Here is a 115,343-nt window from a genome sequence, read left to right on the forward strand (position 1 = left end):
TCGGCCGCCGCGACCAGTTCCGCTTCGGTGGCGTCGGGTTTGCCGAACCGCAGATTCTCGGCGACGCTCGTGTGGAAGAGGTGGGTGTCCTGCGACACCATCCCGACGGTGCGCGAGATCGTGGCGAAGTCGAGGTCCCGGACATCGACCCCGTCGATCGTCACCCGGCCGACGGTGGCGTCGTAGAGCCGCAGCACCAGGTAGCCGAGGGTGGACTTGCCGGCGCCGGTCGGACCGACCACGGCCAGGCTCGTCCCCGCCGGAACGTCGATCGTGATGTCGCGCAGCACCGGGTTCTCGCCGTAGCCGAAGGAGACGTTCTCGAACCTGATGTCGCCGCGCGCCCGCGGCAGCGGAACCGGGTCGCCGGGCTCGGACACCTCCACCGGCAGGTCGAGGTACTCGAAGACCCGGCCGAAGAGCGACAGCGAGACCTGCACCGCCGTACCGAGCTGGATGAGCTGGATAGCCGGGTTGAGCAGGGACTGCTGCAGCGTGGTGAAGGCCACCAGGGTGCCGACCGTGATCGCCGCGGAACCGTGACCGTCGACCAGGCCGGCGACCCAGTAGATCAGCACCGGCATGGCGGCGACCACGACCTGCAGGCCGGACTGCCGCCACCGCCCGGCCATGGTGGTGCGGACGGCGATCTCGCCGAGCGTCTTCGACTCCGCCGCGAACCGCTCACTCAGCTGGCGGCTGCGGCCCATCAGCCGCCCGAGCAGGAAGCCGGAGATCGACAGTGTCTCCTCCACCAGAGTGGACAGCACCGCCATCTGCTCCTGACGCTCCGTCGCCAGGGCCCGACGCTCTTGGCCCACCCGCCGGTTGACCCAGATGACGAAGGGCAGAAGCGCCAACGAGGCCAGCGACAGCTGCCAGTCGAGCAGCATCATCGCGGTCAGGCTGGCGGCCACACTGGCGGCGTTGCCGACCAGGCCGGTGAGTACGCTGGTCACCACGGTGTCCGCGCCGCCGATGTCGTTGGCGATCCGGGACTGCACCTCGCCGGTGTGGGTCCTGGTGAAGAACGAGAGCGACAGCCGTTGCAGGTGCGTGTAGACGGCGGACCGCAGGTCGCACATGACCAGCTGTCCGATCACCGTCGACAGGTAGGACTGGAACACGCCAAGGGCTCCGCTGACCGCGGTCACGGTGACCATCGCCCCGGCCAGCATGCTGAGCAGGCCGATCCGGCGCTCCGGCAGCGCCACGTCCAGGATCTGCCGCAGCAGGAACGGCGAGGCCATCGCCACGGCCGAGGAGAGCAGCACCAGCGTCAACATGGCCGCCACCCGGCCGAAGTGCGGGCGGAACAGGGCGAGCACCCGCCACACGGGCACCGAGGTGGGCTCGTCCGCCTGGGCCTGATCCGCCATGGTTCTCCTCCTCCCTCCCCGCTCGGTGACGACCTGCAATGGATCACGGCAACGACTGTGGATGACGACGACCCGGGATGACGGCGACGGCCGTGGACGACGGCAACCGCCGGGGTGTCAGCGACAGCCGGGGTATCAGCGACAGCCGGTGGATGTCAGCGACAGCGTCGGCAGGGCGCCACCCGGCGCGGCTCGCCGGGCGGCCCCGCAGCTCGTCAGGCGAAGGTCAGGAAGCCCTCGCTGAGCAGCTTCCGGACCAGCACCAGGCGGCCGGGCTCGTCCAGCTCGCCAGGAATGGCCGCAGCGGTCAGCGGAGCGCCACTCTCGTGGGCGGCGTACCTGACCTCGTCGGCCACATGGGCGGGCAGCCGCACGGTCTTGCCGTGGAAGGACAGGTGAACCGTCTCCTCGTCCACCGTGAGGCGCCACTGCAGGTCCGGGCGGCGCCGCAGCTTGGTCTCCAGCGACACCTCGTCCACGCGCTCCAGGTCCAGCAGGTGCCCCTGCAGGACCGGCGCGTTGATCGCGACCCCCCGGGTGATGGTCCTCGCCACGGCGTCGTCCAGTGCCAGCTTCGACGGCAGCTCGGCGGCCAGCTCCGCCACGGTCTCCCGCAGCCGGCGCTGGATCTCCGCGCTGTTCGTGAAGCCCATCGGCAGGCCGGCCCGGTACCTGACGTCCGTCTCGACCAGCTGCTGCATGGCCTCGGCCAGCACGTTCGCCCAGAGGATCGGGTGCACTCCGACGGTCAGGTGCAGAGAGGCCTCGCCGGTGGCGGTACCGGCGTGCACCGTCCCGCGCGGCAGGTACAGCACGTCCCCGGCCCGCAGCTCGAACTCCTGGGCCAGTGCCGGCTCGGCCTGGGATCGGTCGAACGGCTGGGAGCGCAGCGGCAGCGCCAGCGGGGACTCGAAGAGCTGCCACCGCTTGCTCCCGTACACCTGGACGATGAAGACGTCGTGGGTGTCGTAGTGCGGCGCGAAACCACGCGAGGTGGCCGGCGTCAGATAGGAGTTCACCTGGATCCGGGCGCCGATCTCGGAGCCGAGCGAGCGCGTCAGACGGTTCATCGACGCGAACCGGGCCTGAATGGAGTTCATGACGATGGTGGCACCGTCGCGGTACCGGGCGTACACGGACTCCAGAGCGGTTTCCGAGCTGCCGGAGCCCAGCTCCGACACCGGTGTCTCCTTGCCGTCCTGCACCACCCGGAGATGCTCCAGGTTTCCCCCTGCGAGGCTGAGCATCCGGTCGTACTCGGCGAGGGTCATGAGCTCGGCGTAGTAGTCCCGGTCCTCCCGCTGCACCAGCAGCGGCTTCCGCTCCCAGTACTCCTGCCGGAAGTCCGCCAGGTCGACCGGGTGGAGCAGCCGCGCCAGCTCGAAGGGCTCCGCCCCATTCGCCACATCAGCAACACGCATTGATTCGCTCATCGTTGTCCCCCTCAGGATCAGCAACCCGAAGCTATCTGAGACTGCGTTAGATCTGTCAATAACTCAGATTGTGTGTCCAGCAGGTGGAATGACCTGTTTCGTCGCACCCGGCCATGCCGTCAGTCCTCCCTTTTGGATACGAACGACGACATTTCCACGTGTGGCACGTCACATTGACGGCCTTTTGCCATGTCCTGACCAAAAGCCGACCCGCGCCACCATCACACCCGCCGGCTGGACTCCGCGACGAAGCCGGGCAAGCACCACGGCAAAGGGCTCCCCCGCACAGGAGGACGCCCGGGTCCCACAGCTGCCGATCGCGTGGACCGCCCCTCCACACGCATCAGGGGCCCGAGGTGCAACCCGCCCTCCACCGCATCCGTGACGGCAACCGAGGCCTGCGGCCGAGCCGTAGTCAGGCCGGCATGTCGGCCATCGACAGGGCCCGGTGGTTCCCCCTGAAACGCTCACGCATGCGGCCCGAAAACGCGACAGCACCCTGAACCAGAGAAGCTGGCCGGGGTGCTGCGCTGCAGGTCAGAGGGGTTTGACGCCCTCGTTCCAGGTGGGCCGCCAGGGGCTCGAACCCTGAACCTACGGATTAAAAGAGGGCAGGAATCCCCAGCGTGGGCCGCACAGCGACGTGACGCGCCGTGCCAACTTGTGCCGGCCAGTCCGATATTTGCCCAGGTCAGGGGCCATCGACCTCCCGTTGGCCGCACTCATCGGGGCACTATTTGTCGCGTGCACATCAGCTTCATGCCGCGTCGTGCCGGATCATCCGAAGGCGTCCGGACACACCGTGGACACATCAGCCCTCGCGGGATCGAGCCGCAGGCGGCGGCGCTGGAGGCACAGGCTGGATGGCAGACCCAGGGCTTGGGGGTCCGGAGGGCCACGCGATACGGCGTTCCAAACTTGGCGGAATTCGACAATTCAGTACCTAACTTGCCGACTGAAGTGGTCCCGCCTGGGGCAGCCGGGGCACCCCTGTCGGCCTGTCTCGACCGCGTCGGCCTCCCGTGGGGCAAGCCGGGGCACGTGGCGTGGTCCGCTCATGCCACATGAGGAGCGCCACTGTCCGCAGAACCGCGGTAAAGCCCACCTCTTGAGCGAACGTATACGAGCTACCGCCACTGCACTGCCCATCCGTTCGACAACTTGGGAGCCAGGAACGGATCAGCCTCAGGGAGGTTGCTGTGCGTGGTGGCGGGAGTGTCTTCAAGCGCTGTGGCTGCCGGGACACCCACAGCGGGCGTCAGCTCGGTAGCCGGTGCCCGAAGCTCTCGCAGCGCGGTCACGGGGCGTGGTACGTCTCACTCCCAGTCTGGGCAACTCAGGAGGACCCGCGCTCGCGGTTGCGCCAGGGCGGATACCCGACCAAGAGAGCGGCGCAGGATGCACTGCGGCGGCTGACCGAACCCGCGGCTCGGCGGCGTTCCCGGCTGAGTACCGCCACGTGGCTGGACCGGTGGCTGACGGGCGCCGATGAACGCCTTCGTCCGACGACCGTGCGCGGCTACCGCAGGCACGTCGAGCAGTACCTGGCTCCACTGCTCGGGCGGGTTCCCCTGCGCGGACTGACCTACGCGGACATCGAGTTGGCGTTCGCAAGGATCACGCAGAAGCACATCGCCGCCGGCCGCAAGCCGCTCAGCGCGAGCACAGTTCGGCGCATCCAGGCATCGCTGCGCGCGGCTCTCGCCGCCGCGGTCAACGCCGGGCTGATCGACCACAACCCGGCCCGCGATCTCGATCTGCCCAGGGAGCGGCGCCCGCAGCCGCACGGCTGGACAGACTCCCTCGTCGATCAGTGGCGCCAGACCGGCGCGCGCCCCGCGGTCGCGGTGTGGACGCCACTCCAGACAGCGCAGTTCCTCCACCTCATCAGCGATCACCGCCTGCACACCCTCTACCGCCTGTACGCGACCCGGGGCCTGCGTCGCGGTGAGGCGCTCGCACTTCGTTGGAGCGACATCGACTTCGACCGCCGTGTGCTGACTGTGGAGCGTCAGCTGCAGAAGCTCGCGGGCGGAGTGATCACCGTCTGCGAGCCGAAAAGCAGAGCCGGTAGACGCCAGATCGCGCTCGACCACGACACCATCCGCTCACTGCGGGCCCAGCAGCGCCGCCAGGAGGCCGACAAGACCGCAGCGGGCGACAAGTGGGTGACGGCGGATACGTCTTCGCCGACCCCCGGGGCGGCCCGTTGGCGCCCGACCACGTGGGGCACGTCTTCCAGCAACTGGTGCGCGACCATAACCTTCCGCCGGTACGGCTTCACGACCTCCGCCACGGCGCCGCCAGCATGGCCTTGAGCGCCCACGTCGACTTGAAGGTCATCCAGCACCAGGTCGGACACGCCAGCGTCGTCACCACCACGGACATGTACGTGTCCGTCATGCCCCAGACCGCCCACGAAGGCGCGGAAGCCACCGCCCGGCTCCTCCGGGACGCCGCCCGGGAGTACGTCCGTGGCCAGCGGAGCAAACCATCATCCCGCAAGCAGCCTCCGGGGTCTGGTGGAGCGATTGCGTAGGTCTGCGTGACACCGTCTGGGCGTAGCGCCACGCCTGCTTGCGCCGGAAGGACGGTGAGCCGGGTGTCTAGGCCTTCTTCGCACGGCTCGAAAGTCGTGCTCGCGTATGGCCGCTGGCTGTCACCGCGTGGGACAGCATGGCGGTATCGGTTCGAAGGGAAGTCACAGCCGCAGGGCGCCAACCTGACCTTGCGACAGCTGTCACGCCACAACAGTCGGTGCGCACCGGAGTCACCGACGGTGCCCTCGCGGGGTTACCGGGCCAGGCCCGGTGCCACCAGTCCACCGTCCGCTCGGAGGCTGGCGACTCGCTGAAGCGGGCCGGGGGCGTTGTCGTGGACCCCGGTGCGGGACAGTTCGCGGTAGCTGGCGAACTTCGCCGCTAATGGGTCGGGCACCGGGCCGCCAGGTCCACCTCCACCGCCAGGAGCTCACGAACCTGGCGGTCAACCCACTCGGACCTCGGCATTGGGTTGCATGGGCTTAGGCAGTGTCGAGCAGGGGATTGACGACAGGCGGCTGGTGAACGTCGTGCTGGCTGGTTCGATGATGTCCTGGTAACAGAGCCTGACAAGGGCTGGACTCCAGCCCGGTGGGTCCGCGTACGTCTGAGTGGACATGAAGCCGACGGTAACTGACGCACCGTCGGAGAAAGCACTGACGTAGCTGACTGGTGTCCCTCGCGCGAGGTCGTCGAGCGATCTCGCCGTCAGCGGCCCGGCGGCGAGTGCCGGAACGAGTTTGACGCTGAAGGCGCGAGCGCCGTCCACGGCCGCTGTGGTCGCAGACTTTCGGTTGTGGTCGGCTGTCGTGCGCTCCCGGTAGAGCTGAGTGCCAGCTATAGCTACGAAGATCAGGAGGGCGGCGGAGAGTGTCAGACAGGAGATCCGAAGGGCTTTCACTTGCTTCCTCTCCTCCGGGCCGGGACCCACAGGGGCCCCGGCCCGGAGGGCACGTTGTGCGGAGCTGGGCTACTCAGCTAATACCCTGCGGCCGCCAGCGCGTTCTGCAACGCCTTGGCGTACAGCCTGGTGCCGGTGTTGTTCGGGTGGTAGCTCTCCATACTGGGACAGGGCAGGACGCTGCCGGGGCAGGAGAAGTCAGCGCCGGACGTGGTAGACGGGGCCGCGACCAGGTCGTTGATGCCGGCTCCGGTGTCGCAGATCCGTGCGTTGGCGAATTCCGTGTTCGGCCAGTAGAAGGTGACCGGGGTTCCGTCGGCCTGGGCGGCCGCAGCTGCCTGCTGCTGGGTGTCGCGCATGAGATCGGAGTACCCGTTCAGCTGGCCAGCAGGTGCGGGCCGCATCACGCTGCAGCTCAGGCCGACCAACGGCTGGTCGAAGATTTCCGGATAGCCCAACAAGACGATCTTCGCGTGCGGCGCCTTGGCCTTGATGGCCTCCAGCAGTTGTTGAAGGGGCTGCTGGATAGCGGTGATGCCGCTTTTGACCTTGGAATCGTCGGGGCAGCCGAGCTCGGCGCAAGCCTGGATGACATTGCTGAACCCCGCGTCGTTGCCACCGGCCGTCAGCTCGACCAAGGTCGTGTTCGCGTCCAGGAAACCCGCGGTCAACTGTGGTACCTCATGGTGCTGGCCGATCACCCCCCAACCCCGTGCGCTGGGGAATTTGCTGTCCGCCGCCCCTGCGCTGCCGACGTTGTAGGTGAAGGCACCGGAGCACGCTGTGGAGTGGTAGTCGAGGCTGTTGTCGTTGCTGTCGGCCAGGGTGCCGATGGTGGCGGACCGGCCCGGCAGGGTGGTGAGCCTGATCAAGGAATTCTGGCTGCGACGGCAAGCGTCCCAGCTGCGGCCGGGTGACGTTTGGGTGTTCAGATTGGCATAGGGACCGACGTCGGTGCCGTCGAGGTACGGTTGGGCGCCCTCGCCGGAGGAGTAGGAGTCTCCCATCTGGACGACGAAGTCCTTGGGCTTGTTGGGCAGCGGCTGGAACGCAGTGGCGTCCCATGCAATATCCTCGCCGCCCGCTCCGATGCCGTCCTGGGTGTAGTTGGACAGTTCTACCCCCTGGATGTCGCTGCCGGCAACGAAGTTGAACACCCCAAGGCTCACCCAGCGGTTGCTGCTGGAGTAGACGTCGAGGGTCCGATTTTCGGTCGTGCCGTCTCCCAGGTGGATGGTGTAGATCGCCTGCTGGGTCTGCGAACCACTGTCGGGAAGGTGGACGAAAACCCTGGTCCAGGCGTTGATCGGCCGGTTCAACTGCCAGGTCCCGGTGATTGCCATGGGCCCGGTGGGGCGCGGCGGGTCCACGGACAGGTCGCTGGCGGTGGTCTGGACGAACGAAGGGTTGGGGTTCGTGGAGTTCGGGTCGGGGTCCTGCCAACCGCGGGTATGGGTGTACCAGAAATGGTCGTCGAAACCACCGCCGATCTGATGAAGATCGGCCTTGGCTTCGTAGTTGCCGTTCGTGTCAGGCTGGAAGTTGAAACTGAGTGTGCCGGCGTCGGTCCAGCTGACGGTGCACCCCGGACGCAACGGTGGTGTTGCGCCGGAGACGGAGTCGATGATCAGGGAACCGGCGGGCGGGGTGTCACCGCCGCTGCCGACGGCGCGGCAGTCGGGTGCTCCGGTGGCACCGTTGCCGGGCTCTGTGCGCAGGGTCTTGTAGGTGAGCGTCTCGTGGCCGCAGGTGCCCGTGCTGCAGTCCTTCCACGTGGCCGTACTGTGCCACCAGTAGGGGGTGTCGCAACTCGGGTCGCCGACGTGATTGAGTTCGCATCCCGGCGGTGCCATGACGTCGCAGTTGTTGGCGGCGTTGCAGAAGGTGTCCAGGCTCGGCTTGATCAGCGTCCGATCGCCGCTGGTGAGCCACCACGCAGCAGCATAGCCAGCGGTGCTTCCGTGGTTGAGGTTGCCGTTATCGTCGTAGGAGCGGCCGGTGTCGATGGGCCAGGCCGCCCAGCCCATGACCTTCTCCTCGTAGGGCCAGTTCTGCGGATGCGCGGCGTCGGCGTAGTGGTTGCCATCGAGAAAGGGGGTACGGGTGGGCGGGTAGATGGGGTTGGCCGGGTTGTTGAGATAGCCCAGCCCCCATGGTGCACTCGGGTTGCCGGGTTGGTACTCGTTGAAGCCGGCGTTGTAGGCCCAGACTGCGGCGAACCAGTTCTCGATGACGGACGGGTCGTTGTTGTTGATCTTGACGGATCCCAGCGGGTCCTGCAGTTCATTCCACTTGTTGGCCAGGGTCTGGGCCGCGACCGCGATATTGGAGGTGTAGTCGAGGGCGACAGCCTTCTGCCAGTTCGCGGGCCACACCACGTCGCCGGGACGGAGCTGGTTGGGACCGTGCATGCCATCGGTCTGCTGGCCGATGCCGTAACCGCAGTCGACCTTCGTCCAGTCGATCAGCCAAGGATCGGGGGCGTTGGAACTGGTCGGCAGGCCGTAGAAGTTGCCGGTTAGGGGGTTGCTGAACTGGCCGGGAATGGCTCCGCCTTCGGCCTGCCAGAGGTTCGACTCCTGAGCAAGGACGCCGAGCAGAACCTGGGCGGGGATGCGACCGCCGCCGGAGAGAGCGGGCAGTGGGAACATGCCCTGGGGGTCGACGGTGCCCAGACCTTCGAGCGTGCGCCAGCCCCCCTGGCGAACCCAGCTGCTGGTGAGGTCGCCGCGGATCGCCATGTCCGCGGCCCACTCGACCTGCCCGCCGGTGGGCTGGTATGCCTGCTGGGTGGGGTCGTTGCGGGGGATGGAGCAGCCTCGGTCGTCGTCGATGGTCGAGGTGGCGCTGCCGGCGGCCGAGGACGTAGTGGTGCTGCCGGCTTTCGCGTTCGGCGCGGCCTTGCCGCCAGTGGCCTGCGTTCCTTGCGCATTGGCCAATGCGGGTGATGTGAGCTGTCCGGAGCTACTGGCCGGACTGTCCGCGGTCAAGCTGAAGGTGAGCTTCTTGCCGGTGGCCGGCACCTCGGTGTCGATCTGCACCGGCCCTCGGACGCCATCGACTGGCGGGTCGAGTGGGTTGCTCGCCATGGCTCTGACGCGGGCGGAGGTTGCCTGGTCGATGACGAGCGCGCCCTCGGTGGAGACCTGGACATCAGAGCCAACGCCAAGGCGCTTCACCACTGTGGGCAGGGCGGATACGGCGTCCGGGCGGCCGGTGAGGAAGACCGTGCCCCCGCCGCCCGCCGTGAGGTTGAGGCTGCCGAGCTTGCCGTGGGCGAGTTCGACAACTCTGTTCTGGGACAAGCGCTTTGCGGTGCTCGTCGTACCGTCGGTGTCCATGTAGGTGATGCCGCCTTCGGCGTCCGGGTGGATGGAGAAGGCTGGACGGCTGGTAGTGGCCAGGATCTGGCTGTTGCCGGCATTGTCGATGCGCTCGAGGTGGGCGCCGGCTGCGGCGACCACGCCGCCCTTCACCGGTACGGCCGAGGTGAGCTGGCCCGGCACCGTAGTTGCCGTCAGCTGCTTGCCATTCGAAGCATCGAACCTCAGCAGCCTCGTCTGGCCCAGATCCGTGTCACCGCCCTGAGTGAAGACCACATCCTCCCCCGCGCCGCAGCCGGGGTTGAAGTAGGCCAGGGACACCTGGGCAGGCAGCTTGGTGACAGCCCCGGTCTCCGGGTCGACTATCGCCGCGAACGCACCTCGTTGCATCAGGTCGGGCGTGTTGGTGAACCCTCGTGGGGCGTACACGACTGCTGCTCGCTTGCCGGATGCGGTCACGCACGCGTTGCCGATCCACAGGTCGGCCGCGATCGGTTCGGAGAGGGTGGCCACGGTGCGCCATTGGTAGGACTGCCCGCTGTCCGCGACCAGGACGTGGAGCCCTGTCTGGTCGCCGCTGGTTGTTACCGCGCGGTCGCCGGAGGACTTCCAGCCCTTGGGCAGTGACGAATCCGGATCGGTGACCTTGGAGGATCCGGATGGGGCTCCCTGCTGACCGCTGGTCCCTCCTGATGGTTGCGCTGTTGTCGTCTGGCTCACCGGCACGGCATAAGCCGCACTCGGCAGACCGATTGCCAGACCCGGCAGGAGAGCAAATACAGCTGCCAGAAACGTACTTCGTCGCTTGCGTCGCATCAATTCCCCTCGAATCCATCTCAGTCAGTGGAACCGCCGAGGAGAAGGGACACGAGGACGCGCGCAGTCACGCCACTCCACGACCCGCCAAGCGGACGTGAACCTTTGGTCGAGATCAGACCCTCGCCCTGCCAGAGCGGATTCGTGCATAAGTCCCGGCAGGTACTCGTGAGTTGCATCCATTCCTGGTGATCGGTCGTCACTCAGTCGCGCCTGCACGCGATTGAACCGCAGACGAGACGCCTGAAGGCATCACCATCAGAAGTCAGCCCGGGCCGGCCAACTGCTTGACGTAACGATTCATCAGCGACGAACCAGCTACCGGAGCAGGCTTGACTGGGCGTCAGGTAGAGCGGACGTGCCCTTGGTCTCCACGGTGCGTGCAACACCAAGCTAGGCGATGGTTCGCGCTCGACGCTACCGTTTTCTCTGAAATGGCCTCTGGCCAGGGCCAGTTGCCCCCTGTGAACCGCTTCGGCGCGCGGCGCACCGGGCTGCCATGTCGGACATGAACCGTGCGGACCGGGAAGAGGCTGCTACGCCCTAGAGTGCCCGCTTTCCGTAGCGACAGCTTGACACTCCGTGTTGGCTGTGATGAGAATCCGTCATAGCCGGGCCTGTGGTCCCGGCGGGGGGCGGGAGTCGGGGGGCTTTCCGCAGCAGCTCGGGAGAAATGCTGCACATGCCGCATCCAGGGGCGTTTCCTTCCGGCTTCAGCAACCAGCACTTCCTGCCAGTTCGTATCAGGAGTCGTGAGCCCTGGCCAATGGTCCACGCACCGTGGCTTGGCCGACTGCTCACGCAGCGATCATTAGAACGGGGTGCTATGAAGATCACGCTTCGCGCTTCGCGAGCACTGGGGCTGTTCGCCGCAGCTGTCGGATTGGTTGGCCCGCTGGCGATGTCCACGCCTGCGAGTGCCGCAACGGTCAACAACTACGTGTCAAACAACTGCAATACGGCCAACACGGCGGACTGCTGGAACGGCGTCAGCGTCCTGTACGTCTTCTACAGCCAGGTGGACGCAAACGGATACACCGGCAGTGCCCGGTCGGACTTCTATGGTGATGTGTCCAACTACAGCTACGACGTCAGTACTTCCGAGGGTACAAACACCTACTGGAACTACCGGTTCGGCAACGGAGGCAGTGGCGACGGTCAGCCTGTAAGGAACGACGCAGCCTCGGCGCTGGCCTGTGGATCGACGACGAACTACAGGGTGTACTACAGCACTGGGTACCAGGGAAGTTCCCAGTACATCAGCGGCGACTGGGGCTGCAACAACGGCGTCAACCTGGAGTCGTGGCTGAGGAACGAGAACGCCTCCCAGCACTGGAGCTGACCTGAGCGCTCGACGCTGCCCGCCGCGCGTGTGCGCCTGGCCGGCAGCGTCGAGCTTCTCCGAAATTCCGGCCAACAGCATCGCATTTTCGAGGAAAGACAGCATCGTGACTGGTCGAACAGGACCTCAGCAAGAGCAGCTCGCCACGATGAGGCTGCTCACTCCGCTGCTCATCAGCCTCGCACTCCTCGTACTCAGCGCTTGCTCCAGCGCAGCGGGTAGTAAGGCGCCGAGCGCGGCCGGGTCGGGCACGGCACCGGCCAGCGGGGGGCCTTCTGGGACAGCAGCCGCCTTGCCGCCGGCGGTCCCGCAAAGCGGCCTCGCCAAAGGGCTCTCGCTCCCGCTGTCCGCCTACATGGAAACAGCCCTGAATCGAGAACAATCGAAGATGCGGTCCGGCACCTGGAGCACGACTGTATGGCCCGGTTCGGATTCTCATTCGACCCGCCTGCGGCTGCCGGGGCTGCACCCAGCTACGACGACACCAATATGTCTCGCCGTTACGGGATCACCGACCACGACCTAGCTGCGAAGTTCGGATACGGTCTCGGAGACGAAGCCTCCGGCCCACCGTCGACGCCCCGGATGAGTGATGCCGAAATCGCGGTGTTCAGCGGTCACGTGGCGCTGAAACCAGGCGCTGCGGTTGCCCTCACCGCTGCCAACGGTATGCCCATCCCCAAGGACGGCTGCCAGGGTGAGTCCCTCAGCAAGGTTGGCGGCAGGCTTGACACCAGCCTTCCGTCTCACCTGAACGTCGAGAGCCTGAACCGCTCCCAGGCCGACCGGGCGGTGCAAGAGGCCCTGCACCAGTGGTCAACGTGCATGGCCCAGAAGGGTTTCACCGTCGACCTGCCATTCAACGCTGCCAACCTCGCTCCCCGCACAGGTAGCGCACAGGGCCCGAGCTCGGCCGAGATCACGGTCGCGCTGGACGACATCGACTGCAAGGCGAAGACCAATCTCGTCACCACATGGTTCAAAGCCGAGTCGGGAATCCAGCAGCAACTGGTTGAGAGCAATCAGTTGGCGCTGAGCGAGGAGCGGCAGAAGATCACCGATGCGGTCAAGGCCGCAGCAGCAGTCGTGGGCCGTTGAACGAAAGCCAGGCGCCGAGTGGAGCGGAAACGAGCGCAGTGACAGAGACGGAACAGCCAGATCCTCAAGGGGGCGAGGCGGGAGAGACAGCCGGCCGCAGGCTCGTGCGGCCTCGTCGTGCAATGGTGTTCGCGGCTGCCGCCGCCGCGCTGATCTCCGCCGGCGGCCTGGTGGGCTCGACGTTCGTGCAGTCGCCTGCACAGGCTGCCGCCGACACTCGGGCGCCGAAGGCCAGCCTCATCACCGCGCCGGTAGTGTCGCAAGTGCTCACCAGCACTGTGGTATTGCGAGGGTCCTTCGCCGACGGCAAGACCGTGGCGGCCAGCCCCACCTCCGTCGCGTCCACTGCGGACAACCCGGGCGGCTCGACCGCAATGGTCACTCAACTTTTCGTCAAAACTGGTGACCAGGTCAACGCAGGCAGTCCGCTGGTGGAGTACTCAGGACGACCAGTGTTCGCTCTCCCAGGCTCGATCCCCATGTACCGGGATCTCACTCCAGGCGAGTCCGGCCACGACGTCCAGCAGCTTCAGACAGCGCTCGCTAAACTCGGCCACAGTTCCAGCCCGGATCAGCCTGGGCTCTTCGGGTCCGGGACCAAGCATGCTGTCAGCGAGCTCTACAAGACGATGGGTTACCCCGTCCCGGTCACGGGCGCTGCTACGGCGAATGCCGTCAGGACCGCCCAGCAGGCGGTAGAACAGGCGCGGTCGGCCCTCAAGTCGGCAGAGCATCAGGGCACGACCGACCAGAGCGGTGGTACTCCCGCGCTCCCGAGCGGCTCCATCAGTCCAGCGTCCGCAGCCGGCACGCTCGGTTCTGCGAGCCCTTCACCCGGAGCAGCACCGCCTCCGCCGAAGGCAGTGGGCCCGGCCACGGATGTGACGGAGCCTCAGAAACAACTCGCCCAAGCCGAAGTTGCGTTGGCACAAGCAGAAGCGGTCGATGGTCCGATGCTGCCCGCCTCCGAATGCGTATACGTGCCATCCCTGCCCGCACGCGTGGTTTCTCTCCCGCTCGCGGTCGGCGACAGCGTGAAGGGGCCCATAGTCACTCTCGCACGTGGCGATATGGAGTTGACGGGCATGCTGGACCCATCCCAGGGCAGCCTGGTCAAGCCGGGGATGCCCGTGCAGATCACGGCCGAGGCGAAGGGACTGCAGGCCACCGGTACCGTTGACTCGGTCGGAAGTCTGGTCACCCCCGGAAACCAGCCTTCTTCGGGGACCCAGCCAACTTCCGGACAACCGACTGGAGATGTGCCGGTACCGGTCAACGGAGGTGCCGCCTACCTGCCCTTGGCGGTCAAGCCCGATCGCGCCTGGGACACCGCGTGGGCGGGCCAGGACGTCCGTATCACCATCACCGCCGCAACCACGTCCGACCCGGTCCTCGCCGTCCCCGAGGCAGCCATATCCGCCGGGGCCAACATGCACACCAGTGTCACTGCCGTCGGACCGGACGGCAGGCAGCATGGCATCGACGTGACAGTGGGTCCGTCCGCCGACGGCCTGGTCCAGGTGACACCCAGCAGCGGCGGGCATCTCGAGGCCGGCGATCGTGTGGTGGTCGGCCAATGACTATCTCTGACACGACTACACCGCCGCCCACGATTGAACTCTCCGGACTGACGAAGACATATCCCGGCAGCCCACCCGTGTCTGCCCTGCACGCCACGGACCTGACAGTTGCTCATGGGGAGTACTTGGCCGTCACCGGGCCATCCGGTTCGGGGAAATCCACCCTGCTCAACCTCCTCGGCCTCTTGGATCGACCAACCTCGGGAACCTACCGCCTCTCCGGGCTCGACGTCGCCGCGCTGGACGATGCGGAGCGCACTGCACAGCGCGGCCGGAAGATCGGCTTCGTGTTCCAGGCGTTTCATCTACTGCCTCACCGCACCGCGGTGGAGAACGTGATGCTGGCGCAGCTCTATGTGACGGTACGACGCCGCGACCGGTACAGGGACGCTGCCGCGGTACTGCGGCGAGTCGGCCTTGGGCACCGGTTGGACGCGCTGCCGAACACGCTCTCCGGCGGTGAGCGTCAGCGAGTAGCCATCGCCCGTGCTCTGCTCAACAAACCCGAGCTTCTGCTCTGCGACGAGCCCACGGGCAACTTGGACTCGAGCACCGCCAATGCGGTGCTGGGCCTGATCGAAGACCTGAACACTGAAGGCGTCACGGTCATCGTCATCACCCATGACCAGGCGGTCGCTGCCCGCGCGAATCGTCAAATCAGCATCCTCGATGGCCGGCTGCGCTCAAACTGCTCGACCAGACCCCGGAACGGCGTCGAGGTGTCGCCGTGACGCCTCTCCGCCACACGCGGCACCGACCAGTCCAACTCACGCGCCTCCTGGCTCGAGACCTTGCCGCAGAGGCCACCCACGGTCTGGTGCAAAGGCCTGCCAGGTCCGCCCTGACCATGCTCGGTACCGTCCTGGGAGTAGGCGTCTTCGTCGCTGTGCTGGCACTCACCACCACCGCAGCCGGACAGATCGGCAAGTCGTTCAGCGTCCTCAAGGCCAGCACCGTGACAGTCAACGACACCCACATCTCCAGCCGTACTGACTCGCCGGGCGGATCCTCGCTGAGCTTTCCCGCCGACACGGACGCACGATTGGCCGCCCTCAACGGAGTTATCGCCGGAGGGCTCTGGTGGACCGTGCCCTTGCACAATCCGACAATCAGCAGCCGACCACTCCTCAGCTCCCCATCACCGCAAGCAAGCCAAGGGACCGACATCGGCTTCTACGCCGCCAGTCCCGGCGCGCTAGCAGCCATGCAGCCGACCGTCGGCAGCGGCGTTCTGTTCAACACCTTCCACCAGAGCCGCAGCGAGCGCGTGTGCGTCCTTGGTGCGGCTGCCGCACGTTCCCTCGGAATCAACCGGCTCGACAACCAACCTGCGGTCTTCGTGAACGGCACCGCCTACAGCGTGGTGGGAATCATCTCGGACACCCAGCGTCTACCCGAAGCACTCCTGGGGATGATCATCCCGAGCAACACCGCACTCAGCATCTACGGCCCACCAACGGACCAACCCGCCCAAGCCATCGTCCATGTCCGCCTGGGAGCTGCCCAGACCATTGCCCGCCAGGTCCCACTGGCCTTGCGCCCAGACCATCCACAACTGCTCGAATCAGTGCCGCCGCCTGACCCCCACACCTTGCGAGACCAGGTCAGCACCGACCTGTCCAGCCTCTTCCTACTGCTTGCCGCGATCTGCCTCGCTGTCGGCGCGCTGGGCATCGCCAACACCACCCTCGTGTCCGTCCTCGAACGCAGCGCCGAAATCGGCCTCCGCCGCTCCCTTGGCGCCAGGCCCCGCCACATAGGCGCCCAGTTCCTCGCCGAGTCCACCGGGTTGGGAACACTCGGCGGACTGATCGGCACCAGCCTCGGCGTCCTCTGCGTCCTCGCCATCGCGATCGCGAACCACTGGACCGCCATCATCGAACCTGCCACCGTCCTCCTGGCCCCCCTCGTCGGCAGCACCGTCGGGCTGCTCGCCGGTCTGTACCCAGCGCTGCGCGCAGCACGTATAGAGCCGCTGGAGGCCCTGCGGCGCTGAGCCTTCGACCGGGATCTTCGCCGCCAGCTTCGGTCTGCTGTCAGAGCAAGCGATCGGCAGCGCAGCGCCCTCTGACGGATCACGGCACCGTACGGGGCCGCCACAGCTGCCTGCCGGTAACTTGTGTGTCACGACCACCGCGATCGCGCGCAAGCGTAGTAGGCGCCTGGAAAGGTGCCCGTTATGACGGACTGGACTGAGCTTGCGACGGACGACGGAGTCACCGGGCACGACCAGCGTCGGAAGAGGCGTTGGCTGATCCCCACCACGCTCGTAGTCGTCGCAGCCGGGGCTGCCCTTGGCGTGACTCTGTTCCCTGGGAAGGCCAGGCCACCCATCATGAACCCATCTCCGGCAGTGCAGCTCCGCGCCATGGACGTGGCAGCGAAGACACCGAACCTCGGCAGCGAGGCCGACTACACGCGCGCCTTCGACACGCTCTCTGCGCGATGCCAGGAGCAGGGACAAGCACTGGCGGATGAGGTCGGTTCAGTTCTCTGGCTCCTCAACCACAATGGGATCACCGACGAAAACCACCTGACCGTCATGCAACACCTGGCCGCCCCTTTGCCCATAGGTGCCAAGCAACTCTGTGCCCAAGTCGGCGACGGCTATGTGAGCCGACGCGAGGAGCACGCCTGAGCCGCTGGCGCCCTGTGCTGTCCATGACACATGGTGCCGATGCCTGGGATCGACCTGAGCGCCGCGCGCGCCCGCCGCCTGGCTGCCGCCCGCAGCCAAGGCGCTGGCCGCGAAGGCTGAGTAACGGTCGGGGAGGAGCCGATCGTGCTCGGCGGAGTGCAGGTGGCAGTGATTCCGGCGGAGCTGCGGTCGGAGGTGTGGCAGCCGCTGATCGGCATCCCGTATCTACCGCTTCTGCTAAGCAAGTTGGTGGCGGCCGCGCAGTCGAAGGGTGAGCAGCAGGCCGAGGCCGCAGGCCTGGTGGTTACCGTGCTCGGCTCGGAGTCAACGCTGCCGGCCGACCTGGTGGCCGCGGTGGCGGAAATGGGCCGACGGCTGCTCGGGGCGGATGGCTATGAGCAGCTGATGGCGGCCCGGCCCGCCCACTCCGACGTTGTGGAGCTGGCGCGCTAGCCCTGGTCGAAGTACCTGAGCGGGGTGCGGGCCTGGGGGAACTCATCGCGCCCCCACTGCGCCCTCGAGCGGTGGGGCGACCTCGAATCCGACCTCCGGCGATTCTACGGGTTCGATGCCCGAGGACTCTGGCTCCGCCCCGGCGAGCCCGGCTCCGCTGGCAGCCGCTGCCTCCTGGCGCTGATGCGGGGGCTCCCGGCGGACGCAGGAGGGGCTGTGCCGGCCGATGATCCGATGAGCCGTCGCATGGGAGGTGCCGAACGGCGGAGCCAGTTGGCGCATCGTCAGGTTCGTTCGGCAGTAGACGGCCACCAGCAGTACCCGGTCCTCCATGGACAGTGCCCACAGTCGGCCAGGCCTGGAAGGATCCAGCGATCGCCGCCGCGGTACTTCACCGCATGGACCAGGCGCCGAAACTGGGCCGGGCGCAGCCCGGTGAACACCTCGATGAGCTCACGACGCTCCGCCGACAGCACCTGCATGACCAGGCCAATGCTGCTGCGCCGACGGGGTTACGTGACAGCCTCTACCGTCAGCGCGCTCACGCCATCCGCCACGGACGCAACCTTCTCGGCGGCGACGCGCGCCATGCAATGGCGTCCCCGGTCATCGGCCACAGCCAACCGCACAGTGCAGTGAGGGCTGCCAGCAATTGCATCGGGACTTTTGATATTACAGCTGGTCAAATCCGCCAGAAGCGCCATCAATTCAACCGACTCGGCACAGCATGACGGGACTCGTGTTACTCCTGAGGCTCGCGAACATCAAAATCCGACTTGTTGGAATTGAGAGAAATTGTTTGATAGGCACAATTATGCAGAATGTGTACGATTTTCAATATCAGAATTGTGACATGAGTCACAATGTATAGAATCAGGGAGACGTCAGCCGCCCTCGAATGCCATGCTCTAAAACTCCATCAGCCTGCAAAGAAGAAGGGGGTCCAGGCGGCTCAATTTGGATCGAAACGTTCGCTATGCCCAGAGTCCATGCCGAACTTGCCGCCATTTTCCGCAACACTGTTCTTCGTGATGGCGAGTCGGGTGCTAAATCTTGCTATCGGCAACCCCATCCTCCATATGCCGAACTCGCCTTCTCCGCCAAGAAGTCGAGCCAAGGGAAACAGGAGAAACGAATGATTCGCAACAAGAAATTGGTCTACTCGCTTCCAGTGACCTTAGCAGCCGCTGCCGCCGTACTGGGAATTGCTATTCCGGCGAATGCGGCGCCGATTCGCGCGGAGCGCGCTTCGTCCCTTTCGACGCCTCATCTGAAGCCGAATTCCGCAATCCCACACAACCGGTTCGTCGGCTCCACGGTCGTGAACAAGAACAGCGGCAAGTGCCTTGAGGTCTATTACTCCTCAACCGCCGCCGGTGCTGCTGTCGACCAGTGGGGATGCAATCAAACCCTCACACAGCTCTGGTCACTCAACTACCTGGGCGCCGCCCCAAATGGTGCATACATCTACCAACTGGTAAACCAGAACAGCGGGCAGTGTCTCGATGTCACGAGTTATGCAGTAGGGGCGAGTGTCGTACAAAATCCATGCGATAGCGCGACCAATTCTTGGTGGACTGAACTCACGGACGGCTCAGGGTATTCCCGCTTTCAGAACTATGACACTGGACAGATGCTAGAGGTGTATCAGTCTTCCACCAACAATGGAGCCAAGGTCGACCAATATCCGGGCAACTGGACAGCCACTGCATAAATTAGGCAGGCGCTCGGCTGAGGCTTCCCAGTCGAGCGCCTTGCGTGGGCAGCTGTTGAGTTCAGCGGCGATTGAGTCCAGCTCTCCGCATGTGCATCGGGACAGGGCAGTACATTCGCGGGGAGGTCTGACACGGCAGCTGTAGAGCGTGATTTTTTGTGCTCGGTGATCATATGGTGGCCGCTGCGGTGAGGTCGTTCCAGCGGCGGTGGCTGGTGGCTTGGTGACAGCGGCGCCAACGTGACCAGCGCAGGATGTGCGGCAGGTCGCGGGGCGGCTTGGTCAAGACGGTGGCTCGCAGGAGATTGAGCAGTTCGCCGCCGTGTGAGCGGGATGGGTAGACGGACAGTTCGCGGGTGTCGCGGTGACGGCGAACGAGCAGGAAGCCGTGTCCCTCCTCGTGGCCGGGCACGAGGGTGTCGTCGGTAGTGAAACTGATCATTGCCCAGTCGTAGTGGCGGTCAACCCGGCGATTGCGTTCAGCTCGCGGATCCGCAGCCGAAGTTCACCTCCGCCGTGCCGGCCCAGCAGCGCGGACCGACCTGTCCAGCTACGCCTTCAAGGACGAGGAAGAGTACGTCCACAGCCGCCGCCTCGGGTTCATCACCGACGCGGAGCGCCGACTGGTCGAGCAGCCACGTCAGCGTACCCTCGGCCTCCTCCAGGACCGGGCTGCCCCCTTCGCCGGCCCGGTGGCCCGCCTGCGCGCCGGATGAGGCCTGGCCGCTGCCCCTACTGTCCTATGGAGCTGACCGGTCGGCCGTCGGCATCGACGTCGTCCAGGCCGAGGACGGTCGCCCCGACGTGGCCCTGGAGCTTGGCCTGCGCGGCCTCGGTGTCGCGGCGTGCTGGCCACCGACCAGGCCTCGCCGCCCGGCGCCACCCTCACCGTCAATGTGTGCCGAGGCACATCATCCAGCATCCGCCTGGTTCAGGACGCGATCCTCGAAGCCCACATCACCGACGCCGGACAGCAGCTGGCCGTCCTGCACCCCGATGTGGTGATCCCGAGGGTACCCGACCCGAGCACGGCCCCTGCCCCGGCTCCTGCCGACCTGATGCCTGTAACGAGCGGCCGAGGTTGTTCGCCGGGTGTCATGCTTCTGGCGTGTACGCCAGGCAGGCTGACCGACTTTCAATTGACTGTCAGATAGTTCTCACTACGTTCTCATGGTTTCGGCCGATCTTGTTGTTGTGGCCGTCACGTGCTGTATCAGGAAGTAGCCCTGACAGGGGCCTTCTGTATGGCAACGGCTAACTTCAGCACGGAAGTTGGCAGCCGCCGTCACGGTTCTCCGGCGTTGGTGCTGATCGGCGCGAGGCGCAGGGACGGCGGCGTGATGTGCTTGCGGCGTACGGCCCGGGGGAGGACTGGTCGCTGCCGGCACCAGAGTGTCGAGCGTCGGCTCTGTCCTGGCGGCCATGGGCGAACGCATAGGGGGAGACGCGACGATGACCGAGACCGGGGCAGACGCTCAGGGAGCTCAGGCCGAAATGCCGACGACAGGTCAGACCACTGCAGGATCTGGCGTGATCCGGCGACTGAGCGGCTGGTTCAACCGTATGACTCTACGCGGGCGACTGGCCCTGCTTGCCGCAGCAGCGGTGTCTCTGGCAGTGGTGATCATCGCGGCGACCGGATGGTTCGTCGCACGCAACGAGATGATCAACCAGGTTGACCAGACCCTGGCACACTCCTGGTCGCCGAACACCAAAAACCCTTCCACGGCGCAGATCAAGGCCATGAACGCCTGGTGCAACGGCATCGCCACCCAGCAGTGGCTGTCCAGGGACACCATCCCCACCGTGATCTCCGCCGACGGTTCATCCTGCCCCCAGGGCGATCCCCGGGCTGTGACGGTCACTCAAGATGACCTGCCAGTCGCCAGCAGCGGCACCACAGGACCAGAAGCCCGCTCGTACTTCCGAAACGGTACAACCGCGGACGGCAAGGCCGTCCGCGTCTACGTGATCAGCTTCGGCCCCGTGCTGTTCGAAGGAAGCAACACCACCGCCGCCGTGGCCTTCTCCCAGCCCCTGCAGCCCGTGCAGGACGCCCTCGACCAGCTCACCGTGATCACGATCGCCGTGGCAACCCTCGTCATCGCCGCAGCAGCCGCAGGAGCCCTCTGGATCGCTCGCACCGCCCTGCGTCCTGTAGACCGCCTCACCCAGGCAGCCGAGCACATCGCCCGCACCCAAGAACCGGGCATGACCATCGACGTCTCGGGCCACGACGAGATCACACGACTGAGCGAATCCTTCAACGCGATGAGCATCGCACTCGCCCGCTCACGCGACAGCCAATCACAACTCATCGCCGACGCCGGACACGAACTCCGCACCCCCTCACCTCGCTTCGCACCAACGTCGATCTCCTGGTTCGCAGCGAAGAGACCGGGCGTGCACTGCCGGAGGCCACCCGCACCAAGCTCTTCGGCAACATGAAGGCACAGATGGTGGAACTCTCCACCCTCATCGGTGACCTGTTGGAACTCTCCCGACCATCGAATGCGAAGGACTCCGGGTCCCTCGTTGTGGTGCCGCTGCACGACGTTGCCGCCCGCGCACTCGACCGGGCCCGGCTACGCGGCCCCGGCCTGGTGTTCAACATCGATTTGAACCCGTGGTACGTGCGGGCCGACGGGCACGCTCTGGAGCGTGCCGTGATCAATCTCCTCGATAACGCTGTGAAGTTCAGCCCGCCCAGCGGAGCCATCGACATCTGTCTGAGCTCCGGGACGCTGACCATCCGTGACCACGGCCCGGGCATCCCGGCAGCTGACCTACCTCACGTGTTCGCTCGCTTCTGGCGGTCACCCTCGGCCCGGCAGATGCCCGGGTCGGGCCTCGGGTTGGCCATCGTTGCGCAGGCCGTCCGCGAGGCTGGCGGCGAGGTGTCGCTGACTTCCGTTGGCCCGGGACCGGACGGCGGCACCGGCGGTGCGCTGGCGACCGTAATGCTGCCGGGAGCATCTGTGCCCCCGCCATCGATACTGCCGGCCCCTGGGGCGGACGACACAGAGCCAGCCGTGTAAAGGCCAGCCATGTTGACCCACGAGCTGTCAGTCAGACCGGGCAGCAATCGCGGAAGCGCCGCTATCTGACGATTCATCAAATTGGTCCCCATTCCGGCATGCCTCATGCACCCATGGAAGCCGCTGGGGCGTGTGCGCTCGCGACAGCGCCCGCGGGGTTCACCTGGTCGGTGCGACAGCGCCAGGCCCCACTCTTGCGTGCAGGGCGGCTGGCTCCTCGAACAGCGTCCACTGCCGGATGTGTGTTGCCCCGGCCTCTTTGGTGATGGTGTCCGGCGAGTCTGTCGCGGACGCCGCACAGGAGCTGGTTGTCCATCTCCCGCAAGCTCCTCGGTGCCAACCGAGGCGGATCGACAGCGGCGAGGAGGGTAGCGCCTCGGCAGCCATCCTCCAGTGGAAAGCCCGGAGTCACCACTCGGGAAGGTGATCTCGAGATCCGCGCTGCAGACGAACTGACGTGGGCTCGGCAACGTGGAGCTACGGATTCACCGAACTCATGGAGGTGGCTGTGCACGGCAACGGAACGGTCTACAAGCGCTGCGGATGCCGGGATCCCCGCTCGAAGCGGCAGCTGGGCACGAAGTGTCCGAAGTTCGCCCAGCGCGGTCATGGTGCCTGGTACGTGTCGCTGCCGGTATGGGCGACGGCGGACGACCCGCGCTCGCGTTTGCGGCAGGGCGGCTATCCGAGCAAGGCCGAGGCGATCGCGGCGCTGCAGCGGTTGGTCGATCCCACGCTGCCGCGCCGGGGCTCGCGGCTGACGACGGCGAAGTGGCTTGGGCGGTGGCTGGAGGATGCGGAGGAGCGGTTGCGGCCGACCACGGTGCGCGGGTACCGCAAGCACATCGAGCAGTACCTAGCGCCGCTGCTCGGGAAGGTGTGCCTGCGGGAGCTGACCTACGACCACATCCAGCAAGCCTTCAGCCGGATCATCCAGAAGCGCCGCGCGGCTGGCGATGCCATCAGCGCAGCCACGCTCCGGCGTATCCAGGCGACGCTACGGGCGGCGCTCGCCGCGGCCGTCAACGCCAGGCTGATCGACCACAACCCCGCGCGCGACCTCGACCTGCCCAAAGAGCGGCGGCCCCACGCCCAGGTGTGGAGCGACGCGCTGGTCGCGCAATGGAAGCGGACTGGCGAGCGCCCGCCGGTGGCCGTGTGGACCCCAATCCAGACCGCCGAGTTCCTCCACATCATCCGCGACCACCGGCTGTACGCGCTCTACCACCTCTACGCCCTTCGCGGTCTGCGCCGCGGCGAGGCCCTCGGACTGCTGTGGAGCGACATCGACTTCGACCACGCCGTGGTGACGATCCAGCGTCAGCTCCAGAAACGAGCGGGCGGCATTATCGAGGCGTGCCCGCCCAAGACCCGGGCCGGGCAGCGCCAAGTCGCCCTCGACCGGGGAACGCTCCGCGTACTGCGGGCCACCACCAGCGCCAGGAAGCCGAACGCCTCGCCGCCTGCGAGCGCTGGGCGGAGACCGGCTACGTGTTCACCGACTCCCTTGGCCAACCTCTTGCCCCAGACCTGGTCGGGCACACCTTCCAAAAGCTCATGCGGGCCAGTGAGTTGCCGCCGATCCGGCTTCATGACCTGCGTCATGGCGCGGCCAGCCTCGCGCTCAGTGCCCGGGTCGACCTGAAGGTCGTCCAGCAGCAGGTCGGGCACGCGAGCATCGTGACCACCGCGGACACCTACGTGTCCGTCATGCCGGAAACCGCTCACGACGGCGCCGAGGCCACCGCCCGCCTCGTCCAACAGGCGTCCCGCGAGTACTCCCGAAGTATCCGGTACAAGAGCACTGCCCGTCTGCGCGCCGCCGATATCCGGCAGGCCCAGCGACGGAAGTCTGCTTGAGCTTCCATTGGCGCTTCAAGAGTTCGCTTCTTGCCGCCTTCCAGTCCGCCGACACCCGGAAGTGGCTGGTGGCAGGCATGTACCCGGGATGGGTGGCACGACCTCGTGCCCGCGCGGAGTCCCTCCGGGGGTCAATCGTGAACCTGCCGCCCTCGGGGCCCAATCTGGTCACCACGGCTGGCGGCTGCGAGAGCGCCGAGGAAGTTCCGCAGCATGCTCTAGCCTCGGGCTTTCGCGAGGTGATGATCTGACTGCTCGCCAAAACGCAAGAGAGTGCTTCTGACCTGGGACGATAGGGCTTGTCTAGGGTCCTGTCGCCGCAGTGAAAGAAGCACTCCCCCCAGGTTCAACCAGTCGTTACAACAACACCGTCCTGTTGGATCGGCCGCTCGGCGGCGATCATTCTGTTGCATCACTCACCACGCTCGAACCGCTCAGCAGCATCAAGCCGCACTTGCTCCCGGCGCTGCTGTTCCTGGGCACTGAACCCGTCCCCTGTGTGTATCGCACGACAACGGCATACCCACGGATCAACGACTCTCAGCATCTACGACATGACGAGTTCAACCTGAGTACCAGCAGAAATACCGACCCGGACAGCAGAAACGGCCCGCCAGCGCAGCTGGCGAGCCGTCATGCAATGGGGCCGGGGCCCTTAGGTAGGCCTAGACAAGACCAAGCGTCCCAGGCCAGGAGCACTCTCCTGCGGTTTCGGCAGTAGTCGGATCATCACCTTCGTGAAAGCCCCAGGCTAGTAGGTCTCCCAGGGGCTGAACACCGGCTTGGTGTCCGTGCCGTTTATTACGGCGTCGATTTCAGTGATGTAGCTGCCGCCCCCAGCACGACGTTCGAGGTATTCTCCCCGAGGACGTGGCCGGAGGAGCACGGGGACGTTCGGTCGGTGACGATACTGTAATTACTGTCGAGCAGCGTCACGTGAAGGTAGCAGTTTCCTGCGCTTCCGGAGATATAGCCATCCGGGTAGAGCACCCAGTTGCTGGCGGCGATGCACGACTTGATTGAAAGGCCGTTGCCGACCCCGACGTATCCCGAGCAGCCACCGCCGCTGGAGTTCGGGATAGCGGTGGCGGACGCTGATGCAGTCCCGAGGGCGCCGGCTAATGCGGCAGTCGCGCCGAGGACGGCCAGGCGTCGTAAGGCTCTGGACTTGATAAGCATGGAAATTCCTCCTCAGAGGGTCCGTCGTGTGACTCATCCTGATGATGGCCACTCCTGCTTCCATGAGAATGGCATTCGGCGACGACGAACGTCTATTGATTTCTACTAATCGTGACGTACGACACGGTGCAATTTCCGTAAATCCAGGACAGTTCGCCATCACTCCATTTTTTGGAATAATTACTGCTACTGCTCACAAAGGAGTCTTAGGTCTCTTCCAGTCCCACATGTAACAACTGATGTCGCACCGGCCTGGCGGACTAATTCGTGACGGTCTGTCGGTTCTCCCGGCGGGGCCGTTTCGGCTGTTCGGGCTGGTGGCGGGCATGCCTGTGGCCCGGCTGTCGCGTCGGATGAGACCTTGGTGGTGAGCCCGGAGCGCAGACCAGCGCGGCCACCAACTCCCGCTTCGTCGGGGCCGGCAGCACCAGCGGGCCCAACTGCTCCGCCTCCCGGTCACTCACGCACTGCGCTCACTCCAACCGGTCCGGGCCAGCCTTCTCGTCGAGTTCTAGCGGCGAGCCCGCCTTCCCGCCGATCCAACCCCGGCACGTCCAGCACGAGTGCAGCACGGCATTCGCCGCCCGAGCGGCCTTCAACTGCTTCTTCGCCTCTCGCTCCACGCGGCCGCGGCAGTGCGGGTGCTCTCCAGCCAGGCCATGACCTGACGCAGCGTGCGGGATCAAAGTTGCAGGTGAGTTCACGGACGGCCTGATGGTCGTCGCCGGTCAGCACGTAGAGGCCGACGCGTTCCAGGGCGTGATAAAGGGGCTGGGCGGTGGTGCCGACCAGGCGCCGGTGCGCGGCGGCAGTGGTCTGGTGGGCCCGGTGGGCGGCCTCGCGGGCGCGGTCGGAGGCGTCCGGGCGGTGGCGCCGGGCGCGCAGCCTGTGCTGGAGGACCGTGTCGTGGTCCGGTCGTAGGTTGAGCATGGTGGTGGCGGCCTCGCCGCGGATGCGCTGCCACTCCTGGAAGACGACCGTGGCCCGGGCGGACAGCGCTCTTGCCGCCGACGTCGGCGTACCAGTCGGCGATCCGCAGTTCATCCTGGGCAGCGGTCAGGGCCTGGTCGATGGCGTCCAGGATGAGCCCGGCCGCCCGGCGGCGGACCCGGGGCGCGGATGCGGCCGAGCAGGCCGTGCTCCCGACCGTCGGGCTCATCCTCGTCGGGCGGTCTGGTCCAGAACGGAGTGGGCCGTCCCGGCCTGGCGGGCCGGGACGGCGAGGTCGGTACCGGGGATGCTGAACGGAAGTCCCCTTCGTCGTGCGACCAGCACCAGCCCACGACCCAACGGCCGTAGCGTTCGACGAGGGCATGCGACATGGCGTCGGCCCAGCGCTTGCCCTCGCCGTGGCTCCAGGCGATCACCGCCCGGTCCGCGAAGGAACCGTCAGGGCGGCACGGCACATACCTGGCCGGCCCAAGTGAGTGCACCACCCGCTCTACCGACGCGCTGTCGAAGGGATGACGGGCGGGGTCCACCTCGTCCCAACTCAGAAAGCCAGGGACCAGCTCGACAATCACCGCGCAAGCCTGCCACGCCCACCTGGCGCCCGTTCAAGCGAATTACCGCTGGGCGTTGCCCATCACCGCAGCGCCGACCCGGGGCGCGTGCGGCGTCAAGTTTGGGCGTCAACCCCATGCGGCTGTCGCCGACGGAGGGGAGGAGGCGCGTCGGTCCCTCGTCGGCGCTGAGCGAGTTCGTTGGTCCCGGTTCAGAGCCGATCCTGTAATCGATCTCGCCGCTGTCGCCTTCCTACAAGAAGGAGCAGCGAGTCCGACAATCCGTCAACCCTCCCGAGGCCCAGCGAGTCCACTTCATACGGACCGCCGCCACCCACCCGCCGATCAGCCTGTGTCTCACTGATGTCACACCGCTGTCCCACCCCAAGCAGACCGGGCGCCCTCCCGTTGGGAGAACGCCCAGGTCAGAATGGGTGGGCCGCCAGGGGCTCGAACCCTGAACCTACGGATTAAAAGTCCGCAGCTCTGCCGATTGAGCTAGCGGCCCGATGGCCGGGCGCGGTACCGGGACGGTACGCGTTGGCCGGGACGATCCTACCGGGTGGAGGGCGGCGATTGGCCAGTGGTTTGGGGGCCGTGCCCCGGGCGGTGGGCGTCGGGGGCGGCGGGGGCGGGTTAGGGTCGAACGGACCGGGGTCGCGAGGGGCCCGGTCGGAGTGGATGACACCGAAGGAGCGCAGCCATGCCCAGGATCCCCACCGCCGCGATCGCCGCCGCCGGGCTGATCGGCGGCTACGGCACCGCCCGCTTCACCGGGAAGCGGCCGCTCGGGGGCGCCGTGCTGGCGGCGGCCGGTGCCGGTGCGGCGTACCAGTGGCGACGGGACGCCGGGACGGGGGCGGCGGCCGGGTTGACCGGTCTCTACCTCGCGGCGTTCGGCGGTTCGCACCCCCTGGCCAAGAAGATCGGCGCCTGGCCGTCGGTGCTCGCGGTGACCGGTGTGGTCGCGGCCGTCTCGGTGCTGACGGAGCGTCGGCTCGCACGCTGAGCATCCGGCGGTCGCGGGTGACAGGAGCCCGGGAACTGGGCAGGATCACATTACGGCTACCGAGGTGGCCGAGCAGATGACGGGGAGTCACTGAGAGGGTCGAGGCGCGGCGACGAAGTCGGGGGGACGACGATGAGCCATGTCAGCCACGGAGTGTCGCTGTACTGCTGGTGGGCGGGCCTGGTGGTGCTGGTGATCGGGGTGCCGGCGGTGGCGCTGCGGCTCACCCGGTTCGCCCGGCTCGGGACCGAGGTGCGGGGCACCGTCACCGAGGTGCGGCTGTCGCGGTGGCACGACACGGACTCGGTCCACCTGGTCGTCCGGTTCACCGATCCGGTCAGTGAGCGCGAGGTGGTCGGCCGGCCGGCCTGCGGGCGGGTGCCGCTGGCGGGCTGGCCGGGCCAGACCGTGGCCGTCCGGTATCTGGCGGGCGATCCCGAGCGCTTCCAGGTCGGCCCGCAGACCAGCGTGCTGGACGCCGGGCTGACCAGCCTGCTGCTGATGACGGTGGGTTCGGTCGCCCTGGTGCTGACCCGGTGGACCGATCCGGACGCGATCGCCACCAGCGGGGTGCTGGCCGGCTCGGCCCTGGCGCTCGGCAGCGCCGCGCTGCTGAACAGCCGGGCCGGGCGGCGCGAGCAGCGGGCCCGGCTGCGCAACCGGGGCGTGGTCGGCCCGGGGCGGCTGGTCGGCAGCTACCTGGTGGACGGCGGCGCGGACGGCGCGCACCGCTACCACCCGGTGGTCAGCTTCGCCTCGGTCGGCGGCGAGCGGATCACCGGCGTCGACCTGTCCACCCACAACCGGCATGGCTACCCGGCCGACGGGCGGGTGGTGACGATCCGTCATCTGCCGCAGGATCCGCTGCTGTTCCGGGTCGACAGCCTCTCCCGGCCGTCGGCCGAGCGGGCCGCCCTGACCACGGCCACGGTCGGCCTGGTCGCGATGCTGGCCTGCTGCGGTGCCCTGATCACGGTCGGCGAAACGCTCACCAGCCACTGACCGGGCCAGCCGTCGGCCCACTGGGCCCAGCCGGTCGATCAGCCGCCGAACCGGGCCGTGAACGCGGCCCGGTTGGCCGACTGCGGCGAGCGGTCCCAGACCGCGAACACCACCCGCTGGAAGGCCGAGCCATGGCTCGCCAGTGCCGCCCCGAAGGCCTCGGCCACCTGCACCGGGTCGTTGCGGAACACCCCGCACCCCCAGGCGCCCAGGACCAGTTGCCGCACCCCGTGCTCGGCGGCCACCGCCAGCACCCGGTGGGCCCGCTCGGTCAGCAGCTCCGCCAGCTCGGCCGGCGAGCTCTGTGAACGCAGCTGCAGCTGGCCGGCGTTGGGGGCCGGCGAGGTCAGGAAGTCGACCCGGTACGGCTGGGCGAGCAGCTCACCGTGCTCGTCGCGGATCACCGGCACCCCGGGCGAGAAGACCACCCGGTGGCTGTACCGCAGATCGCTGGAGGCCCGGTGCTCGGCGTAGTAGTCCGGCGCGCCCAGCAGGCAGGAGTAGAGCAGTGCGCTGCGGCACAGGTCCTCCTCCTGGGCCCGGGCGCCCCGCAGGTAGCCGCCGCCGGGGTTGCGTGCCGAGGCGAAGTTGAGCACGCCGACCGCCGCCTCGTCCCCGTGGTCCCGCACCAGCCGCCGGGCGGCCGCCATGCTGCCCTCGGCGGTGACCTCGGCGACCGGCGCACCGGAGCGGCTTGAGGGGTCGTCAGCGCCGGCGCCGGTCCAGTCCGGCGCATAGCTGACGGTGCCGTCCTGGGCGGCCGCCAGCCAGTCGCGGATCACCACCTCGGTGCCGTCCGCCGTCCGATAGCTTCCCCGGCCTGCGATCTCCTCGTTCCGCTTGGCCAGTTCGCTCAGTCTGCTGCTCATCCGCCGACGGTACGCCGCCGCCCGCGCCCGCCGCCAACGGATAAGGGAACGGGCGGGAGAGGACGACGGCGGAATGCGGGAAGGCCCGCCCCACCGGAGTGGAGCGGGCCTTCAACACCCGTCGGCGGCAAGCCGACCGAGCGTCAGTTCTTCCAACGCGGCTTGCGGTCGCCGCCGTTGTTGTCACGGTCGCCGAACGAGCGGTCCCCGTAGGAACGGCCGGCGCGGTCGCCGTACCCGCCACCCTGCGGACGGCCGCCGGAGCGGTGGTCGTCACGGCGGGCGAACGGACGGCTGCTGCCGGCGCCGCGGTTGTCGCGGTCACCGAAGGAACGCGCCGGACGGTCACCGAAGGAACGGCCACCACGGTCGTCACGGTCACGACCGCCACCACCGAAGCCCCGGTTGTCACGGTCACCGAACGAACGCGCCGGACGGTCACCGAAGGAACGGCCACCACGGTCGTCACGGTCACGACCGCCACCACCGAAACCGCGGTTGTCACGGTCACCGAACGAACGCGCCGGACGGTCACCGAAGGAACGGCCACCACGGTCGTCACGGTCACGACCGCCACCACCGAAACCGCGGTTGTCACGGTCACCGAACGAACGCGCCGGACGGTCACCGAACGAGCGGCCACCACGGTCGTCACGGTCACGACCGCCACCACCGAAGGAACGGCCACCGCGATCGTCGCGGTCACGACCGCCACCACCGAAGGAACGGCCACCGCGGTCATCGCGGTCACGACCGCCACCGCCGAACGACGACCGCTCGTTGCGCGGCTCCCGGTACGCCGGAATCCGCTCCTCGCGCGGCTCGCGGGTCTCCCGGACCTCGCGCACCTCGCGCTGCTCCTCGACGGCCGCGGCCGCCTCGGCACCGGCAGCCGGCTCGTCGGCCTGGGCCGCCGGCTCCTCCTCGATGCCCAGCTCGGCCCGCTCGCGGGCGGCCCGGGCGGCCAGGCGGTCGGCCTCGTCGCGCAGCTCGGCGGCCCGGCGCTGAGCGCGCTCCAGCTGCTTGCTGAGCTCGGCGACCTCACGCTCGGCGGCACCGGCGATGCCGGAGGCGCTCTCCGCCTGGACCTCGACCAGCGAGCGGGCGCCGGTGATCTTGGCGACCTCGGCGTCGAAGGCGCGGTCCAGGATGTGCCGGGAGGCGTCCACGCCCGCGTCCTCCATCAGGCGGAAGACGCCACGGCGCTGGTGCGGCAGCACCAGGGTGACGACGGCGCCGGAGCGGCCGGCCCGGGCGGTGCGGCCGGAGCGGTGCAGGTAGTCCTTGTGGTCGCCGGCCGGGTCCACGTTGAGCACCAGGTCGATGCCGTCCACGTGGATACCGCGCGCCGCGACGTCGGTCGCGACGACGACGTTGACGTAGCCGTCCTTGAAGTCGCCCAGCACCCGGGTGCGGGCGCCCTGGGTCATACCGCCGTGCAGCGCGTCGGCCTTCACGCCGGCCTCGATCAGCTGCTCGGCGACCCGGTCGGCGCCCATCTGGGTGCGGACGAAGATGATCGTGCGGCCCTTGCGGGCGGCGATCGCGTTGGTGATCGGCGCCTTGTCCTTCGGCTTCACCACGAGGATGTGGTGGGTCATGGTGGTGACCGCACCGGCCGAGGGGTCGACCTCGTGGGTGACCGGGTTCTTCAGGTAGCGCTTGACCAGGGTGTCGATCTCGTTCTCCAGGGTGGCGGAGAAGAGCAGGCGCTGGCCGCCGGCCGGCACCTGGTCGAGGATCTCGGTGACCTCGGGCAGGAAGCCCATGTCGGCCATCTGGTCGGCCTCGTCGAGCACCACGGTCTGGACGTCGGCGAGCTTGGCGGTGCCGCGGTTGATCAGGTCGCGCAGGCGGCCGGGGGTGGCCACCAGGACGTCGACGCCGCGCTCCAGCGCGTAGATCTGGTTGGACATCGAGGTGCCGCCGCAGACCACCTTGAGCTTGAGCCCGAGCACCGAGCCGAACGGCTCCAGCGCGTCGGCGACCTGCATGGCCAGCTCGCGGGTCGGCACCAGGATCAGGCCGCGCGGGTGCTTGGGCTTGGTGCGCTCGCCGTCGGCGAGGCGGGTGAGCAGCGGCAGGCCGAAGCTCAGGGTCTTGCCGGAGCCGGTGCGGCCACGGCCGAGGACGTCCTTGCCGGCCAGCGCGTCCGGGATGGTCGCGGCCTGGATCGGGAACGGGGTGGTGACGCCGCGCTTGGCGAGGGCACGCACCACGTCGTCGTGCAGGCCCAGGTCACCGAAGGTGATGGTGGGCTCGGCGGGCTCCTCGACGGCGTCGGTGGGCTCGGCGTCGGTGAGGTCGGCGTCGATGGTGTCGATCAGGTCGGCGGCGTCAACCGTCTCGTCCTGGGCGTCAGCGGGCATGACGAAGCGGTCGTCGTCAACGAGAGACAATGCAAAACCTTCCGGAAGTGGCACGCGCCAAAGTCCGGGGTTCTGAGTTACTACCGCCTCTATGCGGTCAGCCACGGATCGCCGGAACGCGCCAAGGGCGCCGAAAAAGGGGATCAGGGCGCCAGTCAAATGGATCAAACGAACGATCTACCACCATACGGGAGCCATCGGAGCAAAGGCAAACCCGCTGGCCAACTCCCTATTGTGCGACCGATCCGCCACGCCGGGCCGCGGATCCTGAGCCGGCGGCCGGTCCGGAGCCGCTGGCCGTCGGTGTCGGCGCCGGGCTGGGGGCCGTGGACGGGGTCGGCCGGCTGGACGCGGACGGCGCCGGGAGCGCCGTCGCCGAGGGGCCGCCGCCCGTCGTACCGGGGCCACCGGTGCTCGGGGCCTGGCTGCCGCCGCCCGAGCCGCCGCCGGTGCGCCCGGACCCCGCCGTCGGCCCGCCACCGGCGCCGCCGGCCGACCCGGACTGCGGCGGCACCGGCACCACGCTCCCCGGCACGGCGGGCGCCGGCGACACACCCGGGCCCGGGTCGCTCGGCTGGGCCGGCTCGCTGCCGGGCGGCACCGGGGCGGCCCCCGAGGCACCGACCGTGGCACCGCTGCTCGCGGCCGACCCGCCCGCGCCGTGCCCGGTCCGCCCCGGGCGCCCGGCCTGATGGTTCGCCACCGGCGCCCGGAGGCCCGGCCGCTCGGGCTGGCCACCCCGGAGGCGTGTGCGACCGGCTGCTGGTCCGTGCCGGAGCCCACCGCCATGCACCCCGCCGCGCTCAGCGAGGACAGCGCCAGCACCGCGGTGCGCACCGCCATGGTCCGGAAGGCGGCCGCCCGCTCCGGCCGGCCGCCCCCGCACACCACCAGGCCCTGCCGCATGACCAGGCTCTGCCGCACCACCGACGCCACCGACAGCCGCCGCCCGGCCGGCCCGCCGCCGGAGCCGAACCGCTTGCCCGGCCGGATCTGGAACCGCGCGCCCGCCCTCGAAGCCCCGGTCACCGTCACCCGGACCCAGTTCGCCTTCGCCTTCGTCGGATTCGTCGGAACCACTGCCGCCGCCTCTCCTGGCCGCCCCGCCCTGGCCGCGCAACCGGCGGCCCTTCCGGTGCCCAACGCCCGAGCCGCCACGGGGACACGGGCGACCATGCGCACGCCCCGGCGCGTGCGCCGACGCCACGCGGATCCGACGCGGCACCGGTGCCGACCGCACGCAGCCCCCATCGCCCGCGCGGCCGGCGCCGCCCGCGCGACACGCACGACACGCGCGAGACGGCCGTCCGTCGCCGATGATCTGGCACTCCCTCACCCGCCCGTCGACAATGGGCGGGTGGAGATGAGCCGGGAAGTATTCGAGGGCCTGGTCAGCGACGCCCTCGACCAGATCCCCCCGCAGCTGGCGGCCATGATGGACAACGTCGCGGTCTTCGTCGAGGACGAGCCCGACCCCGCCACCCCCGAGTTGCTCGGCCTCTACGAGGGCACCCCGCTGACCGAGCGCGGTGAGTGGTACGCCGGGGTGCTGCCCGACCGGATCATCATCTACCGCGGCCCGACCCTGCGCCTGTGCGAGACCGCGGAGCTCGTGATCGCCGAGGTCCGCACCACCGTCATCCACGAGGTGGCCCACCACTTCGGCTTCGACGACCACGAGCTGCACGAGCTCGGCTGGTCCTGACCTGGTCAGCCCGCCGACCGGGCCCGCGGCCGGGCGGATCAATCCGTTTTGGTGTTCGCGCCCGGATCCCATATGCTTCTCACGTCCCCGACCGCTGGAGAACAGCAGGCGGGCCGAAAGCCCTCATCGTCTAGTGGCCCAGGACGCCGCCCTTTCAAGGCGGTAGCACGGGTTCGAATCCCGTTGGGGGCACGCAGTAAAGCGCAGTACATGCAGTACAGTCGGAGCCGCAAGGTTTCGTTGAGGTCCTGTGGAGCAGTTGGTTAGCTCGCCACCCTGTCAAGGTGGAGGTCGCGGGTTCAAGTCCCGTCAGGATCGCTCGTCCCGCAAGGGACGCGGCCAGGTAGCTCAGTTGGTACGAGCGTCCGCCTGAAAAGCGGAAGGTCGCCGGTTCGACCCCGGCCCTGGCCACCAGCCTTGACCAGGCACGGTGCCCCTGAAGCGGATCGCTTCGGGGGCATTTTCGTGTCCGCTGACGCCGCGCGGGTGGCCCCGGCCGAGCATCCGGGTGTGTCGCTGGTCACTGGCGACGACGGTCGTGGAACGCCGAAGGGCCCGCACCATGTGTGTACACGGTGCGGGCCCCGGCTGCTCGGCAGGCGCCGGGCGGCAAGTCTTAGAGCGGGCGAATGTTCTCCGCCTGCGGGCCCTTCTGGCCCTGCGTGACGTCGAACTCGACCTTCTGGCCCTCGAGCAGCTCACGGAAGCCGTTGGCCTGGATGTTCGAGAAGTGGGCGAACACGTCGGGACCGCCACCCTCCTGCTCGATGAAGCCGAAGCCCTTTTCCGAGTTGAACCACTTCACAGTGCCATTAGCCATAAAAAATCTCCTAAGAAGGATGTTCAAAAACTCGCACGTCGCGAGCTTGCATCGCCGCGATGATGACCAGGCCGGTAATAGCCGGTAAACAAAAATGCGCCTGCGGTTACAACCAGCAGGCGCACACAAGTTCATGGGAACCACAACTGCAACTACTTCGACTGTAGCAGGGGCCGAGCCGAAACGGGGAAGTTCGCCGCGGCGAGTCTGCCGGCGCCCCGAACCCCGCCGCGCCGCCGGGCAGTCCCCTCGGTCCGGCAGCGCCCGCAGCTGCCGGAGACCCAAGATCCAAGAAGGCTGGAAAAATTTCGGCCACGGGCAGGGGCCCCAGCGCGCCGTATTGGGCGCATACTGGCACTGATGTCGAAATCGCCTGCGCCCCGGCGCCACCTGCCCACCAGCCCCTTCCGCGCTGCGCCCCCGCCTCCTATCAAGCAATTCGCTGTCGGAGATCGCGTGTCGCACGACCAGTACGGCCTCGGCCGGGCCATCACCGTTGAGGGCGACGGCACCGCAGTGGTCGTCGACTTCGGCTCGCAACGGGTCCGGATCTCTGCGCCCTTCACCAAGCTTTTCCTCCTGTGACCCTGGCAAGACAGTCCTGACCAGGCACGATGCCCCTGAAGCGGATCGCTTCGGGGGCTTTTTCGCCCCCACATCCGAGTAATGACTGTCAGCTGACGATGCGCCTGACAGACTGTTGATCATGACCTTCGATCTGGCGATCAAGCGCTCGGACCCGCCGTACGTCGCGCCCGAGCCCGAGTCCCTCACAGCCTGGCTGGACTGGCACCGGGCCACGCTGCTGACCAAGTTGGACGGGCTGTCCGAGGAGCAGGCCCGCTACTCGCCGGTGCCCTCGGGCACGAGTCTGCTGGGGCTGGTCAAGCACCTCACCGAGTGCGAGCACTACTGGATCGCCCGGTGCGTGGCCGAGGTTGACGAGCCGGCGCTCTTCATCACCGAGGCGGACCCGGAGGCGGACACCAAGGTCACCCCGGACGACACGATCGAGCGGATCGTGGCCGGCTACCTGAAGGCCTGCACCCGCAGCCGGGAGCTCATCGCCGCGATCGCGGACCTGGACGAGACCCGTGAGCTGCGCCACGGCCCGACCGATGTGCGATGGGTGCTGATGCACATGGTCGAGGAAACGGCACGGCACAACGGGCACGCCGACATCATCCGCGAGCTGATCGACGGCGTCACCGGCGAATAGGCCCGCCCGTCCGACCCCGTCCACCGCCGCTGCGGCTCACGACGGCGCTGCGGCCGCCGGTGGCTCGCCCGGGCCTTCGTGGTGTGGTCCCGCCGGGAGGCGGGTGCTCCGGGCGAGGTCGGCGGGAAGGTTGCGGATGGCTTGGGCGAGGCCCGGGGCGACATCGGCGAGGCGGCGGGTCATGGCGGCGCCGCGGGGGTGGCCGCGGTGCGCGGGGGGCAGGCCGGCCGCGGCGGCCAGGGCTGCCAGGGCGGCGTCGCCCGGCGGAACGCGGCGGGCCGGGCCGGGCGACGCCAGCAGGGCGGCCACCCGGCGGCGGACGGCGTCGGCGGCCTCGGGAGTGGTGAGGGTCACCCAGCGGGTCGGGACCACCAGGGTCTGCCGCTCCTCCACGGTGAGCAGGCCCGTGGCGGCGAGCCGGTCCTCCACCGCTCGCAGGGTCTGGGCGCGGTCGCGTCTCAGCAGCTGGGCCCAGCCGGCCGGCTGGGCGTCGCAGCGGGGACGGGCGGCGGCCAGCACGGGGTCCCGTTCCACGGGCGCCCCGGTCGGGCGGACGACTCCGTCGGCCTCGGCGAGCTGACCGCGCAGCGCCAGTTCGACGACCACCGCGGCGCGGACCAGGGCGGCGGTCCTGGCCCGGTTGAACGGACCGTGGACGGCGGGGTCGTAAGCGAGCAGATACGTGAGGTACGGCAGCGCATCAGTCACGGCTCGACGCTACCGTCCGCCCTCGAACCGCCCATCGACCGTGGGGATGGACCGGCTCCTGCCCGAAAGGATGAGCCCGGCGACGGCCGCCTCGACCGCGATCGTCGTGCTCCTCCTCCGAAGGAAGTAGCCGGGGAGTACCGCAGGCGTACCTGACATTCAGTCAGCAACGCCGGCCCGGGGTGGTTTGGGCCGCGCGGCTCCCGCTCATATCGACTCCGTATAGGTGGCCGCTGTTCACTGCGCCCATGACACCACTGCCGAACGCCGACGATCCCGCGGTAGCCGTGCAAGGGCTGGTCAAACGCTACGGCGGCCCGGACGGGGTGACCGCGCTGGCCGGTGTGGACCTGGCGGTGCGCCGCGGCACGGTGCTGGGAGTGCTCGGCGCCAACGGCGCGGGCAAGACCACCCTGGTGCGGATCCTCTGCACGCTGGTCCGCCCGGACGCCGGGACGGTCACCGTGGGCGGCCACGACGTGCTGCGGCGGCCCAAGGAGGTGCGCCGGATGATCGGCCTGACCGGGCAGTACGCCGCGGTGGACGGCAAGCTCCCCGGCCGGGAGACGCTCTACCTGATCGGGCGGCTGCTGGACCTGGGCCGCAAGGAGGCCCGCGCCCGCGCCGACGAGCTGCTGGAGCGGTTCTCGCTGACCGACGCGGCCGGGCGGCCGGCCGACACCTACTCCGGCGGGATGCGCCGCCGGCTGGACCTGGCGGCCAGCATGGTGGGCCGCCCGGCGGTGCTCTTCCTGGACGAGCCGACCACCGGCCTCGACCCGCGCAGCCGCAACGAGGTCTGGGACGAGGTCCGCGGCATGGCCCAGGACGGCACGGCGGTGCTGCTCACCACCCAGTACATGGAGGAGGCCGAGCAGTTGGCGTCCGAGCTGACCGTGATCGACGGCGGCAAGGTGGTCGCGGCCGGACCGGTGGACGAGCTGAAGGCCGAGGTCGGCGGGCGGACCCTGCGGATCCGGCCGGGCGGCGACGGGCAGTTGGAGCGCCTGGTGAAGGCGCTGACGGCGGCCGAGCTGGCGCCGCGCGAGGAGGCCCGGCTGTCCCAGCGGGACGGGGTGCTGGCGATGCCCGTCCGCGGCGAGGAGCACCTGACCGCCGTGATCGCGCTGCTCGGTGCCGAGGGCATCCCGGTCGCCGAGATCGACACCAGCCTGCCCAGCCTGGACGAGGTGTTCCTGACCCTGACCGGCAAGCCGGCCGAGTCCGGCCAGGCCGATTCACGAGAGGCGGTCCGGGTGTGAGTGCCACCGCGAGCTTCCACCACGTCGGCGCGCTGGTGCGGCGCAACCTGCTGCTGATCCGGGCGAACCCGGACTCGCTCTTCGACGTGCTGCTGATGCCGGTGATCTACACGGTGCTGTTCGTCTACGTCTTCGGCGGCGCGGTCTCCGGCAGCCAGCACGACTACGTGCAGTACGTGATGCCCGGTCTGCTCGGCCTGGTCGCGGTGAACGTCGCGATGACCGCCGGCGTCGGGGTGAACTCGGACTTCGGCACCGGGGTGATGGACCGGTTCCGCACCCTGCCGATCGCCCGCTCCTCGGTGCTGGTGGCCAAGGTGCTGGTGGAGGCCGCGCGGATGGCGGCGGCGATGGCCGTGCTGCTCCTGATGGGCCTGCTGCTGGGCCTGGACGCCAAGGCCGGGGTGCTCAGGCTGCTCGGCTCGATCGGGCTGACCATGGTGTTCGGGATCTCGCTGCTCTGGGTCTCGGTGCTGCTCGGGCTGGTGCTGAAGAGCCCCCAGGCGGTGCAGGGCCTGGGCATGATCGTGGTGCTGCCGCTGCAGTTCGGCAGTTCGGTGTTCGCGCCGACCGGCACCATGCCCGGCTGGCTGCGGGCCTTCACCAAGGTGAACCCGCTGTCGAGCCTGGCGGACGCCTGCCGCGCGCTGACCGACGGCGGCTCGGCCGCCGGCCCGGTGGTCGTCACCCTGGCCTGGGCGCTGGGCATCGCGCTGCTGACCGGACCGCTGGCCGTGGCCAAGTTCCACCGGGCGGCCCGATGACCGCGCCCCGGCCGACCGCGCCGCAGGCGGCCGAGGTCTTCGCCGCACTGGCCGACTTCATCGGCGAGGAGGACTTCGTCTGCCTGGGGGCCCGGGCGGCGCTGCGCCGGGGCACCATCGTGCACCACCACTTCGAGGAGTTGGGCGACGAGTCGTCGGTGTCGGCCCATCTCGCGGCGCTGGACGCGTTCCTGGCCGGATTCGAGCCCGACTCCCGCAGTTTCACCTCGTTCGTGGCCACCTTCGAGCGGCCCGGGGACACCACCGAGCCGGAGTTCGAGGCGGTGCTCTGGCGGCACCTGCAGGCGCTGCACGACCAGGACCGCCGGCACCCGTGGAGCGGGCTGTACGACTCCGATCCGGGCTCGGCCGACTTCGCGTACTCGATCCACGGCCACCCGTTCTTCGTGGTCGGCCTGCACCCCGGGGCGTCCCGGCCGAGCCGGCGGTTCCGGCGCCCGGCCCTGGTCTTCAACTCCCATCTCCAGTTCAACGCGCTGGGCATCAACTTCTTCAAGCTGCGCGGGCGGATCCGCAAGCGGGAGAAGGCCCTCCACGGATCGGTCAACCCGAGTTTCACCACCTACAAGGACGAGGCGCGGCACCACAGCGGCCGGATGACCGAGCAGGACTGGCGCTGTCCGTTCGTACCGCACCCTCCCTCGGCCTGACGCAGCCGCTGACCACCAGTCAGCGTGCTGCCGCCCCCTCTTCGGTCCCGCCCGCACCGAATGCCGTTGTTCAACCGCAGTCACTCGTCACCCAACTCCGTACTCCGCATGATCCTCTTGCCATGTTCCGTACGAAAGTTTGTCAAAACGATGTTGAATGATGAGACAAAACTGATGCGGTGGTGGCTGGCACGCGGAACACCGGGGGTGGTTCAGCAGTGGGTCAGATCCTGTTCAGAGTCCTCGGCCCCCTGGAGGTCGAGAGTGACGGACGGCGGGTGCCGCTCGGTGGTGCCCGGCAGCGAACGATCCTGTCCATGCTGCTGCTCTCCCCGGACCGGATCGTCTCGGTGGAGAACCTGGTCGAGGCGGTGTGGCCGGCGGGAGCACCGGCCACCGCGCGGAACCAGGTGGCGATCTGCGTCGCCGGCCTGCGCAAGCTGTTCCGGATATCGGCCGGAATCACCGACCTGATCCGCACCGAGCCACCGGGCTACCTACTGGCCCTGCGCGGGCACGAGTTGGACACCGTGACGGCGGAGCGGCTGGCCGAGGCAGCCCGCGAGGCCGCCAGAGCCGGGCGGACCGACGAGGCGAACGCCTTGGTGGAACGGGCCCTTGAGCTGTGGCGCGGCCCGGTGCTCGACGGCATGACCGCGCACCGGATCAAGGTGGCGGCCGGGCGGCTGGACGAGCGAAGACTCGAACTCCTCGAGGAGAGAGCCGAGTTGCAGCTTCAACTAGGTCAGCACCGGACCCTGGCCGGCGAGCTCGCGGCCCTGGTGCAGGAGCATCCGCTGCGCGAGCAGCCCCGCGTCCAGCTGATGCTTGCTCAATACCGCAGCGGCAGGCGGGCGGAGGCGCTGGCGCTGTTCCGCGAGGGCCGCCGGCTGATGGTCGAGGAGCTGGGCATCGAGCCCGGCCCGGCCCTGCAGACCCTGCAGCACCTGATCCTGCAGGACTCCCCGGAACTGAGCCGCCCCGACCACCGGGCCGGCGGCATCCCGTCGGCCCCGCTGCCCGCCCAACTGCTCGCGGACGTGGCGGCGTTCACCGGGCGCGCCACCGAACTGGCCCGGCTGGACCGGATCCTGGAGGAGGACGACGCCACCCGGCCGCTGACCGTGGCGGCGATCACCGGAGTGGCCGGGGTCGGCAAGACCGCACTGGCGATGCACTGGGCGAACCGGGTGGCCGTCCGGTTCCCCGACGGGCAGCTCTTCGCCGACCTGCGCGGCTACGACGAGCAGCACGACCCGCTCGGGCCGTCCGGCGCGCTGGACCGGTTCCTACGCGCCCTCGGGGTGCCGGACAGCCGGCTCCCGCAGGACCTCGACGCCCAGGCGGCGCTCTACCGCAGCGTGCTCAGCGGCAAGCGGGTGCTGATCGTGCTGGACAACGTGCGCTCGTTCGCCCAGGTGCGCCCGCTGCTGCCGGGCAGCGGGCGCTGCTGCGTGCTGGTCACCAGCCGCGACGCGGTGGACGACGTCACCGGTGACTTCGCCGTGCAGCGGGTGTCGCTGCCCACGCTGAGCGCCGAGGAGGCGGCCGTGCTGCTCAGCCGGATGGCCGGGGCGCAGCGGATGGCGGCCGAGCCGGAGGCCGCCGAGCGGCTGGGCATCCTCTGCGACCGGCTGCCGCTGGCGCTGCGGATCGCCGCGGCCCGGCTGGTCGCCAAGCCGCACTGGTCGGTGCGCTCGCTGGTGGACCGGCTGGAGGACCAGCGCCGCCGGCTGGACGAGTTGAGCCCGGGCTGCGGCGGGGTGCGCGCCGGATTCGCGCTCAGCTACCGCTACCTGTCGCCCCAGACGGCGCAGCTGTACCGCCGCCTCGGGTTGCTGACCACGCCGGACTTCGCCTCCTGGGTGGGCGCCGGCCTGCTGGAGACCGATCTGCGGCAGGCCGAGAGCCTCATCGAGCAACTGGTCGACGCCCAGCTCCTGGAGGTGGTGCCCGGCGGCTCCGGCAGCGGCACCCGCTACCGCTTCCAGGACCTGCTGCGGCTGTACGCCTGGGAGCGGGCCCAGGAGGAGGAGACCGCGAGCGACCGGATCGGCGCGCTGCGCCGCGCCTACGGCGGCTGGTTGGCACTGGCCGAGGCCGCGCACCGCAGGCTGATCGGCGGTCCGGCACCCCGGCTGGGCTCGGCGCCGCGCACGGAGCTGCCGGGCGACCTGGTCGGCGAGCTGCTCAAGGACCCGATGGCTTGGTTCGAGAGCGAGCGCTCGGCGATCGTCGAGGTGATCGGCCACGCCGCCCGGGAGGGCCGGGCCGATGTCGCCTGGCCGTTGGCCATGTACGCGAGCGCCTTCTTCGAGACCCGCAACTGCCTGGAGGACTGGGGGGCGACGGCCGAGCTGGCGATGGCCGCGGCCCGGTCGGCGGGCGATCTGCTGGGCGAGGCGACCATGTTGCGCTCGCTCGGTTCGCTGGCGATCTACCAGCGCCGGTACGCCGAGGCCGAGGAGCGGCTGGTTCCGGCGCTGCGGCTGTTCGAGCGGGTCGGGGACGAGATGGGGCATGCCCAGGCGCTGCGTCAACTGGGGCTGTGCGCGCGGTTCCGGGGCAATCTGGAGCAGGCCGGCGACTACTGCCGGCGGTCGCTGGCGGTGCTGCGCGAGAAGGGCAGCGTCCGGGACACGGTGCATGTGCTGGGGGTGCTCGCCCAGGTGGAGGCCGAGCGCGGGAACCCGCAGCAGGCCATCGAGTTGAGTTCGGAGGCCGTGGTGCTCAGCCGGGACAGCGGCTCGCGGCGGGCCGAGGCGCAGAGCACCTTCCGGCTGGCGGAGGCGCTGCTGCGGGCCGACGAGAGCCGGCAGGCGATCGTGCCCGGCTGGCGGGCGTTGGCGCTGAGCCGCTCGGACGGCGATCTGGTCGGCCAGACGCATGCGTTACGGGCCCTCGGCGAGGCGCAGTGGCGGTGCGGGCAGCTGACCGAGGCGGAGCAGACCCTGCGGGAGGCGGCCGAGTTGGCCGAGCAGACCGCTGATCGGTTCCTGCTGGGGCGGTTGGAGACCGATCTGGCCTGTGTGGCGGCGCTGCGCGGCGAGGTCGTCGCGTCGGTGGACTACCTGGAGCTGGCTCGGGCCAGGTTCGACGCGCTGGGTTCCAGAACCTGGCGGGCCAGGACCGAGCGGCTGCTCGGGGCGCTGCGCGGCGGGTTCGGCGGCGCGGCCGTCACCGCGGAGCGGCTGACGGGGCTGTTGCGCGTCCCGGCGTGAGCGGGGCCGTCGGGCCGTCGGACAGGGGGGCCGGTGGCATCCGTCCCCACTCACACCGGAGTTGGCGGTCCGTCAGTCCCAGGGATAGTCACCGCTGGGGGTCGGCGGGTCGATATTCATTGCGCTGGCGCTTAAGCTTTCGGGGGTCAACGGAAACCGGAACCGCGACATCTGCTGTCTCCTTGACGCGCTCGGGGACGTGCTGCGCTGTCCTTGCACCAAGACTGTAGGACTATCGGATGTCGAACCAGTTTCGCCCGACTATCGGTCCCCCCGCGGCCCGGGCCTAGCTGACGAAATCGAGGCGATAATCGGAGAACAACCCGCCGGGCTAGCGTCGACCTGCACATCAGTGCGATGCCGAGATACAGCGGGGTATCAGCATGGAGTTCCGCGTACTCGGGCCGGTCGAGGCCCGTCGTGGCGATGCCAGAGTTCCGCTCGCCGGAACGAAGATCCACACCATGCTCGCAGCGCTCCTGCTGGCCAGGGGCCAGGTGGTCTCCAACGAGCGGCTGAGCCGGGCGCTCTGGGGTTGGGAGCCGCCGGCGACGATGAACGCGCAGATCTACACCTATGTGTCCCGGCTGCGTAAGCAGTTGGGGGACACGGTCGCCATCAGCCGGCGGCAGCCCGGATACGCCCTCGACCCGCGGGACTCCTGGATCGACGCGGTCGAGTACGAGCGGCTGGACCGGCTCGGCCGCCAGGCCCTGGCGGCCCGTCAGTACGCCCGGGCCGCCACTCTGCTGCACTCGGCGCTGGAGCTCTGGCACGGCGTCCCGCTGTCCAACACCACGGCCTTCCTCTCGGAGTCCGAGGTGCCGCAGTGGGAGGAGGCCTGGGCCGCCACGCTGGAGAGCCGGATCGAGGCCGACCTCGCACTCGGCCTCCAGCAGGAGCTGATCCCCGAACTGACCCGGCTGGTCGCGGCGCACCCGCTGCGGGAACGCCTCAGAGTGCAGCTGATGACGGCGCTGTTCCGCTGCTCCAGACAGGCGGACGCACTCGCCGTCCACCGCGACTGCGTCCAGGTGCTGCGCGACGAGCTCGGGGTGGAGCCCGGGCCGGAACTGCGCGAGGTGCACCACCGGATCCTGGCCGGATCGCTGCCCGAGGCACCCACCGCACCGGTCGAACTCATCCGAACCGCGCCCGCCATGCTGCCCGCCGACAGCACCGACTTCACCGGCCGGCAAGCACAGCTGGCCGAACTGGTCGACGAGTTGGCCGGCCTGCCCGCCCCGCACGACCGGATCCGCCACCACCTGGTGGTGGTCACCGGCATGCCCGGCATCGGAAAGTCCGCGCTGGCCCTGCGCGCCGCCCACCTGCTGCGCGGCCACTTCCCCGACGGCCAGCTCTACACCGACCTGACCAGGCCGGACGGGACCGCCAAGGACCCCGCCGACGTACTGCAGGTCTTCCTGCGGGCGCTCGACGTGCCGCCGGCCGCGATCCCGCCCACCCTGGACGGACGGGTCCAGCTGTACCGCCGGGTGGTGAACGACCGCCGGGTCCTGGTGGTGCTGGACAACGCCGTCGACGAGGCCCAGCTGCGGTCGCTGCTGCCCAGCGGCGCCAACTGCCGCACCATCATCACCGGTCGCACCCCGCTGAACTCGCTGGAGGGCGTCGGCCTGGTCCGGCTCGGACCGCTCACCGCCGCCGAGGGCCTCGCCCTGCTCGCCGCCCTGGTCGGGCCGGACCGGGTGGCCGCCGAACCGGAGGCCGCCGCCGTCCTGGTCGAGCTGTGCGAACGGCTGCCGCTGGCCCTGCGGATCTGCGGTGCCCGCCTGGCGTCCCGACCGCAGTGGCCGCTGGCCCTGCTCTCCACCCGGCTGCAACCCGAGCAGCACCGCCTGGACGAACTGCGGCACGGCGGACTGGACGTGCGCGCCCGGCTGCGCAGCAGCTACACCGCGCTGCGCCCGACCGCCCGGGCGACGCTGCGCCAACTCGCGCTGCTGGGCCAGCCGCGCTGCACCGCGGCGCAGGTCGCCCTGCTGCTGCACACCGACGAGCGCCGGTCCGAGGAGGTCCTGGAGGAACTGGTGGACGCCCGGCTGCTGGACCTCGACAGCATCCGCGACGACCACCGGTTCAGCTACCGCCTCCACCCGCTGGTCCGGCTCTTCGTCCGGGAGCAGGCGGCCGAGGTGCTGGCCGCTTAGGGCCCGCCGTGCCGAACAGCTCAGACCGCCCGCTTGGGCGCACCCGGCCGGTCACCGATCGCGTGCGCCCCGCCGTCCACATGGACGATCTCGCCGGTGGTGGCCGGGAACCAGTCCGAGAGCAGCGCCACGCACGCCCGGGCCACCGGCTCGAACCGCGCGCCGTCCCAACCGAGCGGCGCCCGCTGGTTCCACTCGACCACCTCGTGGAAGTCACCGGAACCGATCGAGGCGGCCGCCGTGGTGCGCAGCGGGCCGGCGGCCACCAGGTTGACCCTGATCCCGCGCTCACCGAGGTAGGAGGCGAGGTACCGGGCGCACGACTCCAGTCCGGCCTTGGCCACGCCCATCCAGTCGTACTCGTACCAGGCCCGGGAGGCGTCGAAGTCCAGGCCGACGATCCCGCTGCCGTCGGCCAGCAGCGGGAGTGCCGCCCGGGTCACCGCCTGCAGGGAGTAGGCGGAGACCTGCACGGCCGGGGCGACGTCCTCCCACTCGGCGGTCATGAAGCCGCCGCCGAGCGCCGCCTGGGGCGCGAAGGCGACCGAGTGCAGCACCCCGTCCAGCCGGTCGGTGTGCTCACCCACCCGGGCGGCCAGCGAGGCCAGTTGCTCCCGGTCGGTCACGTCGAGCTCGACCACCGGCACCGGCTGCGGCAGCCGGCGGGCCACCCGCTCGACCAGGCTCATCCGGCCGAAGCCGGTGAGCACCAGGCCGGCGCCCTGCTCCTGCGCCACCCGAGCCGTGTGGAAGGCGATCGAATTGGTCGTCAGAACACCGGTGACCAGAATCGTCTTGCCCTTGAGTAGATCCATGCCTGCCCCCTGTGGGAACGCTACGAAATCGTGGGAACGCCACGAACGTCGGCCCCGGCCGATAAACACGCCGAGAAAGGGATGAAATGCTGGTAGTGCTCGACATCGCCGGGATCCTCTGCCTGCTCCAGGGCATCGCACCGCTCGTCCAGAAAGCGGCCGGGCAGGATCCGAAGAAGAGCTACTTCATCGTCAACCACTTCCCCATGACCAACCGCTGGTGAGCATCGGGCTCATCGTGCTCGGCGTGCTGCTGCTGGTCGTCGCGCGGGGGATCCGCAAGGCCCGGCGGTGACCGGTCGGGGCCGTCAGCGCAGGGCCCGGCCCACCAGGGCGACCACCGTGTCGATCACCCGGGCCGGCCCCTGCTCGAAGTAGAAGTGACCGCCGTCGAAAACGTGCTGGGAGCACGCGCCGGCGCTCAACTCACCCCAGGCGCGCGCCTGTTCGTCGTCCACCTCGGCATCGCCGCGGCCGCGCAGCACCGCGATCGGCAGTTCCAGCGCGGCCCCGGGCGGCACCCGGTGGGTTTCGGCCAGCTTGTAGTCCGCCCGGATCATCGGCAGCAGCAGCTCCCGCAGATCGGGGTCGTCCAGGGCCGCGCTGGTGTCGCCGGACTGCCGGCGGACCTCCGCCATCAGCTCCGCGTCCGGCGCCGCCCAGTGCTCGGCCGGCGGCTGCCGGTGCGGGGCCGCCCGGCCGGAGACGATCAGCAGGCGGGGCCGCAGGCCCGCCGCGGTGCAGCGCAGGGCCACCTCGTAGGCGATCGACGCGCCCATGCTGTGACCGAACAGCACCACCTCGCGACTGAACAGCGGGCGGATCGCCTCGGTGACGGCGTCGGCCATCTCGGCCATGCCCTCCACTGGCGCCTCGCCGAACCTGTCCTCCCGGCCGGGGTACTGCACGGCGTGCAACTCGACCTGCTGGGGCATGAGTTCGTGCCACGCCCGGTAGTAGCCCGCGGAGCCGCCGGCATGCGGCAGCAGCACCAGGTTGACCGCGGCCGCCGGGCTCGGCCGGCGGCTGCGGATCCACCGGGCCGTGGCGGTGCCGGCCGCCATCAGCCGGTCGCCTCGGCCATCGCCGCCACCAGGCTCGCCGGGCGCATGTCGGTCCACTCGCGCTCCACATGGGCCAGCGCGGCCCCGCGGTCCGCCGGGCCGAAGACCGTGCGCCAGCCGGCCGGGACCGCCGCGAACTCGGGCCACAGCGAGTGCTGGTTCTCGTCGTTCACCAGCACCAGGAAGCTGCCGTCATTGTCCTCGAACGGATTCGCCATGTCGGGTTCCCCTCAATCGAAACAGTTTCCGCACCATCACCGGCGAGCCGCTGCGGACGGCTCGCCGAAACGCCCGGCCAGGATCTTCCCGATTTCCGCGAGAACGTCCGGGCGGGCTATTTCTTCATGTATCGCGGTCAGCTCCTGGATTTCTATACCGCCGGTCAGGTGCCGCTGCCAGCGGGCCGCGTCGCGGCGCGGATCGACGGTCCAGTCCGCGGCCCGGAAGAACAGCAGGTCGCCGTCGAACCGGCGCGGCCGCGAGTTCAGCAGGGCGCGGCTGGTCAGCAGGTAGGTCTCCAGGACGGCCGCCGCCACGGTGTCGTCGACCCGGCCCAGCTCCGCGCGCACCAGCTCCAGCGCCCGGGCCTGGACCGCCGGGTCGGCCGGGTCGCCCAGCTCGGCACCGAACGCGTCACGGAACACCTGCTCCTGACTGACCTGCGCCGCGGTCTCGGCCGGCGGGTAGGAGTCCAGGATCACCAGCCGCTCCACCCGCTCGCCGCGCTCCTGGAGCAGCACCGCGACCTCGTGCGCCAGGTTGCCGCCGGCCGACCAGCCGAGCAGCCGGTACGGCCCGTGGGGCCGCAGCTCGGTGATCCGCTCGGCGTAGCCGCGGGCCAGCTCCGCCAGCGTCTCGGGTGACGCACCGCCGGTCAGGCCCGGCGCCTGCAGCCCGTAGAGCGGCTGTTCGCGGTCCAGGCCGCCCAGCAGGCCCGCGTAGCACCAGCTCAGGCCGGCGCCCGGGGCAGGCAGAAGAGGGGCGGCAGCGCATCGCCGGCGCGCAGCGCGAGCACCGGCTCCAGGCCGGCCGACGCGCCCTGGCGGTCCGCCAGCACCGCCGCCAGCGCGGCCGGGGTGGGGGCCGCGAAGACGGTCCGCAGGGTCAGCTCCGCGCCGAGCGCCGCCCGGACCTTGGGCAGCAGCAGGGCCGCCGAGAGCGAGTGGCCGCCCAGCTCGAAGAAGCTCTGCTCGGGAGCCACCTCGGGCAGGCCGAGCACCTCCGCGAAGACCGAGCAGAGCAGCTGCTCGGTCGCGGTGCGCGGCGCCCGGCCGTCCTCCCGGGCCGGCAGCTCGGGCGCGGGCAGCGCCCGCCGGTCCAGTTTGCCGTTGATGCCCAGCGGCAGCTCGGCGAGCATGACGAAGGCGCTCGGCACCATGTAGCCAGGCAGCACGGCGGCCACCGCGGTGCGCAGCGCGTCCGCCTGCGGCGGGGTGCCGGAAGCACCATCGGGCACCAGGTAGCCGACCAATTGGCCCTCGCGCCCCGGCTCCTGGCGGACGACCACCCGGGCTTGGGCCACTCCGGGCAGCTGCGACAGCACCGACTCGATCTCGCCCAGCTCGATCCGCAGCCCGCGGATCTTCACCTGGTCGTCGGTCCGGCCCAGGTACTCCAGCGCACCTCCCCCAGCCTCCGGCCGGGGGGACCCCCCTGCGGTCCACCGCACCAGGTCGCCGGTGCGGTACATCCGGGCTCCCGGCTCGCCGTGCGGATCGGCGGTGAAGCGCTCGGCGGTCAGCCCGGGGCGGCCCAGGTAGCCGCGGGCCAGCTGGCGGCCGGCCAGGTAGAGCTCGCCGGCCACCCCGGGGGCCACCGGGCGCAGGGCGGCGTCCAGCACGTACACCCGGGTGTTCCACACCGGCCGCCCGATCGGCACCGGGTCCTGGCCCGGCAGGCAGTCCCAGTGGGTCACGTCCACGGCGGCCTCGGTCGGCCCGTACAGGTTGTGCACCGGCGCGCCCAGCAGCGACAGCGCCCGGTCCTGCGTCGCCGCTGCCAGCGCCTCGCCGCTGCAGACCACCCGGCGCAGCACCCCGGCGCAGCGGGCTGCCGCCGGCTCCCGCAGGAAGGCGTCCAGCATGGACGGCACGAAGTGCACCGTGGTCACCCCGGAGGCGGCGATCTCCTCGGCGAGGTAGGCGGGGTCGCGGTGGCCGCCCGGCCGGGCCATCACCAGCGATGCGCCGGTCAGCAGCGGCCAGAAGAACTCCCAGACCGAGACGTCGAATCCGAACGGGGTCTTCTGCAGCACCCGGTCGTCCGGGCCCAGTCGATAGCGGTCCTGCATCCAGAGCAGGCGGTTGACGATGCCGGTGTGCGGCACGCCCACGCCCTTGGGCAGCCCGGTGGAACCCGAGGTGTAGATCAGGTACGCCAGGTGGCGCGGGTCCAGCGGGGCGCTGCGCTCGGCGTCGGCCAGCGGGCCCGCCGGGCGCACCGCCAACTCCCGGACCAGCTCGGTGCCGTCCAGCAGCAGCGGCTCCGGGCCGACCCCGGCGGGCAGCACCGCGGCGGTCTCCCGGTCGGCCAGGACGCAGACCGGGTCGGCGCCCTCAAGCATCCGGGAGATCCGGCCGGCCGGCAGCTCCGGGTCGATCGGCAGGTAGGGCGAGCCCGCCTTGAGCACCGCGAGCAGTGCCTCCACCAGCCGCCGCCCCGGTGCAGCGCGACCGCGACCGGCCGGTCCGGGCCGGCACCGCGCTCGACCAGCGCCCGGGCCAGCCGGTTGGCGCTCGCGTGCAGCTGCGCGTAGCTGACCGACTCGCCGTCGGCCAGCAGGGCGGGCGCCTCGGGCGAGCCGGTCGCCGCGGCCTCCAGCAGGGCGGTGAGGGTCACCTCGGGGACGGGATGCGCGGTGTCGTTCCAGCCGGTCAGCAGCCGGTGCCGGGTGCCGGCGTCCAGCAGCGGCACGTCGGCGATCGGGCGGGTCGGGTCCTCGGCGGCGGCCGTCAGGAACCGGTGCAGCCAGTCGGCCAGTCGGGCGGCGGTGGTGCGGTCCACCACGTCCGGCCGGTAGGCGAGTTGGAAGCGCAGCTGGTCACCGGGCAGCGCGAGCAGCGTGATGCCGTAGTGGGTGGCGTCCCGGGCCTCCAGGTCGGTGATCCGCAGCCCGCCCGCCGGCTGCGGGGCGTCGGCGGCGCCGACCGGGTAGTTCTCGAACACCAGGGTGGTGTCGAAGAGTTCACCGTGGCCGGCGGCGGACTGGAGGGTCGCGAGCTGCATGTGCTGGTGCGGCAGCAGCGCGCTCTGGGCCTGCTGGACGGCCTCGAACAGCTCGGCGAGCCGCTCGTCGGACTGCCAACCCACCCGCACGGGCAGGGTGTTGATCAGCAGGCCGACCATGGACTCGACGCCCGGCAGCTCCGGCGGGCGCCCGGAGACAGTGCCGCCGAAGACCACGTCGGTGCGGCCCAGATGGTGGCCGAGGACCAGGCCCCAGGCCGCCTGCACCATGGTGTTGACCGTCCAGCCGTGCGACCGGGCGGTGGCGGCCAACTGCTCGGTGAGTCCCACCGACAGGGCACTCCGGTGCACCTCGGGGAGCAGCGCGGCGGCGCCCTGGCGGCCCGCGCCGAGCAGGGTCGGCTCGGCCAGCCCGGCCAACTCCGCCTCCCAGGCAGCCGAGGCGGCCGGCTGGTCCTGGCGGGCCAGCCAGGCCAGGTAGTCGCGGTACGGAGCCACCCGGCGCATGCCGGTCGCGTCGCCACGGCGCTCGTACAGCTCGAAGAGGTCGTCCAACAGGATCGGCACCGACCAGCCGTCCACCAGGATGTGATGCAGCGTCAGCAGCAATCGGGCCGCGCCGCCTGCGAGGTGCACCAGCACGAAGCGGAGCAGCACGTCCTCGTCCAGCGCGAACCGGTCGGCCCGCTCCTCGTCGCGCAGGGCGTCGAAGGCCTTGGCCGCCTCGGTCACGTCCCGGTCGGACAGGTCGAGTTCGCGCCACGGCAGCTCCACCGTGCGGCGAACCACCTGGACCGGCTGGTCCAGGCCCTCGTGCACGAAGAGGGCACGCAGGTTGGGGTGGCGGGCCAGCAGCGCTTCGGCGGCGGTGCGCAGCCGAGCGGTGTCCAGGGTGCCACTCATCTCCACCGCGAGCTGCACGGTGTAGACGTCCGGGCCCTCGCTGTCGTACAGCGTCTGGAACAGCAGCCCGTGCTGCAGCGGAGAGAGTGGGAGCACGTCCTCGATCGAGCGCTGAGTGTTCGTCACGGTCTTCGTCTCCCTCTACTTCCTCAACTTGGCTTCGAGGAGGTCGATGTGCTGCTGGGACAGTCCGACCAGGGTGAGGTCGGAGGGGGTGAGGCCGCCGGCCTCCGGGCTCTCGGCGTGGTCGCGCAGAGCTTGGAGGGCCTGCTGCCAGAGGGCAGCGAGGTGCTCGACGTCGGGTGCGTCGAACAGGGCGGCCGGCCAGGCCAGGTCGACGGTCAACCGGGGGCCGTCCGGGGTGTCGTGGGTGGCAGCGTTGATCTCCAGGGCGTGGGCGAACGGCAGTTCGGCGTCGCCCAGCGCGGAGCCCGCGCCCGTGTCGCCCACCGCCAGCCAGTGGGCGTCGGTGCCTTGGTCGGTGGTGAAGCGGCCGAGGTAGTTGAAGCCGATCTGGGGGCCGGGTGGGCGGCCAGGGTGGTGGCGGTGGCGGGGTTGAGGTAGCGCAGCAGGCCGTAGCCCAGGCCGTGGTCGGGGACGGCGCGCAGCTGCTCCTTGACCTCCTTCAGGGCGGTGCCGTTGGCGGGGCCTGCGGTGGTGACCTCGGTCCAGGTGAGCGCCGGGGGTGTGAGGCGGACCGGGTGCATGCTGGTGAACCAGCCGACGGTGCGGGTCAGGTCGTGGCCCGCGTCGAGGGCATCCTCGTGACGGCCGTGGCTTTCCAGGTCCAGCAGCAGGCCGTCGCGGGTCTGCTCCGGGCGCCACTGGCGTGCGGCCAGCGCGAGCGCCGTCAGCAGCACGTCGTTGACACCCGCGTTGTACGCCGCCGGGACGGTGGTCGACAGCGCCTCGGTCAACTCCGGGGCGAGGGTGACGGTGTGGGACTCGGCCGTACCCAGGGTGTCCCGCTGGGAGTCGAGGGCGTGCTTGCCGAGCTGGGCCGGGGTGGCAGACACCATGCTTGACCAGTACGGGAGTTGGTCGGTCCAGCGGGGGTGGGTGGCGGCGCCGGTGAGGGCCTGGGACCAGCCGAGCAGCGAGGTGCCGACCGGCTCCAGCTCGCCGCCTGCATAAGCGGCCGCCAGGTCGGGCAGCAGGATCCGCCACGACACCCCGTCCACGACCAGGTGGTGGACCACCAGCAGCAGCACACCGTCCGCATCCGGGCCGTGGTCGAACCAGACCGCCTGCAGCATGACCCCGTGCTCCGGGTCCAGACGACGCCGGGCCGCCTCGGTCTCGGCCGCCACCGCCGCCGGGTCGGCGCTCTCGACGCGGTGGACCAGTGCCGTCACGTCCGGGCCGTGGTCCGGCTCGGGCACCTCCAGGTGCCAGGTGCCGTCGGCGGTGACGGTCAACCGGGCGCGCAGGGCGTCGTGGTGGCGGATGACGGCGGCGATGGTGGCGGTGAGGGAGGTCAGGGTGAGGTCGGCCGGCACGGGGACGGTGTAGGCCTGGTTGAACTCGCGCACCGGGCCGCCCCGGCCCGCAGCCACTCCATCACCGGCAACAGCGGCACCGACCCGACAGCCTCACGACCGGGCACGATCGTTTCGGCGGCGTGGGTGGCGACTGCCGCCAGTTCGCGGACCGTCTTGTGCTCGAACACATCGCGCGCCGTCAGCACCAACCCCGCCTTGCGGGCCCGGCTGACCAACTGGATCGAGGCGATGCTGTCGCCGCCCAGGTCGAAGAACCCGTCATCGATCCCGACGCTGTCGCGGCCCAGCACCCCGGCGAAGACCTCGCACAGGATCCGCTCCCGCTCGCTGGTCGGGGCCACCAACTCGACCTCGCCGGAAGACTCGGGCGCCGGCAGCGCACGCTTGTCGAGCTTGCCGTTCACCGTCAACGGGAATGCGTCGAGGGCGACGAACGCCGAAGGCACCATGTAGGCCGGCAGCCGGCTCGCCGCGTACTCCCGCAACCCGTCCACCGCGCCGACCACGTAGGCGACCAACTGCTTGTCCCCGGGCCGGTCCTCGCGCACCACCACGACCGCGTGCACCACATCCGGATGCCCCGCGAGCACAGCCTCGATCTCCGCCGGCTCGATCCGGAACCCACGGATCTTCACCTGATCGTCCGCACGACCCACGTAGTCGATCGCGCCGTCCGCCGTCCACCGCACCAGGTCACCCGTGCGGTACATCCGCCCACCCGGCGCACCGAACGGATCCGCCACGAACCGCTCCGACGTCAGATCCGCCCGCCCGCCGTACCCCCGCGCCAACCCCGACCCCGCCAGATACAGCTCACCGACGGAACCCGGCGGCAGCAGCTGCAGCAAGTCACCCAGCACATAGGCCCGCGTCCCCGACATCGGCGCACCGATCGGCACACCGGCGGCCAGTGAACGGCCGGCAGGCACCGGCCAGCCCGTGGCGTAGGTGGTGGTCTCCGTCGGCCCGTAGACATGAGTGATCCGCAGGTCGGGGCAGACGCGCAGCGCCTGCTCGACGGCCTCCGAAGACACCTTCTCGCCGCCGAACAGGACCTCCCGCAGCCCCGCGAAGGCCTGCGGCTCCTCCACCGCGATCGCATTGAACAGCGCCGTCGTCAGGAACACCGCCGTGACACCGTGCGTCGCGATCGCCGCCCGCAGCTCCTCCGGCCCCAGGTGCCCGCCATCGGCGACCACCACGCGGCCGCCGCGCAGCAGCGGAGTCCACAGTTCGTAGGTCGAGGCGTCGAACGCGTGCGAGGAGTGCATCAGCACGCAGTCATGGGCCCCGGTGGCGAACATCGGGTCGCGGGCCAGGTCCACCACGCTGCCGTGGCCGGCCATGACGCCCTTGGGCCGCCCGGTCGTGCCGGAGGTGTACATCACGTAGGCAAGGTGGTCCGCATCGATGGTGTCGGGGTCCAGCACCGGCGTGCCCGGGTACCCGTCTGCGCGCTCCACAAGGTCCCCGAGCTGCATGGACCGCGCGCTCGCCGCCAGGTCGTCGGGGAGCGTGTCACGGTCGGTGAGCAGCAGCGGGGCCTGGGCGTCGCGCACGATCCAGGCCAGCCGGTCCGCCGGGTAGGCGGCGTGCAGCGGCACGTAGCAGCCACCCGCCTTCAGCACCGCCAGCTCGGCCAGCACCAGTTCGAGCGAGCGGTCCAGGAACAGCGCCACCGGTGTGCCCAGGCCGACCCCCTGCTCGCGCAGGACGTGTGCCCACTGGTTGGACCGCGCATCCAACTCCGCGTAGCTGACCGTTTCTTCGTCCGAGACGACCGCCACCGCGTCGGGCGTACGGGCCACCTGCTCGGCGAAGGCCGCCACCACGCTGCCGCGCCGGGGAACAGGTGCGCCCTGCCCCCAGACGGTCAGCTGCTGGGCCACCTCGTCGTCGGAGAGCAGCTGGATCTCCGCCAGCCGGCGCTTCGGCTCGGCACCCACCTGGCGGCAGACCCGGGCCAGCCGCTCGCAGAGCACCCGTACGCTCGACGCGTCATAGAGGTCCTGGGCGAACTCCACTGTGGCGTCCAGGCCGTTGGGTCGCCCCTGGTCGTCGAAGGTCTCGCGGAGGTCGAACAGCAGGTCGAACTTGGCCTGGCTGCCGGAGATCTCCACCAGCGAGGGTGCGAGGCCGGGCAGGTCGAGGTCGGCTTCCGGGGTGTTCTGCAGGGTGAGCAGGGTCTGGAACAGCGGGTGCCGGGCCAGTGAGCGCTCGGGGTTGAGCACCTCCACCAACCGCTCGAACGGCACGTCCTGGTGGGCGAAGGCTGCCAGGTCCCAGTCCCTGACCCGGTCCACCAGCTCCAGGAAGGTGGGGTCGCCCGAGGTGTCGGTCCGCAGCACCAAGGTGTTGACGAAGAACCCGACCAACTCGTCCAGCGCCTCGTCCGTACGGCCCGCCATGCCGGTGCCCAACGGGATGTCCGTGCCCGCTCCCAGCCGGGTGAACAGCGCGGCCAGCGCGGCCTGCAGGACCATGAAGAGGCTTGCGCCGGACTCCCGGGCGAGCGCCACCAGCGCCTGGTGCACGCCCGCGTCCAGCTGCCAGTCCAGGCGTTCGCCGTGGTAGGAGGCGATTGCGGGGCGCGGCCGGTCGGCCGGCAGCTCCAGCACATCCGGCAGATCGGCCAACGCCTCCTGCCAGAAGCGGAGTTGCTGCGAGATGACACTCTCCGCGTCGTCCTCGGAGCCGAGCATCTCCCGCTGCCAGAGTGCGTAATCCGCGTACTGCACGGGCAGTTCGGGCAGCTCCCGGCCCAGGTAGCCGGCCTCGAAGTCCCGCAGCAGCGGTGCCAGCGACCAACCGTCACCCGCGATGTGGTGCAGCACCAGCAGCAGCACATGCTCATCGGGCGCAATTCGGAACAGCGTGGCACGCAACGGGAGTTCGGCTTCCAGATCGAAGCCCCAGGACGCCTCGGCGGCCGTTGCCTCGGCCAACTGGGGCTCGTTGAGCTCGGTGACGGTCAGCGGCAGCTCCGCCGCGGGCAGCACCAGTTGCTCGGCCTGTCCGTCGGCCTCGCGGTAGAGCGTGCGGAGGGCCTCATGGCGGGCCACCACGGCGTTCAGCGCAGCCGTCAGCGCCGCCACATCCAAGGCGCCGCGCAGTCGGATGGCCAGCGGGAGGTTGTACATGCCGCCGCTGTCCATCCGGTCCAGGAACCAGACGCGCTGCTGTGCGTACGACAGCGGGATCCGCTCCGGGCGTGGCACCACCCGCATCACCCGCGATCGCGCGCCCACCGAGCCCTCGTCCAGCGCCCGGGCCAGCTGCGCCACCGTCGGATTCTCGAACACCGTCCGGATGCTCAGCTCCGCGCCCAGCACCGAGCGGATCCGGCTCAGCAACCGGGTCGCCAGCAGTGAATGCCCGCCCAGGCCGAAGAAGTCGTCATCGATCGAGACCCGGTCGACGATCAACAACTCGCGGTAGATCTGGACCAGTTGTTCTTCACGCGCATTGCGTGGTGCGCGTCCGCCGCCGAGTCCCGCCCACTCCGGCGCCGGCAACGCCCGCCGATCCAACTTCCCCGACGCCGTCAACGGCAACGCATCCAACACCACGAAAACCGACGGCACCATGTACCCCGGCAACAACCCCGCCACATGATCCCGCAGCCCGTCCACATCCACATCCCCCACCACATAACCCACCAACTGCCGATCCCCCGCCCGCACCTCACGCACCACCACCGCCACCCGCTCAACCCCCGCAAACCCCCGAACAACCGCCTCCACCTCACCCAACTCAATCCGGAACCCCCGCACCTTCACCTGATCATCCGACCGCCCCACAAACACCAACCCACCCGACCGATCCCACCGCACCACATCCCCCGTCCGATACATCCGCCCACCCACCGCAAACGGACACGCCACAAAACGCTCCGCCGTCAAACCACCCCGACCCACATACCCCCGCGCCACACCCACACCCGCGATATACAACTCCCCCGCCACCCCCACCGGCACCGGACGCAACCACTCATCCAAAACAAACACATCCGTCCCCGCCACCGGCCCACCAATACCCGGCACCACCCCCACCGGCCCATCCACCACACCCACCACCGAATACACCGACGTCTCCGTCGGCCCATACCCATTCGTCACATCCCACGCCACCGCCCGCACCGCATCCGCCAACGACGCCGAAACCGCCTCACCACCCAACAACACCCGCAACCCCGACAACACCCCAGGCACCGCATCCACCAACGCCTGCACAAACGTCGGCGTCCCCTGCACAAACGTCGCCCCCGACCCCTCAACCAACCCCGCCAACCGCACCGGATCCAACACCACCTCCCGCTCCACCAACACCAACCGCCCACCCCCCAACAACGGTACGAACAACTCCACATTCGAAATATCAAACCCAAACGTCGTCACCCCCAAAAACACCGACGACGCCGACACCTCAAAACGCACCCCCATATCCCCCAACACATTCGCCAACCCACCCCGCGTCACCACCACACCCTTGGGCCGACCCGTCGACCCCGACGTGTACAACACATAAGCCACCGCACCATCCGGCACCGAAACCGGAACCCACCCACCACCATCAAGCCCCTCATCCCCCAGCCCATCCACAACCACCAACTCCGCACCACCAACGGAAGGCAACCGATCCCGCACCACACTCGACGTCACCACACACGAAGCCCCCGAATCCCCCAAGATGTACGCCACCCGCTCCCCCGGCAACTCCGGATCCACCGGAACGAACCCCGCCCCCGCCTTCAACACCGCCCACAACGCCACCACCAGATCCACCGACCGCGACAACGCCACCGCCACCCGGTCATCCACCCCACCCCACGCCCCACCAACACCCGAGCCAACCGCCCCGCACGAGCAGCCAACTCCCCATACGTCACCCGCTCCCCACCACACACCACCGCCACCACACCAGGAGTACGAGCCGCCTGCTCCTCCAACCCCTCCACCACACCCCGCACCACACCCAACCGCTCACCACGACCCCACCCCGCCAACACCACCCGCTCAACCTCAGACACCAGATCCAACCCGGAAAGCCGAGCGTCCGGAGTGGCCGCGAAGGCCGCCACGACCCGGGTCAGGCGGTCGCAGAAGGCCTGAACGGTCTCGGCGTCGTACAGATCCAGTGCGTAGTCGACGTCGCCGGCGATCCCGGCCGGGCGGCCTTGTGCGTCGAAGGTCTCGTGCAGGTCGAAGGTCAGGTCGAACTTGGCGACACCGCCGCCGAGTTCCACCACCGACGGGGTGATGCCGGGCAGGTCGAGGTCCGGCTCGGGCGCGTTCTGCAGCAGCAGCATGGTCTGGAACAGCGGCTGCCGGGCCAGTGAGCGCTCCGGGTTGAGCACCTCCACCAGGCGCTCGAACGGCACGTCCTGGTGGGCGTAGGCCGCGAGGTCGGTGTCCCGGACCCGCTTGACCAGGTCGCGGTAGGTCGGGTCGCCCGAGGTGTCGGTGCGCAGCACCAGGGTGTTGACGAAGAACCCGACCAACTCGTCCAACGCCTCGTCCGTACGGCCTGCGATGGCGGTGCCCAACGGGATGTCGGTGCCGGCACCCAGCCGGGTGTAGAGCGTGGCCACGGCCGCCTGCAGCACCATGAAGACGCTCGCGCCGCACTCCCGCGCCAGCGTGGCGAGGGCCTGGTGGGCGGCGGCGTCGAGCTGCCAGGCCAGCCGGCCACCGCGGTAGCTGGCCACCGCCGGGCGCGGCCGGTCGGCCGGCAACTCCAGCACCTCCGGCAACCCCGCCAACGCCTCACGCCAAAACGCCAGTTGCCGCGCCGCCAAACTCTCCGGATCACCCTCCGAACCGAGCACCTCCCGCTGCCACAACGCGTAATCCGCATACTGCACCGGCAGTTCGGCCAGCTCCCGCCCCAGATACCCCGCCTCCAGATCACGCAGCAACGGCGCCAACGACCAGCCGTCACCCGCAATGTGGTGCAGCACCAGCAGCAGCACATGCTCATCCGCACCAAGCCCGAACAGCACCGCCCGCAACGGCAACTCCGCCGCCAGGTCAAACCCCTGCCCAGCCACCCCCGCCAGCGCACCGGACAGCTCCGGCTCCCCAACCCGACGAACCGTCAACTCCAGCGGCGCCGACGACAGAACCACCTGCCGCGGCTCACCATCAACCTCCGGGAACACCGTCCGCAACGCCTCATGCCGAGCCACCACCCCGTTCAACGCGGCCTCCAACGCCGCCACGTCCAGGGCTCCGCGCAGCCGGACGGCGACCGGGATGTGGTAGGTGCCGCCGTCGGTGCCCAGCCGGTCCAGGAACCACAGCCGCTGCTGGGCGAAGGAGAGCGGCACGACCGTCGGCCGCTCCATCGCCCGCACCGCCGCCCGGGCCTCGGCCGCACCGCCGAGCGCCTTGGCCAGCCGGGCCACCGTGGTGTTCTCGAAGACGGTCCGGATCGGCAGTTCCACGTCCAGGGCGGAGCGGACCCTGCTGACCAGCCGGGTGGCGAGCAGCGAGTGCCCGCCCAGGTCGAAGAAGTCGTCGTCGATGCCGACCGCCGGGAGGCCCAGCACCTCGGCGAACACCCGGCAGAGGATCTCCTCGCGCGGCGAGCGCGGGCCGCGACCGGCTCCGACGCCGATCGCGACGGTGGGCGCGGGCAGCGCACGCTTGTCGAGCTTGCCGTTCACCGTCAGCGGCAGCACGTCGAGGGCGACGAAGGCCGACGGCACCATGTACTCGGGCAGCCGGGTGGCGGCGTAGCCGGCCAACTCGGCGGTGGCGCCGACCACATAGGCGACCAGCTGCTGGTCCCCGGGCCGGTCCTCGCGGACGACGACGGCGACCTGGCTCACCTCGGGGTGGTCGCCTAGCACCGACTCGATCTCGCCCAGCTCGATCCGGTAGCCGCGGATCTTCACCTGGTCGTCCACCCGGCCGGCGAACTCCAGTGTGCCGTCGGCTCGCCAGCGGACCAGGTCGCCGGTCTGGTACATGCGACTGCCGTCCCCCTCGAAGGGGTTGGCGACGAACCGCTGCGCGGTCAGCCCGGGGCGCGCGACATAGCCGCGGGCCAGGCAGGTCCCCGCGATGTACAGCTCGCCGACCACGCCGGGCGGCACCGGCCGCAGCGCACCGTCCAGCACGTACAGCCGGCAGTTCCACATCGGCCGGCCCAGCGAGAGCACCTCGCCGGGGATCACGTCGCCGGGCTCGATGGCCAGCGTGGTGCAGCCGACGGTGGTCTCGGTCGGGCCGTACTCGTTGAGCACCCGGACCCCGGGGTGCTCCTGGCGCCACTGGTCGAGGTGCGAACCGGGCAGCGGCTCGCCGCCGAGCACGAGTTCGGCGGTGGGCGAGTAGTCGGCGGGCAGCGCCCGGAGCAGCGCGAGGTGGCTGGGGGTGCCCTTGAGGTAGGCCACGCCGCCGGCCGGCACGGGGGCCAGCGGGTCGGGCTGCCCGTCGGCGAACCGGGTCAGGTGGACGGTCCCACCGCTGATCAGCGGGGCGTAGAGACCGGTGACGGTCAGGTCGAAGGAGACCGGCGAGTGCACCAGGCTGCTCTGCCGGGCCGCCGGGTAGACCTCGCAGGCCCAGAGCAGGTAGTTGACCACGGCCTGGTGCTCGACCTGCACGCCCTTGGGACGCCCGGTGGAGCCGGAGGTGTAGATGACGTACGCGGGATGCCCGGGCAGCAGCGGCGCGGTGCGGTCGGCGTCGGTCAGCGGGGTCTCGGGCAGCACGGCCAGCTCGGCGGCGAACTCCGGATCGTCCAGGAAGAGCAGCTCCGGGCTGCCCGCCGGGAGCGAGCCGGCCGTGGCGGCGGTGGTCAGCACGCAGACGGGTGCGGTCTCCTCGAACAGCCCGGCGATCCGCTCGGCCGGGTGGTTCGGGTCCAGCGGCAGGTAGCCGGCGCCGGACTTGAGCACGGCGAGCAGCGCGGTGACCAGCTCGGGCCGCTGCGGCAGGGCCAGCGCGACCATCCGTTCCGGCCCGGCGCCGCGGGCCACCAGCGCCCGGGCCAGCCGGTTCGCCCGGGCGTGCAGCTCGCGGTAGTCGACCCGGGCGTCACCGCAGCCGACGGCGACCGCGTCGGGGTGAGCGGCGGCCGCCTCCTCCAGCAGGGCGGTCAGGGTGGTGGCCGGGATCGGGTGCTCGGTCTGGTTCCACTCGGTGACCACCTGGCGGCGCTCGGCGGCGGAGAGCAGGTCGAGCTCGGCGATCGAATGCTCGGGCCGGTCGGCGGCGCTCTCCAGCACCCGGTGCAGCCCGTCCGCCAGCCGGACGGCGGTCGGGCGGTCGACCACGTCGGGGCGGTAGTCCAGCCGGAAGGTCAGCCGCTCGCCGGGCAGGCCGACCAGGCTGACCGCGTAGTGGGTGGCGTCCCGCGCGTCCACCTCGGTGATCTCCAGGCCCCCGGAGAGCGGCGGTGCCTGCTCGGCGCCGAGCGGGAAGTTCTCGAAGACCGTGGTGGTGTCGAAGAGTTCGCCGTGTCCGGCCTGCGCCTGGATGGCCGCCAGCTGGACGTGCTGGTGCGGGGTGAGCGCGCTCTGGTGGTCCTGCAGCCGGCCGAACACCTCGGCCAGCCGCTCGTCCGCCTGCCAACTCACCCGAACCGGAAGGGTGTTGATCAGCAGGCCGACGATGGTCTCGACGCCGGGCAGCTCCGGCGGACGGCCGGAGACGGTACCGCCGAAGACCACGTCGGTCCGGCCCAGCTGCCGGCCGAGCACCAGGCCCCAGGACGCCTGGGCCATGGTGTTGACGGTCCAGCCGTGCGCCCGGCCGGTCGCGGCGAGCCGCTCGGTCAGCTCGGCGGACAGCTCGACGGCGACCGACTCCGGGATCACCGGGGCGGTCGCCTGCCTGCCGGCGGCCAGCAGGCTTGGCTCGGCCAGCCCGGCGAGCTCGGCCTCCCAGGCGGCCAGCCCGGCCGGCTGGTCCTGACCGGCCAGCCAGGCCAGGTAGTCGCGGTACGGGACTACCCGGCGCATGCCGGTCGACTCGCCACCGCGTTCGTACAGCTCGAACAGGTCGTCCAGCAGGACGGGTACCGACCAGCCGTCGACCAGGATGTGATGAATCGTCACGAGAAGGCGGGACCGGCCGTCGGGGAGCAGTGCCAGCGTGAACCGGACCAGCGGCGGGCGGGCCATGTCGAACCGGCGCACCCGCTCCTCGTCGGCGAGCCGGGCGTACTCCGCCTCCGCCGCCGGGCCCCGGTCGGACAGGTCGACCTCGCGCCACGGGGTGCGCACCTGGCGGCGGACCACCTGCACCGGCCGCTCAACGCCCTTGTGGCGGAAGCCGACCCGCAGGTTGGAGTGCCGGGCCAGCAGCGCTTCGGCGGCGGTGCGCAGCCGGGCGCTGTCCAGCGCGCCGCTCATCTCTACCGCCAGCTGGACGGTGTAGACGTCCGGACCCTCCTGGTCGTACAGCGCGTGGAAGAGCAGGCCCTCCTGCAGCGACGACAGCGGGAGCACGTCCTCGATTGCCGACTTCCTCATGGCGATACCTTTCGAACTGTCAGTGGGTGGGGCGGATTTCGAGGGGTGCCGATCAGTAGGAGTCCGGGTCGTCGTCCTCGTCGAACTCGCCGTCGTAGTCCGACTCGTCCTCCTCCAGGAGGTCGATGTCGCGCTGGCTGAGGCCGACCAGGGTGAGGTCGGAGGGGGTGAGTCCGCCGGCCTCGGAATGCTCGATGTGGTCGCGCAGAGCCTGCAGGGCCTGCTGCCAGAGGGCAGCGAGGTGCTCGACGTCGGGTGCGTCGAACAGGGCGGCCGGCCAGGCCAGGTTGGCCTGCAGCTGCGGGCCGTCCGGGGTGTCGTGGGTGGCCGCGTTGATGTCCAGGGCGTGGGCGAACGGGAGTTCCGCGTCACCGACGGCGGTGTCCGCCTCTTCGAGCGCCAGCCAGTGGGCGTCGGTGCCCTGGTCGGTGGTGAAGCGGCCGAGGTAGTTGAAGCCGATCTGGGGGGCCGGGTGGGCGGCCAGGGTGGTGGCGGTGGCGGGGTTGAGGTAGCGCAGCAGGCCGTAGCCCAGGCCGTGGTCGGGGACGGCGCGCAGCTGCTCCTTGACCTCCTTCAGGGCGGTGCCGTTGGCGGGGCCTGCGGTGGTGACCTCGGTCCAGGTGAGCGCCGGGGGTGTGAGGCGGACCGGGTGCATGCTGGTGAACCAGCCGACGGTGCGGGTCAGGTCGTGGCCCGCGTCGAGCGCGTCCTCGTGACGGCCGTGGCTCTCCAGGTCCAGCAGCAGGCCGTCGCGGGTCTGCTCCGGGCGCCACTGGCGTGCGGCCAGCGCGAGCGCCGTCAGCAGCACGTCGTTGACACCCGCGTTGTACGCCGCCGGGACGGTGGTCAGCAGAGCCCGGGTCAACCCCGGGGTGAGGGTGATGGTGTGGGACTGGGCGGTGCTGAGGGTGTCCCGGGCGGGTAGTACGTAGTCCTTGCCGATCGCCTGCTGGTCGACCGTGAGAGTGTGCTGCCAGTACGGTAGTTGGTCGGTCCAGCGGGGGTGGGTGGCGGCGTCGGTGAGGGCCTGGGACCAGCCGAGCAGCGAGGTGCCGACCGGCTCCAGCTCGCCGCCTGCATAAGCGGCCGCCAGGTCGGGCAGCAGGATCCGCCACGACACCCCGTCCACGACCAGGTGGTGGACAACCAGCAGCAGCACACCGTCCGTGTCCGGGCCGTGGTCGAACCAGACCGCCTGCAGCATGATCCCGCGCTCCGGGTCCAGACGGCGCCGGGCCGCCTCGGTCTCGGCCGCCACCGCCGCCGGGTCGGCGCTCTCGACGCGGTGGACCAGTGCCGTCACGTCCGGGCCGTGGTCCGCCTCGGGCACCTCCAACTGCCAGGTGCCGTCGGCGGTGACGGTCAACCGGGCGCGCAGGGCGTCGTGGTGGCGGATGACGGCGGCGATGGTGGCGGTGAGGGAGGTCAGGGTGAGGTCGGCCGGCACGGGGACGGTGTAGGCCTGGTTGAACTCGCGCACCGGGCCGCCCCGGCCCGCAGCCACTCCATCACCGGCAACAGCGGCACCGACCCCACACCCTGGCGGCCGGGCACCTCCACCGCACCCGCCTGCGTGGCGACTGCCGCCAGTTCGCGGACCGTCTTGTGCTCGAACACATCGCGCGCCGTCAGCACCAACCCCGCCTTGCGGGCCCGGCTGACCAACTGGATCGAGGCAATGCTGTCGCCGCCCAGGTCGAAGAACCCGTCATCGATCCCGACGCTGTCGCGGCCCAGCACCCCGGCGAAGACCTCGCACAGGATCCGCTCCCGCTCGCTGGTCGGGGCCACCAACTCGACCTCGCCGGAAGACTCGGGCGCCGGGAGCGCACGCTTGTCGAGCTTGCCGTTCACCGTCAACGGGAATGCGTCGAGGGCGACGAACGCCGAAGGCACCATGTAGGCCGGCAGCCGGCTCGCCGCGTACTCCCGCAACCCGTCCACCGCGCCGACCACGTAGGCGACCAACTGCTTGTCCCCGGGCCGGTCCTCGCGCACCACCACCACCGCGTGCACCACATCCGGATGCCCCGCGAGCACAGCCTCGATCTCGGCCGGCTCGATCCGGAACCCACGGATCTTCACCTGATCGTCCGCACGACCCACGTAGTCGATCGCGCCATCCGCCGTCCACCGCACCAGATCACCCGTGCGGTACATCCGCCCACCCGGCGCACCGAACGGATCCGCCACGAACCGCTCCGACGTCAGATCCGCCCGCCCGCCGTACCCCCGCGCCAACCCCGACCCCGCCAGATACAGCTCACCGACGGAACCCTGCGGCAGCAACTGCAGCAAGTCACCCAGCACATAGGCCCGCGTCCCCGACATCGGCGCACCGATCGGCACACTCGTGCCCGCCGCCCGCAGCCGCGGGACGGGAAGAGTCGTGGCGAAGGTCGTGGTCTCGGTCGGCCCGTAGACATTCACGGCCCAGACGTCGGGGCAGGCCAGCAGCACCTGATCGACCGCCTCGACCGAGACCTTCTCGCCGCCGAACAGGACCTCCCGCAGCCCCGCGAAGGCCTGCGGCTCCTCCATCGCGATCGCGTTGAACAGCGCCGTCGTCAGGAAGAGCCCGGTGACGCCATGGGTCGCGATCGCCGCCCGCAGCTCCTCCGGCCCCAGATGCCCGCCACCCGCCACGACCACCCGGCCGCCACGCAGCAGCGGAGTCCACACCTCGTAGGTCGAGGCGTCGAACGCGTGCGAAGAGTGCATCAGCACGCAGTCATGCGCGCCCGTGCCGAACATCGGGTCGCGGGCCAGGTCCACCACACTGCGATGGCTCACCATGACGCCCTTGGGCCGCCCGGTCGTGCCGGAGGTGTACATCACGTACGCCAGTTGGTCGGCCGGGGTTTCCGCCGCCTGCGGGGCGGTCGTCGGATAGTCGGCGACCCGGTCGGGGTGGCCGGCCGGCAGCACGGTCCGCACCGCCTCGGCCAGCCCCTCCGGGAGGGTCGCCCGGTCGGTGAGCAGCACCGGGGCCTGGGCGTCGCGCACGATCCAGGCCAGCCGGTCCGCCGGGTAGGCGGCGTGCATCGGCACATAGAGCCCGCCGGCCTTCAGCACCGCCAGCTCGGCGACCACCAGTTCGAGCGAGCGGTCCAGGAGCAGCGCCACCGGCGTCCCCGCACCCACCCCGTGCTCGCGCAAGAAGTGCGCCCACTGGTTGGACCGCGCATCCAACTCCGCGTAGCTGACCGTTTCTTCGTCCGAGACGACCGCCACCGCGTCGGGCGTGCGAGCCACCTGCTCGGCGAAGGCCGCCACCACGCTGCTGCTCTGCGAGACAGGTGCGCCCTGCCCCCAGACGGTCAGCTGCTGGCCCACCTCGTCGTCGGAAAGCAGCTGGATCTCCGCCAGTCGGCGCTTCGGCTCGGTCGTGACCTGCTCCAGCACCCGGGCCAGCCGCTCGCCCAGCAGCTCGACGCTCGGCGCCTCGTAGAGGTCCCGGGCGAACTCGATCTCGCCGGTGATTCCGGTCGGGCGGCCGTGATCGTCGAAGGTCTCACGGAAGTCGAGCAGGAGGTCGAACTTGGCCTGGTTGACGCCCACATCGACGGCGGACGGCGTGATGCCGGGCAGGTCGAGGTCGGGTTCCGGGGTGTTCTGCAGGGTGAGCAGGGTCTGGAACAGCGGGTGCCGGGCCAGTGAGCGCTCAGGGTTGAGCACCTCCACCAGCCGCTCGAACGGCACGTCCTGGTGGGCGTACGCCGCCAGGTCCCAGTCCCTGACCCGGTCCACCAGCTCAAGGAAGGTGGGGTCGCCCGAGGTGTCGGTCCGCAGCACCAAGGTGTTGACGAAGAACCCGACCAACTCGTCCAACGCCTCGTCCGTACGGCCCGCCACACCCGTGCCCAACGGGATGTCCGTGCCCGCACCCAGCCGGGTGAACAGCGCAGCCAGCGCGGCCTGCAGGAGCATGAAGACGCTCGCCCCGCACTCCCGGGCGAGGGCGGTCACCGCCTGGTGGCCGGCCTCCGGCAGCTGCCAGGCGATCCGCGCGCCCCGGTAGGAGGCGATCGCCGGGCGCGGCCGGTCGGCCGGCAGCTCCAGCACATCCGGCAGATCGGCCAACGCCTTTTGCCAGAACGCCAGTTGCTGCGAGATGACGCTCTCCGTGTCGTCCTCGGAGCCGAGCACCTCCCGCTGCCACAGCGCGTAGTCCGCGTACTGCACGGGCAGTTCGGGCAGCTCCCGGCCCAGGTAGCCGGCCTCGAAGTCCCGCAGCAGCGGTGCCAGCGACCAACCGTCACCCGCGATGTGATGCAGCACCAGCAGCAGCACATGCTCGGTCTTGGTGATGCTGAACAGCACTGCGCGCAGCGGCAGTTGGACCGCAAGGTCGAAGCCACGGGACGCCTCGGCGGTCAGCGCCGACAGTAGCTCGTCCGCACCCACCTGCCGGGTCACCAGGTCGAGAGCGGCCTCGGGCAGGATCCACTGCTCGGGGCATCCGTCGTTCTCCGCGAAGAGCGTACGCAGCGTCTCATGGCGAGCCACCACGGTGTTCAACGCCCTTTGCAGAGACGCCAGATCGAGGTTCCCCTCAAGGCGCACCGCGACCGGGATGTTGTAGGTGCCGCCCTGCACATCGAGCCGCTCCAGGAACCAGAGGCGCTGCTGTGCGTACGACAGCGGGATCCGCTCCGGGCGCTGCTCCACCCGGGCCACCCGCGACCGCGCGCCCACCGCATCGTCGTCCAGCGCCCGGGCCAGCTGCGCCACCGTCGGGTTCTCGAACACCATCCGGATGCTCAACTCCGCGCCCAGCACCGAGCGGATCCGGCTCAGCAACCGGGTCGCCAGCAGCGAATGCCCGCCCAGGTCGAAGAAGTTGTCGTCAATGGTCACGCGCTCCGCGTCGAGCACCTCACCGAAAACCCCGACCAGGACGGATTCCTGTGCGGTGCGTGGTGCGCGTCCGCCGCCGAGTCCCGCCCACTCCGGCGCCGGCAACGCCCGCCGATCCAACTTCCCCGACGCCGTCAACGGCAACGCATCCAGCACCACGAAAACCGACGGCACCATATACCCCGGCAACAACCCCGCCACATGATCCCGCAGCCCGTCCACATCCACATCCCCCACCACATAACCCACCAACTGCCGATCCCCCGCCCGCACCTCACGCACCACCACCGCCACCCGCTCAACCCCCGCAAACCCCCGAACAACCGCCTCCACCTCACCCAACTCAATCCGGAACCCCCGCACCTTCACCTGATCATCCGACCGCCCCACAAACACCAACCCACCCGACCGATCCCACCGCACCACATCCCCCGTCCGATACATCCGCCCACCCACCGCAAACGGACACGCCACAAAACGCTCCGCCGTCAAACCACCCCGACCCACATACCCCCGCGCCACACCCACACCCGCGATATACAACTCCCCCGCCACCCCCACCGGCACCGGACGCAACCACTCATCCAAAACAAACACATCCGTCCCCGCCACCGGCCCACCAATACCCGGCACCACCCCCACCGGCCCATCCACCACACCCACCACCGAATACACCGACGTCTCCGTCGGCCCATACCCATTCGTCACATCCCACGCCACCGCCCGCACCGCACCCGCCAACGACGCCGAAACCGCCTCACCACCCAACAACACCCGCAACCCCGACAACACCCCAGGCACCGCATCCACCAACGCCTGCACAAACGTCGGCGTCCCCTGCACAAACGTCGCCCCCGACACCTCAACCAACCCCGCCAACCGCACCGGATCCAACACCACCTCCCGCTCCACCAACACCAACCGCCCACCCCCAACAACGGTACGAACAACTCCACATTCGAAATATCAAACCCAAACGTCGTCACCCCCAAAAACACCGACGACGCCGACACCTCAAAACGCACCCCCATATCCCCCAACACATTCGCCAACCCACCCCGCGTCACCACCACACCCTTGGGCCGACCCGTCGACCCCGACGTGTACAACACATAAGCCACCGCACCATCCGGCACCGAAACCGGAACCCACCCACCACCATCAAGCCCCTCATCCCCCAGCCCATCCACCACCACCAACTCCGCACCACCAACGGAAGGCAACCGATCCCGCACCACACTCGACGTCACCACACACGAAGCCCCCGAATCCCCCAAGATGTACGCCACCCGCTCCCCCGGCAACTCCGGATCCACCGGAACGAACCCCGCCCCCGCCTTCAACACCGCCCACAACGCCACCACCAGATCCACCGACCGCGACAACGCCACCGCCACCCGGTCATCCACCCCACCCCACGCCCCACCAACACCCGAGCCAACCGCCCCGCACGAGCAGCCAACTCCCCATACGTCACCCGCTCCCCACCACACACCACCGCCACCACACCAGGAGTACGAGCCGCCTGCTCCTCCAACCCCTCCACCACACCCCGCACCACACCCAACCGCTCACCACGACCCCACCCCGCCAACACCACCCGCTCAACCTCAGACACCAGATCCAACCCGGAGACCTGCACATCCGGGTCGGCCAGCAGCAGTTCCAGCACCCGGGCGAAGCGCTCGCAGAGCGCGCTGACGCCTTCCGGGTCGAAGAGGTCGAGGGCGTACTCGATCTCGCCCTCGATGCCGGCCGGACGGCCCTGGCCGTCGAAGGTCTCCCGCAGGTCGAAGGTCAGGTCGAACTTGGCGACGCCACCCGCGATGCCCTCCAGCGAGGGGATGACGCCGGGCAGGTCGAGGTCGGGGTCGTCGGTGTTCTGCAGCACCAGCAGGGTCTGGAACAGCGGGTGCCGGGCCAACGAGCGTTCCGGGTTGAGGAGTTCGACCAGCCGCTCGAACGGCACGTCCTGGTGCCCGAACGCGGCCAGATCCCATTCGCGGACCCGCTTGACCAGGTCGCGGAAGCTCGGGTCGCCCGAGGTGTCGGTGCGCAGCACCAGGGTGTTGACGAAGAACCCGACCAGCTCCTCCAGCGCCTCGTCCGTGCGGCCCGCGACCACGGTGCCCAACGGGATGTCGGTGCCCGCGCCGAGCCGGGTGTAGAGCGCGGCCAGGGCCGCCTGCAGCACCATGAAGACGCTCGCCCCCGACTCCCGGGCGAGTGCGGTCAGCGCCTCATGGGTCCCGCTGTCCAGCCGCCAGCCCATCCGCTCGCCTCGGTAGCTGGCCACCGCCGGGCGCGGCCGGTCGGCCGGCAACTCCAGCACCTCCGGCAACCCCGCCAACGCCTCACGCCAGAACGCCAGTTGCCGCGCCGCCAAACTCTCCGGATCACCCTCCGAACCGAGCACCTCCCGCTGCCACAACGCGTAATCCGCATACTGCACCGGCAGTTCGGCCAGCTTCCGCCCCAGATACCCCGCCTCCAGATCACGCAGCAACGGCGCCAACGACCAGCCGTCACCCGCAATGTGATGCAGCACCAGCAGCAGCACATGCTCATCCGCACCAAGCCCGAACAGCACCGCCCGCAACGGCAACTCCGCCGCCAGGTCAAACCCCTGCCCAGCCATCTCCACCAACGCACCAGGAAGCTCCGACTTCCCAACCCGACGAACCGTCAACTCCAGCCGCGCCGACGGCAGAACCACCTGCCGCGGCTCACCATCGACCTCCGGGAACACCGTCCGCAACGCCTCATGCCGAGCCACCACCCCGTTCAACGCGGCCTCCAACGCCGCCACGTCCAGGGCTCCGCTGAGCCGGATCGCCAGCGGGATGTTGTACATGCCGCCCTGCTCGTCCAGCCGGTTGAGGAACCACAGTCGCTGCTGGGCGTAGGAAAGCGGGAGCGGCTCGGGGCGAGCCATCGGCCGCAGCGCGGCGCGGGCCCGGTCGGCGCCGTCGAGCGCCCTGGCCAGCCCGGCGACGGTGGGGTGCTCGAACACCGCCCGGATGGTGAGCTCGGCGCCCAGGGTGCCGCGGATCCGGCTGACCAGCCGGGTGGCGAGCAGCGAGTGGCCGCCCAGGTCGAAGAAGTCGTCGTCGATGCTGACCCGGGGCAGGCCGAGCACCTCGGCGACGAGCCGGCAGAGCACCTCCTCCCAGGGGGTGCGCGGGCCGCGCCCGGTGCCGGCGGCGGTGGCCTCGGGGGCGGGCAGCGCGGCCCGGTCCAGCTTGCCGTTGGCGGTCAGCGGCAGCGCGTCCAGGGCCAGGTAGGCGGTGGGGACCATGTAGTCGGGCAGCCGGCCCGCCGCGTGCTCCCGCAGGCCGTCGACGGCACCGACGACGTAGGCGACCAGGCGGCGTTCGCCCGCGGCGTCGTCCCGGACCAGCACCACGGCCTGGCTGACCTCGGGGTGCGCGGCGAGGACCGACTCGATCTCGCCCAGCTCGATCCGGTGGCCGCGGATCTTCACCTGGTGGTCGCGGCGCTCCAGGAAGACCAGCCGGCCGTCCTCGTCCTGCCGCACGTAGTCGCCGGTGCGGTACATCCGGGCGCCGGGCCGGTCGTCGAACGGGTCGGCGGTGAAGACGGCAGCGGTCCGCGCCGGGTCGTCGAGGTAGCCGCGGCCGACGCCGGTGCCGGCCGCGTAGAGCTCGCCGGGGGTGCCGGGCGGTACCGGGCGGAGCCGGTCGTCCAGCACGTAGAGGCGGGTGTTGCGGACCGGGAGGCCGATCGGGACGGGGCCGGCGGGCAGCGCGGCCGGCGAGTCGAGCAGCGCGTGGGTGACGTCGTCGGAGCACTCGGTCGGGCCGAAGGCGTTGATCAGCGGGATGGCCGGGTGGACACCCAGCCACTGCTCGGCGACCTCGCGCGGCAGCGCCTCGCCGGTGACCATCAGCAGCCGCAGGGCGGCCGGCGGCAGCGCTGCGGCACCGGGCGCGGCCCAGCTCTCCAGTGCGGCCCTCAGCAGCGAGGGGACCACTTCGAGCACCGGGACGCGTTCCTCGGCGACCAGCCCGAAGAGCGCCCACGGGTCGGCGGCGGTCTCCCGCTCGACCACGCGGACCCGGCCGCCGACGACCAGCGGGGCCAGCATCTGCCAGATCGAGATGTCGAAGGTCAGCGGCGCGTTCTGGACCACGGTGTCGGCGGCGGTCAGCCCGCAGTCCTCGACCTTGGCCAGCAGGTGGTTGTTCATTCCCCGGTGGTGCACCATCGCGCCCTTGGGGCGCCGGTGGAGCCGGAGGTGAAGATCACGTAGGCGAGGTCGTCACCGGTGCCGACCACCTCGGGCAGCGGTCCGTCCGGCAGCCCGGCCGGCACGCTGAACCAGGGCAGTTCGCCGCCGGCCTCGGCGGTGATCCGGGCGACCGTGTCGGCGTGCTCGGCGGGCGCGATCAGCGCGGCGGCGCGGCAGCGGGTCAGCAGCGAGGCCGAGCGGGCCACGGGTGCGGCCGGGTCGAGCGGCAGGTAGCCGGCGCCGATGCCCATGGTGCCGAGCACGGCGGCGACGAAGTCCGCGCCGGGAACGGCCAGCAGGCCCACCACATCGCCCCGCGCCACCCCGGCGGCGAGCAGCTCGTGGGAGACCGCGCCGGCCCGGGCGGCGAGGGTGCGGTAGTCGGTGTCGCCGGTCCGGTCGGTGACCGCGATGGCGTGGGGGCTCCCGGCCGCGTGCTCGCGGACCCGGCCGGCGATGTGCCGCAGGCCGCCGTCGTCGGTGCGCCGGGTGGCGTCCCAGCCGGCCCGCAGCAGCTCGGTCTCGTCGTCGGCGAGCAGGTCGAACTGTCCGAGGGGCCGCTCGGGTTCGGCGGTGACGCGGGCCAGGAAGCGCAGGAACCGGGTGTGGTGGTCGGTGATCTCGGCGTCGCTGTAGAGGTCGGCGTTGCCGTCGAAGATCAGCTGCACCTCCCGGCCGTCGTTGCGGTCCAGTGCGCTGATCTCGATGTCCTCGACCACGCCGTTGGACAGGTTGTGGGCGGTCACCGGATGGCCCGCGAAGGTGGTGTCGTAGTCGAACGGCATCACGTTGACGCTGACCGAGGCCAGCCGGGTGCCGCCGCCGACCGCCTGCAGGTCGCGGCTGACGTCCTCCTGACGGTAGCGCTGATGGCGGATCACGGCACGGGCGTCGCCGGTGGCCTGCTTCAGCAGTTCGGCGAAGGTGGTGGCGGGGGTGACGTCCAGGTGGATCGGCAGGATGTTGGCGACCACGCCCGGGGTCTCCCGCAGCACCGGCGTGGTGCGGCCCTGCAGCGGGAAGCCGATCGGCACGGTGCGGGCGCCGGTGGCGGCCGACAGGTAGGCGCCGACCGCCGCGACCAGGCCGATCGGCCAGCTGCTGCGGGCGTCCCGGGAGACCCGCTTGAGGTCTTCCAGCACCTCGGCCGGCACCGCGGCGCCGCTGCGCCGCAGCCGGGCGGTGGCGGCGGCGGTGCGGGCGGTCAGGCTGACCGGTTCGACCCGGCGGGCCATCCGGGCCTGCCAGAACTCCCGGGCCCTGGTGAACTTGTCGGACGAGCGGTAGCCGGTCTCCTCGGCGATGAAGTCGGCCAGCCCGGCGAAGGTCGGCGGACCGTGGTCGGCACCGGCGACCAGCGCGCTGTAGACGGCGGCCAGCCGGTGGGTGTAGATCCGGCCGCCGGCGCCGTCGCTGATGATGTGGTGGTTGCGGTTGAAGTAGATGAAGTGGTCGTCGGCGAGCCGGAACAGCGCGTCGCTGAAGTGCGGCCCGTCGGCCAGGTCGAAGGGCCGCTCCAGCCGGTCGTCCATGATCCGCACCGCCTCGTCCCGGGCGTCCGCGCGCCCGGTCAGGTCGATGCGCTCCAGCTGGATGCGGGCCGCGACGACGTACTGCCAGACCCCGTCGTCGTCCTCGCGGAACCGCACCCGGGCGCTCTCCTGCTCCTCCAGGGTGATGGTGAGCGCCCGCTCGAAGTTTTCCTCGTCCACCGGCCCGTGGATCTCCAGGTACTCGCTGACCTGGAAGACGTTGTCCGGGTTCAGCTTCTGTGCGTACCAGACGCCCAGCTGGGCGGCGGTGAGCGGCTGACGGTCGGCCATGGACCAAGGCATGTGGGTGTCTCCGAGGCTGCTGGTGGCGGCTGGACGGGTGGTGCGAGTGTCCGGCGGCCCCCTACGGGAGCCAGCGGCGCAGCACGAGGACGGCGTTGTGGCCGCCGAACCCGAAGGAGTTGCTCATCACGGTGTCGACCTGGTGGCGCTGGGCGGTGTGGGCGACGAAGTTGACCGAGGGGTCGATCGGCCGGTGGCAGTTGATGGTCGGCGGGACCACCCCGTGGTTGATCACCAGACCGCCGATCACGGCCTCCACGGCACCTGCGGCACCGATCATGTGACCGGTCATCGACTTGGTGGAGCTGACCGGGATCCGCTCGATCCGGTCGCCGAACTCGGCGCGCAGCGAGGCGAGTTCGGTCTTGTCGTTGAGCTGGGTGCCGGTCCCGTGGGCGTTCACGTAGTCCACGTCCGCCGGGGTCAGCCCGGCGTCCGCCAGCGCCTCGCGGATCGCCCGGCGAGTGGAGACGCCCTCGGGGTGCGGCGCCGTCCAGTGGTAGGCGTCCGAGGTGGCGGCGTAGCCGGCCAGCTCGGCCAGGATGGTCGCGCCGCGGGCCAGCGCGTGCTCCTGGGACTCCAGCACCAGCATGCCGGCGCCGGCCGCCATCACGAAGCCCGCCCGGTCCTCGTCGAACGGCCGGGAGGCCTCGGTGGGGTCGCCCTCCCGGGCGCTCAGTGCCTTGGCGTTGCCGCTGCCTGCCAGGTCGACCCGGGTGATGATGTCGTCCGCGCCGCCGGTGATCACCACGTCGCAGACGCCGGCCCGGATCCACCGCAGCGACTCGCCGATCGCGTCGGCGCCCGAGGCGCAGGCGCTGCTGGAGGCCCGCGAGGGGCCCATCGCGCCGGTGGCGAGGGTGATCTCCCCGGCCGCGCTGTCGATCGCGCCGGTCACCGCCGCCATCGGGGAGACCGCCCGCGGGCCCTTGGCGTCCAGCTCGCGGACGTGGTCGGCGAGCGACTTCATCGGTCCGTAGCCGCTGCCGACCAGCACGCCGACCCGGTGCGCGTTCTGCTGGTCGATCGTCAACTTGGAGTGCTCCAGCGCCTCCTGGGCGGCGACCAGGGCGTACCGGGCGTACGGGTCGGTGCGGCGGGCCACCTTGTACGGCAGGTGGGCGGACACGTCGAAGCCCTTGACCTCGCCGGCGATCCGCACCGGCAGGTCGGCCGCCTCGATCTGGGTGACCGGCCCGATGCCGCTGCGGCCCGCCTGCAGCGCCTCCCAGGTGTCGGCCACGTCGTGGCCAAGCGGGGTGACCAAGCCCCAGCCGGTGATGACGACCCGGCGCCGGGCCGGGACGGGGCTGCGCGAGTCCATCACTCGCTCCCTTCGGTTGCGTCGAGCGCGGGCAGCAGCGGGAAGTCGCCGCCGGCCTGGGCCCCGGCGAACAGCGCGTCGGTCAGCTCGACCGGCACGTTGAGCACCACCGGGTGGCCCGACTGGCAGAGCTTCCAAGCCTGTTCGAGGTCGCCCCGGAGCGTGGTCCGGTCGTCGAGGGTGAACTGGTGCAGGCCCGGCAGCTCGCGGGCGCCGGGGCCGGGGACGGTCGGGTCGGCGAACCGGTAGTCGGGCAGCGGGGTGACCCGCTGGTCCAGCTGGCTCTGCAGCCAGCCGTAGCCGCCGTTGCGCAGCACCAGGTAGAGCACGCCGAGCCGGTGCTCGATCAGGGTCGGCAGGTCGGCGTCGAAGAGGGCGAAGGCGCCGTCGCCGACCAGGGCCACCACCGGCCGCTCGGGTGCCGCGGCCTTGACCCCGGCCGCGGCTGCCGCCCCGAAGCCGAGGCTGGTCTGCTCGGACGGCACCACCGAGCCGGCCGCCGCGCCGACCTGGTGCAGCGGGTAGCGGTAGGACCACATGTCCTGCAGCCCGTTCTCCTGCACCAGCACCAGGTCGTCGGGCAGCACCTCGGCGAGCGCGGCCAGCACCTCGGGGATCCGCAGCCGGGGCTCGGCGGCCAGATCGGCCAGCCGCTCGCGGTGCTCGCGGTGCAGTTCGGTGTGGACCGCGGCGGCCCGGGCGGCCCAGTCGGCGGCGCCGGCCGGGCGCGGGATCGGCGCGGCCAGCTCGCCGGCCAGCAGCGCCCCGGCCTCGGCCAGCACCTTGGGGCCGGCGTAGTCGGTGTGGAACTCGCCCGCGTCCAGGTTGACCTGGATCACCGGCACTTCGCGGCCGATCGCCGCCGGCCAGCCGTAGGTCGCGGTCTCCTCCAGCCTGCTGCCCAGGGCCAGCACGCAGTCGGCGCGGCGCCACAACTCGGCTGCCGCCTCCGGGAGGTAGAGACCGGCCAGGCCGCAGAAGAGCGGGTGCGACTCGTCGAAGGCGCCGCGTCCGCTGGCGGTGCAGAACACCGCCGCGCCCAGCCGGTCGGCCAGCTCCTCCAGGGCCCGGCCGTGGTTGGCGTGCCGCATGCCGCCGCCGACCAGCAGCAGCGGGCGGGCGGCGCCGGCCAGGGTGCGGCGGGCCGGGGAGTCGTCGGCCAGGGTCAGCCGGGCCGGGCGCAGCGCGGTCTCCCAGCTCGGCTCGGTGGCGGGCCGCAGCGGGATCTCGGCGCCGAGCAGGTGGTCGGGCAGCTCCAGGTAGACCGGCCCCGGCACGCCCTCCCGGGCGGTCAGCAGGGCGCTGCGCAGCATCGGCACCAGCCGGCTCGGCGCGTCCACCCGGGCCGCCCACTTGACCAGCGGGGCGACCACCGAGAGCTGGTCCAGCTCCTGGAAGGCGGCGGCGCCGCGCTGCTCGACCGCGGTGCCCGCCGACAGCATCACCACCGGCACGGCGGAGCAGCGGGCCTCCAGCAGACCGGTGACGGTGTTGGTGACGGCCGGGCCCTTGCCGGTGAAGGCGATGCCGGTGCGGCCGGACTGCAGGGCGTAGCCGGTGGCCATGTGGAGTGCGTTGCGCTGGTCCCGGCAGAGCACCAGGCTCAGGTCGCCGTCCTGCAGGGCGGCCAGCAGGTCGAGGTCGTCGGCGGGCAGGCCGAAGGCGTCCTGGACGCCGTGCTCGCCGAGCACCGAGACGACGGCTCGCCAGCAGCCGGTCACGGTGGGGCCGTTCGGCGCCGTGGTGTCCGGGGCGGTCATGCGGCACCTCCCGACAGCCGGGGGCCCAGGTGGTCGGCGACCGCCTTGGAGATCAGCAGCGGCTCGGTGTGCCGGACGCCGCCGACCGCCGCGTAGTTGGCCCGGACGCCGCGGCCGCCGAACGGCTCGTTGCCGTTCTCGATGTCCGCGACGGTCGCGTTGAGGCTCACCGTGTGGCGCCTGCGCAGCAGTTCGATCAGCTCCGGCTCGTCGCCGTAGACGGTGGCCGCCATCGCCCGCTCCTCGAAGTACTGGTGGCGCAGCGTCCGGTGGAGCCATTCGCCGCTGGTGTACGGCACCACGTTGAAGATCGGTGCGAACAGCTCCGGCGGGTTGGTCGCGCTCTCCACCGGGCGGACCAGGACGGTGGGGGCCAGGTGGCTCTCCGTCAGGTCGGCCCGGCCGCCGACCAGGATGAACGACCGGTTGTCCATCAGGTGCGAGATGGCGTCCTCGAAGGCGTCCAGGTAGTACATCGAGCCGTAGTCGGCGGTCGGGTCCTCGTAGCGGCCGTGCTTGAGCGAGCGCACCCGGCGGCTGAGCAGGTTGCAGAACTGCGAGCTGAGCGAGGTGTGGACGAAGTAGACGTCCGGACCGAAGCAGTCCTGGCCGGAGTTGAGCATCCGGGCCCGGATCGCGCCGTCCACGGCGTCGCCGAGGTCGGCGCCGGGGCCGACCACGAACGGGTTGACGCCCTGGCCGAAGTAGAGGAACAGCTGGTCCTTGCGCAGCTGCGGGCGGATCTTCTCGGCGTTCTCGAACGAACCGGTGAACACCAGCACCTGGGAGTCGGCGACGTCGTTCTCCAGGAAGTCCCGCTGGCCGGTCTGCCGCAGCCGGATCGGCAGTCGGTGCGCCTCGCCGAGCAGCTTGTGCAGCCGCTCCAGCTGGCTGTCGATCCGGCCGGACGGGCGGAACACCAGGCGCTCGGTGTAGAGGGACGGGATCAGCAGGTAGAGCACGTAGCTGTAGAGCGGGATGTTCGAGGGCATCAGCACGGCCAGCTGGTCGAGCCGCGGCGGCCGGAACCCGGTCACCTCCTGCTCGGCACCCGCCAGCGCGGCCAGCGCGACCTCGATCTCCCCGGCGGCGGTTTTGTGGTTGCAGCTCTCGTAAAGGACCTGGAGGACTTCCTCGCGGCGATCGACGAGGATGTCCGCAACATTGTGCAGGCCGGTCATCCGATCCGCAAAGGGAATGTGGTACGGCGTCTCGACCGGCGTTTCAGCGACGATCTGGGTCACTGGAGTTATCCTTTCCTGCCGTCTCGTGCGACCGCGGACTCCGCCAATCGCTGCAGCGACTGGCGGTCGACTTTCCCGGTTCTGTTGAGCGGGAATTCCGGAAGGACCACCACCCGGTTGGGCCGCTCGTGGTCGGCGAGGTGCTCGGCCACCGCGGCACGCCAGTGCGCCACCGGGCGCTCGGCCTGGTCGGCGACGAAGAAGACCAGCTGGGCCCGGCTCGGCACGCCGTCGGGGAAGACCGGGATCACCCGGACCGGCGCCCCGCAGGCGCTGGCCCGGTCGGCGATGCCGTCCGGGTAGAGGGTGTGCCCGAGGCGGTGCACCGCCGAGCGGCGGCCCAGCACGGTGAGGTTGCCGACCGCGTCGAACCGGCCGATGTCATCGGTGCGGTAGTCGGTGTGGTCCACCGGCAGCACCTCGCCGCCGGGGCCGAGCAGGCCGGTCATGTAGTCCGGGGTGCGGACCACGATCTCGCCGACGGTGCCGGGCCCGACCGGCAGGCCGGCGTCGTCCACCACCCGCACCGAGAGGCCGTCCAGCGGGCGCCCGCAGCCGACCGGGTCCGGCAGCACGGCCAGCGCGATGTTCCCGGCCTCGCTGCTGCCGTAGCCGTCCAGCAGCGGCTGCCCGATCCGGTCGGCGAACCGCCGGCTCAGCTCCCGCCCGAGCGGCTCGCCCCCGACGCACCACATCCGCACCGTGCTCAGCCCGTCCTGGCCGGCCCGGCCGCTGTCCAGCATGTTGAGCAGCGTGTGGTAGGTGGCCGGCACCGCGTCCACCACGGTGACGCCGTGCGCGGCGATCGCGGCCAGCGCCGAGTCCACCCGCTGGCTGCTGGTCTGCAGCGCCAGCGAGCAGCCGGCGGTCTGCCAGAGCAGCAGCATCGACAGGCCGTACTGGTGGGTGAAGGGCAGCAGCGGCAGCAGCACGTCGTCGGGCCGGTAGCCCATCCGGGTGCGGGTCCGCTCGGTGTTGCCGCGGACCGAGGCGCCGGAGCGCACGATGCCCTTGGGGGTGCCGGTGCTGCCGGAGCTCCAGACGATCAGGCCGTCCGGGCGGGCGAACCAGGGCGCGAACCGGGCCAGCCGATCGCCGGTCACCGCGCCGTCCGGGGCCTCGGCGGCCTCCTTCAGGGCCGTGGTGCACAGGTCGGCCAGGGTCAGCTGCGCCGCGGGCGTGGTGCCGGGCGGCAGCGGATCGTCGGTGAGCAGCCGCCCGGCTCCGGCGTCGGTGAGCAGTCGGGCCTGCTCGGCGGCCGGAGTGCGGCGGTCGACCAGGGCGATCGACACCCCGATTTCCATCAGTGCGAATAGCACCAGGACGAATTCGGCGGTATTGGCACCGGTGAGCACCACACGGTCGCCCGGTCCGATTCCGCGCAGTCGAAGTTCCCGTCCGACGGTCGTTATCGCGCCGTCCAGCGCGGCCGACGACAGGCGCCGTCCGTCAGTATTGATGAGCATCCCCACAGGACCCCCGGGCCGACTGGATTTGTCTTCGCCAGCGAGGGTACGGAGCGGACTACACGTGATCTATATCCGCGTGACGGACCCGGACCGCCGCATTTACCCAGGACACATAGTTCGGATATAGCAGCCTGCCCAGACTGCTGGTTCCAGCGGCCGCGACTGCCTCCCTCCGGTCGCCGGCCGCCGCCTGTCCCACCGGAACCCATCGAACGGACGTGTTCATGACCCAGATCGACACGGTGGCCGCACCGGCGGCGCTGGTACTGAGCGAGGCGGAGCGCCGGCAGACCGGCGAGCTGGCCGACCGGCTCGCCCGCACCGAGCCGGCCCGCACCGACGACCCGCGGTGGCTGGCCGCCGTCCGCGACGCCTCCGCCGAGCTGCCGGCCCGGCTGCTGGTCGAACTGCGCCGGTTCCGCCACGACGCCGGCCCCGACGCGGTGCTGCTGGTCCGCAACCTGCCGGTGGCTCCGGCCGACGGCGGCCGCGAACTGCCGCCCACCCCGACCCAACCGGGGTCGGTGGAGCGGGTCGCCGGCACCGCCGCCGCGGTGATCACCGCGGCGATGCTGCAGCTCGGCGAGGTGGTGGCGTTCCGCAACGAGAAGACCGGCGCGCTGGTGCAGAACGTGGTGCCGGTGCCGGGCCAGGAGGCGCTCCAGAGCAACGCCGGATCGGTGCTGCTCGAGATGCACAACGAGAACGCCTTCCACCCCAACCGCCCGGACTACGTAGGCCTGTTCTGCGTCCGCGAGGACCCCACCGGGCAGGCCAGGCTGAGCACCGCCTCGGTGCGGCGGGCGCTGCCGCTGCTGTCCGGGCGCAGCCGCCGGGTGCTCGGCGAGGAGCGCTACCTCACCGAGGCGCCGCCCTCCTTCGAGGGCCGGGAGGGCATGGTGCCGGCCCATGCGGTGCTGCGCGGCGCCGCCGAGGACCCGGACATCCTGGTGGACTTCTCGGCCACCCACCCGCTGGACGACGAGGCCCGCGGGGCGATGGCCGAACTGCGGGCGGCCCTGGTGCGGGTGACCTCGGCGCTGGCGCTGGGCGCGGGCGACCTGGCGGTGGTGGACAACCGGCTCGCGGTGCACGGCCGCACGCCGTTCACCCCGCGCTACGACGGCACCGACCGCTGGCTGCACCGGGTCTACGCCTCGCTGGACCACCGGCGGTCCCGGGCGGTCCGGGCCGGGGCCGGCGCGGTCCTCGACTGAGCCGGGCCCACGGCTGCGGCCGGACCCGCCCGGGGTCCGGCCGCCTCGCTGCTGCTCCAGTGCTTCAGCCCACCGCGCCGGGCAGGAAGTCCGCGACCCGCACGCCGAGTTGCTCGGCGCCGGCCCGGTCGCGCACCCACCGGGCGAGCGCCAGGTCGAGCACCCCGAGGCCGAACGGCGAGAACACCACCCGGCGTCCGGGCAGCCGCCGGAACGGGGACCCGGAACGCAGCAGCGTGCCGAGCTCGGCGTCCACGAACTCCCGCCCGCCGGTCTCCAGTTCGGCCAGGTGCAGCGAGGTCCGCTCGCGGCAGACGTGATCGGTGTCGTCCACCACGTTCTGCGCCTCCAGGACCGCCTGCACGGTCAGGTCGCGCAGCGAGACGTGCAGCACGGTGGCGTCCGGCCGGCAGGCCGTCAGGTCCATGTGCGGGGCGCCGGCGGTGGTGGCCAGGGCGACCAGCGAGTGCGTCCGCAGCGCGGCGGCGGCGCTGTCGGCGACCGTCACGGTCAGCCCTTGCAGGGCCGCTTCGGCGCGCCGGGCGAAGTCCTTGGCCCGCCCGGCGTCCAGGTCGTAGACGGTGGCGGTGCGCACCGAGGGCAGCCGGGCGGCGGTGAACCGCAGCACCTCCAGGTTGATCGGACCGAGCCCGATCATGGCGATCCCGTCGGGCTCGGGGTCGGCGGTCAGCAGGCCGGCCGCCAGCGCGGCCGAGGCGGCGGTGCGCTTGGCGGAGATCAGCGAGGCCTCGATGAAGGCCTCCGGACGGCCGTCCACCGTCGAGTTGAGCACCAGGGCGGCGCTGGCCCGCTCGATGCCGCGGGCCAGGTTGCCGGGGAAGCTGGCGATCCACTTCATCCCGGCCACCGGCTCGGCGCCGCCGAGGTACGCGGGCAGGCCGATGATCCGGTCGGTGGGCTGGTCTGGGAAGCGCAGGAACACCGAGTGCGGCAGCGCGCTGCGGCCCTCGTCGTGCAGCCGGTACGCCTCGGCGACCAACTCCAGGATGTCCTGCTCGCGCCCCTGGAGCAGGGCGCGCACCTCGTTGTGGCCGACTATCAGCACTGAGCGCTCACTTTCCGGTCCGGTTCGGGGGTCGGACTCGGCCCCTTCCACAGGTGGGCGACCTCACCGAAGTGGTCGCGGACCCAGTCGTCGTCGTAGATGGTGTCCAGGTAGCGGTCGCCGCCGTCGGGCAGGATCAGCACGCAGGTGGCGCCGGCCGGCAGCTCGCCGGCGATCCGCTCCAGCGCGGCGACCACCGCGCCGGAGGAGCCGCCGGCCAGCACCGCCTCGCGCTGCGCCAGCAGCCGGCAGCCCACCACGCAGTCCAGGTCGCTCACGTGCAGCACCCGGTCGGCGTCCGCGGCGTTCAGCAACTGCGGTACCACCGAGGTGCCGTGACCGGGGATCAGGCGCCGGCAGGCGACCGGCGAGCCGAACAGGGCGCTGCCGATCGCGTCCACCGCGACCAGGGTGGTGGGCAGTTCGCGGCGCCGGATGTACTCGGCGCAGCCGCCCAGGGTGCCGCTGGTGCCGGCGGCCACCAGCAGGTAGTCGATCCGGCCGTCCAGCTCCCGGTCGATCTCCGCCATGGTGGTGAGGTGGGCCCGCGGGTTGAGCGGGTTGGCGTACTGGTCGGGGCAGTAGGAGTCCGGGGTCTCGGCGAGCAGCCGGGCCACCAGGTCCAGCCGGGCGGGCAGCAGCTCCCCGGTGGCCGGGTCGGGCTCGGTGACCACCCGCACGTCGGCTCCGTAGGCCCGCAGGATCGCCAGGTTCTGCGGGGTGGTGCGGGCGTCGACGACGCAGATGAAGCGCAGCCCGAAGTAGCCGCAGATCTGGGCCAGTCCGATGGCCAGGTTCCCGGAACTGGACTCGATCACCGTGGACCGGCCCGGCACCAGCCGACCGTCCTGGATGCGCTCCAGCAGCATGCTGAGTGCCGAACGGTCCTTGATGCTGCCGCCCGGGTTGAACCGCTCCACCTTGGCGAACACTCGGACGGGAAAGCCGGGTACCAGCCGCTCCAGCTCGATGAGCGGGGTGCCGCCCACCGTCGAGAGGATGCCTTTCAGCCCTGCCGACACGGCTCTCCCTTCGCCGTCGGAGGGCGTGGCCCCCGACCACCGGTCTCATTCCGCAGGGAGTGTCCCGGGCCCGGCTATCGGCGATCTATACCTGCCGACCGCGTCCACCGGGCCGTGTAGAGACCGTGTAGGCGAGCCGGCTGTACTGGCCGGCGACGGCGACTAGCCGTCGATCCGCGAGCCCTGGACCGCCCCGGCCGGCGCCTTCTTGGGCCACAGCAGATAGGTGAGGGCGATCACGCCGTGGATGCCGACCGTGCGGAGCGCGACCAGCTGCCACAGCCGCAGCGGGCCCGCGGCCGGGGTGCCGCTGCCCACGTAGAAGACCGCCAGTTGCAGCAGCCCGCAGGCCACCGCCCCGGCGAGCAGCGAGCGCAGCCACAGCTTGCCCTCGTGCTTGGCCCGCGGCATCCCGTACTTGGGCGGCTTCGGCGGCTTGGGCGCACCGGCCAGCCGGTGCGCGGCGTGCCCGTCCAACCAGCGGATGGTGTAGTGCCCGTAGGCCACCGTGAAGCCGATGTAGAGCGCGGCCAGTCCGTGCTCCCAGCTGGGTTTGGCCCCATTGCGCAGGTCCACCGCGGTCGCGATCAGCAGCACGACCTCCAGCAGCGGCTCGCAGAGCAGCACCGCGACGCTGGTGCGGCGCAGCTTCAGCAGGTAGCGCACGGCCAGTCCGGCGGCCAGCAGCACCCAGAAGCTGACCTCGCAGATGATGATGAGGGTGACGATCACGTCGTGCTCCTTCTTCCGCTCGCCCTGCCATCGTGGCATCCGCGCAGGTGCGGGGCGTCGTCGTCGGAGAGGACCCGGGGGTGCATCTTTCGATGTACGCGGCGGTGCCGGGAGATGGGCAGGGCCGCGCCGAACACCCCGTGGTGGAATGGTGGCATGGTACCGGCTGCTCCCCGACCGCACCGTGATGATCTGTCAATCGCCTTTCTGGGCCTGGCCGGTGGGCTGGTGCTCTGGTCCGCGGGACTGCAGACGCAGCTCGGGCGCCCGCTGCACGGGGCCTGGGCGCTGCTGCCGCTGACCGTGACCGCGGGCCTGGAGGTGCTGCGCCGGGCCCGGCCGGTGCTGGCGCTGTCGCTGGGCACCCTGGCGCTGGCCGGCGACCAGCTGACCAGCGGCAGCCTGGCCACCGTGCTGATGTTCACCGACCTGGTGTACGCGGCGGTGCTCTACGCCGGCCCGGCGGCGGCCCAGCGGATCCCGGTCGGCGCGGGCCTGCTCACCGCGACCGCCACGATGGGCTTCCTCGCCTGGTACCGCCGCCCGGAGGCGATCTTCATCGGGGTGGTGATCGGGCTGGTCACCCTCGGCCCGGCGACCACCGGGGCGCTGGTCCGCAACCACCGGGAGGCCGCCGAGGCGGCCCGGCGGCACGCCGCGCAGAGCATCAGGCTGGCCGAGATGGACCGCGCCCAGGCCGTCACCGCCGAGCGCACCCGGATGGCCCGCGAGCTGCACGACATGGTCGCCAACCGGCTCACCGCGATCGCCATCCACTCCACCGCGGCGCTCTCGCTGGACGACCGGGCCGGCGAGAGCGCCACCGAGTCGCTCACGGTGATCCGGGAGAACAGCGTCGAGGGCCTGGCCGAGATGCGGCGGCTGATCGGGCTGCTCCGGGACGGCAGCGGCGAGGCCGAGCCGGCCGCGGTGCCCACCCTGGACAGCCTGGGCGCGCTGGTCGAGGGTGCCAGGGCGAACGGCCTGGACGCCGTGCTGGAGGACGCCCGCCCGCCGGAGGCGGAGGTGCCCGCGCCGGTGGAGCTCGCCGCCTACCGGATCACCCAGGAGTCGCTGACCAATGCGCTCAAGCACGCCGGCCAGGGCCGGGTCACGGTCCGGCTCACCCTGCGGGACGGGGCGCTCACGGTGCGGGTGACCAGCCCGTTCGCCGATGTGCCGCCCCGGGCCCCCGGCTCGGGCGCCGGCCTGATCGGCATGGAGGAGCGCGCCGCCCTGCTGCGCGGCACCTTCCGGGCCGGCCCGCTGGTCACCCCGACCGGCAGGTGCTGGCAGGTGCTGGCCACGCTGCCGACCGTGCGCCCCCGGTCGGCCCACCCCGAGGAGGGAGCAGCATGACCATCCGCGTCGTCGTCGCCGAGGACCAGTCGGCGGTCCGCGCCGGCCTGGTCCTGATCCTGCGCACCGCGCCCGACATCGAGGTGGTCGGCGAGGCCGCCGACGGCGAGCAGGCGGTGGCGCTGGCCCGCACGCTCCGTCCCGACCTGGTCCTGATGGACATCCGGATGCCGCGGCTGGACGGGGTGTCGGCCACCCGCGCGGTGGTCGGCGAGGGGCTCGCCCGGGTGCTGGTGCTGACCACCTTCGACCTGGACGAGTACGTCTACGGCGCGCTGCGGGCCGGTGCCTCGGGCTTCCTGCTGAAGAACATCGACGCGGACGGCCTGGTCGGCGCGGTCCGCGCGGTCGCGGCCGGCGACAGCCTGATCGCGCCCAACCTGGCCTGGCGGCTGATCGCGGAGTTCGCCAACACCCGTGGCGCCAAGGGGGACCGGCTGGCCGCCCCGACCGCGCTGGAGTCGCTCACGCCGCGCGAGCGGGAGGTGCTCTCCTGCCTCGGCGAGGGTCTGTCGAACGCCGAGATCTCGGCTCGGCTGCGGCTGGCGGAGACCACCGTGAAGACCCACGTCAGCCGCCTGCTCGGCAAGCTCGATCTCCGCAGCCGGGCCCAGGCCGCCGTTCTGGTACGCGAGTTGGAGGGATGACAGTGCACCGCTCGGTCTTCGTCACCGGGGGCAACCGGGGCATCGGGCTGGCCACCGCGCGGGCCTTCGCCGAGCTCGGCGACCGGGTCGCGATCACCTACCGCTCGGGGGAGCCGCCGGCCGGCTTCACCGCCGCGGGCGGCCTGGCGGTCCGCTGCGACGTCACCGACCCGGAGCAGCTGGAGCAGGCCTACCAGCTGATCGAGGAGCGGCACGGACCGGTGGAGGTGCTGGTGGCCAACGCCGGGATCACCCGGGACGCCCTGCTGCTGCGGATGTCCGACGAAGAGCTGGCCGCGGTGCTGGACGCCAATCTGACCGGCGTCTTCCGCACCGTGCGGCGGGCCCTGCGCCCCATGGTGCGGGCCCGGCAGGGCCGGATCGTGCTGGTCTCCTCGGTGGTGGCGCTGCACGGCGCGGCCGGGCAGACCAACTACGCCGCCAGCAAGGCCGCCCTGGTCGGACTGGCCCGCTCGCTGGTCCGCGAGCTGGGTCCGCGCGGGATCACCTGCAACGTGGTCGCGCCGGGGCTGGTCGACACCGACATGACCGGGGCGCTGCCGGACGCCCAGCGGGCCGCGATGATCGACGGGATCCCGCTGGGCCGCTCGGCCCGGCCCGAGGAGATAGCCGGCGTGATCCGGTTCCTCGCCTCCGCCCGGGCCGGCTACCTCACCGGCGCCGTCATCCCGGTGGACGGGGGCTCCGGGCTCGGCTTCTGACGCAGCGTCAGTTACCTGCCAGCCTTCCGAGGGCGCGCAGGCCGGCGAGGACCTCCTCGGCGGTCGGGGCGCCCTCCGGGTCCATCAGCCACTGGGTGAACATGCCGACGAGCAGCGCGTTCTGGACGGCGCCCACGGTGCGCGCCGCGCTCTCGTCGACGGTCTCCTCCGGCACCTTGAGCAGGGCGGCGGCGAGCCCTCGGCGGCCCTGGCGCTGCGCGTCCAGCAGCAGCTCCCGCAGCGCCGGATCGTACTCGGCCTGGACGAACGCCTCGACGGAGGCGAGCCAGAGCTTGCGGGTGTCAGCGAACGAGGTGAGCATCTGGCGCCAGAGCTCCTGGTACTGCCCGCTGTCGTCGACCGCCGGGTCGAGGGCGGCGGCCAGGGCCGCGCCGAGATCCTGCCCCCACTCGTCCATCGCCCGCACGAAGGCCGCGGTGAGCAGCGCGTCCCGGGAGCCGAAGTGGTAGCCGATCGCGGCATGGTTCACGCCGGCGGCCGCCGCGATGTCGCGCACGGTGGTGCGGGCCCAGCCCTTCTCCTTGAGGCACTGGGCGGCCCCGGCCAGCAGGTCTTCACGGTTTCCCATGGCGCCAAGGCTAGCGCCAGCTGAACCAGTCGGTTAAGCCATTCGGTTTATCCAGCTGGCGAGTGTGACACTTGATGGGCCCGCGGAGATGGCCGGGCCCAGAAAACCGAGGTGCGGTCCCCCGCCCCTCCTTGCGACCCTTGAGGGATGCCCGCGATGAGTTCCTCCGCCGCCCGATCCGCCGACGCCGCCGCCATCGGGGAGCTGGCGGCCCGGCTGCCCGAGCTGACGCTGCGCGACCAGCAGCGGATCGGCCGCCGGCTGGACGGGGCGCGCCGGGTGCGGGGGCCCGAGGCCCGCGCGGCCATCGCCGCCGAGCTGGCCGTCGAGATCGACCGCGCCGAGCTGCGGATCGAGCAGCGCCGCCAGGCCGTCCCCGAGATCCGCTATCCCGCCGAACTGCCGGTCAGCCAGAAGAAGGACGACATCCTGGCCGCGATCCGGGACCACCAGGTGGTGATCGTCGCGGGCGAGACCGGCTCCGGCAAGACCACCCAGATCCCGAAGATCTGCCTGGAGCTGGGCCGCGGCGTCAAGGGCCTGGTCGGCCACACCCAGCCGCGCCGGATCGCAGCCCGCACGGTGGCCGAGCGGGTCGCCGAGGAGATCGGCACCCCGCTCGGCGAGACGGTCGGCTGGAAGGTCCGGTTCACCGACCAGGTCGGCCAGGACACCCTGGTCAAGCTGATGACCGACGGCATCCTGCTCGCCGAGATCCAGACCGACCGCGAACTGCGCCAGTACGACACCCTGATCATCGACGAGGCGCACGAGCGCAGCCTCAACATCGACTTCATCCTCGGCTACCTCAAGCAGCTGCTCCCCCGCCGCCCCGACCTCAAGGTCGTCATCACCTCGGCGACCATCGACCCCGAGCGGTTCGCCCGCCACTTCGGCGACGCCCCGATCGTCGAGGTCTCCGGCCGCACCTATCCCGTCGAGGTCCGCTACCGGCCACTGGTCGACGACACCGCCGACGCCGAGGACGGCGACGAGGTGGACCGCGACCGCGACCAGATCCAGGCGATCTGCGACGCCGCGGAGGAGCTGCAGGCCGAGGGCCCTGGCGACATCCTGGTCTTCCTCTCCGGCGAGCGCGAGATCCGCGACACCGCCGATGCCCTCAACAAGCTGAACTTGAAGTTCACCGAAGTCCTGCCGCTCTACGCCCGGCTGAGCTCGGCCGAGCAGCACAAGGTCTTCCAGCGCTCCACCAAGCGCCGGATCGTGCTGGCCACCAATGTCGCCGAGACCTCGCTGACGGTGCCCGGCATCAAGTACGTGATCGACCCGGGCACGGCCCGGATCTCGCGCTACAGCCACCGCACCAAGGTGCAGCGGCTGCCGATCGAGGCGATCAGCCAGGCCAGCGCCAACCAGCGCAAGGGCCGCTGCGGCCGTACCAGCGACGGCATCTGCATCCGGCTCTACTCGGAGGAGGACTTCCTCTCCCGCCCGGAGTTCACCGACGCCGAGATCCTGCGCACCAACCTGGCCTCGGTGATCCTGCAGATGACCGCCGCCGGCCTGGGCGACATCTCGGCCTTCCCGTTCCTGGACCCGCCGGACTCGCGCAACATCAAGGACGGCGTCAACCTGCTCCAGGAGCTCGGCGCCCTCGACCCGGAGCAGCAGGACCCGCGCAAGCGCCTCACCTCGCTCGGCCGCAAGCTGGCCCAGCTGCCGGTCGACCCCCGGCTGGCCCGGATGGTGCTGGAGGCCGACAAGAACGGCTGCGTCCGCGACGTCATGGTGATCGCCGCCGCGCTCTCCATCCAGGACCCGCGCGAACGCCCCACCGAGAAGCGGCAGGCGGCCGACGAGCGGCACCGCCGGTTCACCTCGGAGACCTCCGACTTCCTCTCCTACCTGGCGATGTGGCGGTACGTCAGGGAGCAGCAGAAGGAGCTGTCGTCGTCCGCCTTCCGCCGGATGTGCAAGGCCGAGTTCCTCAACTACCTGCGGATACGGGAGTGGCAGGACATCTACATCCAACTGCGCACCGTCGCGAAGCAGTTGGGCGTCACCATCGAGGCAGAGTCAACTAGCGGCTCCGCCGCGTGGCACGACGACGCCGAGCCGGACGCCGACCGGATCCACCAGTCGCTGCTGGCCGGCCTGCTCTCCCACGTCGGCCTGTTCGACGTGGAGAAGCGCGAGTACGGCGGCGCCCGCGGTGCCCGGTTCGCGGTCTTCCCTGGCTCCGGCCTGTTCAAGAAGCCGCCGCGCTGGGTGATGTCGGCCGAGCTGGTGGAGACCTCGCGGCTCTGGGCCCGGATCAACGCCAAGATCGAGCCGGAGTGGATCGAGCCGCTCGCCGCCCACCTGATCAAGCGCACCTACAGCGAGCCGCACTGGGAGAAGAAGGCCGGCGCGGTGATGGCCTATGAGCGGGTCACCCTCTACGGCGTACCGATCGTCGCCCAGCGCCGGGTCAACTACGGCCGGATCGACCCGGAGCTCTGCCGCGAACTGTTCATCCGCAACGCCCTGGTGGAGGGCGACTGGGAGACCCACCACCAGTTCTTCGCCGCCAACCGCCGGATGCTCGACGAGGTCGAGGAGCTGGAGAACCGGGCCCGCCGCCGCGACATCCTGGTGGACGACCAGACCCTGTTCGACTTCTACGACGCCCGGCTGCCCGAGGAGACCGTCTCCACCCGGCACTTCGACGCCTGGTGGAAGAAGGCCCGGCACGACCAGCCCGACCTGCTCAACTTCGAGAAGTCGATGCTGATCAACGACGCCGCCGACGGCGTCACCGAGGCGGACTACCCGGACTACTGGCAGCAGGGCAAGCTCCGCTTCAAGCTGACCTACCAGTTCGAGCCGGGCAGCGATGCGGACGGCGTGACCGTGCACATCCCGCTGCCGGTGCTCAACCAGGTGTCCGCCGAGGGCTTCGACTGGCAGATCCCGGGCCTGCGAGGCGAGTTGGTCACCGCGTACATCCGGGCCCTGCCCAAGGCGATCCGGCGCAACTTCGTGCCGGCGCCGGACTTCGCCAAGGCCGCGCTGCGCGAACTGACCGACCGCCAGGAGCCGTTGCTGCCCAGCCTGGAGCGGGTGCTGCACCGGATGTCCGGGGTGCCGATCCCGCCGGAGGCCTGGGACGACGACCGGGTGCCGGAGCACCTCAAGGTGACCTTCCGGGTGGTGGACGGCAAGCGCAAGCTGGCCGAGTCCAAGGATCTGGAGGAGCTGCGCCTCAAGCTCAAGCCCAAGCTCAAGGAGACCCTCTCCTCGGCCGCCAGCGGCCAGGGCATCGAGCGCACCGGCCTGACCGCCTGGCCGGCCGACCTGCCGCAGCTGCAGCGGACCTTCGAGCAGCGCTCCCGGGGCCACTCGCTGCGCGCCTACCCGGCGCTGACCGACGACGGCGACAGCGTGTCGATCAAGCTCTACGACACCCCGCAGGCCCAGGCGCAGGCGATGTGGCAGGGCACCCGGCGGCTGCTGCTGCTCACCTGCAACTCCCCGGCCAAGCAGATCCAGGCCCGGCTGGGCAACCAGGCCAAGCTGGCGCTCTCCTACAACCCGCACGGCTCGGTGCCGGCGCTGTTCGAGGACATCACGGCCTGTGCCACCGACCGGCTGATGGCCCTGAACGGCGGGGTGGCCTGGGACGCCGAGTCCTTCGCCAAGCTCTATGACGCGGTGCGGGCCGATCTGTACGAGCTGTCGGCGGACACCACCCTGAAGACGGCCTCCGCGCTGATCGCCTACCACCGGGCCGGCAACCGGCTGAAGACGGTGCAGAGCCCGGTGCTGCTCTCCGCGGTCAACGACGTCAAGCTGCACCTGGCCTCGCTGGTCCACCCGGGCTTCGTGACCGCGACGGGCTGGCAGCGGCTGGGCGACGTCAAGCGGTACCTGATCGCGGTGGACCGGCGGCTGGAGGCGCTGCCCAACCACCCGCAGCGCGACCTGACCAACCTGTACAAGGTGCAGGAGGTGCAGCGGGCCTACGGCGAGCTGCTGGCGGCCGTGCCGGCCGGGCAGCAGCCGACCGAGGAGGTGCGGCAGATCCGCTGGATGATCGAGGAGCTGCGGGTGAGCTTCTTCGCGCAGTCGCTGGGCACCCCGGCGCCGGTGTCGGAGAAGCGGATCCTCAAGGCGATGGACGCCGCCCGCGCCACGCTCTGAGCCCGTTGGGGCGTACCCCCAGGTCGGGCCGATCGGCCGGTTCGACCTGGGGGCCCCGGATGCAGTACGATCTGTCTTGTCGCCGCCGAGAGCAGCGGCAAACAACTGCGACAAGCAGTGAAATGCCTGGCCCTGTGGAGCAGTTGGTTAGCTCGCCACCCTGTCAAGGTGGAGGTCGCGGGTTCAAGTCCCGTCAGGGTCGCCAGTGCGAGAGGTCCGGAACCGTGAGGTTCCGGACCTCTCGTCGTTTCGGCTGCCGTCCGCACCGCCGAGGGACTCGACGAGCCGTCAGGCGGCATTATCGGCAGCTTGGTCCAGGCCACAAGAGTGCCTGCTGTGACGGTCGTCACTTATCTTTCCTTGAACTTCGTGAGCTCGGACCCCTCCAACAGTGCCAGTCATTTAATATATAAAATTGCACCTGCTTTCCGGGCATTCCCCTCTCCGGTCACCCGGATTTCCCTTCGCCCCGGGCGCCACAATGGATATCCATTGTTTCGCCATTTCCTGGTCAACTGACAGTCATGAAACAGTTGATACTCATGTCAGACCGGCCCGTCGGTGCATTGACGTCCAACAACCGGTCGGCGCCTCGACCCGGACCGGAAAAGCCTCCGGGGCATGCCGAAGGGGCCACCTCCCGGACCCGGCGGAGTCCAGGGGCGGCCCCTTCGATCAAGCTGTGCGCCAACGTGCCGGCGGCGGGATGAGCAGCCCGCCGCGGGCGACCGTCAGGCCTCGGTGCGCTGAGCCGGAATCCCGGCCAGCAGTGCCCGCACCTCCGCCTCCCGGTAACGGCGGTGGCCGCCGAGCGTGCGGATGGACGTGAGCTTGCCCGCCTTGGCCCACCGGGTCACCGTCTTGGGGTCCACGCGGAACATGGTGGCGACCTCTGCCGGCGTCAGCAGGGGCTCGGCGTCAGGGGTACGAGCGGTCATGAGCGGCCTCCTCGGAGAACCGAACCAGGGCGGTTCTATCCTTCAAATTCTGCACCTTGGCCCGCGATGCCCGAAATGGCACGGACGGACCGAGTCGGTTATAGGACGAACGGCTTGTCCTGGTGTCTACAACTACACCATCCGTCCAGCCCTATCGACCAAACCGCCAAAATTGGCCCCTCACGGGTTCAAGAGTGGCGGAAGGCGATGGACCATCCCATAACGGACAGTCACTGAATCGCGACATTCGGTTATGGGACGCCCAGACCTATCGTTTCCCCCCAAAGCGCACATCGACCCCGGATCCACCCAAAAGTGGGCAGGGGTGATGAGACTTGGGCGGCTTGTCCCATTTTTACCGTTACTCGTAAGTTCGCGTCAACGGTGAGTAGTGTCACGTTAATGGGGTATTGACCCGAACCGGGACCTTCGTCCCAAGAGTCCCGAACATTTTTCCTACAAGGTACACACACCGGTGCCACCAACTGGCTCCCCCGACTCCCACGCCCGGCCGCAGGCCGGACGGCCCGTGCGCTCCCCGCGCCCGTCCCCCGTGCGAACTCCCCCTGTTGACCCCCGTCAGCCCCTCCCGCCGCCCCGAGCCCCCGTCAGTTGGCCTGACGCAGTGCCTGTACCCGGCGCCAGCGCTCGGTCACCGTCTCGTAGACCTGCGCCGCGGTATCCGCATCCCCCGCCCGCAGCGCCGCCAATCCGTCGGCCAGCTCGCCGGCCGACTGGTCCGCCGCCAGCGTCTGCTCCCCCATCACGTGCACCAGCCCCCCGTAGTCCAGTTCCACCAGCGAGCGCGGATGGAACTCCTCCAGCCAGCGGCCCACCTCCTCGGCGCCCTCCGCCAGCGGGGTTCCGCTCAGCTTCTCGCGCAGCACCCGGTAGCCGCGCGCCACCCGGCGGCGGGCCTGCGCCATGGTGGTCAGGTAGAACAGCGCCGCCGGCTCCACGCCCTCGCCCTGGCCGGGCCCGCCGGCGGGCAGGTACCGCCGGTCCTCCGGCCCGAACGGCAGGAACCAGCGGACCGGCACCTCCCAACGGCTGGTCAGGATCCACGGCCGGGCATCCGGGTGGGCCGAGCGCCAGCTCGCCTGGGCGGCCAGCGCCTCCTCCCGCACCGTCCGCGGCAGCACGGTCTCCAGCAGCGTCACCGGCAGCGAGTCCCGCAGCTCCTCCAGGGCCTGCCAGCTGCGCAGCCGGGTGGCCCACGGGCAGACGTAGGCGACCGAGTCGACCACCCGCACGAAGGCGCCCTCGTGCTCCCGCGCCGCCCCGTCCCAGGAGGGCGCGGCGCGCGACGGGCGGGGCAGCAGCTCGGCGAGCGCCTCCCGCTGTGCTTCGAGCGCCGCCCGGGCCACCGGCTGGTCGGCCGAGGCCGCGTCCGGCCCGCGACCGGCCAGCTCGGCCTGCCAGCGGGCCCGATCCGGCTCGGGCAGTGCCGCGAGGGGCTCGTACACCCGCAGGTGGGCGGCGTAGGGCGGCAACACGGAAGTGCGCACAGCGGTCACGTCCTGCATGGTCGCACGGGCCACCGACGGAACGGGAGGCAGCGACCGATGCAATCCGGCCGTTCCGAGCCCCATTCGTGGCCGTCCGGGGGGATCTGCGCGGGGCACCCGCCGACTAGGCTTCGCGGTAGATGCCCGCACCACAGCAGCGGGCCCGCAGATACTGGAGTCACCACAGTGACCGACGTACGCACCGAGTCCGCGACGCACCCCGCACCAGGCGTGCTCAGCCGGATCTTCCGTACTGAACAGGACGGCGCCCCGGGCGACGGGCACGAGCAGGTCGTGCTCTGCCACGACCGGACGTCCGGCCTCAAGGCGATCATCGCCATCCACTCCACCGCCCTGGGCCCGGCCCTCGGCGGCACCCGGTTCCACCAGTACGACTCCGAAGAGGAGGCGCTGGAGGACGCGCTGCGGCTGTCCCGCGGGATGAGCTACAAGAACGCGCTGGCCGGGCTCGACCTGGGCGGCGGCAAGGCCGTGATCATCGGCGACCCGAAGGCCAAGGCCGAGGGCGGCGACAAGTCCGAGGCGCTGCTGCGCGCCTACGGCCGCTTCGTGCAGTCGCTGGACGGCCGCTACATCACCGCCTGCGACGTGGGCACCTACGTCCAGGACATGGATGTGATCGCCCGTGAGTGCGACTACGTCACCGGCCGCTCCCCGAGCAGGGCGGCGCCGGCGACTCCTCGGTGCTGACCTCGTACGGCGTCTTCCAGGGCATGCGGGCCTCCGCCCAGGCCCGCTGGGGCCAGCCGACGCTGCGCGGCAAGCGGGTCGGCGTGGCCGGCGTCGGCAAGGTCGGCCACTACCTGGTCGGCCACCTGGTCGCCGACGGTGCCACCGTGGTGATCACCGACGTCTCCGAGGCCGCCGTCAACCGGGTCCGGGCCGCCCACCCCGACGTCGAGGTGGTCGCCGACACCCAGGCGCTGCTGGGCGCCAAGCTGGACGTCTACGCCCCCTGTGCCCTGGGCGGCGCGCTGGACGACGACACCGTGGCCCAGCTGACCGCGGCCGGCACCTCGGTGGTCTGCGGCGCGGCCAACAACCAGCTGGCCCACCCGGGTGTGGAGAAGGACCTCGCCGACCGCGGCATCCTCTACGCGCCCGACTACCTGGTGAACTCCGGCGGTGTGATCCAGGTGGCCGACGAGATCGACGGCTTCAACTTCGAGCGGGCCAAGAACAAGGCGACCAAGATCTTCGACACCACGCTGGAGATCTTCACCCGGGCCGCCGCCGACGGCGTGCCCCCGGCGGTCGCCGCCGACCGGCTGGCCGAGCGCCGGATGCGTGAGATCAGCGCCCTGCGCACGATCCTGCTGCCGGGCGCACGCAAGGGCTGACGCTCCGTAACCGGGTCCTGATCACAATGTGGACCCGGATTGCCGCTTGTCCCCCGATCGGGCGCCGCCAGGGCCACGGTCGGGGGATAATCAGTGCCGGAACAACAACCTCGATCCACCCGCCGGGCACCCTGAGACGGCCCGGAAATCCCCGTCCGACCAGGAGCGTCCTGGTCCCGGGGAGCGACAGTGCGCGCCACGTCACACTGGCGACGTACCGTCCGAGGGCGGAAACAGGTACCGTTGATGCTCCAAGGGACGGTTTCCCGATTCGGGCAAGCCGCTCCCGATCATGAACACGTGTCAGACTCGGGGCCGTGAGCCCCATCGTTGAGGGGGTCGACCCATGGGGCGCGGCCGGGCCAAGGCCAAGCAGACGAAGGTCGCCCGCGAGCTGAAGTACAACAGCGGCGGCTTCGACGCTAACCGTCTGTCCAGCGAGCTGGGCGTTACACCCGTTGTTCCGGTCAACCCTGAGCCGGTTGACGACGACGAGGACGACGACCCCTACGCCGCCTACGCGGACTACTACAACGACGACGAGGACGAGGAAGAGGCCGACGCCGGCCACCACCAGTCCCGCCGCCGCGCCTGAGTCAACGCCCTGACCGGTCCGAGCGCCTGAGCGCCGGGCCGGTTTTCGGCGTGCCCCGGCACCCGTTCGGGGAAGACGACGACGGACGGGCCCCCGAGGGAGCCCGTCCGGCCGGCCGGCGCAGTCCGCGCGCCGCTTACTTCGCGTAGTCGCCGTAGAGCGCGGCACCCTCGTGGTGCTCGGCGGTGCGGTCCACGATGTCGCCCAGCAGCCAGGCCTCGACGCCGCGGTCCTCCAGGATCGACAGCACCACGTCGACCGACTCCGGCGGCACCACGGCCACCATGCCGATGCCCATGTTGAGGGTCTTCTCGATCTCCAGGGTCCGCATCCGGCCGACCTCGGCGACGGTCTGGAAGACCGGCATCGGGGTCCAGGTGCCGCGGTCCAGCCGGGCGTGCAGCCCGGCCGGGATCACCCGGGCCAGGTTGGCGGCCAGGCCACCACCGGTGACGTGCGAGAAGGCGTGGATCTCGGTGGCCCGGGTGAGCGCCAGGCAGTCCAGCGAGTAGATCCGGGTGGGCTCCAGCAGCTCCTCGCCCAGGGTGCGGCCGAACTCCGGCACCTCGCGGTCGAGCGCCCAGCCGGCCTGGTTCAGCAGCACGTGGCGGACCAGCGAGTAGCCGTTGGAGTGCAGGCCGGAGGCGGCCATCGCGATCACCACGTCGCCGGCCCGGACCCGGTCGGCGCCCAGCAGCTGGTCGGCCTCGACCACACCGGTGCCGGCGCCGGCCACGTCGTACTCGTCCGGGCCGAGCAGGCCCGGGTGCTCGGCGGTCTCGCCGCCGACCAGGGCGCAGCCGGCCAGCACGCAGCCCTCGGCGATGCCCTTGACGATCTGGGCGACCCGCTCGGGGTGCACCTTGCCGACGCAGATGTAGTCGGTCATGAAGAGCGGCTCGGCGCCGCAGACCACCAGGTCGTCGACGACCATGCCGACCAGGTCGTGGCCGATGGTGTCGTGCTTGTCCATGGCGGCGGCCAGCGCGACCTTGGTGCCGACCCCGTCGGTGGCGGAGGCCAGCAGCGGGCGCTCGTAGCGCTTCAGGGCGGAGATGTCGAAGAGGCCGGCGAACCCGCCGAGACCGCCGACCACCTCGGGGCGGTTGGTCTTCTTCACCCACTGCTTCATGAGCTCGACGGCGCGGTCGCCCGCCTCGATGTCGACGCCGGCGGCGGCGTAGGTGGCGCCGCTCTCGTTGCTGCTGCTGGTCACTGCGGTGTGGCCCTTTCGGGTCAAGTGGGGGTTGCTAACAGCGGCGGGGCCCCGTCCGGGGCCCCGCCTGGTGGTGTTACGGGCGGCGCAGCGCGTCGGCCGCGCCATGGCCGCCGAGCAGGGACTGCACGCCGTCCAGGTCGGAGCTGGTCGGCTTGCCCCGGGTGGCGGGCGGCTGCTGGCTGCCGGCGATCTCCGCCTCCAGCAGCAGCTTGCCGAGCAGTGCCGGGTCCGGCAGCTCCATCGGGTACTCGCCGTCGAAGCAGGCCCGGCAGAGCCGGTCCTTGGGCTGCTTGGTGGCCTCGATCATGCCGTCGATCGAGATGTAGGCGAGCGAGTCGGCGCCCAGGGTGCGGCCGATCTCCTCGACCGACATCCCGTTGGCGATCAGCTCGGCGCGGGTGGCGAAGTCGATGCCGAAGAAGCACGGCCACTTCACCGGCGGCGAGGAGATGCGGATGTGCACCTCGGCCGCACCGGCCTCGCGCAGCATCCGGACCAGCGCGCGCTGGGTGTTGCCGCGGACGATCGAGTCGTCGACCACGACCAGCTTCTTGCCGGCGATCACCTCGCGCAGCGGGTTGAGCTTGAGCCGGATGCCGAGCTGGCGGATGGTCTGGCTGGGCTGGATGAAGGTGCGCCCGACGTAGGCGTTCTTCACCAGGCCGGCGCCGAACGGGATGCCGCTGGCCTCCGCGTAACCGATCGCGGCGGGGGTGCCGGACTCGGGGGTGGCTATCACCAGGTCGGCCTCGACGGGCGCCTCGGCGGCCAGCTTGCGGCCCATCTCCACCCGGGAGAGGTAGACGTTGCGCCCGGCGATCGAGGTGTCGGGGCGGGCCAGGTAGACGTACTCGAAGACGCAGCCCTTGGGCTTGGCCTCGGCGAAGCGCGAGCTGCGCATGCCGTTCTCGTCGATCGCGATCAGCTCGCCCGGCTCCACCTCGCGGATGAAGGAGGCACCGCAGATGTCCAGGGCCGAGGTCTCGGACGCGACCACCCAGCCGCGCTCCAGCCGGCCGAGCACCAGCGGGCGGATGCCCTGCGGGTCGCGGGCCGCGTAGAGGGTGTTCTCGTCCATGAAGACCAGCGAGAAGGCGCCGCGGACCTCGGGGAGGATCGTGCGGGCGGTCTCCTCGATGGACAGGTCGGGGTGGCCGGCCAGCAGGGCCGTGAGCAGGTCGGTGTCATTGGTCGCCGCGGTGCGGCCGGACCGGGAGACGTGCTCCTCGCCGGGCAGCTCGGCGACCATCGCCGCGAGTTCGGCGGTGTTGACCAGGTTTCCGTTGTGACCGAGCGCCAGCGAACCGTGCGCGGTCGCCCGGAACGTCGGCTGGGCGTTCTCCCAGACCGAGGACCCGGTGGTCGAGTAGCGGGCATGTCCAACGGCGATATGACCGTGCAACGACCCCAGGGAGGCCTCGTCGAAGACCTGGGACACCAGGCCCATGTCCTTGAAGACGAGAATCTGGGAGCCATTGCTCACTGCGATGCCCGCGGATTCCTGTCCGCGGTGCTGCAGGGCATAGAGGCCGAAGTACGTGAGCTTGGCGACCTCCTCGCCGGGGGCCCAGACCCCGAAGACGCCACATGCGTCCTGGGGGCCCTTCTCGCCGGGAAGGAGATCGTGGTTGAGTCTTCCGTCACCACGTGGCACGTCTTCGAGTCTAGGGCAGCGGACCCCGGTCTCGGCCGCCGGGAGCGGCCTGGAACTGGCCCTTTGACCGGCAACGCGCGTAGAACGAACCCCTTACCACAGCGCTCGGGCAGGCCGGGCACGGACCGGGGCCTTCGCGGTGACCTCGCTCACGTCCGGGCCGCGGCGCGCCCCGCGGGTCAGCCCGTGGGCAGCACCAGGTGCCAGGCGGCCGGGTGCGCGGTCCAGGTGCGGGCCGGCACGGGGCCCGCCGGGCAGCCGTCCGCCTCGTACCCGAAGTCGGGGCCGGCCACCGTGATCCGCGAGGCCCGCACCCGCAGCAGGCTGCGCCCGGCGCCGGCGGCCCGCACCACCACCTCCGCCGACTCGGCCCCGGCCGGCAGCCGCAGCGCCACCAGCCGCGGCTGCCGGCCGGCGCCGGCGAGCTCGCGGCCGTCCGCCTCGATCCGCAGTCGCTCCCCCGGTTGGGCCACCTGCTCGGCCGCAATCAATTTCGCCCAGAGCGAACGCCAGCCACCCGGACGGACCTGCCGCCGCCCGGGGATCCGCACCTCGCCGAGCACCACCCCGTCCCCGTCGTCCAGCAGCAGGCCGAGCTGCCGCGGCACCCCGGCGAGCACCGCGCGGGCCGCCGCCACCGGCTCCACCGGCACCCCGAGCGAGCGGGCCAGCGCCACCTCGCGACCGCCGCCCACCGGCACCACGGCGACCGGCCCGGCCGCCAACTCCCCGTGTCGGTGCAGCGCCTGGACCACCCGCTGGAGCGCCAGGTCGGAGCCGACCACCACCGGCCGGCGCCGCCCGCGGTGCGAGAGCACCCGGTCCAGCTCGGCCGCGTTCTCCGGCAGCGCCACCTTCACGTCCGCCCCGCCGCTCAGCACATCCCGGGCGATCCGCACCGCCTCGCCGTCGGTCGCCTTGGCGGCCGGGTCGAGCAGCACCAGCAGTGGTGCGGTGCCCGGCGGTCCGGCGGCGTCGGGGGGCTGGGGGCGGGCGTGGACTGGGACGACACGACCGGTCCTTCCTCAGGTAATCTCTCGGTGCAAGAGCCCCTTGCGCTATTGCGCCAGGGGCTTCGTCTATCTCGGGGCAGACTGCGGCCTACGCAGGATGCCCCAACCGGAAGGGGTGTACGCCTGTGCCGGCACTCGTGCTCGTTGGTGCCCAGTGGGGAGACGAGGGCAAGGGGAAGGCCACGGACCTCCTCGGCGGCTCCGTCGACTACGTCGTCCGCTACCAGGGCGGCAACAACGCCGGTCACACGGTGGTCATCGGCGACCAGAAGTACGCGCTGCACCTGCTGCCTTCCGGCATCCTGAGCCCGAACGTCGTGCCGGTCATCGGCAACGGCGTGGTGATCGACCCGGCCGTGCTGCTCTCCGAGCTGGAGGGCCTGAACGCCCGCGGCATCGACACCTCCAAGCTGCTGATCTCGGGCAACGCCCACCTGATCACGCCGTACCACCGGACCCTGGACAAGGTGACCGAGCGGTTCCTCGGCAAGCGCAAGATCGGCACCACCGGACGCGGCATCGGCCCGGCCTACGCGGACAAGATCAACCGGATCGGCATCCGGGTGCAGGACCTCTTCGACGAGTCGATCCTGCGCCAGAAGGTCGAAGCCGCGCTGGACCACAAGAACCAGATCCTGGTCAAGCTGTACAACCGCCGCGCCATGCCGGCCGACCTGGTGGTCCAGGAGTACCTGGGCTACGCCGAGAAGATCCGCCCGTTCCTGTCCGACACCACCCTGGTGCTGGACGAGGCGCTGAAGGCCGACAAGGTGGTCCTGCTGGAGGGCGGCCAGGGCACCCTGCTGGACGTCGACCACGGCACCTACCCGTTCGTCACCTCCTCCAACCCGACCTCCGGCGGCGCCTGCACCGGTTCCGGCATCGGCCCCACCAAGATCGACCGAGTGATCGGCATCCTGAAGGCCTACACCACCCGGGTCGGCTCCGGCCCGTTCCCGACCGAGCTGCTGGACGAGGACGGCGAGAAGCTGCGCCAGATCGGCGGCGAGCGGGGTGTCACCACCGGCCGTGACCGCCGCTGCGGCTGGTTCGACGCGGTGATCGCCCGCTACGCGACCCGGGTCAACGGCCTGACCGACTTCTTCCTCACCAAGCTCGACGTGCTCACCGGCTGGGAGCAGATCCCGGTCTGCGTGGCCTACGAGATCGACGGCCAGCGGGTCGACGAACTGCCGTACAGCCAGACCGACTTCCACCACGCCAAGCCGATCTACGAGTACCTGCCCGGCTGGAGCGAGGACATCAGCAAGGCGAAGACCTTCGGCGACCTGCCGAAGAACGCCCAGGCCTATGTGAAGGCGCTGGAGGAGATGTCGGGCGCCCCGATCTCCGCGATCGGCGTCGGCCCCGGCCGGACCGAGACGATCGAGATCAACTCCTTCATCTGATCCCTTCCTGCTGAAGCCCCTGGCAGAGCCGACCGCTCCGCCAGGGGCTTTCGCCTGCCCGCCCGCTATTGCACTAGTACATACATCTATTGCGTCTAGTTCAACTGCCCAGTACCGTTTCGATCATGACCGCGAAGACCCCCGCCCCCGTCACCCTCACCGGCCGGCACGTCCGCCTGGAGCCGCTGCGCCGCGACCACACCGCGGACCTCTTCGTCGCCGCCGGTGGCGAGGAGGAGGTGTTCCGCTGGCTGCCCTGGGGCACTCCGCAGACCGAGGCGGAGATGGCCGAGGTCGTCGAGGGGTACCTGAAGAACCCCGGCTGCGAGCCGTTCGCCGTCATCGCCGCCGACTCGGACCGGGCGGTCGGCGTCAGCTGCTTCTACGACGTCAACCCGGTCGACGAATGGGTGGAGATCGGCGGCACCTGGTACGCCCGCTCGGTCTGGCGCACGGCCGTCAACACCGAGGCGAAGCTGCTGCTCCTCACCCATGCGTTCGAGGACCTCGGCATGGGCCGGGTGATGTGGAAGACCGACCACCTCAACGAGCGCTCCCAGAACGCCATCCGCCGCCTCGGCGCCCAGTACGAGGGCACCTTCCGCCGGGCCCGGCGCCGCCCGGACGGCAGCTGGCGGGACAGCGTCTACTTCTCGATGCTCGCCGACGAGTGGCCCGCCGCGAAGGAGCGGCTGACCGGGGCCCTGCTCGGCCGGGTGTGACCAGCATTCCGCCGCCGGTGCGCGCGCGGGGTGCCGACCGGGTCGGCACCCCGGCATCACCGAGCTGAGCGGCCGTCAGGCGTCCTCCGCCACCAGGTGCTCGACGCACACCGCGACCGCCAGCAGCAGGCCGGTGTCCGCGCCGTCGGCGATCCGGACGCCGTAACTGTCGCGCAGCCGGAACCACTTGCGGGAGATCTCGGCGATCCGGTCGCCGTGCGACTCGATCCGGTAGTCCTTGTCGATCAGATTGCCGTGGATCTCCAACTCGCCGCCGTCCCGCAGCTCCACGTGGTACTTGTCGCGGAACGGGGTGAAGAGCTTCTTGCGCACCGTGGCGATCACCTCGCCGCGGTGGTCCTCGATCTTCATCGCGTCCCGGATCGACACCGCCTTGTGCTTGATCACCGCCACCACCCGGCCGCCGGCGTCCTTCAGCTCGAAGGTCTCGCGGATCCGCAGCACCTTGCCGTCCACCAGGAACGCTTTGGTGCCGTGCTCGTCCTCGATCCAGAAGTCCTCACCGATCGAGAAGAGCCGCTCCCTGACCTGGTACTTCATCCCGTGCCTCCGCTGCTCGCCGCACTGTATCCCCCCGGCCTACCACCGCCGCCGGCCGGCACCGGGCTGCGACACGGACTACGAGAGTTCCCACAGCAGCCGGTAGTAGCGGATCCGCTCCTGATCCGGCTCGACTCCGTACGCCTCCAGCAGCGGTTCCTCCCAGCCCGGACCGTAGTTCCAGACGGTGCTCCAGGTGGCGACGGCGAGGTCGGCCCAGCGGTCGGCGACACCCAGCGCGCCGAGGTCGACATGGCCGGTGCAGCTGCCGCCGTCCCCGATCAGGGTGTTGGGAGCGCAGGCGTCGCCGTGGCAGACCACGAGCCGGTCGATGGGCGGCCGGTCGGCCAGGGCTGCCAGCGCGTCCTCGACCGTGCCGAACCGCCGATGGTCCGGATGGAACTCCGCCGGATCCAACCGGCCCGCCGCCGCGTTCTCCCGCGCCCGCGCCACCCGCTGCTCGGCCGACCACTCGAACGGGCAGTCCCCAACCGGCAGTTCCTCATGCAGTCGGCGCAGCCCCGCCCCGATCGCCCGCACCGCCGTGGCCGGCTCCTGCTTCCAGCGGTCCGCCACCGCCATCGTCCCGGGCAGCCCGGCGGTGACCAGCCACGACCCGCTCCCGTCCGCCCCCTCACCCAACACCCGCGGCACCACCGCGAACCGCCCGGCCCACCCCAGCCGCACCGCCTCGGCCCCAGGTCCAGCCCGCTCCCCACCGGCGCCCACTTCACGAACCGCGCCCCGACCTGGAACGTCAACCCCCCGAGCACATTGCGCCACACCACCCGCAACGGCTGCCCACCCGCCAACTCCACGACGCTCTGCGGCACTTCAACCGGTCCCTGCGGCGCTTCAGCGATCATCCTGGCATTGTCGCTCCGCCGCCCGAGCCCGGGTCAAGCGGTTTCCGGGACCATGGCTTCGGCCGTGGGCCTATGCGCGGGTCACGAACCCGGGGTGGGGGCGCCACCCGGTGGCGGATGTAGTCGTTCGGATGCGACCGGGCGAGCGCCAGCGCGGTATCCACCAAGTCATGCAGCTCAGGCGGGTAATACGACTTCTGGAGCGGCAGTCGGGGGATGATGCTGCACTGAACGCCCAGGTGGTCGCTGCTCACGAACTCGCGGAGTGCGGCCTCGTACCACTCACTCGTGAGGACGAACCTGTCGTCCTCCTCCCTCTGGCATCCGACTCCCTCTTCCGCCGCCCTGACCTCAGGAAGCTGAAGCTGCAGAGCCGACCAGTACCAGGCCCGCGCCGCCCCGGCCCGCTCCAGATCGCTACCCGTCCACAGGAACTCGAGCAGGGTGCTTCGGACCCGCCTGCGGCCGAACGCATTGAGGGCGGGCTCCAGGTACCACCGGTTGAAGCTCGGGTCCGGCTCATAGACGGCTGCCTTCACGAGCGTGCCGCAGGACTCCTCAGGCAGCAGCAACCCGCCCTTCCTGGAGGCTGTTCGCAGCGCGTGCCCGACACGGCGGCCCCACCGCCACTCGTCACCCGGCTCGGCCGGAGCAACGTCGAGCTCGACGATCTCCACCAGCTCCCCCAGGCACCGCAGCAGCAGCTGCCGTCCGTCCTCTGCGACGCCGGCGGCCGTTCCGTTCCCGTCCACCGATACCCACCCCTCCCCTGTAGCAGAGCCGCGCGGAATGCTTCCACAATCGGATGAGACTGGAGGAGGGCACGACTCTGCTGAAACGGCTCCCACTCCGGCAGGCACCGCTTCCGGAAACGCCGAGCGCCCCGGCACCATGATGGCGGGGGCGCTCCTGACAGCTGGTCATACTTCCTGTGAGCTGCGGCCCGCACCCAGGAGTTGAGCGCCTGACTACAGACCTGCCTCATCCAGCAGCAGGTACAGCACACCGACCAGCGATCCGCTGCTGACGATGAGGAATGTCTCCGCAGCCCGATGAGGTTGGATACGAGCATGGCCTCTCGTGCACGTGTCCGCGCCCCCGAACTGATCGGCAAGGGCGGTTGGCTCAATACCGGCGGCAAGGATCTGACCCTGGCGGATCTCCGGGGCAAGATCGTCATCGCTGATTTCTGGACCTTTTGCTGCATCAACTGTCTGCACGTCCTGGACGAGCTGCGTGAGTTGGAGGAGAAGCACCGCGACACGGTGGTGATCGTCGGGGTGCACTCGCCGAAGTTCGTGCATGAGGCGGACCACCAGGCCGTGGTGGACGCGGTGGCGCGGTACGAGGTGGCGCATCCGGTGTTGGACGATCCGGAGTTGGCGACCTGGAAGCAGTACGCGGTGCGGGCGTGGCCGACGCTGGTGGTGATCGATCCCGAGGGGTACGTGGTCGCGCAGCACGCCGGGGAGGGGCATGCGCACGCGATCGAGCGGCTGGTCGAGGAGCTGGAGGAGGAGCACGCGGCGAAGGGGACGCTGCGGCGCGGCGACGGGCCCTATGTGCCGCCGGAGCCGGTGGCGGGGGCGCTGAAGTTCCCCGGCAAGGCGGTGCGGCTGCCCGGTGGGGGCTTCCTGGTGGCCGACGCGGGGCACCACTCGCTGGTCGAGCTGGCCGAGGACGGCGAGACCGTGGTGCGCCGGATCGGCGACGGCGAGCGCGGCCTGGTCGACGGCGTCTCGCCCCGGTTCAGTGAGCCGCAGGGCCTGGCGCTGGTGTCGGAGGGCCTGGGGCTGGGCTATGACGTGGTGGTCGCCGACACGGTGAACCACGCGCTGCGCGGGGTCCGGCTGGCCGACGGCTCGGTGACCACGCTGGCGGGCACCGGGCGGCAGTGGTGGCAGGGCTCGCCGACCAGTGGCCCGGCGACCGAGGTGGACCTCTCCTCGCCGTGGGACGTCGCCTTCTTCGACGACCGGGTGTGGATCGCGATGGCCGGGGTGCACCAGCTGTGGGCGTTCGACCCGGCCGCCGGCACGGTCGCCGTCGCGGCCGGCACCACCAACGAGGGCCTGGTGGACGGTCCGGTGGCGGAGGCCTGGTTCGCCCAGCCCTCCGGCCTGGCGGTCTCCCCGGACGGCTCCACGCTCTGGGTGGCGGACAGCGAGACCTCGGCGGTCCGCTACGTTTCACGTGAAACCAAGCAGGTGCACAGCGTGGTCGGCACCGGCCTGTTCGACTTCGGCCACCGGGACGGCGCGGCCGAGCAGGCGCTGCTGCAGCACCCGCTGGGCGTCACCGTGCTGCCCGACGGCTCGGTGGCGATCGCCGACACCTACAACCACGCGCTGCGCCGCTACAACCCGGCGACCGGCGAGGTCAGCACCCTCGCCACCGACCTGCGCGAGCCGTCCGGCGCGGTGCTGGTCGGCGAGGACATCGTGGTGGTGGAATCGGCCCGGCACCGGCTGACCCGGCTGCGGCTGCCCGAGGAGGCGGTGCAGGTGGAGTCGGTGGCGCACCGGACCCAGCGCGCCGCCACCGAGGTGGCCCCCGGCGCGCTCCGGCTCGACGTGGTGTTCACCGCGCCGACCGGCCAGAAGCTGGACGAGCGCTACGGCCCGTCGACCCGGCTGCTGGTCAGCGCCACCCCGCCGGAGCTGCTGGTCTCGGGCGCGGGTGCGGACAGCGCGCTCTCCCGCGAGCTGGTGCTCTCCGCCGAGGTGACGGAGGGCGTGCTGCACGTCTCCGCGATGGCTGCCTCCTGCGACGACGACCCGGAGATCGAGTACCCGGCCTGCCACGTGCACCAGCAGGACTGGGGTGTGCCGGTGAAGCTGGTCGCGGGCGGTGCCACCCGGCTGCCGCTGGTGCTGGCCGGCATGGAGTAGCGGGACGGGTCAGGGCCGACCCGCCCGCGGGCCGGCCCTGAACGAGCCTCAGCCCTCCAGGAAGGCCTTGATCGCCGAGGCCAGCAGGAACGCGTCGTCGGCGCCGCACAGCTCGCGGGCCGAGTGCATGGAGAGCGCGGCGATGCCGCAGTCCACCGTGGTGATGCCGAGCCGGGCCGCGGTGATCGGGCCGATGGTGGTGCCGCAGGGCACCGTGTTGTTGGAGACGAAGGTCTGCCAGGGCACTCCGGCCCGCTCGCAGGCGGCCGCGAAGACGGCCCGGCCGACCCCGTCGGTGGCGTAGCGGTTGTTGACGTTGACCTTGAGGATCGGGCCGCCGTTGGGCGCCGGCTGGTGGCCGGGCTCGTGCTTCTCGGGGTAGTTGGGGTGCACCGCGTGCCCCATGTCGGAGGAGAGGCAGACGGTGCCGGCCAGCGCCCGGGCCCGGTCCTCCTCGTTGCCGCCGCGGCTGGACACGCTGCGCTCCAGCACCCGGCCGAGCAGCGGGCCCTGGGCGCCGGTGTCCGACTCGCTGCCGGTCTCCTCGTGGTCGAAGGCGGCCATCACCGGGATGTAGGGCAGCTCGTCGGCGCCGTCGGCGGTGGCCACGGCGGCCAGCGCGGCGGCCGAGGCGTGCACCGAGAGCAGGTTGTCCAGGCGCGGGCCGGCCAGCAGCTCGCGGTCCCGGCCGAGGTACGACGGCGGCTGGACGTCATGGGTCATCAGGTCCCAGCCGAGCACCTGGTCCGCGTCCAGCCCGGCGCGCTCCGCGACGTAGCGCAGCAGGGATCCCTCGTCGACCGAGCCCAGGCCCCAGATCGGCGTGAGGTGGCGCTGCCGGTCCAGCTTCAGCCCGTCGTTCACCTGCCGGTCCAGGTGGATCGCCAGCTGCGGCACCCGCAGCAGCGGCTCGTCCAGCTGCACCAGCCGCGTCGACCCGTCACGCAGTACCAGGCGCCCGGAGATCCCCAGGTCCCGGTCCAGCCAGGTGTTCAGCGGCACACCGCCGTAGATCTCCACGGCCACCTGCCGCCAGCCGACCGACCCGGTGTCCGGCACCGGCTTGACCCGCAGGTTCGGGGAGTCGGTGTGGCTGCCGACGATCCGGAACGGCGTGGCCGGCCCGGCGCTGCGCGGCACGTACCAGGCGATCAGCGCGCCGCCCCGGATGACGTACCGGCCGCCGACCGCGCCGTCCCACGCGTCGGCCTCGGCGATCTGCCGGAAGCCCGCCTTCTCCAGCCGCTCGGCGGCACCCGCCACGGCGTGGTACGGCGACGGGGCGGCGGCCAGATACGCGATCAAGTCGTCGGTATGAGTCCGGTTGAAGAAGACCGAGCGGTCGGCGGTCGACATGCTGCTCCTGGTTCGAGGGATGCCGGAGAGCCGGCGGTACGGGGCTGCCCTCCCTGAGCATATGCCCGTACACCGACAGATAGATCAGGATCAGCTCCACGATCCTGCTGCTGACCGGCCCACCAACCGCCGTCGCTTCCTCCGTCAAACCTCCCGCATCGTCCCGCCCGGCCTCGCCCCGGCTCACATCGCGGCCTGCTCCAGACAGGTCGCGTCGTCGCCCTCGGCTCCCAGCGCGGTGATCAGTCGTCGCACGTTGCTGCGGCGCGGCCTGGTCCGCCCGCGTTCCAGGTCCCCGATCGACCGCACGGTCAGGCCTGACCGCTCCGCCAGCCGTTCCTGGCTGAGTTCGGCCTGCTTCCGCAGCTCGCGCAGTAACTCCCGAAGCTCCGGTCATGTTGTTGACGCATCGAACGTCCCCCCAACCAGGATCTGATCCCAATGCAGCATCACTGTACGCACGGGATCGATTCCCGGAAGGATCTTTCATTCAACGATCTTCCGCGGAGCTCCGAGCCACTGGTCAGCGGCCCGAGCGGGGACGGCAACCCGGGCCAGGGCCTGACCGTGCTCGCGACCACCCCGGGGGCCGTGCGGGCGATGGCTCCCCGGCTGACCGCCGGCGTCGCCCTGGACCCGTACATGGAGCGCACCCACCAGCCGGTCGCGCTGCTGAGCGCGGCGGCGGCCGGCCGACTGGGGGTCACCCGGCTGGACGCGCAGCCGGCGGTGTTCATCGACGGGCTGCCGTACACGGTGGTCGGGATCTTCGACCAGGTGCAGCGCGAGCCGGGGGCCCTGCTGGGCGTGCTGATCCCGAGCAGCACCGCGCTGGACCGGTTCGGCGACCCCGGCACCACGCCCGACCAGGCCGCCCAGGCCCTGGTCGCCACCCGGGTGGGCGCGGCCCCGGTGGTCGCCCGGCAGCTGGCGGTGGCGCTGCGCCCCGACCGTCCGAAGGCGTTCGCCGTGACCGCCCCGCCCGACCCGCACAGCCTGCGCGACCACGTCACCACCGACCTGAGCGGGCTCTTCCTGGCGCTGGCCGGGATCTGCCTGCTGGTCGGCACGGTCGGGATCGCCAACACCACGCTGGTGGCGGTGCTGGAACGGACCGAGGAGATCGGGCTGCGCCGGGCACTGGGGGCCAGGACCAGGCATGTGGCCGCCCAGTTCCTCGCCGAGTCGACTGCGCTCGGCACCCTCGGCGGGCTGATCGGGACCAGTCTGGGCGTGCTGACCGTGCTGGCCGTGGCCGCCGCCCGGGACTGGACGGCGGTGCTCTCCCCCGCCACCACCCTGCCCGCACCGCTCATCGGCTCGCTGGTGGGCCTGCTGGCCGGCCTCTATCCGTCGCTGCGTGCGGCGCGGATCGACCCGCTGAAGGCGCTGCGCACGGGCTGAACAGCACTGTGGGGCCCGCGGTGTGCGGGCCCCACAGTGCTGAGGGTGGGTCAGGCGGTCAGTGTCAGACTGCTCAGAAGGCGTCCTCGGCCAGCTCCATGACGTCCAGGTCGATGCCCTCGGCGATCAGCCGCTGCGAGGCGACGGTCGGCAGGATGTTGCGGGCGAAGAACCGGGCGCCGGCCACCTTGCCCTGGTAGAAGGCGAGGTCCTTGCCGGTGGCGCCGGCCTCGATCTTGGCGAGCGCCACGACGGCCTGGCGCAGCAGCAGCCAGCCGACCACCACGTCGCCGGAGACCATCAGCAGGCGGGTGGTGTTGAGGCCCACCTTGTACATGTTCTTGACGTCCTGCTCGACCGAGGAGAGGTCGGCCAGCAGCTTGCCGACGATCGCCTCCAGGTCGCCGGCCGCCTTGGCCAGGAACTCGCGCTCGGCGGCGAGCGCCTCGCCGCCCTCGCCGGCCGCCAGGAACTTCTGGATCTGCTCGGAGACCGCGGTCAGCGCCTGGCCGCCGTCCTTCACGATCTTGCGGAAGAAGTAGTCCTGGCCCTGGATCGCCGTGGTGCCCTCGTAGAGGGTGTCGATCTTGGCGTCCCGGATGTACTGCTCGATCGGGTACTCCTGCAGGTAGCCGGAGCCGCCGAAGGTCTGCAGCGACTGGGCCAGCTGCTCGTAGGACTTCTCGGAGCCGTAGCCCTTGACGATCGGCAGCAGCAGGTCGTTCAGGCGCTCGGCGGCCTCGTCCTTCTCACCGCGCAGGCGGGCGGCGGCCATGTCGTCCTGCACCGAGGCGGTGTAGAGGACCAGGGCGCGCATGCCCTCGGCGTAGGCCTTCTGGGTGAGCAGCGAGCGGCGCACGTCCGGGTGGTGCGTGATGGTGACGCGCGGCGCGGTCTTGTCCAGGAAGTTGGCGATGTCGGCGCCCTGGACGCGCTGCTTGGCGTAGTCCAGCGCGTTCAGGTAGCCGGTGGAGAGGGTGGCGATGGCCTTCGTGCCGACCATCATGCGGGCGAACTCGATGATCTTGAACATCTGGCGGATGCCGTCGATCTTCTCGCCGACCAGCCAGCCCTTGGCCGGGTGCTTGGCGCCGAAGGTCATCTCGCAGGTGTTCGAGGCCTTGAGGCCCATCTTGTGCTCGACGTTGGTGGCGTAGACGCCGTTGCGCTCGCCCAGCTCGCCGGTCTCCCAGTCGAAGTCGAACTTGGGGACGATGTAGAGGCCCAGGCCCTTGGTGCCCGGCTTGCCGCCCTCGGGGCGGGCCAGCACCAGGTGGATGATGTTCTCGGCCATGTCGTGCTCACCGGAGGTGATGAAGCGCTTCACGCCCTCGATGTGCCAGGAGCCGTCCTCCTGCTTGATCGCCTTGGTGCGGCCGGCGCCCACGTCGGAGCCCGCGTCGGGCTCGGTGAGGACCATGGTCGAGCCCCACAGGCGGTCGGTCATCCGCTGGGCGACCTTCAGCTGCTCCTCGGTGCCCTCGTCGGCGATGACACCGGCGAAGGCCGGGCCGGAGGAGTACATCCAGATGGCCGGGTTGGAGCCCAGGATCTGCTCGGCGAAGGCCCAGATCAGCGAGTTCGGGGTGACCTGGCCGCCGATCGACTCCGGGATGCCCAGGCGCCACCACTCGGCGTCCATGAAGGTCTGGTAGCTCTTCTTGAAGCTGGCCGGGATCGGCGCGGTGTTGGTCTCCGGGTCGAAGACCGGCGGGTTGCGGTCGGCGTCCTCGAAGGAGGCGGCGAGGTCGTTCTCGGCCAGCCGGGAGATCTCGCTGAGGATGTTCTTCGCGGTGTCGACGTCCATGTCGGCGAACGGACCGGTGCCGTACACCTGGTCGCGGCCGAGCACCTCGAAGAGGTTGAACTCCACGTCCCGCAGGTTGGACTTGTAGTGACCCATCGCCGTTTCTCCGGTTCGTCGCTCAGGGTGCGCCATCACGCGCCCCTACCCGCCAGTAAACCCCATGATGCTACCGGTTAGTAACTTGTACAAGCCCCCAGCCGCCAATACCGCGTGAAGGGCATCACGTCGTTCCATCCCGCGATACCCGCACCGAGCCGATCGAATGCCTACCCGACAGTCGTCTCGTAGTCGCCTCCCCACAGGACCATCCCAGGCCACGTTGTCCGATTCGGCCGCCGCACAAGGACTCTCCGGCCCGCTAGCCTGTCCGTGTGTACGGCTACGAGCAGAGCGCCAGCGGCGGCTACCCGGGCGACCCCTACCAGCAGGCGGGCCAGCAGGGCATGGGCGGCGGGTACGGACAGCAGGGGTACGGCGCGCAGGCCGGCCCCGGCATGGCCGCCGGAGGATACGGCGACCAGGCGCAGTCCGCCGGCCAGTCGCTCTACCCCGAACCCTCGCCGCCCTCGCTCGCCGACGCGGTGCGCGCCTTCACCACCGGCTCGATGCCGGTCGAGGACTTCCAGGCGATCTTCATCACCTCCAAGGTGCACTGCCCGCGCGGCGACCGCCCCGGCTTCCTGGCGCTGCACAACACGCCCACCCCGGTGATCCCGATGTTCAGCTCGCTCAAGGAGCTGCGCCGGTACGCGGGCAAGGAGTCCAAGTACTTCACCGTCTCCGGCGCCGAGGTGCTGGACCTGCTGCCGACCGGCTACGGCTTCGCGCTCGACATGGAGGGCGAGCACCGGATGGTGTTCGACGCCAAGGCCGTGGAGCAGATGGTGGACTTCACCATGCGGCGGATGTACGGCTGAGGCCGCCGCCGGGCCGCCTCGAAACCACCGGGTCCACCCTGAGAGGGTGGACCTTCCGCATTTAGTTCAAGTTTCAACTTGCTACTTGTTGATTGTTGAACTAACCTGGCGGACGTAGGCCACAGCGCCCCGATCCAGCAGGAGGCCGACATGCCAGCCGTGACCGTAGAGAACCCGCTCGTCCTGCCGCGCATCGCGGCTCCCGCCGAAGCTGCCACGCCCCGCCCCGCGCTGGCCGTCTCCACTGCCATCGAGGGCTTCGAGGGCGAGGGCTTCCCCGTCCGCCGGGCGTTCGCCAAGATCAACCAGAAGTACCTCGACCCGTTCATCATGATGGACCAGATGGGCGAGGTGGATTACGCGGCCGGCGAGCCGAAGGGGACCCCCTGGCACCCGCACCGCGGCTTCGAGACCGTCACCTACATCATCGACGGCACCTTCGTGCACCAGGACTCGCACGGCGGCGGCGGCGTGATCACCGACGGCGACACCCAGTGGATGACGGCCGGCTCCGGCCTGCTGCACATCGAGACCCCGCCGGAGTCCCTGGTGCTGTCCGGCGGCCTCTTCCACGGGCTGCAGCTCTGGGTGAACCTGCCGGCCTCCGACAAGATGATCGCGCCCAAGTACCAGGACATCCGCGGCGGCAGCGTCAAGCTGCTCGCCTCCCCGGACGGCGGCGCGCTGGTCCGGCTGATCGCCGGTGAGATCGGCGGCCACCAGGGCCCCGGCGCCACCCACACCCCGATCACCATGATCCACGTCTCGGTGAACCCGGGCGCCCAGGTCACCCTGCCCTGGCGCGCCGACTTCAACGCACTCGCCTACGGCCTGGCCGGCAGCGGCTCGGCCGGCGAGGAGCACCGCCCCTTCCACATGGGCCAGGCCGTGGTGTTCGGCGAGGGCGACACGCTCACCATCCGCGCCGACGACAAGCAGCCGGACTCCCGCAGCGCCAACTTCGAGGTGGTGCTGCTCGGCGGCCTGCCGATCCGCGAACCGGTCGCCTGGTACGGGCCGTTCGTGATGAACAGCCACACCGAGCTCCAGCAGGCCATGGACGACTTCCAGGCCGGCCGCCTCGGCACCATCCCCGCCAACCCGCACCTGCCGGGCTGACGTCAGCTCCGACGATCCGAACGGGTCGGCCTCCCCTGGAGGTCGACCCGTTCGGCGTTCTCCACGCCGCTGGTTCCGCGCCGCTGGCTTCTGCGCCGCTGGTTTCTGCGCCGCCGGCTCCGCGCTGTCGGCGCGGACGTCCGCCAGTCCGTAGAACTAATCCGCTAAATACATTAGTAGTCAGCGGCCCCTCCCTGGCAGGATCTGACGATGGGTCACCATCGCCATGACTCCGGTCGCAGTGACCCGCTCGGAATACCCTATGGGGGTATGTGGTTCACCGAGTGCAAGCAGTTCGAGGGGAAGGCGGAGCACCATGCACGCGCTACTGCACGCACTGTCCATCACCGGGTCGATGACCTGGGAGATCACCTGGGCGCTGATCCTGGGCTTCCTGCTGTCCGCCGTGGTCCAGGCGGTGGTGCGCAAGTCCACGGTGATCCGGCTGCTCGGTGACGACCGCCCCCGCACCCTGGCGATCGCCTCCGCCCTCGGCGCGGCCTCCTCGTCCTGCTCCTACGCGGCCGTCGCGCTCGCCCGCTCGCTGTTCCGCAAGGGCGCCGACTTCACCGCCGCCATGGCCTTCGAGATCGCCTCCACCAACCTGGTGGTCGAACTCGGCGTCATCCTGGCCCTGTTGATGGGATGGCAGTTCACCGCGGCGGAGTTCGTCGGCGGCCCGATCATGATCATCGCGCTGGCCGTGCTGTTCCGGCTCTTCCTGCGGGACAAGTTGCTACGCGAGGCCCGCGAGCAGGCGGACCGCGGGCTGGCCGGTTCGATGGAGGGCCACGCGGCGATGGACATGTCCGTCCAGGGCGAGGGCTCCTTCACCCGGCGGCTGTTCTCCCGCGACGGGTTCACCGCCACCGCCCATGTGTTCGTCATGGAGTGGGCCGCCATCCTCAAGGACCTGGTGATCGGCCTGCTGGTGGCCGGTGCGATCGCCGCCTGGGTGCCGGACTCCTTCTGGCAGGCGTTCTTCTTCGCCCACCACCCGCTGGCGGCCAAGCTCTGGGGACCGCTGATCGGCCCGGTGGTGGCGATGATCTCGTTCGTCTGCTCGATCGGGAACGTGCCGCTGGCGGTGGTCCTCTGGAAGGGCGGCATCAGCTTCGGCGGCGTGGTCGCGTTCATCTTCGCCGACCTGCTGATCCTGCCGATCCTGAACATCTACCGGAAGTACTACGGCCGGCGGATGGCCTACTTCCTGCTGGCCACCTTCTACGCCGCCATGGTCCTCGCCGGCTACCTGGTGGAGCTCCTCTTCGGCGGCCTCGGCCTGATCCCCGACCAGCGCGACGCCACCATCCCGATGGAGGGCATCTCCTGGAACTACACCAGCTGGCTCAACATCGCCTTCCTGCTGCTGGCCGCCGTGCTGGTGATCCGCTTCTTCCGCACCGGGGGGATGGCGATGATGCACATGATGGGCGGCGGGCCGGATGACCACGCGGGGCACGGGCACGAAGGGCACGAGGGGCACGCGGGCCACGGAGGGCACGCGGGGCACGCAGGGCATGACGGCCACGACGCGCACGAAGGGCACGGGGGGCACGAGGGCCACGGGGACCACAGCGCGCACGCGGGTCACGACCACGGTGCGCACGGGGACCACGGGGACCACCAGCACCACTGACCCGCACGCACCGCACCACGCGAAAGCGCCTGTCGGCAGGCGACCGGGGAGACGGGGCACCCGCCGACAGGCGACGTCGGTCCGGTCCACTAATGGCGGGTGAAACCGTCCGACGGGTCTGACCGGCATGGCAGACTTTGGGCAGAGAATCATCTTCTACATCTACGTAGAAATACTACGTAGATGTAGAAGATAGCGCAGAAGGCGAGAAAGTCCATGGGCGTACCCGAACCCGCCACGCCCGAGGGCCGGGCCAAGGGCGAACTGGAGGCCGCGATCCTCGCAGTCCTGCACCGGGCCGCCCCCGCCGCGCTGACCCCCGGTGAGGTGCAGGAACGCCTCACCGGACCGCTCGCCTACACCACCGTCGTCACCACCCTGTCCCGCCTGCACGGCAAGGGCCTGCTGAGACGCGAGAAGCGCGGCCGGGCCTACGCCTACACACCGGTGGCCGACGAATCCGGCCTCGCCGCCCGCCAGATGCGCAAGGTGCTGGACGGCCGCAGCGACCGCGAGGCGGTGCTCACCCACTTCGTCGACGAGCTGTCCGACGACGACGAGGAGCTGCTGCGCCGGCTGCTGGACCTCGGCGGCTAGGGGAGCTCCAGCACGTGCACGTCGCCGTCTACCTACCGCTGCTCTTCCCGTTCCTGGCCGCTCTGGTCGCCCGCCCCGTCGGCGAGCGCCTGCCACCCCGCCGGGCCACCTGGCTGCTGACCGCCGGCGCCCTGGTGCTCGCCACCGCCAGCACCGCGGCCCTGGGCATGCTCGCCGTCACCGGACTGATCCGGTTCCCGCTGCTCGCCCGGCTCCCCCACCACCACTGGTCGGCGCTCGCCGCCCAGCACCACGACCCCGCCCCGTTCTCCACCGCCCTGCTCGCCGGCACCCTGGCCGCCGCCGTGACCGTGCTCGCCGGCCGGATGCTCTGGCGGCGCGCCCGCACCCTGGCCCAGGCGGCGACCGATGCCGCTTGCCTGCCCGGCCGCGACCAGCTGGTCGTCCTCGACGACCCCACCGCCGAGGCCTATGCGATCCCCGGCCGCCCCGGCCGGATCGTGATCTCCACCGGCATGCTGGCGGCCCTCGACCCGGCCGAACACCAGATCCTGCTGGCCCACGAGCGCGCCCACCTGACCCACCGCCACCACCTCTTCGTGGCCTGCGCCCAACTGGCGGCCGCCGCCAACCCGTTGCTGCGCCCGCTGGCCCACACCGTCGGCTACACCGTCGAACGCTGGGCCGACGAGACCGCGGGGGCGGCGGTCGGCGACCGCGCCCGCGTCGCCCGCGCCATCGGCAAGGCCGCCCTCGCCACCCGCCGCACCGCCGATGCTCCTGGCCGCCGCCCCGCCGCCGCCCTGGGCATCATGGGCCGCCTGCGCCCCGCCCCGCTCCCGGGCCCCGTCCCCCGCCGCGTCACCGCCCTGCTCGCCCCGGCGCCGCGCCGCCATACCTGGTCGGCGCTGGCACTTGGGGCATTGGCGGTGGCCGCGGCACTCTGCGCGCTGGAGGCCGGGCTCGACCTGGACGCCCTGCTCGACTTCGTCAAACGAGCGGCCCCGGCGGCGGCACCCACTGACCCACCGCTGCCGCCAAACGCCAACTCCCGCCACGGCCACCGGAGCTCAGGTCCTACGCCCCCTGCAGCCGCGCGCCGCCGTCCACGATCAGGCTGATCCCCGTCGTGTAGGTGTTCTCCACCAGGAACGCGATCGCGTGCGCCACCTCCGCCGGCGTGCCGATCCGCTTCAGCGGCAGCGCGGCGGCGGAGGCGTCGAGGACGGCGGCGCGGGCGTCACCCGGCAGCCAGTCCCACCAGTCCGTGTCGATGCCGCCCGGGGAGACGGCGTTGACCCGGCGCGGGGCGAGTTCGGCGGCCAGCGCCCGGGCCGCTGCCTCGACTCCCGCGTTGACGGCGGCGATGGCGGCCGTACCGGGCATGCCGACGTGGGCGGTGATGGCGCCGACCAGGGTGATCGAGCCGTCGGCGCGCAGGGTGGGCAGGGCGGCCTGCACGGCGAGCAGGTGGGCGGCCAGCTTGCCGTCGGTCAGGGCGGCCAGCTGGTCGCGCCGCAGGTCGGCGATCGGCCCGACGCCGCCGTGCGGGGCGACGGTGACCACCAGGTGGTCGAACTCGCCGAGGGCGGCGAAGAATTCGGCGAGGTCAGCGGCCGACGAGGCGTCGACCGGGCGGCCCTCGGCGGCGCCGCCCAGCCGCTCCAGCGCCGTGGCCAGGCGCTGCTCGTCGCGGCCTGCGATCACCACGCGGTGACCGTCCTTCACGAAGTGCTCGGCTGCGGCCAGGCCGATGCCCGCAGTGCCGCCGATGATCACGATGCGTTCCGACACGAGTGTCACTCCCCCAGATGTTCCACTGCTCTTTCGAGTCACTGTGCCTCATTTATATTTCGAGGCACCCTGTCTTGTAAAGTGGAGGGCATGACGGACGGATCGCGCGGTCGCCCGCGCAGCAACGAAGCCCGGCAGGCGATCCTGACGGCGGCCCTGGCACTGGCAGAGCGGGACGGATACACGGCGGTCACCATGAAGGGCATCGCCGAGGCGGCCGGCGTG

Annotated in this window: 85 protein-coding genes, 5 tRNA genes and 7 pseudogenes (2 of these 97 running past the window's edge); 51 read left to right on the forward strand and 46 right to left on the reverse strand. The window is 70.6% G+C overall.

Annotation, left to right across the window (positions count from 1 at the left end):
* Both E6W39_RS19675 and E6W39_RS19680 read right to left on the reverse strand, forming a co-directional pair.
* Positions 1-1,379, reverse strand: the 5' portion of a protein-coding gene (locus E6W39_RS19675) for an ABC transporter ATP-binding protein (RefSeq protein ID WP_181799345.1). 403 nt of this gene lie to the left of the window's left edge; the window shows 1,379 of its 1,782 coding nt (coding positions 1-1,379); the start codon lies at positions 1,377-1,379; its stop codon lies beyond the left edge, outside the window.
* Between the two features lie 215 nt (positions 1,380-1,594).
* Positions 1,595-2,800, reverse strand: coding sequence for a cupin domain-containing protein (locus E6W39_RS19680; RefSeq protein WP_181799346.1), 1,206 nt, complete (start codon positions 2,798-2,800; stop codon positions 1,595-1,597).
* A gap of 1,370 nt (positions 2,801-4,170) precedes the next feature.
* On the opposite strand from E6W39_RS19680, the gene E6W39_RS19685 reads away from it, so the two are divergent.
* Positions 4,171-5,130 carry a site-specific integrase gene (locus E6W39_RS19685; protein WP_220140235.1) on the forward strand — a complete coding sequence of 320 codons (960 nt, stop codon included), beginning with the start codon at positions 4,171-4,173 and terminating at the stop codon, positions 5,128-5,130.
* Entirely contained in the window at positions 5,037-5,351 is a 315-nt protein-coding gene (locus E6W39_RS44210) for a tyrosine-type recombinase/integrase (RefSeq protein WP_407658409.1), read from the forward strand. The genes E6W39_RS19685 and E6W39_RS44210 overlap by 94 nt, the downstream gene beginning before the upstream one ends.
* 979 nt (positions 5,352-6,330) lie before the next feature.
* Here E6W39_RS44210 and E6W39_RS19690 read toward each other — a convergent pair.
* Positions 6,331-10,392 carry a golvesin C-terminal-like domain-containing protein gene (locus E6W39_RS19690; protein WP_141634640.1) on the reverse strand — a complete coding sequence of 1,354 codons (4,062 nt, stop codon included), beginning with the start codon at positions 10,390-10,392 and terminating at the stop codon, positions 6,331-6,333.
* Positions 10,393-11,218: 826 nt separating this feature from the next.
* On the opposite strand from E6W39_RS19690, the gene E6W39_RS19695 reads away from it, so the two are divergent.
* From E6W39_RS19695 to E6W39_RS19725, 7 genes are all read left to right on the forward strand, one after another.
* A complete protein-coding gene (locus E6W39_RS19695; RefSeq protein WP_141634641.1) occupies positions 11,219-11,734 on the forward strand; it encodes a hypothetical protein in 516 nt (171 codons plus the stop codon).
* Positions 11,735-12,151: 417 nt separating this feature from the next.
* Entirely contained in the window at positions 12,152-12,832 is a 681-nt protein-coding gene (locus E6W39_RS19700; RefSeq protein ID WP_141634642.1) for a hypothetical protein, read from the forward strand.
* 122 nt (positions 12,833-12,954) lie between these two features.
* Positions 12,955-14,412, forward strand: coding sequence for a peptidoglycan-binding protein (locus tag E6W39_RS19705; RefSeq protein WP_141634643.1), 1,458 nt, complete (start codon positions 12,955-12,957; stop codon positions 14,410-14,412).
* Positions 14,409-15,143 carry an ABC transporter ATP-binding protein gene (locus E6W39_RS19710; protein WP_141634644.1) on the forward strand — a complete coding sequence of 245 codons (735 nt, stop codon included), beginning with the start codon at positions 14,409-14,411 and terminating at the stop codon, positions 15,141-15,143. Before E6W39_RS19705 ends, E6W39_RS19710 begins: the two co-directional genes overlap by 4 nt.
* Before the next feature lie 116 nt (positions 15,144-15,259).
* Entirely contained in the window at positions 15,260-16,408 is a 1,149-nt protein-coding gene (locus tag E6W39_RS19715) for an ABC transporter permease (RefSeq protein WP_141634645.1), read from the forward strand.
* A 183-nt stretch (positions 16,409-16,591) separates the two neighbouring features.
* Positions 16,592-17,050, forward strand: coding sequence for a hypothetical protein (locus E6W39_RS19720; protein ID WP_141634646.1), 459 nt, complete (start codon positions 16,592-16,594; stop codon positions 17,048-17,050).
* Positions 17,051-17,194: 144 nt separating this feature from the next.
* Positions 17,195-17,503, forward strand: coding sequence for a hypothetical protein (locus E6W39_RS19725; protein WP_141634647.1), 309 nt, complete (start codon positions 17,195-17,197; stop codon positions 17,501-17,503).
* A 42-nt stretch (positions 17,504-17,545) separates the two neighbouring features.
* Here the strand turns inward: E6W39_RS19725 and E6W39_RS44215 are convergent, their stop codons facing one another.
* Positions 17,546-17,836, reverse strand: coding sequence for a helix-turn-helix domain-containing protein (locus E6W39_RS44215; protein WP_181799350.1), 291 nt, complete (start codon positions 17,834-17,836; stop codon positions 17,546-17,548).
* Between the two features lie 65 nt (positions 17,837-17,901).
* Between E6W39_RS44215 and E6W39_RS19735 the strand changes: the two genes are divergently transcribed.
* The gene (locus E6W39_RS19735; protein ID WP_141634648.1) at positions 17,902-18,234 is read left to right on the forward strand and encodes a hypothetical protein; all 333 of its coding nucleotides are present in this window, start codon (positions 17,902-17,904) and stop codon (positions 18,232-18,234) included.
* A gap of 404 nt (positions 18,235-18,638) precedes the next feature.
* Positions 18,639-19,217 (forward strand): RICIN domain-containing protein, encoded by a 579-nt coding sequence (locus tag E6W39_RS19740; protein WP_181799351.1) that lies wholly within the window; start codon positions 18,639-18,641, stop codon positions 19,215-19,217.
* Between the two features lie 169 nt (positions 19,218-19,386).
* Here E6W39_RS19740 and E6W39_RS19745 read toward each other — a convergent pair whose 3' ends face one another.
* A complete protein-coding gene (locus E6W39_RS19745; RefSeq protein ID WP_141634650.1) occupies positions 19,387-19,659 on the reverse strand; it encodes a hypothetical protein in 273 nt (90 codons plus the stop codon).
* Between the two features lie 31 nt (positions 19,660-19,690).
* On the opposite strand from E6W39_RS19745, the gene E6W39_RS19750 reads away from it, so the two are divergent.
* The 6 genes from E6W39_RS19750 to E6W39_RS44220 all read left to right on the forward strand — a co-directional run bounded on the left by E6W39_RS19750 (position 19,691) and on the right by E6W39_RS44220 (position 24,115).
* Positions 19,691-19,933, forward strand: a complete 243-nt coding sequence (locus tag E6W39_RS19750; RefSeq protein WP_141634651.1) for a hypothetical protein — start codon at positions 19,691-19,693, stop codon at positions 19,931-19,933.
* A 129-nt stretch (positions 19,934-20,062) separates the two neighbouring features.
* Positions 20,063-20,371 (forward strand): hypothetical protein, encoded by a 309-nt coding sequence (locus tag E6W39_RS19755; RefSeq protein WP_141634652.1) that lies wholly within the window; start codon positions 20,063-20,065, stop codon positions 20,369-20,371.
* Between the two features lie 298 nt (positions 20,372-20,669).
* Entirely contained in the window at positions 20,670-21,665 is a 996-nt protein-coding gene (locus tag E6W39_RS43565; protein ID WP_181799352.1) for a HAMP domain-containing protein, read from the forward strand.
* The gene (locus E6W39_RS43570; RefSeq protein WP_323809060.1) at positions 21,662-22,255 is read left to right on the forward strand and encodes a sensor histidine kinase; all 594 of its coding nucleotides are present in this window, start codon (positions 21,662-21,664) and stop codon (positions 22,253-22,255) included. Before E6W39_RS43565 ends, E6W39_RS43570 begins: the two co-directional genes overlap by 4 nt.
* A gap of 508 nt (positions 22,256-22,763) precedes the next feature.
* On the forward strand, positions 22,764-23,900 hold the full coding sequence (locus E6W39_RS43015; protein WP_220140236.1) for a site-specific integrase: 1,137 nt from the start codon (positions 22,764-22,766) through the stop codon (positions 23,898-23,900).
* Complete coding sequence (locus tag E6W39_RS44220) at positions 23,786-24,115, forward strand: tyrosine-type recombinase/integrase (RefSeq protein ID WP_407658626.1); 330 nt, start codon at positions 23,786-23,788, stop codon at positions 24,113-24,115. Before E6W39_RS43015 ends, E6W39_RS44220 begins: the two co-directional genes overlap by 115 nt.
* Before the next feature lie 801 nt (positions 24,116-24,916).
* Here the strand turns inward: E6W39_RS44220 and E6W39_RS19775 are convergent.
* Positions 24,917-25,294, reverse strand: a complete 378-nt coding sequence (locus E6W39_RS19775) for a hypothetical protein (RefSeq protein WP_141634653.1) — start codon at positions 25,292-25,294, stop codon at positions 24,917-24,919.
* A 714-nt stretch (positions 25,295-26,008) separates the two neighbouring features.
* Between E6W39_RS19775 and E6W39_RS19780 the strand changes: the two genes are divergently transcribed.
* Positions 26,009-26,215, forward strand: a complete 207-nt coding sequence (locus tag E6W39_RS19780; RefSeq protein WP_141634654.1) for a hypothetical protein — start codon at positions 26,009-26,011, stop codon at positions 26,213-26,215.
* A 1,016-nt stretch (positions 26,216-27,231) separates the two neighbouring features.
* Here E6W39_RS19780 and E6W39_RS19790 read toward each other — a convergent pair.
* Positions 27,232-27,304, reverse strand: a tRNA-Lys gene (locus tag E6W39_RS19790).
* Positions 27,305-27,499: 195 nt separating this feature from the next.
* On the opposite strand from E6W39_RS19790, the gene E6W39_RS19795 reads away from it, so the two are divergent.
* A complete protein-coding gene (locus tag E6W39_RS19795; RefSeq protein WP_141634655.1) occupies positions 27,500-27,805 on the forward strand; it encodes a hypothetical protein in 306 nt (101 codons plus the stop codon).
* 132 nt (positions 27,806-27,937) lie between these two features.
* A complete protein-coding gene (locus tag E6W39_RS19800) occupies positions 27,938-28,807 on the forward strand; it encodes a DUF3592 domain-containing protein (protein ID WP_141634656.1) in 870 nt (289 codons plus the stop codon).
* A 38-nt stretch (positions 28,808-28,845) separates the two neighbouring features.
* Here E6W39_RS19800 and E6W39_RS19805 read toward each other — a convergent pair whose 3' ends face one another.
* Both E6W39_RS19805 and E6W39_RS19810 read right to left on the reverse strand, forming a co-directional pair.
* Complete coding sequence (locus tag E6W39_RS19805) at positions 28,846-29,676, reverse strand: TIGR02452 family protein (RefSeq protein ID WP_141634657.1); 831 nt, start codon at positions 29,674-29,676, stop codon at positions 28,846-28,848.
* A gap of 143 nt (positions 29,677-29,819) precedes the next feature.
* Positions 29,820-32,075 (reverse strand): DEAD/DEAH box helicase, encoded by a 2,256-nt coding sequence (locus E6W39_RS19810; protein ID WP_407658411.1) that lies wholly within the window; start codon positions 32,073-32,075, stop codon positions 29,820-29,822.
* A gap of 296 nt (positions 32,076-32,371) precedes the next feature.
* On the opposite strand from E6W39_RS19810, the gene E6W39_RS19815 reads away from it, so the two are divergent.
* The 5 genes from E6W39_RS19815 to E6W39_RS19835 all read left to right on the forward strand — a co-directional run bounded on the left by E6W39_RS19815 (position 32,372) and on the right by E6W39_RS19835 (position 34,164).
* Complete coding sequence (locus tag E6W39_RS19815; protein ID WP_141634658.1) at positions 32,372-32,737, forward strand: hypothetical protein; 366 nt, start codon at positions 32,372-32,374, stop codon at positions 32,735-32,737.
* Positions 32,738-33,408: 671 nt separating this feature from the next.
* Positions 33,409-33,750 (forward strand): metallopeptidase family protein, encoded by a 342-nt coding sequence (locus E6W39_RS19820; protein ID WP_141637840.1) that lies wholly within the window; start codon positions 33,409-33,411, stop codon positions 33,748-33,750.
* 119 nt (positions 33,751-33,869) lie between these two features.
* Positions 33,870-33,942: transfer RNA gene (locus E6W39_RS19825), tRNA-Glu, on the forward strand.
* Between the two features lie 52 nt (positions 33,943-33,994).
* Positions 33,995-34,068, forward strand: a tRNA-Asp gene (locus E6W39_RS19830).
* Positions 34,069-34,087: 19 nt separating this feature from the next.
* Positions 34,088-34,164: transfer RNA gene (locus E6W39_RS19835), tRNA-Phe, on the forward strand.
* 202 nt (positions 34,165-34,366) lie between these two features.
* Here the strand turns inward: E6W39_RS19835 and E6W39_RS19840 are convergent.
* Positions 34,367-34,570, reverse strand: a complete 204-nt coding sequence (locus E6W39_RS19840) for a cold-shock protein (RefSeq protein ID WP_097236452.1) — start codon at positions 34,568-34,570, stop codon at positions 34,367-34,369.
* Positions 34,571-35,026: 456 nt separating this feature from the next.
* Here E6W39_RS19840 and E6W39_RS43575 point away from each other — a divergent pair, with 456 nt between their 5' ends.
* On the forward strand, positions 35,027-35,155 hold the full coding sequence (locus tag E6W39_RS43575) for a hypothetical protein (RefSeq protein WP_308191832.1): 129 nt from the start codon (positions 35,027-35,029) through the stop codon (positions 35,153-35,155).
* A 121-nt stretch (positions 35,156-35,276) separates the two neighbouring features.
* Positions 35,277-35,789, forward strand: coding sequence for a DinB family protein (locus tag E6W39_RS19850; RefSeq protein WP_141634660.1), 513 nt, complete (start codon positions 35,277-35,279; stop codon positions 35,787-35,789).
* A 36-nt stretch (positions 35,790-35,825) separates the two neighbouring features.
* On the opposite strand, the gene E6W39_RS19855 is transcribed toward E6W39_RS19850, so the two are convergent.
* A complete protein-coding gene (locus E6W39_RS19855; protein WP_141634661.1) occupies positions 35,826-36,497 on the reverse strand; it encodes a GPP34 family phosphoprotein in 672 nt (223 codons plus the stop codon).
* Between the two features lie 248 nt (positions 36,498-36,745).
* Between E6W39_RS19855 and E6W39_RS19860 the strand changes: the two genes are divergently transcribed.
* The 5 genes from E6W39_RS19860 (at position 36,746) to E6W39_RS19880 (ending at position 44,589) form a co-directional block, all read left to right on the forward strand.
* A complete protein-coding gene (locus E6W39_RS19860; protein ID WP_141634662.1) occupies positions 36,746-37,759 on the forward strand; it encodes an ATP-binding cassette domain-containing protein in 1,014 nt (337 codons plus the stop codon).
* The gene (locus tag E6W39_RS19865) at positions 37,756-38,523 is read left to right on the forward strand and encodes an ABC transporter permease (RefSeq protein WP_141634663.1); all 768 of its coding nucleotides are present in this window, start codon (positions 37,756-37,758) and stop codon (positions 38,521-38,523) included. The genes E6W39_RS19860 and E6W39_RS19865 overlap by 4 nt, the downstream gene beginning before the upstream one ends.
* Positions 38,520-39,194 (forward strand): guanitoxin biosynthesis heme-dependent pre-guanitoxin N-hydroxylase GntA, encoded by a 675-nt coding sequence (gntA, locus tag E6W39_RS19870; RefSeq protein ID WP_141634664.1) that lies wholly within the window; start codon positions 38,520-38,522, stop codon positions 39,192-39,194. Before E6W39_RS19865 ends, gntA begins: the two co-directional genes overlap by 4 nt.
* A gap of 218 nt (positions 39,195-39,412) precedes the next feature.
* Positions 39,413-42,415, forward strand: a complete 3,003-nt coding sequence (locus E6W39_RS19875) for an AfsR/SARP family transcriptional regulator (RefSeq protein WP_141634665.1) — start codon at positions 39,413-39,415, stop codon at positions 42,413-42,415.
* Between the two features lie 464 nt (positions 42,416-42,879).
* A complete protein-coding gene (locus E6W39_RS19880; RefSeq protein WP_228718232.1) occupies positions 42,880-44,589 on the forward strand; it encodes an AfsR/SARP family transcriptional regulator in 1,710 nt (569 codons plus the stop codon).
* A gap of 20 nt (positions 44,590-44,609) precedes the next feature.
* Here the strand turns inward: E6W39_RS19880 and fabI are convergent, their stop codons facing one another.
* Positions 44,610-45,404 carry an enoyl-ACP reductase FabI gene (gene fabI / locus E6W39_RS19885; RefSeq protein ID WP_141634667.1) on the reverse strand — a complete coding sequence of 265 codons (795 nt, stop codon included), beginning with the start codon at positions 45,402-45,404 and terminating at the stop codon, positions 44,610-44,612.
* Between the two features lie 86 nt (positions 45,405-45,490).
* Between fabI and E6W39_RS39520 the strand changes: the two genes are divergently transcribed.
* On the forward strand, positions 45,491-45,628 hold the full coding sequence (locus E6W39_RS39520; RefSeq protein WP_181799353.1) for a hypothetical protein: 138 nt from the start codon (positions 45,491-45,493) through the stop codon (positions 45,626-45,628).
* Positions 45,629-45,712: 84 nt separating this feature from the next.
* Here the strand turns inward: E6W39_RS39520 and E6W39_RS19890 are convergent, their stop codons facing one another.
* The 18 genes and pseudogenes from E6W39_RS19890 to E6W39_RS19970 form a co-directional block, all read right to left on the reverse strand.
* On the reverse strand, positions 45,713-46,468 hold the full coding sequence (locus tag E6W39_RS19890; RefSeq protein WP_141634668.1) for a thioesterase II family protein: 756 nt from the start codon (positions 46,466-46,468) through the stop codon (positions 45,713-45,715).
* Complete coding sequence (locus tag E6W39_RS19895; protein ID WP_141634669.1) at positions 46,468-46,686, reverse strand: MbtH family protein; 219 nt, start codon at positions 46,684-46,686, stop codon at positions 46,468-46,470. The genes E6W39_RS19890 and E6W39_RS19895 overlap by 1 nt, the downstream gene beginning before the upstream one ends.
* A gap of 36 nt (positions 46,687-46,722) precedes the next feature.
* On the reverse strand, positions 46,723-47,442 hold the full coding sequence (locus E6W39_RS19900; protein ID WP_141637841.1) for an alpha/beta fold hydrolase: 720 nt from the start codon (positions 47,440-47,442) through the stop codon (positions 46,723-46,725).
* Positions 47,418-49,085 (reverse strand): annotated as a pseudogene (locus E6W39_RS43025) (amino acid adenylation domain-containing protein); the annotation flags it as partial. The pseudogene E6W39_RS43025 and the gene E6W39_RS19900, both read right to left, overlap by 25 nt.
* A gap of 98 nt (positions 49,086-49,183) precedes the next feature.
* Positions 49,184-50,683, reverse strand: a pseudogene (locus tag E6W39_RS43030) (condensation domain-containing protein); the annotation flags it as partial.
* Positions 50,684-50,698: 15 nt separating this feature from the next.
* The gene (locus tag E6W39_RS41730) at positions 50,699-51,277 is read right to left on the reverse strand and encodes a hypothetical protein (protein WP_267286763.1); all 579 of its coding nucleotides are present in this window, start codon (positions 51,275-51,277) and stop codon (positions 50,699-50,701) included.
* Positions 51,175-52,113: pseudogene (locus E6W39_RS41735) on the reverse strand (condensation domain-containing protein); the annotation flags it as partial. The pseudogene E6W39_RS41735 and the gene E6W39_RS41730, both read right to left, overlap by 103 nt.
* Positions 52,035-56,879 carry a non-ribosomal peptide synthetase gene (locus tag E6W39_RS19920; RefSeq protein WP_228718233.1) on the reverse strand — a complete coding sequence of 1,615 codons (4,845 nt, stop codon included), beginning with the start codon at positions 56,877-56,879 and terminating at the stop codon, positions 52,035-52,037. The gene E6W39_RS19920 and the pseudogene E6W39_RS41735, both read right to left, overlap by 79 nt.
* Positions 56,810-61,543, reverse strand: coding sequence for a non-ribosomal peptide synthetase (locus tag E6W39_RS43580; RefSeq protein WP_181799355.1), 4,734 nt, complete (start codon positions 61,541-61,543; stop codon positions 56,810-56,812). The genes E6W39_RS19920 and E6W39_RS43580 overlap by 70 nt, the downstream gene beginning before the upstream one ends.
* A 52-nt stretch (positions 61,544-61,595) precedes the next feature.
* Positions 61,596-63,023 (reverse strand): condensation domain-containing protein, encoded by a 1,428-nt coding sequence (locus E6W39_RS19930; protein WP_181799356.1) that lies wholly within the window; start codon positions 63,021-63,023, stop codon positions 61,596-61,598.
* Complete coding sequence (locus tag E6W39_RS19935; protein WP_228718697.1) at positions 62,969-66,772, reverse strand: non-ribosomal peptide synthetase; 3,804 nt, start codon at positions 66,770-66,772, stop codon at positions 62,969-62,971. Before E6W39_RS19935 ends, E6W39_RS19930 begins: the two co-directional genes overlap by 55 nt.
* A 198-nt stretch (positions 66,773-66,970) precedes the next feature.
* Positions 66,971-67,812, reverse strand: a pseudogene (locus tag E6W39_RS44225) (AMP-binding protein); the annotation flags it as partial.
* Positions 67,743-69,962 carry a condensation domain-containing protein gene (locus E6W39_RS43045; RefSeq protein WP_407658627.1) on the reverse strand — a complete coding sequence of 740 codons (2,220 nt, stop codon included), beginning with the start codon at positions 69,960-69,962 and terminating at the stop codon, positions 67,743-67,745. The gene E6W39_RS43045 and the pseudogene E6W39_RS44225, both read right to left, overlap by 70 nt.
* A 126-nt stretch (positions 69,963-70,088) precedes the next feature.
* A pseudogene (locus E6W39_RS43050) lies at positions 70,089-72,490 on the reverse strand (condensation domain-containing protein); the annotation flags it as partial.
* A gap of 61 nt (positions 72,491-72,551) precedes the next feature.
* Positions 72,552-73,814: a beta-ketoacyl-ACP synthase II gene (fabF, locus tag E6W39_RS19955; protein ID WP_141634679.1), complete on the reverse strand. Its 1,263-nt coding sequence runs from the start codon at positions 73,812-73,814 to the stop codon at positions 72,552-72,554.
* Positions 73,814-75,574: a thiamine pyrophosphate-binding protein gene (locus E6W39_RS19960; protein ID WP_141634680.1), complete on the reverse strand. Its 1,761-nt coding sequence runs from the start codon at positions 75,572-75,574 to the stop codon at positions 73,814-73,816. The genes fabF and E6W39_RS19960 overlap by 1 nt, the downstream gene beginning before the upstream one ends.
* Positions 75,571-76,818: an aldehyde dehydrogenase family protein gene (locus tag E6W39_RS19965; RefSeq protein ID WP_141634681.1), complete on the reverse strand. Its 1,248-nt coding sequence runs from the start codon at positions 76,816-76,818 to the stop codon at positions 75,571-75,573. Before E6W39_RS19965 ends, E6W39_RS19960 begins: the two co-directional genes overlap by 4 nt.
* A gap of 5 nt (positions 76,819-76,823) precedes the next feature.
* Positions 76,824-78,284, reverse strand: a complete 1,461-nt coding sequence (locus tag E6W39_RS19970; protein WP_141634682.1) for a class I adenylate-forming enzyme family protein — start codon at positions 78,282-78,284, stop codon at positions 76,824-76,826.
* A gap of 227 nt (positions 78,285-78,511) precedes the next feature.
* Between E6W39_RS19970 and E6W39_RS19975 the strand changes: the two genes are divergently transcribed.
* On the forward strand, positions 78,512-79,504 hold the full coding sequence (locus tag E6W39_RS19975; protein WP_141634683.1) for a TauD/TfdA family dioxygenase: 993 nt from the start codon (positions 78,512-78,514) through the stop codon (positions 79,502-79,504).
* A 64-nt stretch (positions 79,505-79,568) separates the two neighbouring features.
* Here E6W39_RS19975 and sbnB read toward each other — a convergent pair whose 3' ends face one another.
* The 3 genes from sbnB to E6W39_RS19990 all read right to left on the reverse strand — a co-directional run bounded on the left by sbnB (position 79,569) and on the right by E6W39_RS19990 (position 82,324).
* Positions 79,569-80,570 carry a 2,3-diaminopropionate biosynthesis protein SbnB gene (sbnB, locus tag E6W39_RS19980; RefSeq protein WP_141634684.1) on the reverse strand — a complete coding sequence of 334 codons (1,002 nt, stop codon included), beginning with the start codon at positions 80,568-80,570 and terminating at the stop codon, positions 79,569-79,571.
* Positions 80,564-81,592: a 2,3-diaminopropionate biosynthesis protein SbnA gene (gene sbnA / locus E6W39_RS19985; RefSeq protein WP_141634685.1), complete on the reverse strand. Its 1,029-nt coding sequence runs from the start codon at positions 81,590-81,592 to the stop codon at positions 80,564-80,566. The genes sbnB and sbnA overlap by 7 nt, the downstream gene beginning before the upstream one ends.
* A 162-nt stretch (positions 81,593-81,754) precedes the next feature.
* Positions 81,755-82,324: a hypothetical protein gene (locus E6W39_RS19990; protein WP_141634686.1), complete on the reverse strand. Its 570-nt coding sequence runs from the start codon at positions 82,322-82,324 to the stop codon at positions 81,755-81,757.
* 156 nt (positions 82,325-82,480) lie between these two features.
* On the opposite strand from E6W39_RS19990, the gene E6W39_RS19995 reads away from it, so the two are divergent.
* Genes E6W39_RS19995 through fabG form a run of 3 tightly spaced genes read left to right on the forward strand, consistent with a single transcriptional unit; the run spans position 82,481 to position 85,052 of the window.
* Positions 82,481-83,683, forward strand: coding sequence for a sensor histidine kinase (locus E6W39_RS19995; RefSeq protein ID WP_141634687.1), 1,203 nt, complete (start codon positions 82,481-82,483; stop codon positions 83,681-83,683).
* Complete coding sequence (locus E6W39_RS20000) at positions 83,680-84,330, forward strand: response regulator (protein WP_141634688.1); 651 nt, start codon at positions 83,680-83,682, stop codon at positions 84,328-84,330. The genes E6W39_RS19995 and E6W39_RS20000 overlap by 4 nt, the downstream gene beginning before the upstream one ends.
* Positions 84,331-84,332: 2 nt before the next feature.
* Positions 84,333-85,052, forward strand: coding sequence for a 3-oxoacyl-ACP reductase FabG (fabG, locus tag E6W39_RS20005; RefSeq protein WP_181799706.1), 720 nt, complete (start codon positions 84,333-84,335; stop codon positions 85,050-85,052).
* 7 nt (positions 85,053-85,059) lie between these two features.
* On the opposite strand, the gene E6W39_RS20010 is transcribed toward fabG, so the two are convergent.
* Entirely contained in the window at positions 85,060-85,641 is a 582-nt protein-coding gene (locus tag E6W39_RS20010) for a TetR/AcrR family transcriptional regulator (protein ID WP_141634690.1), read from the reverse strand.
* Positions 85,642-85,788: 147 nt separating this feature from the next.
* Here E6W39_RS20010 and hrpA point away from each other — a divergent pair, with 147 nt between their 5' ends.
* Both hrpA and E6W39_RS20020 read left to right on the forward strand, forming a co-directional pair.
* On the forward strand, positions 85,789-89,787 hold the full coding sequence (gene hrpA, locus E6W39_RS20015; RefSeq protein WP_407658414.1) for an ATP-dependent RNA helicase HrpA: 3,999 nt from the start codon (positions 85,789-85,791) through the stop codon (positions 89,785-89,787).
* A 128-nt stretch (positions 89,788-89,915) separates the two neighbouring features.
* A tRNA-Asp gene (locus E6W39_RS20020) sits at positions 89,916-89,992 on the forward strand.
* Positions 89,993-90,518: 526 nt separating this feature from the next.
* Here the strand turns inward: E6W39_RS20020 and bldC are convergent.
* Both bldC and E6W39_RS20030 read right to left on the reverse strand, forming a co-directional pair.
* Positions 90,519-90,725: a developmental transcriptional regulator BldC gene (gene bldC, locus E6W39_RS20025; RefSeq protein ID WP_014137253.1), complete on the reverse strand. Its 207-nt coding sequence runs from the start codon at positions 90,723-90,725 to the stop codon at positions 90,519-90,521.
* A gap of 608 nt (positions 90,726-91,333) precedes the next feature.
* Complete coding sequence (locus E6W39_RS20030; RefSeq protein ID WP_228718234.1) at positions 91,334-92,242, reverse strand: hypothetical protein; 909 nt, start codon at positions 92,240-92,242, stop codon at positions 91,334-91,336.
* Between the two features lie 177 nt (positions 92,243-92,419).
* Between E6W39_RS20030 and E6W39_RS20035 the strand changes: the two are divergent.
* Both E6W39_RS20035 and E6W39_RS20040 read left to right on the forward strand, forming a co-directional pair.
* Positions 92,420-93,594: pseudogene (locus tag E6W39_RS20035) on the forward strand (Glu/Leu/Phe/Val dehydrogenase dimerization domain-containing protein).
* 346 nt (positions 93,595-93,940) lie between these two features.
* Positions 93,941-94,189: a DUF3073 family protein gene (locus E6W39_RS20040; RefSeq protein ID WP_101380465.1), complete on the forward strand. Its 249-nt coding sequence runs from the start codon at positions 93,941-93,943 to the stop codon at positions 94,187-94,189.
* Between the two features lie 136 nt (positions 94,190-94,325).
* On the opposite strand, the gene purM is transcribed toward E6W39_RS20040, so the two are convergent.
* From purM to E6W39_RS20055, 3 genes are all read right to left on the reverse strand, one after another.
* Positions 94,326-95,429 (reverse strand): phosphoribosylformylglycinamidine cyclo-ligase, encoded by a 1,104-nt coding sequence (purM, locus tag E6W39_RS20045; RefSeq protein WP_228718235.1) that lies wholly within the window; start codon positions 95,427-95,429, stop codon positions 94,326-94,328.
* A gap of 52 nt (positions 95,430-95,481) precedes the next feature.
* Positions 95,482-97,062 (reverse strand): amidophosphoribosyltransferase, encoded by a 1,581-nt coding sequence (purF, locus tag E6W39_RS20050; protein WP_141634692.1) that lies wholly within the window; start codon positions 97,060-97,062, stop codon positions 95,482-95,484.
* A gap of 179 nt (positions 97,063-97,241) precedes the next feature.
* A complete protein-coding gene (locus E6W39_RS20055; RefSeq protein ID WP_181799359.1) occupies positions 97,242-98,003 on the reverse strand; it encodes a diacylglycerol kinase catalytic domain-containing protein in 762 nt (253 codons plus the stop codon).
* A gap of 197 nt (positions 98,004-98,200) precedes the next feature.
* Here E6W39_RS20055 and E6W39_RS20060 point away from each other — a divergent pair, with 197 nt between their 5' ends.
* Positions 98,201-99,484, forward strand: a complete 1,284-nt coding sequence (locus E6W39_RS20060; RefSeq protein WP_141634694.1) for an adenylosuccinate synthase — start codon at positions 98,201-98,203, stop codon at positions 99,482-99,484.
* 125 nt (positions 99,485-99,609) lie between these two features.
* A complete protein-coding gene (locus tag E6W39_RS20065; protein WP_141634695.1) occupies positions 99,610-100,206 on the forward strand; it encodes a GNAT family N-acetyltransferase in 597 nt (198 codons plus the stop codon).
* Between the two features lie 75 nt (positions 100,207-100,281).
* Here E6W39_RS20065 and E6W39_RS20070 read toward each other — a convergent pair whose 3' ends face one another.
* The 3 genes from E6W39_RS20070 to E6W39_RS20080 form a co-directional block, all read right to left on the reverse strand.
* On the reverse strand, positions 100,282-100,767 hold the full coding sequence (locus E6W39_RS20070; protein ID WP_101380470.1) for an LURP-one-related/scramblase family protein: 486 nt from the start codon (positions 100,765-100,767) through the stop codon (positions 100,282-100,284).
* A 78-nt stretch (positions 100,768-100,845) separates the two neighbouring features.
* Entirely contained in the window at positions 100,846-101,454 is a 609-nt protein-coding gene (locus tag E6W39_RS20075) for an aminoglycoside 3'-phosphotransferase (RefSeq protein ID WP_228718236.1), read from the reverse strand.
* A 175-nt stretch (positions 101,455-101,629) separates the two neighbouring features.
* Positions 101,630-102,385, reverse strand: coding sequence for a hypothetical protein (locus E6W39_RS20080; protein WP_181799360.1), 756 nt, complete (start codon positions 102,383-102,385; stop codon positions 101,630-101,632).
* 318 nt (positions 102,386-102,703) lie between these two features.
* On the opposite strand from E6W39_RS20080, the gene E6W39_RS20085 reads away from it, so the two are divergent.
* Positions 102,704-104,524 (forward strand): NHL domain-containing thioredoxin family protein, encoded by a 1,821-nt coding sequence (locus E6W39_RS20085; protein ID WP_141634696.1) that lies wholly within the window; start codon positions 102,704-102,706, stop codon positions 104,522-104,524.
* Positions 104,525-104,572: 48 nt separating this feature from the next.
* On the opposite strand, the gene E6W39_RS20090 is transcribed toward E6W39_RS20085, so the two are convergent.
* Positions 104,573-105,880 carry a M18 family aminopeptidase gene (locus E6W39_RS20090; RefSeq protein ID WP_141634697.1) on the reverse strand — a complete coding sequence of 436 codons (1,308 nt, stop codon included), beginning with the start codon at positions 105,878-105,880 and terminating at the stop codon, positions 104,573-104,575.
* A gap of 183 nt (positions 105,881-106,063) precedes the next feature.
* Positions 106,064-106,258 (reverse strand): annotated as a pseudogene (locus tag E6W39_RS20095) (helix-turn-helix transcriptional regulator); the annotation flags it as partial.
* 63 nt (positions 106,259-106,321) lie between these two features.
* Here E6W39_RS20095 and E6W39_RS20100 point away from each other — a divergent pair.
* On the forward strand, positions 106,322-107,284 hold the full coding sequence (locus E6W39_RS20100; protein WP_141634699.1) for an ABC transporter permease: 963 nt from the start codon (positions 106,322-106,324) through the stop codon (positions 107,282-107,284).
* A gap of 73 nt (positions 107,285-107,357) precedes the next feature.
* On the opposite strand, the gene E6W39_RS20105 is transcribed toward E6W39_RS20100, so the two are convergent.
* Positions 107,358-109,187 (reverse strand): acyl-CoA dehydrogenase, encoded by a 1,830-nt coding sequence (locus E6W39_RS20105; RefSeq protein WP_141634700.1) that lies wholly within the window; start codon positions 109,185-109,187, stop codon positions 107,358-107,360.
* A gap of 275 nt (positions 109,188-109,462) precedes the next feature.
* On the opposite strand from E6W39_RS20105, the gene E6W39_RS20110 reads away from it, so the two are divergent.
* The 5 genes from E6W39_RS20110 (at position 109,463) to E6W39_RS20130 (ending at position 114,445) form a co-directional block, all read left to right on the forward strand.
* A complete protein-coding gene (locus E6W39_RS20110; protein ID WP_407658415.1) occupies positions 109,463-110,008 on the forward strand; it encodes an SseB family protein in 546 nt (181 codons plus the stop codon).
* Positions 110,009-110,158: 150 nt separating this feature from the next.
* The gene (locus tag E6W39_RS20115) at positions 110,159-111,127 is read left to right on the forward strand and encodes a pirin family protein (protein ID WP_141634701.1); all 969 of its coding nucleotides are present in this window, start codon (positions 110,159-110,161) and stop codon (positions 111,125-111,127) included.
* A 316-nt stretch (positions 111,128-111,443) separates the two neighbouring features.
* Positions 111,444-112,766 carry a permease gene (locus E6W39_RS20120; protein ID WP_141634702.1) on the forward strand — a complete coding sequence of 441 codons (1,323 nt, stop codon included), beginning with the start codon at positions 111,444-111,446 and terminating at the stop codon, positions 112,764-112,766.
* Between the two features lie 216 nt (positions 112,767-112,982).
* Positions 112,983-113,363, forward strand: a complete 381-nt coding sequence (locus tag E6W39_RS20125; protein WP_141634703.1) for a BlaI/MecI/CopY family transcriptional regulator — start codon at positions 112,983-112,985, stop codon at positions 113,361-113,363.
* A gap of 14 nt (positions 113,364-113,377) precedes the next feature.
* The gene (locus E6W39_RS20130) at positions 113,378-114,445 is read left to right on the forward strand and encodes a M56 family metallopeptidase (protein ID WP_141634704.1); all 1,068 of its coding nucleotides are present in this window, start codon (positions 113,378-113,380) and stop codon (positions 114,443-114,445) included.
* Here the strand turns inward: E6W39_RS20130 and E6W39_RS20135 are convergent.
* The gene (locus E6W39_RS20135) at positions 114,402-115,118 is read right to left on the reverse strand and encodes an SDR family oxidoreductase (RefSeq protein ID WP_141634705.1); all 717 of its coding nucleotides are present in this window, start codon (positions 115,116-115,118) and stop codon (positions 114,402-114,404) included. The two genes, E6W39_RS20130 and E6W39_RS20135, sit on opposite strands and share 44 nt — an antisense overlap.
* A gap of 90 nt (positions 115,119-115,208) precedes the next feature.
* Between E6W39_RS20135 and E6W39_RS20140 the strand changes: the two genes are divergently transcribed.
* A protein-coding gene (locus tag E6W39_RS20140) for a TetR/AcrR family transcriptional regulator (RefSeq protein WP_141634706.1) crosses the window boundary here: on the forward strand, positions 115,209-115,343 show its beginning. Its footprint extends 438 nt past the window's final position; only the first 135 of its 573 coding nucleotides appear in the window; the start codon lies at positions 115,209-115,211; its stop codon lies off the right edge, out of view.

It is taken from the genome of Kitasatospora acidiphila (assembly GCF_006636205.1).
Lineage (GTDB): Bacteria > Actinomycetota > Actinomycetes > Streptomycetales > Streptomycetaceae > Kitasatospora > Kitasatospora acidiphila.

Bases quoted from the DNA above. Each gene is read 5' to 3' on its own strand.
- E6W39_RS19995 (WP_141634687.1), top strand. From the start codon at position 82,481: ATGGTACCGGCTGCTCCCCGACCGCACCGTGATGATCTGTCAATCGCC.
- hrpA (WP_407658414.1), top strand. From the start codon at position 85,789: ATGCCCGCGATGAGTTCCTCCGCCGCCCGATCCGCCGACGCCGCCGCC.
- E6W39_RS19975 (WP_141634683.1), top strand. From the start codon at position 78,512: ATGACCCAGATCGACACGGTGGCCGCACCGGCGGCGCTGGTACTGAGC.
- E6W39_RS44215 (WP_181799350.1), bottom strand. From the start codon at position 17,836: ATGGAGGACCGGGTACTGCTGGTGGCCGTCTACTGCCGAACGAACCTG.
- E6W39_RS19795 (WP_141634655.1), top strand. From the start codon at position 27,500: ATGCCCAGGATCCCCACCGCCGCGATCGCCGCCGCCGGGCTGATCGGC.
- E6W39_RS20040 (WP_101380465.1), top strand. From the start codon at position 93,941: ATGGGGCGCGGCCGGGCCAAGGCCAAGCAGACGAAGGTCGCCCGCGAG.
- fabF (WP_141634679.1), bottom strand. From the start codon at position 73,814: ATGGACTCGCGCAGCCCCGTCCCGGCCCGGCGCCGGGTCGTCATCACC.
- E6W39_RS19735 (WP_141634648.1), top strand. From the start codon at position 17,902: ATGGACCAGGCGCCGAAACTGGGCCGGGCGCAGCCCGGTGAACACCTC.
- E6W39_RS19820 (WP_141637840.1), top strand. From the start codon at position 33,409: ATGAGCCGGGAAGTATTCGAGGGCCTGGTCAGCGACGCCCTCGACCAG.
- E6W39_RS20085 (WP_141634696.1), top strand. From the start codon at position 102,704: ATGGCCTCTCGTGCACGTGTCCGCGCCCCCGAACTGATCGGCAAGGGC.
- fabI (WP_141634667.1), bottom strand. From the start codon at position 45,404: ATGGATCTACTCAAGGGCAAGACGATTCTGGTCACCGGTGTTCTGACG.
- E6W39_RS19745 (WP_141634650.1), bottom strand. From the start codon at position 19,659: ATGATCAGTTTCACTACCGACGACACCCTCGTGCCCGGCCACGAGGAG.
- E6W39_RS19775 (WP_141634653.1), bottom strand. From the start codon at position 25,294: ATGCTTATCAAGTCCAGAGCCTTACGACGCCTGGCCGTCCTCGGCGCG.
- E6W39_RS19850 (WP_141634660.1), top strand. From the start codon at position 35,277: ATGACCTTCGATCTGGCGATCAAGCGCTCGGACCCGCCGTACGTCGCG.
- E6W39_RS19695 (WP_141634641.1), top strand. From the start codon at position 11,219: ATGAAGATCACGCTTCGCGCTTCGCGAGCACTGGGGCTGTTCGCCGCA.
- E6W39_RS19710 (WP_141634644.1), top strand. From the start codon at position 14,409: ATGACTATCTCTGACACGACTACACCGCCGCCCACGATTGAACTCTCC.
- E6W39_RS20070 (WP_101380470.1), bottom strand. From the start codon at position 100,767: ATGAAGTACCAGGTCAGGGAGCGGCTCTTCTCGATCGGTGAGGACTTC.
- E6W39_RS20100 (WP_141634699.1), top strand. From the start codon at position 106,322: ATGCAGCATCACTGTACGCACGGGATCGATTCCCGGAAGGATCTTTCA.
- E6W39_RS19780 (WP_141634654.1), top strand. From the start codon at position 26,009: ATGGTCGTCGCCGGTCAGCACGTAGAGGCCGACGCGTTCCAGGGCGTG.
- E6W39_RS19840 (WP_097236452.1), bottom strand. From the start codon at position 34,570: ATGGCTAATGGCACTGTGAAGTGGTTCAACTCGGAAAAGGGCTTCGGC.
- E6W39_RS19715 (WP_141634645.1), top strand. From the start codon at position 15,260: ATGCTCGGTACCGTCCTGGGAGTAGGCGTCTTCGTCGCTGTGCTGGCA.
- E6W39_RS19895 (WP_141634669.1), bottom strand. From the start codon at position 46,686: ATGGCGAATCCGTTCGAGGACAATGACGGCAGCTTCCTGGTGCTGGTG.
- E6W39_RS19960 (WP_141634680.1), bottom strand. From the start codon at position 75,574: ATGACCGCCCCGGACACCACGGCGCCGAACGGCCCCACCGTGACCGGC.
- E6W39_RS43045 (WP_407658627.1), bottom strand. From the start codon at position 69,962: ATGTACCGCACCGGCGACTACGTGCGGCAGGACGAGGACGGCCGGCTG.
- E6W39_RS43565 (WP_181799352.1), top strand. From the start codon at position 20,670: ATGACCGAGACCGGGGCAGACGCTCAGGGAGCTCAGGCCGAAATGCCG.
- E6W39_RS19890 (WP_141634668.1), bottom strand. From the start codon at position 46,468: ATGGCGGCCGGCACCGCCACGGCCCGGTGGATCCGCAGCCGCCGGCCG.
- E6W39_RS19680 (WP_181799346.1), bottom strand. From the start codon at position 2,800: ATGCGTGTTGCTGATGTGGCGAATGGGGCGGAGCCCTTCGAGCTGGCG.
- E6W39_RS19700 (WP_141634642.1), top strand. From the start codon at position 12,152: ATGGCCCGGTTCGGATTCTCATTCGACCCGCCTGCGGCTGCCGGGGCT.
- E6W39_RS20120 (WP_141634702.1), top strand. From the start codon at position 111,444: ATGCACGCGCTACTGCACGCACTGTCCATCACCGGGTCGATGACCTGG.
- E6W39_RS19880 (WP_228718232.1), top strand. From the start codon at position 42,880: ATGCTCGCAGCGCTCCTGCTGGCCAGGGGCCAGGTGGTCTCCAACGAG.
- E6W39_RS20090 (WP_141634697.1), bottom strand. From the start codon at position 105,880: ATGTCGACCGCCGACCGCTCGGTCTTCTTCAACCGGACTCATACCGAC.
- E6W39_RS20115 (WP_141634701.1), top strand. From the start codon at position 110,159: ATGCCAGCCGTGACCGTAGAGAACCCGCTCGTCCTGCCGCGCATCGCG.
- E6W39_RS19690 (WP_141634640.1), bottom strand. From the start codon at position 10,392: ATGCGACGCAAGCGACGAAGTACGTTTCTGGCAGCTGTATTTGCTCTC.
- E6W39_RS19860 (WP_141634662.1), top strand. From the start codon at position 36,746: ATGACACCACTGCCGAACGCCGACGATCCCGCGGTAGCCGTGCAAGGG.
- E6W39_RS43570 (WP_323809060.1), top strand. From the start codon at position 21,662: ATGAAGGCACAGATGGTGGAACTCTCCACCCTCATCGGTGACCTGTTG.
- E6W39_RS43580 (WP_181799355.1), bottom strand. From the start codon at position 61,543: ATGAGGAAGTCGGCAATCGAGGACGTGCTCCCGCTGTCGTCGCTGCAG.
- E6W39_RS20010 (WP_141634690.1), bottom strand. From the start codon at position 85,641: ATGGGAAACCGTGAAGACCTGCTGGCCGGGGCCGCCCAGTGCCTCAAG.
- E6W39_RS20105 (WP_141634700.1), bottom strand. From the start codon at position 109,187: ATGGGTCACTACAAGTCCAACCTGCGGGACGTGGAGTTCAACCTCTTC.
- E6W39_RS19970 (WP_141634682.1), bottom strand. From the start codon at position 78,284: ATGCTCATCAATACTGACGGACGGCGCCTGTCGTCGGCCGCGCTGGAC.
- E6W39_RS20125 (WP_141634703.1), top strand. From the start codon at position 112,983: ATGGGCGTACCCGAACCCGCCACGCCCGAGGGCCGGGCCAAGGGCGAA.
- E6W39_RS19805 (WP_141634657.1), bottom strand. From the start codon at position 29,676: ATGAGCAGCAGACTGAGCGAACTGGCCAAGCGGAACGAGGAGATCGCA.
- E6W39_RS39520 (WP_181799353.1), top strand. From the start codon at position 45,491: ATGCTGGTAGTGCTCGACATCGCCGGGATCCTCTGCCTGCTCCAGGGC.
- E6W39_RS19705 (WP_141634643.1), top strand. From the start codon at position 12,955: ATGGTGTTCGCGGCTGCCGCCGCCGCGCTGATCTCCGCCGGCGGCCTG.
- E6W39_RS19800 (WP_141634656.1), top strand. From the start codon at position 27,938: ATGAGCCATGTCAGCCACGGAGTGTCGCTGTACTGCTGGTGGGCGGGC.
- E6W39_RS20065 (WP_141634695.1), top strand. From the start codon at position 99,610: ATGACCGCGAAGACCCCCGCCCCCGTCACCCTCACCGGCCGGCACGTC.
- E6W39_RS19720 (WP_141634646.1), top strand. From the start codon at position 16,592: ATGACGGACTGGACTGAGCTTGCGACGGACGACGGAGTCACCGGGCAC.
- E6W39_RS20000 (WP_141634688.1), top strand. From the start codon at position 83,680: ATGACCATCCGCGTCGTCGTCGCCGAGGACCAGTCGGCGGTCCGCGCC.
- bldC (WP_014137253.1), bottom strand. From the start codon at position 90,725: ATGACCGCTCGTACCCCTGACGCCGAGCCCCTGCTGACGCCGGCAGAG.
- E6W39_RS19740 (WP_181799351.1), top strand. From the start codon at position 18,639: ATGATTCGCAACAAGAAATTGGTCTACTCGCTTCCAGTGACCTTAGCA.
- gntA (WP_141634664.1), top strand. From the start codon at position 38,520: ATGACCGCGCCCCGGCCGACCGCGCCGCAGGCGGCCGAGGTCTTCGCC.